Here is a 112,109-nt window from a genome sequence, read left to right as displayed (position 1 = left end):
TCATTAGTTACTCGTGGTTTTGCCCCGCTGAGGGGTGATGAGTGGGGTGGTTGTGCGGTTGGCTGGTAGGTTTGCCCCGTTGGGAGCTCTCGAATTGGTGGTGGAACCCGTGAAGGGCTGGCGCATTGTTCCAATGGGCGGGGAAACGAGGCTTTCCGATAACTGCGTGTCACATACGGCTCATATAGTTAAGGCCATGCCAACATTTTCACGCGAAGAAATCGTGCATTTGGGCGACTTGGCCCGAATCGCGCTCACCGATGAGGAAATCACCCGTCTGCAGGGCGAACTGAACGTCATCGCAGACTCCATCAACAAGGTTCAGGAAGTCGCCTCCGACGATGTTCCGCCCACCGCCAACCCGGTTCCGCTGGAAGCCTACCTGCGCCCGGACGTCGCCGAAACCCCGCTCACGCAGGAAGAGGCGCTCGCCGGTGGCCCGAAGACCGAGGCCGGCATGTTCGTGGCACCGCGAATCCTGGGAAGCGAGGAGTAATCGATGAGCAACGAAACCTCAACACTCGTCAAACTGTCCGCCACTGAGCAGGCTGCTGCCATCAAGAAGGGTGATGTCACCTCCCACGAGCTCGTCGAGGCCCATCTCAAGGTGATTGAGGCCGCCGAGCCGTCCATCAAGGCCTTCCTGAAGGTCTCCGGCGATGTGGCCCTCGAGCAGGCCGACGCCTTCGACGCCAAGTCCGCAGAAGACAAGGCCGCCCTGCCCGAGCTGGCCGGCGTGCCGATCGCCATCAAGGACATGATCGTCACCAAGGGCATCGAAACCACCGCCGCTTCCAAGATTCTCGAAGGCTGGGTGCCGCCGTACGACGCCACTGTCATCGAAAAGCTCAAGGCCGCCGGCATGCCAATTCTCGGCAAGACCAACCTTGACGAATTCGCACAGGGCTCCTCCACCGAGCACTCCGCCTACCAGACCACCCACAACCCGTGGGATACCGAGCGCGTGCCCGGCGGCTCCGGCGGTGGCTCCGCTTCCGCAGTCGCCGCATTCGAGGCCCCGCTGGCTCTCGGCACCGACACCGGTGGTTCGATTCGTCAGCCCGGCGCTCTGACCGGCACCGTGGGCGTCAAGCCCACCTACGGCGGCGTCTCCCGTTACGGCGCCATCGCCATGGCCTCCTCGCTCGACCAGATCGGCCCGGTCTCCCGCACCGTGCTCGACTCCGCCCTGCTGCAGGAGATTATCGGTGGCCACGACAAGCGTGATTCCACCTCCATTCCCGAAGGCCCGCGCCCGATGGTCGCCGCCGCCCGCGAAGGCGCCAAGCGTGACCTCAAGGGCATGAAGGTCGGCCTCATCAAGGAACTCGGTGGCGACGGCTTCCAGCCCGGCGTCGAGGCCCGCTTCAACGAGGCCGTCGACAAGCTCAAGGAAATGGGCGCCGAGGTCGTTGAGGTCTCCTGCCCGCACATCGGATACTCGCTGGGCGCCTACTACATCATCATGCCGTCCGAGGTCAGCTCCAACCTGGCCCGTTACGATGGCATGCGCTACGGTCTGCGCGTCATGCCGCCGGCCGGCGTGCCCCAGACCGCCGCCAACATGATGGCCTACACCCGTGAGGCCGGCTTCGGCGACGAGGTCAAGCGCCGCATCATCCTCGGCACCTACGCCCTGTCCGCCGGCTACTACGACGCCTGGTACGGCTCGGCCCAAAAGGTCCGCACGCTCATCATCGAGGACTTCAAGAAGGCCTTCGAACAAGTCGATGTGCTGATCTCGCCTACCAGCCCGTCCACCGCCTTCAAGTTCGGCGAGAAGATGAACGATCCGCTGGCCATGTACGTCAACGACATCGCTACGATTCCGGCCAACCTTGCCGGTATGCCCGCCATGTCCATCCCGGCCGGCCTGTCCGACGACGGCCTGCCCGTCGGCTTCCAGTTCATCGCCCCGCAGCAGCGCGACGAAGTCATGTACAAGCCGGCGGCGGCCCTGGAAGCCGCGCTGGAAGACAGCTGGAACGGCCCGATCTGGAACGACCTCAAGACCCCGTGGCTTGACGGTCTGAGCAAGTGAGCATCGGAAGGAAAGAAACAACATCATGGCTGAAAAACTGATGAAGTACGCCGATGCCACCAAGAAGTACGATGTGGTCTTCGGTCTGGAAACCCACGTGGAGCTGTCCACGAACACCAAGCTGTTCTGCCCGGCCCACATTGAATTCGGCGGCGAGCCGAACACCGAGTTGACCCCGGTGAGCCTCGGTCTGCCGGGAAGCTTGCCGGTGATTAACAAGACCGCCGTCGATTACGCCATCAAGCTGGGCCTTGCCCTGCACTGCGAAATCGCCGAGTGGAGCCAGTTCGCCCGCAAGAACTACTTCTACCCGGACATGCCGCGCGACTATCAGATCTCGCAGTACGACAAGCCCACCAACGGCAACGGCTATCTGGACGTTGAGCTGGAAGACGGCACCGTGTTCCGTGTGCCGATCGAGCGCGCCCACATCGAGGACGACGCCGGCAAGAACACCCACGTGGGTGGCGCCGACGGCCGTATCGAGGGTGCCGACCACTCGCTGGTCGACTACAACCGCGCTGGTGTGCCGCTGATCGAGATTGTGACCAAGCCGATCGAGGGTGCGGGCGACCGCGCTCCCGAAATCGCTGGTGCTTATGTTCGCGCTATCCGCGACATCGTGCGCGCGCTGAACATCTCCCACGCCCGCATGGAACAGGGCAACATGCGCGCCGACGTGAACGTTTCGCTGCGCCCGAGCGCCGATGCCCCGTACGGCATCCGTTCCGAAACCAAGAACGTGAACTCGTTCCGTGGCATCGAGAAGACCATTCAGTACGAGATTCGCCGTCAGGCCGCGCGCCTCGACGAAGGCAAGGAGATTCTGCAGGAGACCCGCCACTGGGATGAGGCTACGCAGACCACCGCTGGCGGCCGTCTGAAGTCCGATGCCGACGACTACCGTTACTTCCCGGACCCCGACCTCGTCATGCTCCACATCACCAAGGAGCACATCGAGGAGATGAAGGCCCAGATGCCGGAAATGCCGCGCGAGCGCCGCAACCGCCTCAAGTCCGAGTGGGGCCTGAGTGATCTGCAGATGCGCGACATCCTCAACGCCGACGCCCTCGACCTGATTGAGGAAACCGTCAAGGCCGGTGCCAAGGCGGCCGGTGCGCGCAAGTGGTGGCTGGGCGAGCTTTCCCGCGAAGCCAACGCCAAGGGTGTGTCCCTCGAAGAGCTGCCGATCACCCCGGCCGACGTGGCCGAAGTCGAGAAGCTCATCGCCTCCGGCAAGCTCAACGACAAGCTCGCCAAGCAGACCGTCGAAGGCGTGCTCAAGGGCGAAGGCACTCCGGATGAAGTCGTCAAGAAGCACGACTACAAGATCGTCGAAGACAACGGTGCCATCGAGACGGCCGTCGAAGCGGCGTTCGAGGCGAACCCGGACGTGGTCGAGAAGCTCAAGAGCGGCAACATGAAGCCGATGGGCGTGATCATCGGCGCCGTGATGAAGGCCACGCGTGGCCAGGCCGATGCCAAGGCCGTCACCAAGGTCGTCATGAGCAAGATCAAGGGCTGATTAGATTCACTGGCTCCCCTCTTTGAGGGGAGCCTTTATTCCTTTTGTAAGGGAACGACCCCACTCACTTCCAGCGTTCACCCAGTCAAGTAAGATATGTTCGGCACTGAATCGCGAGCCGAGACAGGGGACATACGCTAATGACTGAAACCAACGAGACGCTGAGCCTGGCTACTGACGCGCAACTTACGCGCGATCTGCCACATAGCATCGTCATTCCACCGATTACCGGTGAAATGGTGCATTTGCGCCCCGCTACCGTTGAAGACCTGCTCCGGTTGGATGAACTCGACGCTTTCTATGGCGCGTCCAAAATCACCGGTAAAGATGCGGCCACCGAACGTGCCGTCGTGCACACATGGGTTCGTCGTTCTCAGGCTTGGGAAGCCGGACAGGCTCCCGCGGAATCAGGCGTGGGCGATCCGGAATCTCGCCGCACCATCGCATGGGCCGTGCTTACCGACGCCGACCATGACGATGACGGCATGATCGATGCCGCTCCCACCGACAACGTTATCGGCATGATTTTCCTCATCGATATCGATGGCTGGTCCCGTTCCGCCCGTATCCAGATCATTCTGGGCAAGGACTACCGCGGCCGTGGCTATTCCCGCGATGCCATGCCGCGTGTGATGACCTACGGCTTTGCCCCGGAGCCGGCCGGCTTGGGCATGCACCGTATCTGGGTGAGCGTTCCGGAAACGAACACTCGCTCGATTTCCGTCTACCAGTCGCTTGGTTTCGTGCCGTCGGGCACATCGCGCGATGCCCTGTGGGATGTGGAAAACAATAAGTATCAGGATCTTATTGTTATGGATACGTTGGTGGATGAATACGATCCGATTCGCTCCCTGGATGCTTTCGGCATGCACTTGATTGAGGACAATCCCGGCGTCAAGGAAGCGCTGTCTGCGCGTGAACACTCCATGGCGATTCAGCAGCGTGTTGCCGAGCCCGGAGCAGGAGAGCAGTCCACGGCTGCCGACGAGTCCGAGACATCGTCTGAAATCGCCGAAGCACCTGCCCAACCGCAGAGCACCAGCGAGCAGGCCACCACGGGAACGCATACTCGTTCCACGGATGAAGAGAGCAATTGGCCATATGGTCAGGCCGACCGCAAATCTTCCAAGGAAGCTTGGTGGCGTACACTGGGTCGCGGACGCAAGCGAGATACGGAAGGTGAATAATCGAGCATGAGCGCCGAGGATCTGGATAATTACGAAACTGACGCCGAACTCGCGTTGTACCGGGAATACCGCGATGTCATCAAGCTGTTCACGTACGTCGTGGAGACCGAGCGCCGTTTCTATCTAGCGAACAAAGTGGATTTCAATGTTCGTTCCGCAGGCCAGGACGTCTACTTCGACGTGCAGCTGACTGATGCATGGGTATGGGATGTGTACCGTTCCAGCCGTTTCGTCAAGTCGGTGCGTATCGTGACGTTCAAGGATGTCAATGTCGAGGAAGTACAGAAAACCGACATCGACATTCCTGACGATATTCATTAAAGGTGTATCTGCCCTCGCCAAGATAACAAGAGACGGCAGCACAAAGAACTTGTTTGCATCGCCCGCGCGCATCGCGGTCTATGCAATATTCGCAAGGGAATACACAGTTTGAACGTGCGTTTCCGAGGCTTACGATAAACTATCGCTGATTTGGTTATAAGGAGATGCAAGTGAGCGAAAAGCAATCTGTGGTGATTATCGGTGGTGGTCCTGCCGGTTTGACCGCCGCATGGGAATTGATTAAGGACGGCGGCGCTGATAAATACGATGTGACTGTGCTTGAGGGAACCCGTGCATTCGGCGGTATCTCGCGTACCGTGAAGCACAACGGCAACCGCATGGATATCGGCGGTCACCGCTTCTTCTCAAAGGACGAGCGCATCATGGATTGGTGGAAGACAGTTCTGCCACTGCAGGGCGCGCCTTCCTATGATGACAAGAAGCTCGGCCGTGAGCACGATATGGAGTCGGGCGGCCCCGATCCCGAGGTGGAAGACAAGGTGATGCTAAAGCGTCACCGTGTGTCCCGTATTTTCTGGAACCGTCACTTCTTCGACTACCCGATTTCCCTGAGCCCCAACACGCTGAAGGCTATGGGCTTCAAGCTCACCATGGTGGCCGGCTTCAGCTACCTGAAATCCATGTTCCACAAGCTGCCGGAAGACAATCTGGAGAACTTCTACATCAACCGCTTTGGCCGCAAGCTGTACTCGATGTTCTTCGAGGGCTACACGGAGAAGCTGTGGGGACGTCACCCCTCCCAGATTTCCGCTGACTGGGGTGCCCAGCGCGTCAAGGGTCTGAGCATCATGGGTGTGCTCAAGAACGCCTTCCAGAAGCTACTGCCCAAGCAGCGCTCCAACGCCGAGGTCGAGACCTCGCTTATCGAGGAATTCTGGTACCCGAAGTATGGCCCCGGCCAGCTGTGGGAGACTGTGGAATCCAACTGTGAGAACGCCGGCGTCAAGGTGCTGACCGACGCCACGGTGGTCGAACTGCGTCAGAACAACGGCTCCATCTCCTCGGTGGTGTATGAGGACTCCGAAGGTAACCGCACCGAGCTTGCCGCCGATCAGTTCATCTCGTCGATGCCGGTCAAGGACTTGGTCAACGCCATCGATGCAGCCGGTTCCGATCCGGAAAGCCCCGAATCCAAGGGCGCTCCTGCCGACATGACCAAGGTGGCCAACGGCCTGCCGTACCGCGACTTCGTGACCGTGGGTCTTCTGGTCAAGCACCTGAAGCTCAAGAACACCACGAACATTCCCACCCTCGGCAACCCGCCGATTGTGCCGGACTGCTGGATTTATGTTCAGGATCCGGGCTACAAGGTCGGCCGTCTCCAGATCTTCAACAACTGGAGCCCGTACCTGGTCAAGGACGTGAACGACACCGTGTGGGTTGGTCTGGAGTACTTCTGCGAAGAGGGTGATTCCTTCTGGAACATGAGTGAGGAAGACGCCACCAAGTTCGCCATTTCCGAGCTCACCCGCATGCGCGTGATCAATGGCCCGGATGAGGTCCTCGACTCCCACCGTGAACGCGTGAAGAAGGCCTACCCTGCATACTTCGATACCTACGAGCACATGGACGAGCTCATCGAATACCTCGATGGCTTCGGCAACCTGTACTGCGTGGGGCGTAACGGTCAGCACCGTTACAACAACATGGACCACTCCATGGCCACCGCCATTGAGGCCGTCGGCAACATCAAGACCGGCAAGACGTCCAAGAAGAATGTGTGGTCGGTCAACACCGACAAGTCCTACCACGAAGAAAAGTAATCAGCGGAGCGTATGCCGCCTTTCTTCACCCTCGACGCACCTCAGTGCGCCTTCGGGGTCAGACGGCGGCCTCCGCACGCGCTGATTACTTTTCTTCCCTCGCAGATTTTGCATTCTCGGCTCCCCTCTCTGGGGGGGGGAGCCGGCTCGCGAAGCGAGATTGAGGGGAGCCAACCCCAGCAATTACATACGGCCTGCCGATACTCGGCGGGCCGTTTTGCATTGGTCGTGCTCGCGTTGTAGAGTGAACAACGTTCGCGAGAACATCAGAGACGTAGCGAACATTCATGAGCGGTACAGCCGCAGAATCACTCTTAACGCCGTAACAGGCATGGGCCTGTTCGGTATGGAAAGGGCAACCAGTGGCAAATAGCCAGAATCTTGAGGATATGAAGCTGCCTGAGCTCAAGGAGCTCGCCAAGCAAATGGGTCTGCGAGGCACGTCTACCATGCGCAAGCCCGAACTGCTCGCCACCTTGCAGGCCGCCCGCAGTGGCGGTGAGCCGCCGGCTGGCGTCACTGTGCGCACTCCCAAGGCCGACAAGGCCGTCACCAAGGCAGCCAAGGCTGAGCCGGTCGTCGAAGAGACCGTTGCTCTGGCGGAACCGCAGCTTGATCTATCCGCACTTGCCGAAGAGCCCAAGGCCGCGGAGCCCCGTCGTGTGCGCCGTAAGGCAGCCGATGAGGCCACTGAAGAACCGCGCGATGCCCGTCATCGCCGCGATGATGAACGAACCGGCCGCAAGCCGCGCAAGCAGGCCGATGAGGCCGGCGATCTGCTCGCCTCCCTCGATTTGGGCGAGACAACCGCTCCCGAGCGCCGCCGCAACCGTCGTGACGACACCGAAGCTCCGCTCATTCGCCGTGTGCATGATGAGGATCAGCCGCGTCGCCGTCGCCGTCCTGCGGACAGCAGCGACGAGACCGTGCGCGATTTGGATGACATTCTGGCCACGCTGCCCACGCAGAAGCACGACGAACCTTCTGACGATGGTGAACAGAGCGAAGACCGCGAGTTCAGCCGTCGCAGCCGTAACCGTGACCGAGATCGCGACAACCGCAATGATCGCAATGACCGCCGCAACCGCCGTATGCGTGGTCGTGACCGTGGCGAAAACGCCGGCGAGGACGATCGTCGTTTCGATGATCGCGAGAACCGCAATGACCGCCGCGAGGAGCCGCAGGAAGACCTGGTACCGGTGGCCGGTATCGTCGATGTGCTCGATTCCTATGCGTTCGTGCGTACGTCCGGCTATCTGCCTGGCCCGAACGACGTGTACGTCTCCATGGGCCAGGTCAAGAAGTATGGCCTGCGCAAGGGCGATGCCGTGCACGGTTCCATTCGAGCCCCGCGCGAGAACGATCGCCGCAACCAGCGTCAGAAGTTCGTGCCGCTGCAGTCCATTGACTCGATTAACGGCCAGAGCGTCGAGGACGCACTGAACCGTCCGCAGTTCTCCAAACTCACCCCGCTCTACCCGCAGGAGCGCCTCAAGCAGGAGACCGCGCCGAACAAGCTCACTGGCCGCATCATGGATATCGTTTCCCCGATCGGCAAGGGCCAGCGTGGTCTGATCGTCTCCCCGCCTAAGGCCGGTAAAACCATCACCCTGCAGAACATCGCCAATGCCATTGCCGCCAACAACCCCGAGGTTCACCTGATGGTGGTGCTCGTGGACGAGCGACCTGAAGAGGTCACCGATATGGAGCGCACGGTTCAGGGTGAGGTCATCTCCTCCACTTTCGATCGTCCTGCTTCCGACCACACCACCGTTGCTGAGCTGGCCATCGAGCGCGCCAAGCGTCTTGTGGAGCTCGGCCAGGATGTCGTAGTGCTGCTCGATTCCATGACCCGTCTGGCCCGTGCCTACAACATCGCGGCTCCGGCTTCCGGTCGTATCCTGTCCGGTGGTGTGGATGCCCAGGCGCTCTACCCGCCGAAGAAGTTCTTTGGTGCGGCCCGCAACATCGAAAACGGCGGCTCCCTGACCATCATCTCCTCGGCGCTGGTGGAAACCGGCTCCAAGATGGACGAGGTGATTTTCGAGGAGTTCAAGGGTACCGGCAACATGGAGCTTCGCCTCTCCCGAGAGCTGGCGGACAAGCGCTTGTTCCCGGCCATCGACATCAACGCCTCCGGCACCCGCCGCGAAGAACTCATCACCGACCCGCAGGAGCTGCCGATTATCTATCGTCTGCGCCGACTGCTGGGTGGCATGGAGCCTGAGCAGGCCTACCAGACCCTGGTGCCGCGTCTCAAGAAGACCGCCACGAACCGCGACTTCCTAGCCGCTATCGTGCAGCAGGCCAACACCGGCAACGCGGTCAACGGCAACTGATTAGGCTGCTAGAATCTGACGTAAAGGGCTGTCTCCATTAATGCGGAGACAGCCCTTTTGCATAGCGCATGCGTCATCCATCACATTGCAGCTGTAATATTGCCGCAGTGCTTCTTCGCATAACGAAGTTATATGACACGGGGAGGAACATCATGAGCTCTATCGTTCTGGGAATGGGCAACAGCGCAGTCATGTTTGGTGATCGTGATGCCAGCAATGTGCCCGATGATGATCTCATTCAGCTGGTGAATCCTGCTGCTGTTAATATCAGTGCCTTTGATTTAAGCGTACTGCGCGGCGATGGTATTTTCGAGGCCACCACCGTGTTCAAGGGCTTCCCGATTTCGTTGGAAAACCACCTGCGCCGATTGTCGGATTCCGCCCGGCTGATGGATTTGCCTACTCCCAATATTGCGGCCATTACGCGCGGTATTGAGAAGGTGATGTCTGCCTATGATGATCCTGAACCGGCACCATTACTGCGTATTATCGTTTCGCGCGGTCTCGATCAGGAAACCGGAATCGGCAAAGCTGCTGCGGCGTCTGGCAACACTGTGCCGACTATTTTCATTTGAGCCTTCTGTTGTTTTCGTGGGTTAGAGGGTGGGTGTTGGTAGGTGGGTGGGTAGGCCGCTGCATCGGAGTTTGATCATGGCGATGAGGTTGTCGACGTGTCGGAAGCCGTAGGCCATGCGGATGGTGGCCTTGATCTTGTTGTTGAACGCTTCCAGACGCGCGTTGGAGTAGCCGGGTCCGATGGTTCCGAGGATGTCGTCCCTGCGTCTGCGGATCTTCCTGCACAGTTCGACGATCTCGGGGATGCGGCTGTGGGAAGCCCGGAAGATCCATCGTTTCAATTCGGCTTCGGCTTGTCCGACGGGTTGGTGCGGGAGCGTCCTGAGAAGTTCCTTCAACTGCCATGACCGGTAGAGCTGGCCCTTGGGATCCGTGTCCCCGAGCGTCTCCAACGCTCCGGATTGCCGTTCGGTCAGGTCGCCGGGGTTCTTGGGGCACGGCGTATTTCAGGCCTTTCATCGTCTCCGTGGCTGTCTTGTCGTTGCCGCGTCTGGCTTGGTTCCACAACCGTTTCCTGACCTGGTCGAGCGTGTCGGTCATCCAGGAGACGATGTGGAACGAGTCGAGCACGCGCTCGGCGTTCGGCAGGTGCTCCTTCACGCTGGCGTCGATCCATTTGGCGCCGTCGCCGGTGGCCGCCGTGATGGAGGCGCGCTGCTCGTCGGTCAGCTGCCGGAAGAACAGGTCGAGGACCTCCTTGCCGTATCCGTCGTGCGCCCGGACGACCCGTTTGCGCTTGTGGTCGACGACCACGGTGATGTACGTGCGCCCCTTCCTGTAGCTGGTCTCGTCCACGCCTATCGCGGTGAGACCGTCGAACATGCACGGCATCGAGGATCCCAAGCGGGTGGCGACCCTGCGCGCGATGTCACCGGCGGTCCTCCACGCGATGCGTAGGAATCCGCCCACGGTCTTCCGGCTGGCGACCGCCGTCAGCCACGCGCGCTCCATCTCGAAATCCCTGGTGAACCGGCTGCCCGGCTCCGCCCACGGCACTTGGGCGACCGCCACGCCATGCTCCGCGCACGCCACGCGCGGCGCCATGGGCTCGACCCCATAGCGGCCGAAGTCCTGGTGGCGCCATCGCCGTTCGCCGCCCCCGTCGTCGTATTTGGGGCACTTGCGCCCGCAACGCGAGCAACGCAACGCGCCCTTCCTGCGCCGCACCCGGACCACCAGGACGGGAGCCGGGCGCAGCGGGGAATCGTCCACCGGCACGTCCTCGACGACCATGCCCTTGACGTTCAGCAATCGTTTGAATAAGCCCTTCAACCAAGGCGCTTTCCTCGGTTGTATTTCCTGGTCGAAAAACAAACCTACAGGAAGCGCCCCTCACACATTGGGATTCAACGGCTCACCGACGAACCACCACCCACGAAAACAACACAAGAGCCTCAAAATAAGGACAGCCGCCGGAACCGATGGCGTCAGTCAAATGTGGGGTCACCGCCCAAGCCGTCATCCACCATTATCGCCGATCAGAAACCGGCATAACCATTATCAACGTCAAATCGACACGCCGACCCAATCACATCCATTGGACCGGTGCATAATCGTGAATAGCCGAGTAACCACCGCCCCACATAAGCACCGGCCAATGGTTTTGCGGCACTGAACTCGTACGTGATATACAAGTCCACCGCCCGATCACGCTACACCCTGGAATCCTTCACGATGACACTCGCCCTGGCCCAATAAGTCCAAGGGAACATCCACCCCGAATACGTTTGCACCCATTCGATTTAGGCATCAGTGAGTATCGTTGAATCGTATGATGGATAATTCGCAGACTGTGCCGAAGTTGACGTTGCAGCGTCGCATCGAGAGCATGGATCTGGTGTTCATGGCCGCTGGACGGCAGGAGTGCAAGCCGTCGGATTCGAGCGGCCCGAGGACATGCTCCTATCACATGCTGCATTTCGTGCTCAAAGGCAAGGTGCATTTCTATCTTGGTGGGCAGCATTACATCGTCAATGCTGGGCAATGTTTCTACGTGCCCGAGGGAACCAATACGTTCTATTATTCCGATCCCACCAATCCATGCATATACGCGTGGATGAACTTCACCGGCGATGATACGGTGGAGATAGTCCGGGAATGCGGCATGTCCAATGTGTGTCCCGTGATCGCCTTGCCGGATGTGAAGCCTATCTGGGATTTCATTGGCGGACTATTGCATTGCTATAATCCGACGCCCGCCAACGATATAGCGATCCGCGGGTTCATGCATTTGATCTTTGCGACGCTGATGCGTAACCCCAACGTTTCGAGCATCGCGCAGGAAGCCAGGGATTCATCGTCCGAGAATGATTTGATCAAGCGTGCAGTCGCCTATGTGCAGGAACACGCGGACGAGACTCTGAGCGTACAGATGATCGCGGACGCATTGTGCATTAGCCGCGGGTACCTGCACCAGTTGTTTATTAAGTATCTGCATACGACTCCGCAACAGTTCGTCATCAATTCGAAGGTTCAGAAGGCGTCGGAATTGTTGATCAAAACCAGAATGCCGATCGCGCGGATCGCCGAGCTGTGCGGATATCGCAATCAGTTCTCGTTCTCAAGGGCGTTCGCGCGCGAACTGACGCTCAGCCCGAGCGAATACCGTCGGCGCTTCAGCAATCCGGACCGTCTCGTCACGGAATAACCATTCCGGCGCTGTATTGCAGTTTGTAAGATTTTGAGAATCCTTTGGATATCTTTTTGTATGTCCGAAAATGTTCGGTTCCTCAATTTGTCGGCTATATATTGCAGTTTGTTTACTAGATAGGCCTTGAGCAGCATCATCGGATGTCATCTTGCATATAATCTTAGTACGTCATTCGAGAAGTGATCAGAAGGACGTAATCAGAAGGAACGGAAGCCCGCAAATTCAAGGTTGAAATGCGGATTAATGTAAGGATTCAACATGCGCAAAACCATCGGTAAGGCAATGGCCGCAACGACATCTTTGGCATTGGCATTGTCTATGGCGGCCTGCGGGTCGTCGAGCGAGAACGCGGAGGAAGCGACAAAGGTCGGTGGCACCATCACCATCTGGACGTGGGAGCAGCCGGGCAAAGCGTTCGAAGCCGCCGCGAAGGGATTCGAGGAAGCCAATCCCGGTACGACGGTGAAGGTCGAGAACGTCGGTAACCCCGCCATCTGGGACAAGATCACCACAGGGCTCGCTGCTGGCGGCCAGGGTCTGCCCGACATCATGAACGTGGGCATCGACTACATCGGCGGCTACATGGACAAGTTCCCCGACGCGTTTGCCGACCTGTCCGATTATGGCGCGGATGACCTCAAGGACGATTTCCCGTCCGGTGTGATGAAGAGCGCCACACGTGACGGAAAGATCTACGGGCTCCCCTTCGAAGTGAACACCGGAGCGCTGGTCTACGACGTGAAGATGTTCGAAGAGGCCGGCATCACCGAGGACGACATCTCCACATGGGACGGTTTCATCGAATCCGGGAAGAAGCTCAAGGAAAAGACCGGCAACTACATGTTCGGCATCAACAAGGCATGCACCGGCAACGCGAACTGCGGCGACACTTGGCAGATTATCACTGCATTGCAGAACTCCTTCTACTTCGACACCGACGGCAACATCACCATGAACGGCGAGGCCGGCGTCAAGGCCATGGAACTGATCAAGGAGGCGAACGACGCGGGCATCATCATCGAGCTGCCCGGAACATCGGACGACTCCTCGTGGCAGGTGCAGCAAGGCAACGTCGCCACACTAGTCGACCGCTCCTACCTGCCCGGCGTGCTCAAGACCAAGTTCCCCGACGCTAAGAACCGTTGGAAGGTGACCGCTCTGCCCGCAGTCGAGGAGGGAGGCCTGCGTTCCGTGGTGCCCGGCGCGACCTACCTGTCCGTCGCCAACGCGAGCAAGAACAAGAAGACCGCCTGGGAGTTCATCAAGTACGCGCTCGGCACCACGGAAGGCCAAAAGGCCATGTATGAATCCCAGGGCCTGTTCCCCGGCTATCTTCCGTTCATCAAGGAGGATCTGAACACCCCCGACGAGTTCTTCAACAATGAGAACGTCAACGAGGTGTTCATCAAGCAGCTCGAGGACGAGACCCCCGAGCTCAACTTCACCGGAGACTACGCGAAGGCGCTGAAAGCCATGATTGATGCCCAAGTCCAGGTGCTCACCAAGGGCGCCGACCCGCAGAAGGCCTTGGACGAGGCTGCGGAACGTCTCGCCAACGAGACAGGCCGCAAGATCGCCTGACCTTATCAGAATTCGCATGGGGTCGTTGGAACCTCTCCACCCCGACGGCCCCATGTCTTTAACAATTAACGGTACTCCGACGAAGGGAAAGGAGCGACAATGGTGACGCGGGCCAACACATCATCAAGAAAACACTTCCTGACACAACGAAACGCGCCGTACATCTTCTTGCTGCCAATGGTGCTGCTATACGGCGTGTTCAAGATTTGTCCATATCTATATTCCGCCTGGCTGAGCTTCACGACCAACCAGTCCGGCAAACAATTGTTCGCTGGATTCGACAACTACACGCGCCTGTTCAAGGACCAATTGTTCTGGAAGGCGCTGGGCAACACCGCGATCATCCTGGTGATCCAGGTGCCGCTGATGCTGTTTCTGGCGATCCTATTGGCCGTCGCGTTCAACTCCGCATTCCTCAAACTGCGTTCCGTTTTCCGCATGGGTTACTTCCTGCCCATCGTCATGGGTTTGGTCGCATACGGAATCCTGTTCAAGAACATGCTCGACGCCAACAGCGGAGTGGTCAACTATCTGCTTGAGCTGATCCATTTGAAGCCCGTCCCGTGGCTCACGGATTCGACATGGGCGAAGATTTCCATCATCATGGCCATGACCTGGCATTACACTGGTCAGAACGCCATCATCTACCTGGCCCAATTGCAATCCATTCCCACTGAACTCTACGAGGCCGCATCGGTCGATGGCGCGAATGGATGGTGGAAGTTCCGCTCCGTGACCTTGCCTGGCTTGAGGCCAGCAATCCTGTTGACCACCGTGCTCAGCACCATCGGCACATTGCAATTGTTCGACGAACCCTACGTGCTCACCAACGGCGGTCCCGACAACGCGACATTGACTGTCGGCATGTACCTGTACATGCAGGGTTTCAAGTATTTCGATTTCGGATACGCGTCGGCAATCGGCTATGTGATGCTCATCATCATCGTCGGTCTGAGCGTCATCCAATTCTGGATCCAAAGGGAGAAGTGACATGGCCACGCCAAATCTCAAAGTAGACAAGTCCCAGAGGATCGATGCGAAGCGGAACGGCTGGCGCACCGTCGGACTGACCGCCATCCTCGGGATCGGACTCATCGTCTTCGTGTTCCCGTTCTACTGGCTGCTCGTGGCGAGCACCAGAAAATCCACGGACGTGTTCTCGAAGACACCCCACATGATCCCTGGCACCGAACTGTTCAACAACATCCGCAACCTGATGACCAACACCCAGTTCGGCGACGCCATCGTCAACTCGCTCATCGTGTCGGTCACCTACGTGATCGTCGGCGGCGTGATCTGTTCCCTGGCCGGGTACGCGTTCGCCCAATACCGCTTCCGCGGCCGTAACATCCTGTTCGCACTGGTCATCGGTGTCATGGCATTGCCATCGCAGGTCACGCTGGTCCCGTTGTTCAAGATGATGTTGTCGTTCGGCTGGCTGGGAACTTACCAGGCGCTGATCTTGCCCGATCTGGCGTTGCCGTTTGGGGTGTTCCTCATGAGACAGGCCATGTCCACGTTCCCCACGTCGATCGTCGAGGCTGCGCGCATCGACGGCGCTGGTGAGATGAGGATCTTCGGCACAATCGTCCTGCCGACCATGAAGCCCACGCTCGCCGCATTGGCGATCTTCATGTTCCTCGGACGTTGGAATGACTTCGTGTACCCGTTGGTGATCACCAGGACGCCGGAACAGTACACGCTTCCCGTCGCCCTTGCCACATTGCAGGGTGCGAACACCACGGATTACGGCCAGTTGCTCGCCGGCACGACGATCTCGATCCTACCGGTCCTGATCCTCTTCCTGTTCCTCCAAAAGGAATTCGTGTCTGGCATGACGGCGGGATCTGTCAAGGAGTGACATGCTCAGGTGCCAAAGAAGGCACTGGAAAGGACGGCTCATATGCTTTTGGATCATTTCAAGGACATGCTGCATGAGGGGCAAAGCCTCGGCGCGACGTGGATCATGCATTCGGACGGGCTGACCATCGAGACGACGTGTGAAGATGGTCCGGCATCGAAGGGCATCGTGTTCGATGTGACGGCGGCGAATCCGGGGGCCACTGCGACGATTGTGATCGGCAAGCCTCTCGGCTCCATCCAGAGGTTTCACATGGTCGGATCCCGTTGCCGCGAGCCGTTGCCTGCTGACTGGGCCGGCGTCACGCAGGTGTCGTTGGTCAATTCGGCCCCCATGGGATGCATGGTCGACGATGCGGACAGGAACGTGCTGTCATTCGCATATTCGTTCGCACAGGACGAGATTACGATGCGTTACGGCGTCGACGAGGAACACGTGTTGTTCGTCGTGATGCTGCAGATCCAACGTGTTCCCGGACATAGCCGACTGTTACTCATGGATGACGGACTGCCGTTGGATGAGACGATGCGGCTCTTGGTCGAATGGGTGGCCGATGGTTCCGCACCTTTACCCATGGCGGACAAGGCGCTGGAACCGGTTTTTTCCACCTGGTATGCGTACCTGCAGAACGTCGACGCCGAGACCTTGGGACGTGAGCTCGACGGCATGAGCCGACTGGGATGTGGATCCATATTCATCGACGACGGCTGGCAGCAATATGGCAGCGGGCGCGGATATTCCGGTTGCGGCGACTGGGTTCCCGATCCCGTTAAATTCCCCGACATGCGTGCCACTGTCAGGAGGTTCCAGGACGCGGGGGTCGGCGTCGTCCTATGGATCGCACCCCTGTTGCTGGGCGAGAAGGCGCACGTGTTCAAGACGTTGGAACGATACGCGCCCATCCATGACGACGGGCTGGGACGGCAATTCCACGTCCTCGACCCACGACGCAAGGCGGTCCGCGACTACATCGGCGGCGTTTGCGCTCGGATGGCCAAGGATTACGGCATCGCCGGACTGAAGATCGATTTCCTGGAACAGGCCGGGGCCTACCAAGGCCAGCCATTGGAGAATCCCGAACCCGGCGACGTCACCGATGTCGGCGAGGCGATGAGACTTATGCTCGAACGGATCAAGACCATGTTGATCGAAAACTGCGGTCAGGTCCCGGTCGTCGAATTCCGCCAACCCTATTCCAGTCCCGTCATCGCACCGTACAGCAACATAGTCAGGGCCAGCGACTGTCCCGCCGATGCCCTGACCAATCGAATCCGCACCATCGACGAACGGCTGGCCGCTGGTAACCGCGTGGTGCACGGAGATATGCTGCTGTGGGACGTGAACGCGGGAGCGGAGACGTGCGCGGCGCAGATTCTCGCATCGTTCTTCGCCGTGCCGCAGATCTCGGTCCCGCCGTCGGCCATGTCGAATGGTCAGTATGAATCCTGCCGTTTCCTACTGTCCCTATGGCGCAAACACCGAAACGTCCTGTTGAATGGCCGTCTGCAGCCAGTGTCAAGCATTCTGGGCTATCCACTCGTGCACGCGTTCGACGGCAACGGGACGCAAGTCAGCGGCGTGTACGCGCCGGACATGATCATCGACGTGGACGCGGATACGAGAACGCTGATCATCCTCAACGCATCCACGGAAAACAACGTGACCATTCGCCTGCGCGGTGACGGCGGAACGGTCAAGTTGACCGGCCACGCATACGACTGCACAGGAGCCATCACTATGCAGTTTGAAGAAGATACAGATACGTTCCGTGAAAACGGAGACGCGACGATCACGACGATTCCAGTTCCCACCTATGGCATATTGGAATTGGCGCTAGAGCGATAAAACGCGATACTTTTCTGAACCACGGTTGTTGGACTGGAGAAATTCAGATTCGATGATCGGAGGTGTGGTTCTTTCGTATGGGTGAAGATCGGAGGAGACATTACGACGACGGGTTCCGGCGCGAGGCGCTGGAACCCGTCAGGGCCGGGGCGGGCAGCAGGACGTTGGCGCGCCGGCTTGCGATGCCACGGCAGACCCCGAAACAATGGATCCTGTTGTATGGATCCAACGGCGAGGAGGCAGTCATGGGAGCCACCGGCAACAGGCGCTATGACTGGTAGACGAAGGTCGCGGCCGCGCGCGACCACGTCGAGGACGGCCTGACCGTAGCCGACGTCATGGTCAAATACGGGATTGCGAGCATCGCGCAAGGACTTGAACGGGAGTATTCTCGATATCATGAGAGAAACGAGCAGCGACTGGCAAAAGACCACCATTGATTCCGCCCAAGCGGCGGCTCACCCGGAAACCGCGCAGGCGGTGGCGCGTATCAAGGCGCTGCGGCAGACCATCGATAACATCGATTCAGCGGCCATAGCCCTGCTGGCCGAGCGTTTCAAAGCCACCTCGCAGGTGGGCGTGCTCAAAGCCAATGCCGGATTCGCCCCTGAAGACACCAAGCGTGAGGACTATCAGATCGAGCGTCTCCACCGCATCGCCATCGATGCCGGGCTCGACCCCGAAATCGCCGAAATGTACCGTGAATTCGTGGTCACCGAGGCCAAGAAGCGGCACAAGCGTATTGCCGACGCCGGGGGAGACCCGGGCGTGCTCGACGTATTCGCCTGAGCTTCTCGTAGCAATCCATTACTGGTCAGCGGCACACGAATTGCCCATGTCCTTTCAGGAGCAATGGCGACTACATTGATACGGGACTATCGATACCGATAGCCAAAACCGTATAACCATTGACCACATTGAACGGAAACGCCGCCATGAGACTTGCCGCCGCCTTGATCAGTTGCGTACTATGCGTAACCGGCACTGTTGGCGGTGCGTGGCTTTCCCGTCCGGCATCAGTCGATTATGGCTCTCTGCTTTCCAGAGCAAGCGACATCTATGCCGTCACCGATGAGAGGGGAGACGCAACCCGGCTGTATGTGGTGAACAATGCCAGCAATGCGGCAATCTCCCGCATTCCGGGCGCGGCTGCCGAATTGCCGTGGAAAGTCAACGTCACGTATTCGCTGGATGGTCCGAACGTTGAGGCCAACGAGATTTCCGGAGCGTCTGGACTTGTCGGCATATACATCGATGTCAAACCGCAGTCCAGTGCAGCCAACCATACGATTCCGGTTGTCACCTTCACCGTGCCCACTCAAGTGACTGGTGATATTTCCGCCGATAATACGGCTTCGGTAGCCACGCAGGGCTCCGATATTGTGGTAGCCGCGGCAGGGAACGTTTCTTCCGGGCTGAAATTCAGCTGCTACATGGACGCGAAGAAGTTCTCAATGGGTGCCGTGACGCTCGCCGCGCTGCCGTCTTCCGGAGAGCCGTCCGTTGGAGCCGATCCTCAGGCCGCAGGATCCGCCACTCAGTCCGAGGCCGATGCCGGCGACCAAACCGCTGCCGATACAGATGCTTCCCAGCTGATTGCCAACAGCGCTACTTTGGTTGGTTCCCTGACGGATGCGGGCTCCGGCGAGCACCAGCAGCTTATCGATCAGCTGGATGCGCTGCGCAGCAACGAACGTGCGCTCGACAAGTCCGTGGTGGCCGAGCGTAAAGTAACCCACAAGCAGGCTTTTGATGCGTATATGGCTGCATATGTTGGCGCCTATACCGATCACTTGTCTGGGTCCATTGGTGATTCCAGCCAGCTGTCCGCGCTTATGGGAACAGCCGGAGAGCTTTCCAAAAATACGCCATTAGCCCAAGCGGTGATTGATCTGGCCGATGCAGTGAACAATGTGAGCGCCGCGCACCAGCATGCGGGTGCAGTCGAAGCATTGGACGAAGTGATTCGGCGCATCCAACAGCAGGGAACCACTGGTTTGGCGGACGATTTGAACACCGAAGCCGCCGAAGAGGCCACCAGGGGATCCAAGCAGTATGCCGAGGGGCAGAGCCAATTGTCTGCTGCGATGATCCCGTATTCGATGAAATACACGGACGTATACACGGCCAATCTCAGCGCGTTGACCGGCGGTACCTCGTCTGGTGCCGGGATTCACGAGCAGCAGGCAATCGCCGAAACCAATAGCAGCGACGATTTGACTGAGGCGCAGTCCAAGGTCGATGCTGCCATGAGCACACTCGCCACGGCATCCGAGCACACCGGTAAGGCTGCGGCATTGCGTCAGATTGTGCTTCGTTTTTCAGACCAGTTCGCCAGTTCCGGCAATGTGCAGAATGCGTCGAGCGGTTCTGGCTCGGTTGATCAGGCCCATGCACTGGCCGGCTTGGCGGACGCGCAATCGCAGTCGTTCTATGGCAAGACTCGTGCCGCGGAAGCCAAGCGCAAGGCCAGTGCTGCACGCAAACAGGCCAAGGCCGCACAGCGACAGCAATCGCAGCATGCTGATGCCTCGCTGGTGGATGACACGATGTCGCTGTCTTCAGCGGACGTCATGCACTATGCCAATGGTGTCAACTCGTCAATCGGCTCTTCGCAGACCGCCGACACCTTTGCCGGAGGCAAGCTGAACTCTGCAGACGGGTCAACCGAGCAAAGCAGCGGCAAGTTCAAAAACGCCGTTTCTCAGGCCGGTGATTCCATGGATGTTGCCCCAACGCTGTTTGGCTTTGGCAGTGGCGGTACATTGCTCAAGCATGATATGAGCACACTGGTCAACGAGACTGTAGAGATAAGCGATGCTGGTGAGCTCCTGAACCAGGCGGTCGCCCAGATCAATACTTCTGCCGTGCAACAAAAAACCGCCGGAACCCGATATCTCATCGTGGTTCCGACGGTTTAATCTGGCTCAAAGAGGGGAGCCAGAGCGGCGACTTACTTCTTCGGCTTCTTGACCGGGGGTTCGCCGAGCTCGCTGGTCTCGACGGCCACTTCGGTTTCCGGTGCATCCTCGGCAGCGGATTCCGCCGTGTGCTTGGCCACCAGGTCGAACTTGCCGATTACACGGCCGGCCTGTGCGATGTCGCCCAAAGCGGCGTGAATCGCGTCCACGCCCTCGGCAGCGGCGGAGAGCGCCACAGACAGAATCGGGGTCTTCATGGAGACCTTGGCCTCGGACTTGATCTTGCGCAGCTGCTCCACAGCCTTGCCGGCCCAGGTCAGCAGCTCGGGGGAGGCACCGGTGGCGGCCTCGACGTACGGATTCACAACCGGCCAAGCGGCGCGGTGCACGGAACCGGAACCGGCGTGCATCCAGCTCCACACCTCTTCAGAGGCGTACGGCAGGTACGGAGCCAGCAGACGAGCAAAGGCATCCAAGCCCAAGCCCAGTGCGGTGCGGGCGGACTTCACGGCCTTCTCGGACGGCACGTTGCCCTGCTCGTCCGGAGTGCCATAGGCACGGTTCTTGACCAGCTCGATGTAGTCGTCGCAGAACTGCCAGAAGTAGGACTCGATGACCTCAAGCGCCTTGGAGTGCTCGTAAGCCTCCAGTGCTTCGGTGGCCTGACGTACCACCAAGGCCAGCTTGGCCATGGCGGCGCGATCCAGCGGCTCGGTCACATCGGCCGGGTTCCACGAAGCCTCAGCGGCTTCGCCCACGTGGTGGTTCTCGTCCTCGCGGCCAATCGCCAGTGCAAACTTCGTGGCGTTCAGCAGCTTGATGGCCAGTCGACGGCCGATCTTCATCTGGCCGATGTCATACGTGGCATCGAGGCCTAGGCGCGCGGCGGCAGCCCAGTAGCGCACGGCGTCCGCGCCGAACTTCTCGATCGGCTCGTTCGGCACCACGACGTTGCCCTTGGACTTCGACATCTTCTTATGGTCGGGATCCAGAATCCAGCCGGACAGCGTGGCGTGAGCCCACGGCAGGCACTTGTTTTCCAAGTGCGCGCGGTCCACGGTGCTGAACAGCCAGGTGCGGATGATGTCCTGACCCTGCGGGCGCAGATCCATCGGGAAGGTGGACTTGAACAGGGCCTGAGAAGCCTCATCCGGCTCAGCCCAGTGGGTCACGATCTGCGGGGTCACCGAAGAGGTGGCCCAGGTATCCATGATGTCCTTTTCGGCGGTGAAGCCGCCGGGCACATCACGCTGAGACTCGTCGTAGCCTTCCGGCACATCGATGGTCGGGTCGATCGGCAGACGATCCTCGCTCGGGGTGATCGGGCGATCGTAATCCGGCTCGCCGGAAGCGTTCACCGGGTACCACAGCGGGAACGGTACGCCGAAGAAGCGCTGGCGGGAAATCAGCCAGTCGCCGTTCAGACCGTGCACCCAGTTCTCGTAGCGCACGCGCATGAAGTCGGGGTGGAAGTTCAGTTCCTTGCCGCGCTCGATGAGTTCGGCGTTCAGCTTCTCGTCGGTGCCGCCGTTCTTCAGGTACCACTGGCGGGAGGTGACGATCTCGAGCGGCTTGTCGCCCTTCTCGTAGAAGTTCGTCATACGCTTGGTCGGCGTCGGCTCACCGTCCAGGTCGCCGGACTCACGCAGTTTGTCTACGATGACCTTACGGGCGGAGAACGTGGTCTTGCCAGCGGTCTCGGCAAAGACCTCACGGCCGGCCGGGTCGGTGATCCAATCCGGGGTGTCCATCACGATACGGCCGTTGCGCTGAATGATCGGGCGGGTGGGCAGCTTCAGATCGCGCCACCACTCAACGTCGGTCACATCACCGAACGTACAGCACATGGCGATGCCGGCACCCTTGTCCATTTCGGCGGCCGGGTGAGCCAGAATCGGCACCTTGACCTTGAACAGCGGGGAGTAGACTTCCTGGCCGAAGTACTGCTTGTAACGTTCGTCATTCGGGTTGGCGATCAGCGAGGTGCAAGCGGCCAGCAGCTCGGGGCGGGTGGTCTCGATGTAGATTGGGGTGCCGTCCTCAAAGCGGAAAGCCACTTTGTGGTAGAAGCCCGGGTATTCGCGGGACTCAAGCTCGGCCTGAGCCACTGCGGTCTGGAAGGTCACGTCCCACAGGCCGGGGGCATCCTGCTGGTAGGCCTCGCCGCGGGCAAGGTTGCGCAGGAAGGCCTTCTGAGCCACGCGCCGCGGGTGCTGGCCGATGGTGTGGTAGGTCTGCGACCAGTCGATGGACAGGCCCAGCTTGCGCCACAGGGCCTCGAACAGCTTCTCATCCTCGGCGGTGAGCTTCTCGCACAGTTCGATGAAGTTCTTGCGGGAAATCGGCACCTGATCCTTGGCATCGATCTTCTTGCCATCGGTGCCCTCGAACGGCGGCTTGAAGTCCGGGTCGTAGGGGAGGGACACGTCCACGCGCACGCCGTAGTAGTTCTGCACGCGGCGCTCGGTGGGCAGGCCGTTGTCGTCCCAGCCCATCGGGTAGAACACGTCATAGCCGCGCATGCGCTTGTAGCGCGCAATCACGTCGGTGTGCGTGTAGGAGAACACGTGACCCACGTGCAGCGAACCGGAAACGGTGGGCGGCGGGGTGTCGATGGAGTAGACGGCCTTACGGTCGCGGGTGTTGCGGAATTTGTAGGTGCCGTCTTCGTCCCAGACGGCGCGCCACTTGTCCTCAAGCCCGTCCACGCCGACCTTGTCGGGCAGCGGGGTGAGTTGCGCGTTGATGATGGAATTGCCTTCAGTCATAAAGCCAAAGTTTATGCATGTTGTATGACAAGGCGTTGTTGGGTTTGCTCTATCCTGCTTCGTTCGTCTGCTCCCCTCAGTCCGCGTAGGTGACTGAGGGGAGCTGTCAGGTGGGAGTGCTTACTTCACCGTGAGGTCGGCCAACGGCATGCGCTGGTCGATGAGCGCTGTCGGATATCCGGAAAGCTTGGTGGAGGCCACGGTAAAGCATTTGCGCGTGTACAGCCAGTTGCTTGCCGCATCTTCGCTGAGCTTGCGCGCATAGACCTTCATCTTCTCGGCATAGTCGGCGTCATTGGTGGCGGCACGGGCATCGGCATAGGCCTGCTGCGCCTCGGCATGGTTGTAATAGAAGATGGAATCCGGATCGGCAAACGTGCCGGCGTCATCGGTGCCATTCATGCTCATCAGGGTCAGCTCCCAAGTGCCGTCCTGAATACGCTTGGCATATTCTTCGTCAGATACGACTTCCAGATTCACCGAGGGGCGCGGCAACTGTTCAATCTGCTGCTTGATGGTTTCGGCCATCGGCTGCCACTGCGCGGTGATCACCAAATCCACCGTGGTCAGATAGGTGCCGAAATAGGAGGTCATCGTTTGCGTCTTGGACATATCGTGCGGGAACAGGCCGGTCAGATCCTCATAGCCGGGTTCCAGCGGGCTGATCGGGCCTCCCAGTGCACCGCTGGAATCCGGCTGCGAGGCGGCGATGCCGGCCGAATCGATGAGGTATCGGAATGTGGTACGCACATTCTGATCGGACATAATCGAATCGGAATTGTTGTTGAACGCCAGCAGCACCTTATCTGTGGTGGCGCCTTCGGTGACGGTCAGACCGTCCTTGCCGTTCATCTGCGATGCCACGGTGACGGTGGCGGGTGCGGCCATATCGGTAGTGCCCTTGGATACGGCATCGGCCAGCGACGTCTCATCGGAATATTGGGTGAATGTCACGGTACCGACGTGCGCCTTGGTGCCGTGGTAGCCCCCGTTGTAATCGAGCGTCAACGACTGCCCGGGCGTGAACTTGCCAACGGTGAACGGGCCGGAACCTACTGCCTGCTTGGCATAGTCGGCATCGCCCGCTTCGGAATCGTACACAATGCCCAGTCTGCCGGACAAGGCACGTAGCAACGTGGGGTTGGTCTGCGCAAGAGTGATGACCACGGTGGAGTCATTCGGATTGGTGACCGACTTCAGATCGCCCAGATCATCCACGTCGGCATATTTCTGGGTTATCGCCTGCTGCAGGGACCACACCACATCCCCGGCATCCAACGTGTGCCCATTGGAGAAGGTGAGTCCGGAGGCGATGGTCATGGTATAGGTCAGCCCGTCATCGGATGTTTTCCAATCCGTGGCCACGCCCGGCTTGAGCTGGTTGTTCTGATCGACGGTCAGCAGTGTTTCGTACACGTTGTCTAGCAGCAGACGTTCCGCCGAGGCCGATGCCGTGGCACGGATATCCAGCGATTGCGGCATATCGGTAATACCGACGGACACCTTGGTATCCGGGCCGGAATCCAGTAGACCCGGAATGGAATGACTGCGCGTGATTACCGACCAGCCAACCCACACCAGTGCGCTAAGCACTGCGGCGACTACTAGGAAGACCACCCATCTCAACCACTCGTTGCGACTCTTATGCATGCCCATCAGCCTAACGAGAGTGCGCTACCGAACGCTATTTCGCGCTGATGCCTGCGCTGGGGCAGGTGGCGGCCAGCGGGCAGTTGGCGCAGTCCGGCGTGCGGGCATGACAGGTGGATCGGCCGAACAGGATAAGCCGATGGCTGAGATCCGTCCACTCTTCAGGTGGGAAGCATGCGGTAATCTCCCGCTCGATTTTCACGGGATCCAGATGAGTGGAGCGCCAATCCGATCGCCAGCGCAGACGACCGGTGACGCGCATCACATGAGTGTCCACGGGAAAGCCGGGAATGCCGAAAGCGTTGCCCAGCACCACATTGGCGGTTTTGCGGCCAACGCCTGGCAGGCTGGTTAGCTCATCCATCGATTGTGGGACCTGGCCGTCAAAGCGTTCGTCCAATGCCGTGGCCAAGCCGATGAGATGCTGGGTTTTCGACCGGTAGAAGCCGAGCGGATGGATAATATCCTCGACCTGAGCCGGGTTGGCCTCTGCCAAATCATGAGCCGTGGGATACGTGGCGAACAGTTCGGGGGTGACCGTATTGACACGCTTGTCAGTGGTCTGGGCGCTGAGCACGGTGGCGATAAGCAGTTGAAGCGGGGAGGTGAAATGCAGGGCGCACTGCGGTTGCGGAATCATACGGCATAGGATGTCGTATTCCTTGTGCATGCGCTCTATGCGCGCGGTTTTGGTTTCTCGCATGGGAGGTGAAACCTGTGAGCCGTGTTACGCGGCGGTCTCTTCCGTATCGGCAGCGTCGTCAATGGAGGATGCCTTGGCGGCCTGTTGTGCGGCGGCATCGCCCTTGTCGTTTTCCGGCGGATCGAAGCGATATCCTACATTGCGGACTGTGCCGATGAGATGCTCGTATTCGCCGCCGAGCTTGGCGCGCAGACGACGGATGTGCACGTCAACGGTGCGGGTGCCGCCGTAATAGTCGTAGCCCCACACTTCCTGGAGCAGCTGGGCGCGGGTGAACACGCGGCCGGGGTGCTGGACCAAGTACTTGAGGAGTTCGAACTCCTTGTATGCCAGATCGATGGGGCGTCCATGCAGGGAGGCGGTATAGCCGTTGGTGTCCACGATGAGGTCGCCGGAGCGAATCTGGCCATCTTCCACCGTGGCGGTGGATTCGGCGGGAGAACCGGCTGCTGCGGCTGTGGGAGCGTTGCCGCGCTCGGAGACCAATCGCAATCGGCCCTCGACTTCAGCCGGGGAAGCGGTGGTGACCACCACATCCGCAATGCCCCACTGGGAGTTGACCACGGTGAAGCCGCCTTCAGTCAGCACCAGTACGATCGGCGTGGATAGGCCGGAAGCGTGGATGAGGCGGCACAAGGTTTTGGCGGTCGCCAGATCATCGCGTGCATCCAGAAACAGAATGGTGTTCTCCGGCATCTTCACCAAGCTGGCTGCATCCATCGGCAGTACACGGACGCGATGAGAAAGCAGGGCGAGTGATGGCAAAACGGTGGCGGGGTCGCTGGCGAAAGTCATCAACGTAAGATCCGTCACGCTAATCCCCCTTTATCCTGCAATGTGTTACGCAATTGCTTAGTGTGGCCGTACGAGTCGTCAGCGGCGTTATGCCGCTTTCGCAAAGTTTTCATTATTCTACGCGCTTGTAGTGGACACATAGGTTACAAGTTTGCGGAATATGGAACGGCGGACGTCCATCAACCGATGATACGGCCGAGCACCAGTGCGGTTGCGGTGATGGTCACGCCCATCAGCATTACCGACATCAGGCCGGTGCCGATCCACGGATAGCGGATATCCGGGTCCGGATCGGCGTCGCGCACCCACAACGTGGAGGCCACGGCCAAGGCCAGTCCCAAAACGATGAGGATGATCAGGGCAACGGTTCCCGCAACGGTGCCCTTGGCAAGCATTGCGCCCAAATCAGGCAGGAAGCACCAGCCGGCCACGGCGAGAGCCGCCACACCGGAAGTCACGGCGTGGGACAGGGCGCGGATGAGATGGTCCCGCTTCTCGCGGGCCATCTGACGTCCGAACGAGAAGACCACCAACATGACCAGCAGCAGGCCCATGGCCAACGCCCACGAATACCACGGAAGCGTCGAACCATCCGCGGCGGTCTGGTCCGGCGGCACCTTGCCGGCGGGGAACGGCACGGTGACGAACATCAGGGAGGCCGCGCCGAACAGCAAGGTGACGACGCGATCCAGCATCGTGCCGCGCAACGGCCAGAAGACAAGGAACACGACCAGCGTCAGGCAGGCGACGACCCGGGGGGCGGTGGGGTCGGCGCCGGGCAGGGTGACGGCCGCGGCCGCGATGAGCAATGCGTAGGCCGACAGCTGGACCAGCAGCATGCGCAGAACCTTGTTCTTGCATTCCTTCCAGGTGATTTCGGTCATGGTACGCCTCTCAGATAATCGAATCGCTACGTCAATCCTACGTCGGGCGTTGGAACGGTGCCGTCGAGCATTGATGGCCATCCGTGGCGACGAGATGCGTGACGGCAAGTCAGAACGCGATGACGCCCAGATGCTCCAGCAGCACTTTGACGCCGATCAGAATCAACACCACACCGCCTGCGATCTGCGCGGGTTTCTGCCAGTGAGCGCCGAAGGCGCGCCCGATGTACAGGCCCGCCGCGGAGAAGAGGCCGGTCACCACGCTGATGCAGAGGATGGCGAACGGCACGCTGGTTGCCATGAACGCCAGACTCACGCCTACGGCGAAGGCGTCGATGCTGCACGCCACGGCGAGCGGCAGCATGTGCTTCCAGTCGAATTGCGCGGTCTCCTTGGCGTTCTCCGCGTCCTCCTCGTATGCCTCATGCACCATGTTGCCGCCGATGAACGCCAGCAGACCGAAGATGATCCAATGATCGAATGCGGTTACATACGCGCTGAATGCGGAGGCCGCGTAATGCCCCAGTATGAGGAAGAGGGCCTGGGCGCCGCCGAACCAGAGCGCCGATCTGACGGCATCCCCGGGTCTTACGCGGGAGACGGTGAGCCCCTTGCCGATGGAGACGGCGAACGCATCCATGGCGACGGAGACGGAAATGAGCAGGGTCTGAACGATTATCGCAATCATGATGTGATGGAAGGTTCATCGCCCGAACTCCAGACGATGGGCCTCGACCAGCGTTCCCACACGCCGCCTACGCCTAGCTGAAAAATACACCAGCACTATATCACGCGATGCACGTCGAACCAAAAAGGCGGGAGGCCTCCGGAGAGGTCTCCCGCCGACGATTCGGAATCGAATCACTTGCCTTCGTTCGCGAGACGCTCACGCGCGGCAATGATTTCCTTTTCGGCGGCGTCAGCACCAGTCCAGTAGTCGCCCGGCAGGACTTCCTTGCCCGGCTCCAGAGCCTTGTACTGTTCGAAGAAGTGCTTGATTTCGGCCTTGTGGTACTCGTTGACGTCGTCGATGTCCTTGATGTCGTCGAAACGAACGTCGGCGGGCACGCACAGCACCTTGTCGTCGCCGCCGGCCTCGTCGACCATGTGGTACAGGCCCACGGCGCGGCACTCGACCACGCAGCCCGGGAACACGGAGTTCGGAATCATCACGAGAGCGTCCAGCGGATCGCCGTCCTCGCCCAGGGTGCCGTCGATGTAGCCGTAGTCATCCGGGTAACCCATTGCGGTGAACAGGGTACGGTCCAGGAAGACGCGACCGGTCTCGTGATCGACTTCGTACTTGTTCTTGGAGCCGCGCGGAATTTCCACAACGACGTTGAAGGTTTCTGCCATTGGTTATCTCCTTGTTTGGAAACTATTCGTTACACACACTACTACTGGGCGGGCACCCCGGCTATAGCTGTGCCCGCCTTTCGTTTCACTGCACGGACAGGATATGGGCCACGTCCGCCCATGGGGCGAGCGAGACGTAGTTGTCCCAGCCCCACTGGAATTCACGACCGGTGAGTTCGTCACGTACGTTCAGCGGACGATCGGTGGGTAAGCCCAGCTCATCAAGATCCAGATGAATCATTGCCTGATGGGCGTTGTGTCCATCAAGGTTGACCACCACGATCAGCGTGTCCGCGTGGCCGGTGCCGGTCAGCTCTGCCGGTGTATGGCGGGCGAATGCCAGCACGCCCGGATCGGAGGACTGCAGCACGGTGAGGTTATGGTAGCTGCGTGCTGCCGGGTGGGCACGGCGAATCTTGTTCAACGAGGTGAGCATCTCGGCCACGCCGAACTGCTTGGCCTTGGACCAATCGCGGACTTTGACCTCGTACTTCTCGTTGTCGATCTGCTCCTCAAAGCCGGGGCGCTGCTTGTTCTCGATAAGCTCGTAGCCGTTGTAGATGCCCCAGCTTGGGCTGCCCAAGGCTGCCAGCACCGCACGCACGCAGTGGCCGGCGATGCCGTTGTCACGCACGTATGCGGTGAGGATGTCCGGCGTAGTGGGCCAGAAGGTGTTGTGCTGGTAGTAGCCGTCATCGCCATTGGTGGTGGGCAGATACTCCTCCAGCTCTTCCTTGGTGTTGCGCCACGGGAAGTAGCAGTGGGACTGGGTGAATCCCACGTAGCTCAATGCGCGCATCATGCCCGGGCGGGTGAACGCCTCGGCCAGAAACAGGATTTCCGGGTGCTTTTTGGTCACTGCGGCAATCACGTCCTGCCAGAAACGAACCGGCTTGGTGTGGGGGTTGTCGATGCGGAAGATGGTAACGCCCGCCTCGATCCACAGGTTCATAATGCGCTCGACTTCCTTCTCAATGCCGGCCATGTCGGCGTTGAAGTCGATCGGATAAATGTCCTGATACTTCTTTGGCGGGTTCTCGGCGAAGGCGATGGTGTCGTCCGGCTTGTGCTTGAACCATGCCGGATGCGCCTTGACCCACGGGTGATCGGGGGAGCACTGCAGGGCAAAGTCAAGTGCGATTTCGAGGCCCAACTCGTGCGCGCGCTGGCACAGTGCCTTGAAATCGTCCATGGTGCCAAGCAGCGGGTCCACCGTGTCGTGACCGCCCAGTTCGGAGCCGATGCCGAACGGGGAGCCCGGATCGTCGGGGCCGGCGATCAGTGAGTTGTTGCGGCCCTTACGGTTGGTCACGCCGATGGGGAAGATCGGCGGCAGGTAGACGATGTCAAAGCCTTCGGCGGCGGCACGTTCCAGGCCGGCCATCGAAGTCTTTAACGTGCCCTGCACGATCTTGCCGGTGGCGGGATTGATGGTGGCGCCTTCGGAGCGTGGGAAGAACTGGTACCAGGCGGCGAAGCTGGACTTCGGGCGTTCTACCTTGAAGCGCTGGGGTTGGCTGGGGGAGATGCCGTCGCGCAGCGGGTGGGTGTCGTGCAGCGTGGCGATGCGCGGATTGTCTCCGGCGGCCAGGCGATCTTCGGCGCTGAGCGAAGCGTCGGCCATGGTTTCGGCGGCCTTCTCCAAAGTCTTGCGGTCTCGTGCGGTGAGATTGGCATCCGGGGTTGCTGCCCAGCGAGCCAACAGTTCAGCGCCGGAATCGAGCGCATTGTTCACGTCATCCTTAACGCGAACCTTGATGCGGGCATCATGCAGCCAGGAAATATAGGTGTCTTCCCATCCTTCGACGGTCACGGTCCATTCGCCCAGCTGACGTTTGACGGCCGCATAGCCATCCTCCCACGGCTTCAGATCGCTGTGGTCGCCGCACTTGACGGCCACCACCCAACGATCGAGACCGGGGTTCACGCATGTCATGGGGCGTCGCAGGGTTTCCTTGCCGCGCGGATTGCGCACTATGGCGGTGGCGCCTACCTTGGTGCGGCCTTCGATGAACACCTGGGCGGTCATCTCGAACGGCTCGCCGAGCTCCACGCGGGCGGGGAAGATGCCGCGTTCCTCGGCGGGGGTGATGTCCATGACGTTGATACGGCCGAACTGGCCCGGCTCGTTCACTTCGATGGTGGGAGCCGGCGCCTCGCTGGCGAGGCCCTGCAGGGCTGCCGGCGGAGTCGCTGTTGCGGTGCGGGCCCGCTTGCGCTTGGTAGTCGAGGACGAGGTCGTCTTTGACTTCGCGGTCTTGGTGGAGTCGCTGTTGCTTGTGCGCGTGGTCGCGCGATGTTGTACTGCTGCCATACTGCCCATTCTAAAGGGCTTGAGCTCGGGGACGCGCATTGTGGACACTTCTGGCGAAACGTTCTGCAAACGGCATGAAGTGGATAACTTGATAGCCCAGTTATCCACAACTCGCCGAAAAAACGCAAGCTCGAACCACATTGGCCTAAAACCATGTGCCGCACGCCGCCAACCTGCCATGCTCGTGGTCTATCCGCACGCACAAGGATGTGCGGTTCAAGCAAGAGATTGAAGAAAGGACTCGCGATGGCATTGGCATGGCGGAGAAAGGGCATGTCCATACTGGCCATGCTGACGGGATTGATATTGGCGCTGGCAATGGTGCTGGGTATGGCCGGCGAAGCCTATGCGGCGTCGCTGAGACCCTCCGAGCAGAATCTGCATATCCGGTTTACACACGGCATTTCACTGCCTTTGGGAGTAATAGGGCTGGATACCTCGAATAACCATTACTACTGCATGGAAGCAGGGCCCATCACCGACTACACGGTCGGCCCGGTGCGATTGCTGAAAGACGACCAGAATGCACGCCGCATGGCCTGGATTCTTGAGCAGTACCGAAAAGCTGGCGCGCGGGATCATGCGGCCGTGGCGGTGATTATCCAGGATCATTTCGGCATCGGCACTCAGTGGGCGCAGCAGCGGGAGAGCGTCCGGCAGCAGCACCCGGATATCATTCCGCGTGCGGAACAGATATGGCAGGAATCGGAAAACAAAGTGGCCGCGGACGTTGTTGTGGAACGCATCGATGCCGTGGCGCTGCGCAGCGGATCCGTGGCGGTGAGTGTGAAGGGATACAACGGTGAGCTTGTGGAAGGTGTTCCATTCACGGTAACGCTTGAGGGGCCGGCGCATTTTGTGAGTACCGGAAAAGCTACGTTCTCAGGTGTATCCACCGCTACCGTGCAGCACCTTGCATGGGAAGCAGATGGTCACGGCGAAGTAACGGCAAAAACCACCTACGAGTACGGGCGCTTGCGCACTATGGACGGCATTCAGCAGCTCCTGGGCCTTGATTCGTTCGTCTCGACGGGCGGTTCGGCAACGACATTCACGGTGCGCAAGGACTTTGCTCCTATGGTGAGTACCACGGTCTCGGACAAAGTGGTCGATGCCGGTTCCCCAATATTCGATGATGTGACCAGTGGCGTGGCCGACTCCAGCAGTCACTGGGTGCCAGACCTCGCCTTGCAAGCCGAAGGGTACTACTTTGATGGTCTGACTGCCGATGATTTGGGCTTGGTCATCGAACCGCGCTCGCAGGAAAGCGCCGATGGTTTTCTGGCGAGGATCAAGCAAGCCGGGTATCGTCCATCGGCATACGGCCAGACTTCGTTCACCGGTTCGGGACAAACTGTGCGCGTGCAAGCCATGACCGAGCCTGGTGGCAGTACGCCATATCTGGCAGGTGAGGCGGATCGGGCCGATGGCGGTGGAACCGGTACGGGCAGTTTCGGCACGTGGGTGTGGGTGTTCCGTCGTGCTTCGCAAAGCGATGAGGCCAAGCAGTATCTTGTTCGGGACTGGTCCAGCACGTTCCTTGAAGCTGCGGAAAGCAATGTGAATCGTCGCAAGGTCGCGGTCGAGTCAACGGTGACCGAGCATTCCGCTCATGTGGGTTCTGAATTGAGCGACACCATAACCGTGTCCGGCTTCCCGAGCGACCATGGGTCGTTCGCCGGCAATGAGGAGTATGGATTCGGCGCTGACCGCCCGCATGCCACCGTGAGTGTGTGGTGGTCCGGCGATGCGGATGATGCCGTCAATGACGAGGCATATAAACCGACTGGCGCCGAAGTGCCGGCTGAGGATGAGCATCACCGCTTGGTGGGATCTTGGGAGATTCCGGCGCGCAACGGAACGTTCAAGTTCGGTGCGGGATCGTTGGACGCGCATGGCGAGCCGGTGCACATCGTTGCCGATCAGCATGGCTGGTATGTGTTCGTCTGGGAATTTGCGGGCGATGACCGTGTGATGCCGGCAGCGAGTAGATACGACGATGCATGGGAGCGGACGCGTGTGTTTGAGCCGGGGGAGCCGGAAGAACCGGAAGAACCGGTGGAATCCGAGGAGCAGCTGCCTCATACTGGAATCAGCATGGTCATGCCAAGCGCAGTGGCGGTTGCGTTCCTTTCCGTTGGCTGTACTATGCTTGCCATAGTCAAGCGCCGCAGGCGGTGAGACGGCATAACGCAGAAGGTCGGAACCCAATAGGATTCCGACCTTCTGTACGTGGTAGCGGGGCATGGATTTGAACCATGGGCCTTTGGGCCAGCGGCTACAACGGGCCGCTCGACCTGAACTACTTCCGTGGCGACGCATCCCAGTGGCAGGCCTACGCCAACCCCGCCGGCAAGACCCAGACCACGACCCCGCCGCAGACCGAGAAGCCGCCGACCCAGACCGTCGATCTACAGGCGCTCGCGACCGCCACAATCCGTGGCGACTACGGCAACGGCCGGCAGCGACGCGACGCGCTCGGCGCGAACTACGACAAGGTCATGGCGATCGTCAACCAGCGCCTCAACAACGCCGGCACATCGCAGACGCAGCAGCAGGCCACGTCCACCGGCGTGACCAGCGTGACCATCCGCAGTGGCGACACCATGAGCGCGATCGCCACCCGCACCGGCCTGTGACCGCTGTCCAAGTGGAGCGTGCCCAGCGGCAACCTGAACGTGATCTACCCCGGTCAGGTCGTCACCTACAACGGCGGCGGCAGCACCGCCATCGCCGGCAACGCCCCGCCGTCCCGTACCGTGACCGTCTGCGCTGGCGACACCCTCAGCGGCATCGTGGCGCGCCTCGGCATCAGCTACACGCAACTCACCGGTTACCGTTCCGGTAATCCGAACGTGATCTACCCCGGCGAAGTGCTGCGCTACTAGCGCCGACTCGGAAAGCCAGCGGGAGCCCGAACCCCACCTAGGAACCTTGAACCCCAATCGGGGCACGGTTCCTAGGTTTACTAAGAGAATCGAGAATGATATGACCGACGAAAACATCGAAGCCCAGACCGGCACCATGGAAGCGAAGCCGGCCGGCATGCCCGATTGGCTGCTGCCCTACCGCGTGTACGACGTGCTCAAATGGGTCGCGCTGATCGTGCTGCCCGCCATGGCGACGCTCGTGCAGGCGCTCGGCCCCGTATGGGGATGGGCATGGGCCGACCCGGCCGCGACCACCATCAACGTCGTCGCCCTGACCATCGGCGTCGTCATCGGCGCAAGCGCCCTCAAGGCCAAGGCATCCAAGGCCGAATAACAAGAAGCCCCCGAACCAAACCGCATCACGCGGCAGGTTCGGGGGCTTTTCGTCGTATATGGGTCAGGCTATCGCGGGCTGTGCCTGATTGGCGGTCAGGTATGCGGCCAGTGCCTTGCGGATCAGAGCGCTCTTGCCGATGTGCTCTCGTTCGGCCTGTGCTCGTACCTGTGCGTCCATGTCGGGCGTGAGGTATGCCTTGTAGAGCACGTCGGCCTTCCGGCGGGGCTGGTCGGCGAGGGGGCGGCCGGCGAAGATGTCGTCGATGTCATCCATCGTGATCGCCCTTTGCGGGCGGATGGTCTCGCCGATGATGGCGGGGGTGTGCTCGGTGTATTCGTCCGAGAGCTCGTTCCAGTCTGTTTCGTTGCTCATGATGTCCTCCTTGGTGTTTTTAGTCGTCGAACTTGTAGAGCCATTCGCGGCGGCAGTCCATCGCGTGGAACACCTTGCGGGTGCGCTGGGATACCAGCAGCTCCACGGGGCGTTCTCTGAACTCGTCCGGGTATCCGAGAATCGCCATGACCCTGTCGCCGGCGTGTCTCGACTGCACCTCGAACACGGCCGCCGGATGCCGGAATATGTAGTCGATCTGTGGTTGTGTGAGCCAGTGCTTGAAGGCTGACGGTTCACATTCGATCATGCTTATTGTGGTACCATAATTTAGTACCATAATCAAGTCGGGGAAACGGAACGTCGTGATCCTTCTAGGCGGCGAGGCGCGTGGCTTCCACGGCGGCGCGCAGGCGGTCGTCGGGCATGGCGATGTACCGTTGCGTGGTCTCGACCGAGGCGTGGCCTAGGAGCTTGGAGACGAGCAGCGGGTCTCGTGTGGCGGCGTAGGTCGTGGTCGCGTACCTGTGGCGCAGGCTGTGCGCCGTCCATCCGTCGCCGAGCAGCGTCGAGAGGCGCCGGCCGATGTAGCTCGACTCGACGTGCCTGCTCCACCGGCCGGGAAAACAGTAGCCGTGGGCGGATCGGATCAACAGGGCGAGGTCGTCGCCGATCGGCACGATGCGTTGCTTGTCGCCCTTGCCGACGACCACGAGGCTCCAGCCCACGAGGTCGCGCATCACGTCGCGGCTGTGCACCTTCGCTATCTCGAGGCGCCTCAACCCGCATTCCGCGCCCAGCCGGAGCATGAGCCGTTCGCCGTCCGTGGCTTTGCGCAGCGCTGCGAGTATGACGGCGAGTTCTAGTGATTGTTGCAACACCTGGCCTACCGCAAGGAGGGTCAGGTGGCCAGGAGCCGCCGAAACGAGGACCGTGGCGGGGAACGCCGTTGGACGTTCGACGGCGTCGAATATCCGACGAGGAAGCCGGTGTGCGCGGCGAGGCGCGAGGAGGGCGTGCGTCTGCCAGACGAGGAGGGCATGAACTTCACTGTTTATGTTCAATGGTTTTAAGACCGGTTGAGCGTTTGGTTTTTAGTCCGAAAGAGCGGTAGGAATTAGTCCATTTCATCGTTGATGGAAAACAAGTGACACCGGTCTGTCGTTATCGATTAGTTTCCCGAGTTGAAAAAACAACCATTGACGGTTCTCGGGAAAGGAAAGGAATGACCATACCGGTGTCGGTTCAACAACGTATCAGGCTCCTTGACCAGCAGGGAACGCCATGGCGAGCCATCGCCCGTGATTTGAACGTGTCCAGGGACACGGTCAGGAAATACGCCTTGATGGAGGATTGCTCGCCCAAACCCAAACCATCGACCACGCGGCCGAGGAAACTCGACGGGTTCACGCCCGTGATCGACGAGTGGTTGCAAGCGGACCGGTTCATGCCCCGCAAGCAGCGCCATACCGCCAAACGCGTGTACGACAGACTCGTCACGGAGAAAGGGTTCACCGGCTCGTATTCCGCGGTGCAGCGTTACGTGAAGCAATGGCATCAAGAACATCGTCCCGCCTGTGACGGGTTCATGGAGCTGGAATGGCGGTCCGGGGTCATGCAGGTCGATTTCGGCGAGGCCGTGGTGGTGCTGGCGGGCGTGAAAACCAAGGTGCATTGCCTGGTGGCGTCGTTTCCGTATTCGAACAAGCGTTACGTGGTCGCGTTGCCTGGCGAGAACGCGCAATGCGTGTGCGAGGGATTGGTCGAGATCTTCGAGCATATCGGCCTGGTTCCGATGGTGTTGGTGATGGATAACGCCACAGGGGCCGCGCACCGGACCGCTTGGGACAAGATCACGATCGTCGGGCTCTTCCAGTTGTTCCTGGAGCATTACCGGATCGAGGCCAGGTTCTGCAATCCCAGGAGCGGTTGGGAGAAAGGCAGCGTGGAGAACGCGGTCGGGTTCCTGCGCCGCAACCTCATGGTCCCGTTGTTGAACGTCGAGTCCTATGCGCAGTTAAGCAAGCATCTGCTGTCGCGGTGTGACGAACTCGGCAACGACAAGCATTACCGGGCTGATGAAAGCGTGAACGACTTGTTCGAAGAGGACCGGGCGGGCATGCGGCCATTGCCGCGCGTGCGCTTCGACGCGGTCGATTGGCAGGAACGGCGCGCCGACAAGGAAGGTGTCATACAGGTCGGTTCGTATCGTTACCTCGCGGGCCCGGCCTGGCGTAGCTGGCCGCTATTGGTGGGATTGCGCGCGTTCGACGTGGAGATCCGTACCCGCGACGGCCGCAAGGTGGCCTCGCTGCCCAGGGCTTATGGCGAGCAGGCCGGTACGGTGCGTAGCCCGTCGTCGCTGCTGCCGGCATTGGCGCGCAAGCCACGCGCGTGGGGCGAATCACCCGTGCGCGGTGATTTTCCCGAGGGCCTGAGAACCCTGATCGACGCGCAGGACTCCGCCCGGCGCAAGGCCACGTTCCGCTTGTTGGAGCGCGTGGGTGCCGCTTGCGGTTTCGACGCGGCCTGCAAAGCCGCGGAACACATCATCGGCCAGGGCAGACCGATCGACGAGGCAGCCCTGAGCATCATGGCCAGACGGATAGCGTCCGGCGAGGCGCCGGCCGATGTTCCCGCGCCCGACCTGAGCGTGTACGACGACTTCATGAAAACAGGCGATGGCGATACGCTCAAGGAGCGGGAAGGAGGGAAGGACCGATGAGCCGGATCCAGAACCCCGCGCCGGACGCCACCCGACGCCGCGCGTCCACGAACAGGAAAATGGAAACGATCATGCGATTGGCGCGCCGACTGCCGTTGACCAGGCAAGTGCTCGCCGACCAGCTCGAAACCGCGACCCCGTCGCAAATGGAGTTCATGGACCAATGGATGAACGCGGAGATCGAGTCCAGGGAACGATCGAAACGATCCCGGCTGCTCAAGCAGGCCGGTTTCCCGGCCGTCAAGACATTGGACGGCTATGACTGGGAGAACATTCGTTTTCCGGTGGATTGGGGCAGGCGGTCGCTTGAATCATTGGAGTTCGCGAGCCGTCCGGAGGATGTGGTCATGTTCGGACCTCCCGGCACGGGCAAAACCCATCTGGCGATGGCGTTGGGAAGGAAGGCCTGCCTGGAAGGCATGACGGTACGGTTCTTCACCGCCGCTGGCCTGGTCATGCGCTTGTTGCACGCCAGCACGGAAGGCAAACTCGACAGGGAAATCGCGTCCATCGGCAAGGCCCGCCTGTTGATCATCGACGAGTTGGGCTACGTGCCGATCGACGAGGAAGGCAGCCGGTTGTTGTTCCAGGTCATCACCAACGCGTACGAGATGCAATCCATCGTTTACACCACGAACATCGAGTTCAGCGGATGGGGACGCGTGTTCGGGGATCCGAACATGGCCGCGGCGATCATCGACCGGACCGTGCATCACGGCAGGATGCTCAGGTTCGAGGGCGAGTCCTATCGCAGGACTCATGCTCTTATGCAATGAAACAATAAAACACGAGCAATGACAGGCCAGTTCCGAACTGGACTAAAACCTACCGCTTTTTCGGAAGGAAAACTCACGCCACACTGGCCTATAACAACTTGACAAAACACACTTCACCCAGGCCGCCCATGCGGTCGGGGTCTCCAAGCGCGCCGGCAAGGTATGGCGCAACGGGCGCACCCGCGCCACCGGGGGGGACGAAAGGGCAAGCATGGACTGGTGTCGTTCCGCCATGGCAGACCCAAACGGATCCACGCGCGCCACCTCAATCAGGAGGAGCGCATCCCGGTGTATTTCGTCAAATTGAGGTGGACGTGTTCGGCGCTTAATCTGAACGCCGTCGGCTTTCAAGTTGAACACCGTCGGCGGTTGGTTCCTTGTTTTGTTGTTTGTTTGGTTTATTTCATGAGGGAGTGTTTGTTCCGATGGGATTCGCCGTGGAAGCGGAGGATCCTGCCGTGGTGGACGATGCGGTCGATGACCGCGGCGGCCATGTCCCCGTCTCCGGACACGTCGCCCCATCTGCCGGACTCGAGGTTCGAGGCGGAGGTGACGCTGCGTGTCTCGTAGCTGTCCGCGCCGGCCTGGAACAGGAGCCTGGCCCCGTCGATGTCGATGGGCAGGTGGCCGGGCTCGTCGATGATGACCGGCCCGGCCCTGCCTATCGACTTGAGCTCGGCGTCCGATCTGTTGTCGTCCTTGGCCTTCCTCAAGCGCATGACCAGGCTGGAGGCGGCGAGGAACCTCACGGGTATCATGCGTTGGCATGCGAGCATGCCGATCGCGATGGCCAGGTGGGTCTTGCCGTAGCCGACGTCGCCGTAGAGCACGAGGTCCTCGGCCCGGTCGACGAATTCCAGGCTTTCCGGCTGTTCGCGGCCCCGGTCGGCGGGGAACGAGGCCATGCTCCGGTCGTAGCCGTCCAGGGTCTTGCTCCGGGGGAAGCCGGCCTGTTTGGGCAGCCGCCGCCGTTTGGATTCGGCCCGGCTCGCGTTCTCGGCCGCCAGCAGGTTGGCGAGGAAGCCGAGCCGGCCGGGCGTGGCGTCCTCCAGGGCCTTCCCGGGCACGCTGTGTGTCAACGGCAGGTTGCGGGCGAGGCCCATGACCTGTTCCGGCGTGGCCTTGTCAGGAACGCGGCCGCCGCGCTGCCGCGGTTTTTGCCGGCTCATTCGGCCTCCTTCATGTATTTGTCGTAACGCTTCAGATCCTGCCCGCCTTCGGTTCCCGCACCCTCGAGGATGCGTTTGGCGCATGTGCCGATCGCCGCGCGGTCGACGGTCCGTCCCGCGTTGGTGACGGTTTCCACCGCTTTGGCCGTGGCGGCGAGCCCGCAGTCGGCGGCAACGGCTCGGATGTCGTCGAGCGGATCGGAGCGCGTGCGTGCGTCCATGCGGTCGGGCAGGGCTCGCACGGTTTCGGGGAAATCGTTCCTGATCGGGTTTTCGCCGAATGGCCCCAGATCCTCTCCGGCGTGGTGATCGTTTCGCCGTCGGGGCCCCGCGGTTCGATCTCGAAGACGCGCGCCCCGGCCTGCAGGCGCATGGAACGCCATTTCGGTCCGGCCGGATACCGGTTCGCGTCGATCGTGGCGGCGCCGGTCTTGTCGGTTTTCACGCTCCTCCAGTCGCACGGGTCGAACCGCACGCCGGGCAATGGAAGCATGTGGTCCTTCTCCGCCTCGAACAGTTCGATCACCGGAACATCATGCCGGCAGTGGTCCGATCCGGCGACGCGTTCGCACGCGTCGAGCCACACGCGCGTCAGCGTTTGGAAGCTCCCGGCCGACGGCATCGGCACCATCAGGTTGCGCCCCGCGAAGCCGACGGCGTTCTCCACGCTGCCCTTCTCATGGCCGGAACACGGGTCGCGGAACCGGGGCCCGAACCCGTGATGCGCGCAGAACAGGGAGAACAAGCGGGTCCGGGCGGCCGTGCCCTCCGGCCTGCGATGGCCCACGCCGGTGGCGTTGTCGAACACCACCACCCTGGGCGCCATGCCCATGCGCTCGAAGATCCACAGCAGACCCTGGCACACGCACTCCGAGGTCTCGCCGGGAAGGGCGACCACCCGGCGCATGTTCGAATACGGGAACGACGCCACCAGGAAACGCGCCACGCGTTCGACTCCGGCGATCACGGCCCCGGCCTGGCCGAAATCGACCTGCATGCTTCCCGGCGTCCACTCCAACTCGGCGAAGCCGTCCGACTCCATGCGATGCTCCCGCCTCCAGCGCCTGACCCAGCGCTGCACCGACGAATACGAGCCCGTGAACCCGCACTCCGCCACGAGCCGCTCGTACACGCGCGTCGCGGTGTGGCGCTGCTTGACGGGCATGCGCAGATCCGCGGCCGGCCACCCGTCCACGACGGCCGAATACCCCGCGTCGACCAGCGACCTGCCCGCATGCCCCGAGCCAAGGGGCTTGGGAGAGTAATCCCCGTGGTCGGCGTACCTGGCCACGGTCGTGCGCGATACGCCGAGTTTCCGCGATATCCCCCTGTGGCTCAGGCCCTGGCGGTCGAGCTGCCTGATACGCCGTCGGACACACACCGGTGCCGTCATTTCCTTTCCTCCCGGGAACCACCAGTTTGGTTGACAGGCACTCGGGAATCCACCAAGGAACCGGACGATGCCGGTGTTCCCATTCCACCGGCGCCATCACCGCCGACACCGTCCAAATTGAACGCTCAGGGTGTTCAGGAACAAGTGCCGACAGTGAACACCTTTATTCGATCACACACAGCACGCCGGGGACGGACTCAAGCAGGAGCCGAAACGCGCCGTGAGGCAGGGGCGAACCGCCCGCAGGCCCCAAGGCGGCCAAGGCCGCAAACCTCGTTTCCGCGAACCCATGGTCATGATCTCGGAGCGACCCCCCGGAGATCGAGGGCCGGGCGGTCCCGGGCCGCCGGGAGGGCGATCTCATCACCGGCGGCCGCGACAAAAGCGCGATCGGCACGCTCGTCGAGCGCGCCACCAGGTTCACGATCCTGCCGCACCTGCCCGACGGGCGCGACGCCGGACACGTCCAGCGGGCCATCATCGACAAAATGGCCCCGCCGCCCAAACTCCTGCGCGATTCGCTGACCTGGGACCAGGGAGCGGAACCCGCCCCGCACAAACGGATCGACGCCTCGCCGGACATGGCCGTCTACTTCTGCGACCCGCACTCCCCGTGGCAGCGCGGCACCAACGAGAACACCAACGGGCTCCTGCGCCAGCACTTCCCCAAAGGCACCGGCCCATCCGTCTACCCGGAGGACCACCTCGACGCGGTCGCCGAGGAACTCAACGACCGGCCACGCAAAACCCCCGGCTCCATGAAACCAAGCGAGAAGATCATCGAACTGCCCGACGCCGCGTGACAACCTCAACAACCGACAACGCGGCCATGGAAGACCGCTCAAACCTCAGGCGTTGCAACCACCACTAAAATCCACCCCTCGACCATTACACGGTCCGTGTCGACAACAGTACGGCGAGCATAACGTTCCGCACCACGGATGACGAACTGCGATGGTTCGCAGGCGAACTCGAGGATTTGATCGACTAGCTCGAGATTGGCTCATCGGTGTATGTGGGGTTATTCCGAAATGAGATTGTTACGGCGGGAATCACTTCATTACGAATAACCCTCTTTTTTCGCATGCGTGTACGGATTATCGAACGTTATCGGAGAAGAGAAAACGGTTGCTTGAGCCTAATTCGAGGCTCAAGATGGCTCGCTTGAGGGTGACATGCCATTTGACATACTTACTTACAAGTAAGTAACATTATGCGTACTGGATATCGAGTCCAAAAGAGGATTCGAATTGCAGTGGTAACAAAGATGTTGTGTATTGCATTCCTTTAAGGAGAGTGAACGAGCATGGGCGCTGCAGAAAAAAGCAGGAGAATCTCCACCCGGAGGGGAAGGGCACGATCCGAAGGCAATGTCCACCGCGTCAGATCATGGTTCGTCCAGTTCGGGAGACAATGGCAGCTGCAGGCCATGATCTTGCCTGGCATCATCTTCATGATCGTCTTCAACTTCATCCCCATCTACGGTTTGGTCCTGGCATTCAAGCAATACACGGTGGTGGACACCATCGAGGACGCGCCTTGGGTCGGCTGGCAGAATTTCGAAACTATCCTGAAGGACCAGTATTTCTGGCAATCCGTGGTCAACACCCTGGGCATCAGCTTCATCAAACTGACGCTGGGATTCCTCCTGCCCATCGTGTTGGCGGTCATGATCTACGAAATCCCATGGACACCATTCAAGAAGATAGTACAGACGCTGACCTATCTCCCTCATTTTTTTTCATGGATCATCCTCGGAGGCATGCTGATCAACTGGCTGTCAACCAACGGCCTTCTTAATGAAATCCTTCAATTCCTAGGTTTCAACGCAGACTCGAACTATCTGCTCGACGCCGACAAATACTGGTGGATCGCTTCCCTTTCGGACGTGTGGAAGGAAGCCGGATGGGGAACGATCCTGTATCTGGCGACCATGGCGGGAATCGACAACGCGTTGTACGAGGCCGCGGAGATCGACGGAGCATCCAAGATCCAACGCATATGGAACATCACCATCCCGGGCATCCGCCAGATCATCATCCTGAACCTCATCCTGACGGTGTCGGGACTACTGGGATCCAACCTGGACCAGACGCTCGTCCTGATGAATTCACAGAACCAGCCCAAGGCTGAGGTCATCAACTCCTACGTCTACCGGGTGGGCCTGTCCGAAGGAGACTTCTCCTATGCGACGGCCGTGGGCCTCGGCGTCTCGATCGTGTCCACGATCCTGCTGGTAGCCGTCAACCTGGTGACGAAGAAAATCAACGACAATCAGTCCGTGCTCTGAGAGAGGAAGACGACATGAATGCAAAGACCGTGAAAGGCCTTCCCGAAGGGAAACCTAGTTTCGTTGCCCGATCCCAGCGCGTGAGGCATAATTCGATCTTCTTCGACGTAGCGAACGCCGCCCTGCTGCTGTTGTTCACCATTATCATCGTGGTTCCGGTGTGGAACATCGTCATCTCGTCGTTCGCCACTTCGGAATCCCTGTCAGAAAACGACTTCATCTTCTGGCCGAAAGCGTTGTCCCTCGACAACTACGCGGCAGTGTTCTCCGACGATGGATTGTGGCAGTCGCTGTTCATCTCCGTCTCCAGAACCGCGGTGGGCGTGATCGCGCACACGATGTTCTGCGCCGTGTTCGCCTATCCGTTGAGCAAGGCATATCTGAAGGGAAGGTCAGTGTACTCCGCGATGGGCATCATCACGATGTTCTTCTCCGGCGGTATGATCCCGACCTATCTGCTCATCAAGTCGTTGGGCCTTCTGGACTCCTTCTGGGTCTATATCATCCCCGGACTGTTCAGCTACTACGACGTGATCATCCTGATGAACTTCTTCCGACAGGTGCCGAATTCGTTGATCGACTCCGCAAGGATCGATGGAGCGGGGGAGCTGCGGGTCTTCTCCTCGATCATCCTCCCGCTCTCCAAGCCGGCGTTGGCGACCATCGCTCTCTTCCACGGAGTTGCCCAATGGAACGACTTCATGACCACCAAGCTGTACATCAACAACGAGGCGTTGTATCCGCTGCAGATGAGGCTCTATGAGATCATCGTCCGTTCGCAGGCCTCGGCGCAAATGGGCACCGTGGGATCGCTGATGGTCGACACCACGACAAGAGGAATGCGTCTGGCGACGATCATCATCACCATCGCGCCGATCCTCATACTCTACCCGTTCGTCCAAAGGTACTTCGTCAGCGGCACGATGCTTGGCGCGGTGAAAGGATGAGACGGCCGATGGAGACCCTGATCCGCGCGAGCCCACGGCAATTCTCGCCCAAAGAAGACAGAAAAAGAAATGAAATGAAAGGAATGGAACAATGAAGTACAAAGGAGTCTTCACTAAAATGGTCGCGGTGGCTGGAGCGGCCTCCATGCTGGTGTTGGCCGGATGCGGCGGCAGTTCGTCGGCCAAGACGGACGACGCTACGGCGAACTTGCCAGATCCCAGTTACGAAGTGTCCGCGGACACTCCGGCATGGAAGCTGGACAAGACTAATGACACCAAGCTCACCTGGTACGTCAACGCCGATTGGTGGAACAAATCCTGGGGCGAGGATCTCGTGACCAAGCAGATCAAGGAAGACCTGAACCTCGACGTCGAGTTCATCACAGGTGATAACACCAAGCTCAACACATTCTTCGCCAGCGGCGACATGCCGGACCTCATCACGATCTTCGACTCCAGCTCCCAGGTGGCGCAGACGGCCAACAAATGGGCTTTGCCACTGCAGGACCTCGCCAAGAAGTACGATCCGTACTTCACCAAGGTGGCTCAGAAGCAGACGTTGGACTGGTACAAGCTCAAGGACGGCAAGACCTACGGCTACCCCTCGTACTCGAACACGTCCCAGGACTATGAGGACGGAACCATTCCTCCCACGGACGCGTTCATCATCCGCAAGGACGTGCTGGACGCGATCGGAGATGTCGACTTCAAGACCCCGGAGGGATTCGTCAGCGCGATGAAGACCATCAAGGAGAAGTTCCCCGATCTCGTCCCGTTCGGCTTCAACTCGTTCGACGCATCCAACAGCTCCCTCGACGCCACATTGCAGAACATGCTCGGCGTTCCGATCATCAAAGACGGCAAGTTCTACGAGAGGAACCTAGACGAGGACTACGTGACCTGGCTCAAGGCGTTGAGGCAGGTACACCAGGATGGAAACATCTCCGACGACAGCTTCGCCGACGACGAGGAAACGCTCAAGGAAAAGGTGAGCTCGGGCAAGTACGCCACCATGCTGCTCCAGGCGTTCCACCAGAAAGGCACCGAACTTCAAACCTGGATGTCCTCGAACCCCGGCAAGGAATACGTCGCCGTCGACGCCATGGAGTCCGCGGAGGGCAACGAGCCGACCCTGTCCCAGGCCGGACTGAGCGGGTGGACCATCACCTACATCTCCAAGAAGACCAAGAACCCGGCGAAGGCCATGCAGCTGTACACGTATCTGCTCGACGACCCCGGCCAGTACCTGGTGAACTTCGGCATCGAGGGAAAGACCTACACCAAGAACTCCGACGGCACCGTCTCATGGACGGACGAGGCCAACGAAGTGCGCGCCAACGAACCGGAGAAGTTCCAGAAGGAATGGCGAATCGGCGAGTTCGTCCTGTTCAGCCACGACCGGTACAAGGCCCTGAACAAGGATTCATACGTCCAAGCGATCCGTCAGATGCAGGACTGGGGACGAGACTACCTCAAGCCCCAGTTCGAGATCGAGAACATCAGCCCCGACGCGAACACTCCTCAGTCTCGGTCCCTGTCCGCGATCAACACGAACTGGTCGACGACCCTGGTGTCGATGATCCGCGCCGAATCCGAAAAGAAATTCGACGAACTGCTGACCACGTACGAGAAGTTCGAGAAGGACAACGGCATCGACCAGATCAACAAGATCCGCGACGAGAAGATCGCCGCGAACATGAAGAGACTGGGCGAGTGAGCCCATCCCCCCATGGGGGTGAACGGTTCCGGGCGATTGCCCGTTGTTCACCCCCATGGGGGACCATCCAGACATAAGCACGGCCATGACGTCAACGTCGACGAACGGTTGATTGAAGAAGGAGGAAACCCATGGGAGCGAAGATCTTCCGCACCATTTCCCAAAGGCATCTCATGGAACCCATCGAACAAGCCTCGCACGAGGGGACGTTCGACGTGGAGATCATGATGAAACCCGGGGAAACGATGCAGCGCGTCGTCGGCTTCGGCGCGTCCCTCACGGACTCCTCCGCGTATCTGCTCAACGAGACGCTGGACGATGAGAGCAGAAAACAAGCCATGACGGACCTCTTCGACCCGGACCAGGGCATCGGCCTGTCGATGCTCCGCAATCCGATGGGCGCAAGCGATTACGCCAGGGATGTCTACAGCTACGACGACATGCCGGATGGGAAACGGGACGACTCGATGGAGCATTTCTCCATCGCGCGAGACGAACGCAACGTGATACCCCTGATCCACGAGGCCAAGCGGCTGAACCCCGACCTGAAGGTCGTGATGAGCCCATGGAGCGCCCCCGCATGGATGAAGACCAACGGAAGCATGAAGGCGGGAAGCCTCAGGGAAGACTGCCGGGAAACCTACGCCAGGTATTTCGTCCAGTGCTTGCGCGCCTACAGGTCCCACGGCATCGAAGTACATGCCGTCACGCCCCAGAACGAGCCCCTGTACGAGCCCACCCATTACCCCAGCATGGCGATGAGCGCACAGGAGGAGACCGTCTTCGTCAGGGACCATCTCAGGACGGCCATGCGCGAAGCGGGATTCAAGACGCTGATACTCGGATACGACCACAATTGGGACAGATGCGACTATCCGCTGGCGTTGCTTGACGGCGCGGCCGAATCGTTCGATGGAATCGCATGGCATTGGTACGCGGGCGACCCCCAATCGCAGAGCGTCGTGTCCGAACGCCACCCCGGGAAACTCTCCTATGTGACCGAAGCGTCGGGCGGAGAATGGATCCCCGGGTTCGAACCGGCGTTTAGCCACCTGGTTGGCATGATCATCCAGGCACTGAACCATGGGGCGAATGCGTTCGTCCTATGGAACATCGCTTTGGACGAGCATCGCGGACCGACGGTGCCTGGATTCGGGGAATCCACATGCGGGGGGCTGCTGCGCGTCGACTCCGAACGTCGCAAGGCGAGCAAGGAGATCGACTACTACGGGCTGGCGCATTTCAGCCGTCACATTCGTCCGGGGGCCCATGTCGTCCCCACCATCGCAACGGGAAACACGGACGGCGCGCGATGCGTGGCGGCGCTCAACGAAGATGGAAGCCGCGCCATGGTTCTTCTGAACGATGGGGAATCTCCGATAACCGTCAGGGCGGGGTGGGAGGATAACGCGGCCAACGTTACGCTGACGCCTAAAGCCGTCGCTACGATCGTATGGAGGTGAGGCAAATGATCAAGCAGATATTCTCCACGGACGGCAAACTATACGCATTGCTGAGCACCATGGTGCAGATTCTAGAACTCAACGTCCTCATGGTGCTGTTCAGCCTGCCTCTCGTCACCATAGGCGCCAGCATCTCGGCGGCCTACTCGGTGTGCCGCAGGATGAGACGGGAGGGGGACGTCGCCGTATGGAGGGAATTCGTCCGTGAATTCAGAAGAGGATTCGCAAAACCGACCGGATTATGGGCGATGCTTCTGACGGCGGGCATCGACATGGTGCTGGGATTCCAGGAATTGCAGAACCTCACCAACTCGTTCACGCCCCTCATGCTGCTGATCCTGGCGGCGTACGGCGTCATCCTCATGGCCGCGACGTACATGTTCATGCTTCCCGCCTACTTCACGATGAGCGTGGGCGAGATTATTCGAGGATCGTTCTCGCTGGCCTTGCAGCACCTCCTGCCGTCCATGGCGTGCGTGGTCGTGACCATCGTCCTCATGGGAGGCCTGCCGGTCTTCGCGCCGCGCCTGCTGCTGGTGTGGCTATTGTTCGCCCCGGCATCATGCGTCTGGATCAACGTGCTGATACTGGAGCCGATCCTGCTCGAACACGTGGCGCAGTCCAGGCCGGCGGCGAGCCATGGGACAACGCCTCGAACCGAACCCACAAGAATGAAAGCCGACATCGAATCATGAACAACGAGAAGAAAACCACGCCACGGCACCGACCCGAGACCGAGGAGCGACGCCAAAGCATCATCGAGGCCGCCGCCGACGTGTTCGGCAGCAAAGGCACGGCGAACGGAACGCTGCAGGAAGTGGCCGACAGGGTAGGAATGACCAGGGCCGGGGTCCTGCATTACTTCGGATCAAAACGAGGACTGCTGGAAGCGGTGCTCAGGAACCGGGACTCCAGCGAAGTCGCCGAATTCGACCAGGGGCATCTGCCCAGGGGGGCGCAGGCGTTCCGCCACTTGGTGGAGACCGCAGAGTTGAACGCGAGCCGTCCCAACGTGGTGCGAACCTTCGTCACCCTGTCGGCCGAATCAGTGACGGAGAACAACCCGGGAAACACATACTTCCACGAACGGTACGACGGACTACGCAACGAACTCAAAGAGCGAATGCAGGACATGGCCGACGAAATGGGACGGGACCTCGACGAGGAAAAGGCCGAAGCGGCCTGCGCGTCCATCATCGCGGTCATGGACGGCCTGCAATTGCAATGGCTCATTGATAAAGACCACATCGACATGCCCAGCACCGTGGACTTCGCGATAAAAGCGCTGATCGCGGTGGTGTTCGATCACAGGCAAACCGAAATAGGCCACGAGCCGCAAAAAGACGAAAGGAACGAACAAGTATGAGCGAGAACATCAGCGGCCAGAAGCTCCCCTACCGCAACCCGGATCTGCCGGTTGAAGAACGCATCGACGACCTGCTCTCCCGCATGACCCTGGAAGAAAAGGTCGGGCAGATGATGCAGCTCGACGCACGCTCCGGCGACTTGGACGACTTGATTGTGAACAGGCACGTCGGCTCGATCCTGCACACTAGTCCGGACGACCTGCCTCGAGCGGCCGAGACCGTCAACACGAAGACACGTCTCGGCATTCCCCTGATCATCGGCGACGACTGCATCCACGGATACTCCTTCTGGCCCGGAGCGACGATCTTCCCCGAACAATTGGGCATGGCGGCAAGCTGGGATCCGGACAAGATTGAATCGATGGGCCGGGCAACTGCCGAAGAGGTCTCTGCCACGGGTGTGCATTGGACCTTCTCCCCGGTGCTGTGCATCGCCCGCGATACCCGCTGGGGACGCGTGGGGGAGACCTTCGGCGAAGATCCGACGCTGATCGGCGAACTCTCCAGCGCCATCGTCAAAGGCTACCAAGGCGGAGCCAACGCCACGGAACCATTGGGCCGAGACGCTATCCTTGCCTGCGCCAAACACTTCGCAGGCTATTCCGAAACTCAGGGCGGCCGCGACGCATCCGAGGCTGACCTCAGCCATCGCAAGCTTGAGTCATGGTTCCTTCCACCCTTCGAACGCGTAGCCAAAGAAGGCTGCGGCACATTCATGCTCGGATACGAATCCATTGACGGCGTCCCGGTCACCTTCAACCAGTGGCTCCTGAAAGAAAAGCTACGTGGCTCCTGGAACTACCAGGGCACACTCATCACCGACTGGGACAACGTGGGCCGCTCCGTCTGGGAACAGCACGTCAAGCCAGACTATACGCATGCGGCGGCGGACGCCGTCAAGTCAGGCAATGACCTGATCATGACCACGCCACAGTTCTACGAAGGCGCGATCGAGGCCGTGGACACAGGCCTGCTCGACGAATCACTGATCGATGCCGCAGTGTCACGCATCCTGGCGTTGAAGTTCCGTCTGGGACTCTTCGAAGACCCGCGTCTACCGGATCCCGAACGCATCAAGGTCATCATGGGTTCGGCGGAACATCGACAGGCGAACCTCGAGCTAACCCGAGAATCCGTGGTCCTGCTGCGCAACGACGGCTCACTGCCCCTGAACATCGAAAACAACAGCTCCGCTGCCAACACAATCAAACACATCGCCGTCATCGGACCGCTGGCCGACGACGCGCAAACCCAACTCGGCGACTGGGCCGGCAACTCCGGACAAGTCAACTGGATGCCCGACGGCCATCCACGCGAAGCGATCACCACCGTACTCGACGGCATCAAAGCCATCGCAAAAAAGACCGGCATCGAAGTCGCCTACATGCGCGGCGCGAACATCGTGAACCTCGTGCCCGACCCCGAGGGCGAACTCTATCCCGACGGACAACCCCGACCCAAGGTAGCCGTCCCCGCACCCGTCGACCAGACAATGATCGACGAAGCCGTAGCCAAAGCCCGCCAATCCGACGCAATCGTGACCGTCGTCGGCGACGTAGTGCAACTGATCGGCGAAGGATGCTCCACCGCCACACTCGAACTACTCGGCGGACAAAACGCACTACTCGATGCGCTCACCGATGTGTCGAGGGAAACCGGGAAGCCATTGGTCTTGGTGTTGGTCAGCTCCAAGCCGCAGGTGCTTCCACCGTCGGTGGTTGGTCCCGTCCCTGTCGTCGCCAATCTGCGTCCCGATGGCACGCCTATCCACTGCCGTGAGAGCGAGGGCGGGGCAAGCGCCCTGCTGTGGGCTCCTTCACCGGGCATGGAGGGCGGTCGCGCCATAGCCGAGATCATTTTCGGTCTGACGGATCCATCCGGGCGTCTGCCGATCACTTTCCCGCGCCATGCGGGTCAGCTGCCGGTCTATTACAACCAGATCAGAGGCCAGCATGGCGACCGGTACGCCGATCTGACGCAGGATCCGGCGTTCGCGTTCGGCGAGGGACTCGGATACACCACGTTCGAGTACGATGATCCGACGATTAGCAATGTCCCGCCTTCCGGCGTCTTCACCGCAGCCGACACCATACATGCCGAAGTCACCGTGACCAACACCGGGAAGCGTTACGGCGTCGAGGTCGTGCAGGCATATGTCGGGGACCTCGTGACATCCACCAGCTGGGCCGATCGGGAACTCAAGGCGTTTCGACGCGTCGAACTGCAGCCGGGCGAAAGCAGGATCGTCTCCTTCGACATTCCCGTCGCAGACTGCACCATCGTCGATCCGGACGCCAACCGCATCGTCGAACCCGGCGAATTCGAACTGCTCATCGGCCACTCCAGCCGACGAGAGGACTTGAAACGCGCCATCTTCGCCGTAGCCTGAAGCACATCGGAAAACGGCGCGCCCCAGACAGTTGGGCGCAGCCCGTTAAAAGGGGCTGCGCCGAACATGACGAAAAATAAAGAACAACACCATCCGAAAGGGAGCATCATAATGGGGACGACAGGACACAGCGACGTGCCAAGGCCCGAACATCCCGAACCGCAGTGGCAAAGAGACAATTGGCGCTGTCTCAACGGCACATGGGACTTTCAACTCGATCTCAACTGCAGCGGACAGGACAGGGGATGGTACAGGAAGCATGACTTCGACCAGAGCATAGTCGTGCCTTTTTGTCCGGAAAGCAAACTGTCGGGTATCGAATACAAGGACTTCATTCACTGCTGTTGGTACAGGCGATCAATCGAACTCAGCGAAAAAGAGCTCACCGGTATAGTCAGACTTCACTTCGGCGCCGTTGATTATGAAACGACCGTCTACCTGAACGGGGAACGACTTGGAGTGCATCGCGGAGGATACTCCCCATTCAGTTTCGACATCCAGAGAATAGCGCACGTGGGTGTGAACGAATTGGTCGTATGCGTGAAGGACGAACTGCGATCTGGACGACAGCCAAGGGGCAAGCAATCCGAACGCTACGACTCATACGGCTGCTGCTACACCCGCACTACAGGCATATGGCAGACCGTATGGCTGGAATTCATGCCGCAGACCCACGTCGTTTCGGCCCGCTTTCATCCGAATCTATCGCGAGACAGTGTCGGCATCGACCTGACGGTCGATGGCCGAACCCGGCAAAGATCACAGCTGGCGAACATAACCATCAGCTTCGAAGGGAACCAGGTGGGCTCTGCGTCCATCGCCATGGGCAGTGACAGATGCTCCCTGGAGGTGCCACTTGAGAAAACTGTCCCATGGGCCGTCGGACAAGGCAACCTATACGATGTGCGAATCAGCTACGGCGAAGACGTCGTCTGCAGTTACTTCGGCATGCGATCCGTGGACATCGAGGGCAACCGAGTGCTCATCAACGGCGAACCCGTATTCCAACGCCTCGTCCTGGACCAGGGCTACTACCCGGAAGGCATCTATACGGCCAAGGACCTGGAAGAACTGTCCCGCGACATCGACCTGTCGATGGCGGCGGGATTCAACGGTGCGAGGCTCCACCAAAAGGCGTTCGAACCAAGGTTCCTGTACGAATGCGACCGCAAAGGATACATCGTATGGGGGGAAATGGCCAACTGGGGTCTCGACATCACCACGGCATCAGGATTGACCGCCTTCCTTCCCGAATGGCTGGAACTCCTGGAAAGGGACATCAATCATCCATCGATCGTCGGCTGGTGCCCGTTCAACGAGACCTGGGACGTCGACGGAACGAAACAAGACGATGATGTGCTCCAGCAGACATATGCGGTCACCAAAGCCATCGACCCATCGCGTCCGTGCATCGACACCAGCGGTATGTTCCACACCGTCACCGACATCTACGACGTGCATGATTACGAGCAGGATCCCGTACGCTTCGCAGGCAACTACGCCGGACTGGATCCCTCGGACGGCTCGGGCTACGTTGACCCATTCCCCGAACGCCAGCGTTACCAAGGATGCAAACCCTTCTTCGTCAGCGAATACGGTGGCATCAAGATAGCAAGCCGTGCACGCGTGGACGGAGGAGAGTCGTGGGGGTACGGGGAGGCCGCTGCGGGCGAGTCGGAGTTCATGGAACGCTACCACGGTCTAACGAAGGCTCTGTTGGACAATCCGGCCATTTTCGGCTTCTGCTACACGCAGCTATATGACGTCGAGCAGGAATGCAACGGACTATACACACACGACAGAAAGCCCAAGGTCGACATCGCAGCGGTGCGTGACATCAACATGGAACGAGCCGCAATCGAAAAGAGTTGAACCTGACGTCCAGGTGCGTCTTCAGGCATGTGCTGATTCCGAAGTTGGCTGTTCCTCGCCGGTGAGGAACAGCTAACCCATTGCATTGGCGAATTCCATCGCGCTTTGCTCGTCGAGGAATGCCTCTGCGATTTCGGCGGGACGGTTTTTCTTGCTGTTCGGGTAGTCGCGTTTCGCGATGTGCGATGGTTTGGTTTCGAAGCTCATGGCGTTTCCTTAACTCCTTGTTGCTTCAAATCCCATTGTCGTGGGCGAGGCGTGCGCGAATCGACGCATTCGCGGATATCGCCGTTCCGCTCATAACGCATGGTTTTCGTCCGAGTTGTCGTTTCGATTACACGACCTGCGTTCGCGTCGCGACAAAGAGGCGGGAGACCCGGGTTTGCCCTGAACCGCCCGCCAGTCACCTTATTTATGTAGGTCAATCTTGCTGTTTGTGCATCTTCGCCGAGGCGAGCACGCAGCCTGCGCCGGCGATCGTCATGATCGCTGCGAGGGTGAGCGCCGTCGCATCACCGGTTCCGGTTTGGGCGAGTTTGTCACCACTTGCGGCGTTCGCATTAGTGTTGCTGTTGTTGGTGTTGCTGTTGGTCTGATCCAAGACGCCGTCGTTGCCGTCGGACGGAGTGTCCGTATCCTCGTCGCCGGTGGCGGCGTCGTTGAATTCGGCGAGATCCTTGTCGGCCTGCTCCTTATCCGACTGAGCCTGCTTGACGGCCGTCTCTGCGTCCGCCAGAGTCTTGTCAGCCTTGTCCTTCGCAGCCTGAGCGTCCTCGAGGGCCTTCTTCGCGTCGTCAAGCTTCTTCTGAGCGTCGGCTATCGCCTTGTCGGAATCCTTGTACGCGTCAACCTTCAGCTGAATGGCGTCGACGTTCTTCTGAGCTTCATCGACCGTGGCCTTGGCCTTGTCGTACACCGTCTGAGCATCTTTGACGGCTTGTTCGATCGACGGGTCTACGGCGCCGTTCATGGCCGAGTCGACAAGCTTCTTGTACTCGTCGACGGTGACGGCCGTGTCGGTGTCGGTGCCGAAGTTCTGGCTGGACCACACCCATACTTGCCGCTCGTGTTGTAACCGACGCCGATGGTCGTGGCTTCGGGATTGATGATGTTCAGGTAGTGGCCGACCGTCTTGTACGCGGCCTCACCTTTCTGCATCAGCTCGTAGCCGGACAGGTCCTTGTATTCTGGATGCTCCTGATGAGCTTCTCATAGGTGACCTTTTCGGCGTCGTACCAGCGGGACACCGGATCGGGGCCGCCTGCGATGTTCTAGCCAACACTAACGCCCTCATTGAAGTTGTGTTCCATCGTGTTGGTCGAAGCCATATAGTTGGCCTCTGTGCTTGCGGCCGCGGTTTGAACGAAGCTGACCTTGAATTCCGGCAGGCCGGCGGACACGCGACGCTTGTTGGTTTCGCGGTTGACCTCCTCCCCGGTCTGGAGGCCGGGGATTCCCTGTCTTCGACCGTTCTTTTACTTGCCCTGCCTTGATGGAGGCTGTCGGGTTTTCAATCGGTTCACGTTTGGGGGATCGTGCGCTGCGCCCACCGTAAGAGGGCGGATTCCGTCTTATTTGCATCCCTGTCCCAATCCCTGGGGTTGGGCTGGCGTGCTTTTTGGTGACCGTGGCGGTCGGCCCGACCGGCCCACGATTGAGTTATAAGGTTTGTTTGCGCCGTTTGGGTGGCGCTTGGAATCATTATCGCATGTTCTCGCAGTCCGTATGGGGTTGCGCGTGGGAAATCCCGTACGCCATTTGGAGGATGTTCCACGCGGCGTTCGCATCCCTGTCGTGCTTGACGTGGCAGTCGGGGCATTCCCATTCGCGCACGTGCAACGGTTTGCGGCCGGTGCGGACGCCGCACGCGTGGCAGATCTGGCTGGAGGGTTCATTCCATGCGATTCGCACGGCCTGACGGTTCATGCGAGCTGCGTACGCTTCGATCAGGCTTACGAGGGTTCCCCAGCCGGTGTCGAGCACGCTCTTGCCCAGCCGCGTCTTCGCCAGTCGTGCGGGGTATAGGGTCTCGAGCGCGATGTGACGGTTTTCAGCGACGATCTTCAGCGCGAGCTTGTGCAGGCAGTCGCGGCGGATGTTCTTGATGATGGCATGTTCCTTGGCGACGCGTTTGCGTTGTTCCTCGTACCGGTTGCTGCCCTTCGACAGTCGGCTGAGCTTGCGTTGCAATACGGCGAGGCGTTCCGCATGCTCGTACAGGACGTGCGGATTGGGGATATTTCCATGTGCGTCGCGCCGCCCTTGTCCTGGCTGGCTATCGCCGCCAGAGATATGAGCCCGAGGTCGATGCCACACCACTCATGGATGGGTTCCGGCCATGAGTCAGGCTCGTTCCTCATCACGTTGAACGACACCATGTATTCGCCCGACCGCTCCAACGAAATGGTCAGACCGGAAGGTCCGGACGGCAGGTCACGGCTCCAACGGAAACGCAGCTCTCCCGTGACTCCGGGCAACCGCAGGTACCCGTAGCGTCCGTCAGGCTCGTGCCGGATACGCCAATGCGCGCTACGGGTGAATTCCGCAGTCTGACGTTTGCCGCGCTTCTTGAACCGGGGCTCTTCGACGTAAGGACCCTCCCAGTCCGGCGCCATCGATTTGAAATGCATGTCCCACGCGCACCCCAGATGCCTGAGCGTCTGCTGCGTGGGAACGCAGGACACGTCGTTCAACCACATGTAGGATCCATCGCGTTTCATCTGCGTCAGATGCTTCGACAACTGCCCGTACCCTTGCAACCCCAAACCGGCTCGACGTTCCGAATACTGCCACGCCAGGCTCACGTTCCACGTCACGCGCACGCAACCGAACAACCGCGCCAACTCGTTGCGCTGCAAACCCCCCCCGGATACAAACGGTACCGGTATCCGACCTTCACCGCACCCATAGGCACTCCTTTCCAACCGGGTAATACTTCCCGCTGGAAACGAACCTGCGAACACAACAACCCGCAAAAACAAACCGACCGGCCAACGTGTCGCCGATCCCTCCCCCGGTCGGGACTGTCTCTCGAAGTGTGTAACTGGCCTTAACTGGCCGGTCGTGTGGCCGGTCGGAAAGGCTGGTGGACGATGTCTGCTGGGACAATGGGAAACATGACACCGACGAAGAAGCCGGACGCGGAAAAACGCAGCGCCGAGCGGGAGGCAGCGCTCACATTCGTGCGCATGGCCAAGGAAGAAGGACTGGACCTGACAGGGCCCGACGGACTGCTCAAACAGTTCACCAAAAGCGTGCTGGAGACGGCCCTGGACGAGGAGATGACCGAGCACCTGGGATGCGCCAAGCACAAGAAATCCAAGGACGGCAGGGCCGCGAACACGCGCAACGGCACCACCGCCAAGACCGTGGTCACCGATTCGGTCGGTCCGGTCAGGATCGAGGTGCCGCGAGACCGCGATGGCTCGTTCGAGCCGGTCGTCGTCAGGAAACGGCAGCGGCGGCTGCCCGGGGTGGACGAGGTGGTGCTGTCCCTGTATGCCAGGGGCCTGACCACCGGCGAGATCAGCGCCCCCTTCCAGGAGATCTACGGGGCGGACGTGTCCAGGGAGACCGTCAGTCGCATCACCGAGCGGGTCGTGGCCGAGAAGGACGAATGGTGCTCGCGTCCCCTGGATCGTGTGTACGCGGCCGTGTTCATCGACGCGACCGTCGTCAAGGTGCGCACGGGCAGGTCGCCAGCCGCGCGTTCTACGTGGCCGTTGGCGTGGATCTGGAGGGCGACCGCGACGTGCTGGGCCTCTGGGCGTCGCCCGCCGCGGAGGGCGCGCGCTATTGGCCGTCGGTGCTCACCGAGCTGAAGAACCGGGGCGTGGACGATGTGTTCTTCCTGATCTGCGACGGGCTCAAAGGCCTGCCCGACGCGGTGGGCGCGGCATGGCCTCTGGCCATCGTGCGGACCTGCGTGGCGCATCTGCTGCGCAACACGTTCCGCTACGCGTCGAAGAAGGACTGGGACGCCATCAAACGCGATGTCAAACCCATCTACACCGCGGCGGCGGCCCGCGACGCGATGCCGGACAAGTGGGAGGCGAGATATCCCGCGATCCGCAGGCTGTGGATGGACGCGTGGGAACGGTTCATACCGTTCCTGGACTATGACGTGGAGATCCGGCGCGTGATCCGCACGACCAACGCCATCGAATCGCTCAACGCGAGATTCAAGCGCTCCATCCGCGCCCGCGGCCACTTCCCCGACGAGCAGGCCGCGCTCAAGTGCATGTACCTGACCGTCCGCTCGCTGGACCCCACCGGCAAGGGACAGATACGATGGAGCGCGCGCGGGAAGCCCGCGCTCAACGCCTTCGCCATCACCTTCGCCGACCGCTGGCCAAGCGAGGGAACACAACAATGAAAACGCCAGTTACACACTTAACGAGACAGGCCCGTCATGACGGCATCGGCGCTCGCCGCCTGTACTTCGTATCCGCCTACGACGTTGATTGAGGCGGATGCGGATTCGTGGGAGTACATCGAGGTGACCGGTAGCGGTGGACAGCGTGTGCCGTGCGTGCATTTCAGGGTCTCGGTGGGTGATGGAACGCAGACCTATACGCAGTGCGATTGGGATGGCGTGCAGACCGGGGAAGGAGCGGCGGAATGATGGATGATGTGACGCTCAGGGCGCATGCTGCGGCGTGCGAGGCCTACGCGCTGCCGGAACCATTGTCGGACGACCCGAACCGTGTCGAACAGGTGTACGTGCAGCGCGAGGCCTACGAGGCCGGCTACCTCAAGGCCCTCGACGGCATGGAGCGCATCGAGGACGCCGGCGGGTGGATGCGTGGCGTCTGGGAGCGGTCGCTCGAGCACTACGGCGTTCGCGACCGGATGATCGTGTGCATGGAGGAGTGTTCGGAGCTTATCCACGCGGTCAGCAAGCTCCTGCGGGGCAGGGACGTGCGCGAGAATCTGGTCGAGGAGATGGCCGACGTGACGATCTGCTTCAACCTGCTCGCGATCATCCATGACGTCAATCCGGAACAGCTCGACAAGGTCATCAGGGCCAAGACCATCCGCGAGGCCCGGCAGCGAGCGGCGGGCACTTCGACTACGCGCAATACAGCACGCGGGAGGCGTTCGAAGGCCGGTTTTGCGACGCCGAGATCAACGACCTGTTTTATGACCTGTTCTGCGCTCCCTTGTGGGGCAGTCGTACCGGCGGATTGGCCGAAGCGCTCGACCTGTGGCAGGCCGGAGACATCGGCGAGGACGCCTACCGGGAGGGAATCATGAAGTTCAAACGCAAATGGTTCGAGCAGTCCCGCCTGAAACGCCTCAAGGGCTACGTGGACCAACGCTGCGAAGAACTGCACGACCAGCTCATAACCGAACTCAACCTCGAACAGGAGGACGAAATATGAAACTCGAGGACTTCATGCACGCCAGCTGAGAAGCCATAACCGCGCTCGCCGACACCGAATTGACCCTCAACGACAGCCCCGCCGACGCGTTCGCCATCGGCTACGAAAAAGCCCGAACCAAACGGCTCGAGATCACCGACGAGATGGTGGACGCGGCCCGCAAGGCAACCGCTCCAAATCGAATCCTTCACCGCCACCGCCATCGCCGACATCCCCGACACCGATATGGACACCATCAGGCTCCTGATGAAGGTATGGCGCGAGAAATACCCCGGCAACCTCCTGCGCTCCCTCTACTACAACGCCCACGAGAACCTGCAAGACTTCGGCATCGGCATCCCCCAGAAAGTCAAGAGCGAAGCCAAGGCCTGCGTCGGCTGGCCGCGCAAGGCCGTGCGCTCGCTGTCGGACTTCACCGACTTCGACGGATGGGAATACCAAGGCTCCGACGACAACGGCATCGACGATCTCACCGAGGAAAGCGGCCTGCGTCTCGCAATCCAACCGTCGGTCATCTCCTGCTACACGCACTCATGCAGCTTCCTCACCGTGGTTGACGACGACGGAATCGCAGTCGTGCCCCGCTCTGCCGACTGGTCGGCCGCGTTGTGGGACGGCACACGCAACAGGCTCAAGTCGGTGCTCACCATCAAGGAAGCCGACTCGAACGGCTACATCACAGCGTTCGACGTGTTCCTGCCCGGCCGTACATGGCAGATCAAACGCGACGCATTCGCCTCGGCATGGCAGGTATCAGGACTGCACGAGACTCCACAATGGAACGGGCCATGCGCGGTGCCGTTCATCCATGACCAGCAGCTATCGAGACCGTTCGGATGCAGCCGCATCAGCCGCCCAGTCATGGCCCTCACCGACATGGCATTCCGCAGCATGGTGCGCATGGAAACGACCGCAGAATTCTATGCCGCACCCAAGCTCTGGTTCCTCGGAGCCGACAGAAGCGCCTTCAGCGCCGATACTTGGAGCTCACTCATCAGCGCCATCAACGGACTGGGCCGCGACGTCAAGGGCGACCTGCCCCAAGTCGTGCAAGTCCAGCAGGCCAGCATGCAGCCCCACAGCGACATGCTCAAAACCATCGCCATGCTGTGTGCGAGCGAAATGAGCGTACCGGTCGACGAAATGGGCATCACCCTCGACAACCCCTCAAGCGCCGAAGCCATGGCCGCCGCCGAACGCAAGCTCACCCGCATCGCCGACCGTCAAAACAAAGCCTTCGGCATGCAACTCAAACGACTCATGCAGATGGCCATATGCCTGCGCGACAACATCAACAGCGGCCAGCTTCCCGACCAACTCAAGCGCATCACGCCATGGTTCGCACCAACCCGCGAAATCACCGACGCAGCCCGAGCAGACACCTACGCCAAAATCGCAGGCGTCAACCCCTCATACGCCACCAGCAGCGTCGCCTACCGCCGACTCGGACTCACGGCCGACGAAATCAACATCCTCAAAGCCGAACAATCCGTAGACGACCTGCGCGCACGACTGCTCGGAGCAACGACACAGGAGGCAACCAATGGCCGGCAGAGCACCCAGCAAACGCAGCAGCCTCCCACTGAGCAACCTCAGTGACAGCCAACGCCAAGCATTCGAAACCCACCTCAACACCCTGTACGACGACTACCTCGAAGAAATCGCCAACCTCATCATCGAAGCGAAAACCATGGTCGCCAACGCCACCTACGACGAAGGCGACCCACTCGAAAACGCACAGGCCCAACTCGCCCAATACGCACGCCAAGCCAACCTCATCGCACAGGACTACTACCGCAACGTCAGATCAGCATGGGCGCTCGCCGCACACGTGGAACTACCCGACTTCCAACCGGCGCAGGTCACCTCCGACCGCGCCGCATGGCAGGTGTTCGGCGGCTTCAACGACACCGACTTCGCAGGCCTCAAATTCACCGACGTCATCAACGGGCGCGCCAAATCAGGCGTGACCATGCAAGACCTGTGGGCCAAGAAAACCGCAGGCTACGACGACGCACAATGGGAACAGCTCGCCAAGGACATCATCAACTCCACCACCCGGCTCACCCAACAGTTCACCGCCGAAAAAGACCCCAGCGAACCACGATACGCACGAGTCCCGCAAGGCCCAACCTGCGCATTCTGCATCATGCTCGCATCCAGAGGCTACGTCTACTGGAGCGACGAATCGGCCGGCAAATTCAACGGCTACCACCGCGACGACAACTGCCAGATCGTCAGCTCATGGGGCAAAACCAAAATCAACGGCTACGACCCCGACGCCATGAAAGCACGCTACAAGGCATGCCGCGCAAGCGTTGAACGACTCCTGACGAAAACCCGATACGAACAATACCGGGCGTTCGCCGAGGAGAACGGCGACGACGTCTACAGGTTCGACGAATGGGTCACGCGCCAAGTGCTGGCCGAGATGCGCTGGCGCGACCCGCAATGGCTTTACGACGGCACCGAACCTCCGATCAGCTTCCCAAGCGAGGCCATGCGCACAGAAACCGAGCGCGAACGTCCGCAGGAGATTCGCACCGCCGAACGTCTGCGGAAACATGGCGTCGTTCCCGCGTTCCAGATCGACCATCGCGAGATTCGAGACCCGGACACCGGGCGACTGAACCTCATCGGGCTGTCCGATCTGTCCGGAGGCATCGAACTCAAGACGCCTCAATCGGCCGACAAATTCCGCACCATCGACAGCTACTTGGGCAGCGCTTCCAAAAAACCGGACTGCCGACGGCTCATCATCGACAATTCCGAAAACGGCAACATGAGCGATGCGCAGCTTGTCGAACACATCTTGAAGAGCCACAGATTCAAGGACGGAACCGTCTACATCCTCACCAAGGAATCCCAATTGCAAAGAATCAGATGAGCGCCGCTGAAACCACCAAAAAGGGCGGTAACAAGGGCGCTCATTAATCCCATCCTATCACGAACACGGTGGAGTGGCCCAGCGGCGACGGCAGGGGCCTGTAAAGCTCCGACATTGACACAACGCGGGTTCGAGTCCCGCCTCCACCACTCTTAAGCCCCAGCAAATGGGGCTTTTTAATGCCCGAAAAGGGCGGAAAGGAAGGCCCGCCATGGCCGACAACGAAAACAGCGAGCAGCAGGCGAATCAGGAAGGCGAAAAGCCCGAGGAGAACACCGCCGAGTACTGGAAGGCGAAATACGAGGACATGCGCGGACACATGCGCGACTGGCAATCCAAGGCCGAGTCGAACAAGTCCGTCGCCACGGAATACGCACAGTACAAGGAAGCCACGCAGGCCGAGATAGACAAGGCCAACAAGCGCGCCGAAAAGGCCGAGGCCAAACTAGCCGACTACGAGGCCGACCAGCAGAAGGCCGGATGGCGCTCGGCCGCAGCGGAAAAGTACGGCGTACCCGCCGAACTGCTCCATGGCGACACCGAGGAAACCATCAACGCCTCGGCCGAAGCGCTCAAGGCATGGGGCGACACCCTCAAGCCGAAGAGCTACGCGCCGCACATCACCGACCCGGCCGGCCATCCAGAAGACCCCAAGCCCAGCGAAAACGCCGAACTTCTCAAACAACTATTCAACAACCAGTAAGGAGCCACCATGGCACTGCAAACCACCAACGTCACGCTGCCCACCAGCGTCGCACTCGCCATCGTCGAGAAGGCCAAGGACACCAGCACCATCGCCGCACTGTTCCCGGCCGACACCATCAACGGATTCCTTGACGACAAATACAACGTGTTCACCGGAGCCGCCGAAGCCGATGTGGTGGCCGAAGGCGCGAAGAAATCCGGCTACGAGCAGACCGTCACCCACGTCGAAGGCAAGCGCTTCACCGTGCAGGTCACCATCCGCGTGTCCAAGCAGCTCCAGTGGGCCGATGAAGCCGACCAGCTCAAGATTCTCGACGCGATTCAGGCCGATCAGGCCAACGCCATCGGCCGCGCCCTCGACATCGTCGTCTACCACGCCCTCAACCCCAAGACCGGCACCGCACTCGACGGCTACACCGCCCTTGACACGACAGCCGCGCAGGTCACCGCCGGCAAGGACGAGATCGCCAACATCGACGCATTGGCCGCCGCCGTGCAGGACTGGGACATCAACGGCATCGCCCTGTCCCGCACATGGGCCGCCAAACTGCGCACCCTGCGCACCAGCACCACCGGAAGCCGCCTCTACCCGGAAATCCCCTTGAGCCTGCAGGCCGGCAGCCTCGACGGCATCCCGGCTGTGGTGTCCAACACCGTCAAGGGCACCAAGACCAAGGCCGTCGCTCCCGAGGTCATGGCTTTCCTCGGCGACTTCTCCACCATCAAGTGGCGTCTGGCCTGCCCGATCACCGCCGAGGTCATCCCTTACGGCGACCCGGACAACACCGGCGTCGATTTGGCCGGCAGCAACCAGATCGCCTACCGCACCGAGGCCGTTTTCAGCTACGCGGTGCTCAACCCGAAGGCCATCGCGGTACTCAAGGCCGCCGCGTCCACCGGAAGGTGAGGTGATTTGACATGGCAATCGCACCAACCCGCATCCTGAAGGTGGTCGACGCCGATGAGGCAGTCACCCCGACCCCAGTGGAACCTGTGCGCCTCGTCAACAAGGACGGCAGCACATTCGGCGGCGGCAGCGTAAGCGCCGCGAGCAACGCGCCCCCCGCGGACGGTGACGGTGCGCTCCGGTGACACATTGTCGTCCATCGCCGCGCGGCTTGGCATCCAGTGGACACAGCTCCACGGATACCGTTCCGGCAACCCCAACTTCATCTACCCCGGCGAGGTGCTTACCTACTGAAAGGAAAGATCATGGACGAAACCACCAATCATCCGTACTGGCTGCCCGACAAGGTCTACGACGTGCTCAAATGGCTGGCGTTGCTGGCCATCCCGGCGCTGGCCGTGTTCGTGCATACGGTAGGCCCCGTGTGGGGTATGCCGTATGTCGACGAGATCGTGACCACGCTCAACGCGGCCGCCGCGCTCGTCGGCGTGCTGATTGGCGCGAGCGAACTCAAAGCCCGCTCGGTCACGGTCGACTAACGTAAAACCGAGCCGACTAATGTGAAAAGCCCCGCTCTCACGGAATCTTCCATGGGAGTGGGGCTTTTTCGTCGTTCTGGGATTGACTAGGCATTGGCCAATGCGCTGACCCTTTGCGGTGTGATGCCGATGATGTCGGCCACGTCACGCACGGTCATGCCTTGTCCGCGCAGCAGTCCGACGGCGTTTGCGGTGAGTTCGGATGCCTTGGCGCGTGCTTCGGTCGCCTCGCGGCGGGCCGTGAGCAGTTCGTCGATCATGCGTTCGTCCTGCTTGGACAGCTTCGGATCCACGGTGACTGTTCCGACCTGCCGGCCGAGCATTCCGGCGGCATCTCGCACCATGACCTCGACTTGGTCGAGGCGTCGCGCCTGTGTGAACAGGCCGGGGATCTCGGGCACTTCCACGGCCCACCAGTTGCCGGAGCGCTCCGCGATTGCTGTGACGTTCATTGGTTCGCTCATTTCAGGTTCCTTTCGAAGTAGCGGATGATGCCCTTGGCGGTGAGCTCGTTGACCTCGCTGTGGCGGGGCACTGTGGTCTCGATGCCTTGGATGCTGACCTTGCTGTGGTTGCCGCCCTCGGTCCAGATGGCGGTCGTTCCGTGTTCCTTGGCCAGCTTGTTGAGCTTCCGTTCGAGTTCCTTGCGCTTCATAACTATAGTCTACCTTTATTTACTAAACAAGTCAAGTGAGGTTTACAAAACTATGGTGTTGGGTCATGCGATGAGTGTGGCCGATACGGCGTCCCTCAGACGTGCGCACGGCATGGCGACGTAGCGTTGCGTGGTCTCCACCGAGGCGTGGCCCAGCAGTCGGCTCACGGGCAGCAGGCCGTGCGTCGCCTCCCATGTGCGGGTGGCGTACCGGTGTCGCAGCGAGTGTGCGGACCATCCATCGAGCAGACGTGATAGGTGTTTGCCGACATAGCTCGCTTCGACATGGGATCCCCACCGTCCTGGGAAGATGTAGCCGGGGCCGTGAGCGCGAATCTCTCCTGCGAGGTCGTCGCTGATTGGCACCATGCGCTGTACGTCGCCTTTGCCGATCACCATGAGGCTCCAGCCCATGAGGTCTCTGACGAGGTCGGCGTCGGATATTTTGGCTATCTCGAAGCGCCTGAGGCCGGCCTCGGCTCCGAGTCTGAGCATGAGCCGTTCCCGGTCGGTGGCCTTTGAGAGGGCTTTGAGGATGACTATGTCCGGGCATGGCCTTGGGTGGGGGTGTGGGCGCCGTATGCTCGGTAGCGCACGGCTGGGGTCGGTGTCGATGTGTCCGGTCTGGAACATCCAGCCGAAGAATCCGGCGCATGCGTTTCGCGCGCCTTTGCGTGTCTCCGGCTTCCATTCGCGGCCGGCGAAGTAGGCGACTAGGTCACTGGCCTCCACGTCGAGTGGGCTACCGCCGAGCGCTTGGCTGATGGCTGTGAGCTGGCATCGTCTCGTGTTGATCGTGCTGGCGGCGTATGCGCCGGCCTTGAGGGAATCAAGCCATTGTGCGATGTAGTCGCGCCATCCCGGCGCTGGATATTGTTTAGTAGGCATGGCAACCGCCTTACCTTGGTTATCTGACGCGCGACCTTGCGCGTCCGTAAGTGATAAAACAAACGGTCGCCAACCTTCAAGATTGGCGACCGAATACTCCACACTGGTAGCGGGGCATGGATTTGAACCGTGGACCTCTGGGTATCCCAGAGGTCCACGGTTCAAATCCATGCCCCGGCTTATTCTAAGTTTAGCGGCGTGACACATGATGTGTCATGACGAAAAAATGGGTAGCGCCCCCGTTATGGCGTGAGGAATTGACCGGATGGCTCGCGGCACTGAAGGCCGGTGGCCGCAGCGAGCAAACACTATTGACCAGACGGCGAAAAATGACATACACGGCCGTATGTCTTGGCGTTTCGCCGTATGAGGTCACCTGCGAGATGATGACACAGTGGTTCGCCTCGCAATCCTGGAAACCGGAAACGCGCAAAGCGTACCGCAACACGGTGTCGAGCTTCTTCGCATGGATGCGGCAGACCGGCCGACGCAATGATGACCCAAGCATGGAACTGCCTAAAATCAAACGTCCTAGACCTCATCCGCGCCCGTGCCCGGACAAGGTGATATTGGCCGCGTTGGGGCGTGCCAGCGAGTCCGAGAGAATCATGCTGCGGCTCGGTGCCGAGTGCGGTTTAAGGCGTGGCGAGATAGGCCGGGTGTCCAGTGGCGACGTGGTTGACGATCTCGTTGGCCGGTCGCTGGTAATCAACGGCAAGGGCGACAAACAGCGCATAGTGCCGTTGCCGGATGATTTGGCCGACCTGATAAGCGCGTGCGATGGGTACGTGTTCCCCGGCCGGTTCGGCGGGCACGTCGAGGAAAGCTACATAGGCGACAGACTGTCGAGCCTGCTCGGTGACGGATGGACCGCGCACAGCCTGCGCCACCGGTATGCTACCGCCACGTGGCAAGCCACGCACGACCTGCTGCTGGTGTCCAAGCTGCTCGGTCACGCGAGCGTGGAAACGACACAGGTGTACGTGGCAATGCCAGACGAACGGCTGCGCGCGGGCATGGCCGCCGTGCTGCTCTCAGCCTGACAGTTGCGCCCATGTGACGGTCTTCAACACCGCGAGAATCAACGCGCGGAGCTTGGTGTCATCGGGCGTGCTGCCTTTCAGATTGCCGATGCGGTCGTAGGCCATTAGTCGACTCTCCACACGTACACATCGAACGTGGTTTTGTCCACGTACATCGCGCCGGCCACGCCGCTGCCGGTGGGAGCACCCTGGGTGAACACGATGCCCGGACCCGCCGGACCCGCCGGACCCGCCGGACCTGCGGGGCCTTGCGCGCCGGTTTCGCCCCTGGCTCCGGCGGGGCCTTGCGCGCCGGTTTCGACCTTCGGCCCCTGCGGTCCCTCGGGTCCGCGAGGGCCCTGTGGTCCCTGTTCGCCGCGAAGACTGCCGATTTTTCCGAATGTCATGGTTAGTTCCTTTCTTGGTTGTTGGTGTAGAGGTCCATGGTGTCCAAGTCGAGGTAGATGTCACCCGGCTTGCCGTCGATGGTCGGGGAGCCGTGCCCGGTGAGGAACCGGGGCATGCTGTCGATCATGGTTTTGATGTCGCCGGTGACGGCCTGCCATGCGGCGAGGTTGCGTCCCGGTTTGAACGTGCGCGGGTCCACGTCCGTAAGTTCCGCGTATTCCAGCGTGCCGGCCGTGTCGGGCACGGTGAACCAACGAATAGACCCGTAGGGCACTTGCTCGTCGGTTTTCCAACACCATTCGGGACCGGTGGGCTGGATGTCCACGGTGGCTTCGCCTTCTTCGTCCAGCACCACGGTGAACGTGTCGGGCAACACCACACTTGCGTCGTCGGTATGACGGGCGGATGGTTGGAACACGACCATGCCGACGCCGGCACGGGTGCCGCCGTTGGTCGGGGCGCGCAATCGTATGTGCACCATCGTCATGATTGGGCTACTTTCCGGCCATGCGCAGCGGATTGTATGCCACGCCGAAACCACCAGCGATAAGACCGCCCACGGTGGTGATGTAATCACCCACGGTCGGGTCACCGAACTGGGTGAAACCGAAACCGACCGCTACGGCGATGAGACCGGCCACATACGCGATGGTGCGCACGGTGTTGTTGAACACGGGCGTGTAGCCCTTCTCCGCGTCCATGCTGCCGGTGGCCTTGTGGTCGGCCACGCCCGGCGTGTTCAATGGGTCGCTCATTTGCCCGTCCCCTTGTCCTTGGTGGTGATCTGGATGTCGAGCGTGGACAACTTGCTTTCCACGGCCTTGCGCACGGTGTCGGCGATGGTGTTCGGGTCCGCGCCGATGCTCTTGGCCATGGCCTCCAATGCGGCCGTCTGAGCCTTCTCGTACGCGGTCGTCTTGGCCTGCACGAGTTGGCTGATCTGATCGGCGCGCGCCGCCCACGGGGCTTTCTTGCTGCTGCGAATCTCTTTCACGCCGGCGTTCTTCAACACCACGACCTGGTCCGGGTGTGATAGGCCGACGCGGCCGGTTTCGGGGCTCCAGTAGTAGCCCACGCCGCTATCGTCGTCCCAGATAACCAGTGCTGTGCTCATTTCTGTTTCTCCTTGACTAGATGGATTGGTTAACAATTGATTGGCGCGGTCGATGACCCGTTGGACGGGCAGACCGTTCGGTGCGCGGTCGGGGCATCCGTAATGGTCCGTGCCGGGTATCTCGCGGTGCAGCCACACGTTGCCGTTCAACCCGTCGTGCCAGAGCTTGCCGAGCCCGTAACGGCGGCTAATGTCCGCGCACAACTGTGCGGACGCTTCCACGCATGCGTCGGTCATGGGCACGCCTTGCATGCCGCCTTCATGCTCGATGCTGATGGTGCTGTTGTTGCTCGAAAAATTCGCGTCGGAATATGAGCCGTTGGCTTCGCTCACGTACTGGTGAATCTCACCCGTGCCGCCGATGCCGTAATGGGCCGAAGCCTGCGAACTCGGCCGCTGGAAAACGGCGTCTGTGCCGGCGAGACGGCCGACCATGATGTGCAGGGTGATGTGAGTCACCCGATGCCCGTTGCGCCCGTTGTAATGGTTCGGGCTGGGCACTTGTTTGATGTTCAATGCCATTGTTGTGTCCTTTTAGTTGTCGTGTTTGAACAAGCCTTCGGGCGGGTTCGGCGGGGGTGGTGGCGCGCCCCTGTATATGTGGTCGATGAGCGCGCGGTTATGCTCCCACAACAGATTCATGTCGGCCATGGTGTCCTTGAGTTCTGTTTGCGCTTCGTGGAGCATGTCGGCGCTGTTTTCCTCATGCGTGGCTTTGTTGTTGAGCCACGCCACAACGGCCTGCACGGCAGCGCCGAACGCGACGCCGCACGCGCCGGCTATCGCGGTGATGAAATCCACCATGTTTCCTTTCAAATGAGACGGGATCACAGGGTTATGAGTTCGGCGTGGCCGACGCAAGCACCGATCAAAACGGTGTGGCCACCGTCGATTGGGTCCGACACTCCACGCCTCCTCAGGCAATGCTGGTGATGCTGGCGAGAACGTCGTCCGATGATCTCAACCGATTCCTGAGCCCAATGGTGTACGAGCTGACCAATAATGGCGCTCAAGTCAGGTTCCGCAGGAACGATAGCAACGCCTGGGCCGGCAATCAGCCGACGAAGTTCTACTGGCTCGCCCTCTGGAAGTAGGTCACCAGATGGCTAGGTAAGAGAACGTGAGCGGCCAGGACTCGGCCCAGTTGTGCGTGTCCAGACGCCAGAAACGCACTTGGAACTCGGTGGCGGTGATATCCCACACTATCGGGTTGAAGATTCTGGCTCTGTCGTCGCCGTCTTGGTTATTTCTGACGCGGGTTACGAGCACGGCCTTGGGTTTGGTCTTGTGCTTGGCGAACCTGACCGAGGCAGCACCCAACTGTGTTGTCTGGAGGGTGACGGTGCCGGACTCGTAACCCTGTGTTATCGCGGCGATCTGCGATTGCAATGAGTCGATTTGCGTGTTCTGCGCGTATTTCACCCATGCCGAACCGTTCCAACAGTAAGGCCCGTTGTTATTGCCGTCTGAGGTCACGTAGCCGGTTTGGCCGGTGGCGCCTCTCATCGTGGCGAGCGTGGCGAGCGTGGCCGCTATGGCGGGTTTCACGCCCTCGATGGTCGAACGCTGGTCCACCAGTTTCAACGCGGCTTCCGTGGTTTCCGCCGCCTGCCGGAAACCAGCGGCCGCGTTCGATACTAGGTCGCTGCCTTCTATGTAGCTGATGCCGTAGGTGGGTGTGGTTTTCATTCTTGGTTTCCTTCCCAGTTCGGCCGGTCGATGCCGGTCGTGCTTGTCGGTTTGTCGAAAACTGTGAATCCTGTCAATTCCGCGAACGTGAACACGCATTGCGCGAAGGTGGCCGGCCAGTCCGTGAAGTCCTGCCAGCGCATGCCGGTGTTCGCTGTGGAGTCGAGCGGGTACATGGTCGCTTCATGGGTCATGCCATGCTTGTGGGTGAACGTGATACGCCCGCCGATGGTCGTGAACGCGCCGGAGAACGCCGGTCGCCCGTCCATGCCGGTCAACGTGCTCAAACGTATGCCGGTGATAAGCACGGGGCCGGAGGGTTCGGGACGGAACAGGTGCGGGAACGACACCGGATCTAGGTTCGTTCCAATGAACTTAATGGACTCGTTGCGCAGCCGGGTGTCGTGCGTGATGATCCACGAGGCCGCCGCCTGCCGTTGCGCGTCGGACGGGGCGAACGTGCCGCCCGTGTGCAAACCACCGGAGTCGTCGCCGGCCACGGCGTCCGAATCGGCCGTGACGCTTTTCTGCGTGTCCGTGAGCCGTGTGGGCAGACGGCTCAAATCCGTGTAGACGGTTTCCATGTCGTCGTATTCCACCACGCCGTCGTTGTTCTTCGCGCGTTTGGTTTTGGCCACGGCTTGCGTGACCGGCTCCATGATGGACAGTTCCAAATCGCCGGCCACGAGATTCGCTGGCAACGTGTCACGGTGTTGGCCGTCCACGAGCACGTACGGCATGCCATCCACGCCCACATGCACCTGCACCGATCCGGCCAACGACAGCGGGCGGAGGGTGATGGTTTCACCCTGGTAATGCTCGTACCATGCGGGCGCGGGCATGACGTGCGCGTACATGCGCGACAACAAGTCAAATTGCGAAGGGTAATCGTCGGTCTTGTACGTGGCGACTGCCGGGGGCAATTGCAACGATTGGGGTTCGGCTATGGGAGCGCCCGCCTGTTGGGCGCGCTTGTTGAGTTCCGCCAACCGCGCGGCCGGGGTGCCGACCCAATGGCGTCCCGCGTGCTTCGCCTCACCGCTGGTGGGGCCTTGTGATTGCAGGCGTTTCCACATGACCATCAGGCTTGTGGCGGTCAAATGGATGCGCCACCTGTTGCCCAAGTCGGTGACGGTGCCGCCATGGCCTATCGTGCCGATGAACAGGGTGGGCACGTTCTCGCCCGGAGCTTCTGGAGCCGTGGGCACGTATTGCTGGTGCAGTTGGGCGATGGTGCCGCGTATCCGCTCCCATGCGCCCATGCTGTCGGGCAGCATGTCCCACGTGGGTTCCGCGCTGAGTTGCACCAGCACGCGCGAGCCCGACAATGTGACGGCCTTGCCGGCCAAGTCGCCAGCCCGGTCGATCAGGTCGAACGTGAGCACCGCCGGATCGGGTTGGCTCACGGGTTCGTCGGCTCCCCACGAAATCGTGAAATCATCCAACGCGGCGATGTCCTGCCGATGGTCGTTGACCGGCTTCCACCCGTCGCCGGTGTCCAAGTACATGAATGGTTGTTGTGCCATCAGCGTCGCACCCCCTCGTAATCGGCTAGGAGTTTGCGGATGGCCTTGGCGGTGCCGTCCGGGTCCACCACGGTGCCGTCGATGTGCACCTCGTACTTGTTGACCACTGTCGTGCCCGCCAAGCCCGCCCGTGTTCCGTTGAGCATGGCGGACATGCTCGTGGACGCGAGTCTGGTGTTGGCGGATGCGATGGCTGTTCTCACCTTGCCTTGGAAGCCCGTTTCAAGTCCCTGGGCGAATCCCGCCATGATGGCTTTGCCGTGCGGGATCAGCAGGCGACGGTCGTAGCTGATCGGCCCCTTGTGCGAGGTGATCCAGTCGGCTATGCCTCCCACGAAACCGGTCACGCCGTCCCATGCGCTTTTCAATCCCCGGAGGAAACCGTCGATGATGCTTTTGCCGGCGTTCACGAGCAGGCCGCCCACGTTGCCCAATGCGGAGAGGATACGGCCTGGGATGCTGGAGAAGAAGCCGACCACGCCGTTCCATGCGTTCTGCGCGCCTTGTGCCGCGTTCTGGAAGAACGCGCCGATTCTGCCGGGCAACGATTGGAAGAAACCGATTATGTTGTTCACGCAATTGCCCATGAACGCGGTGAACTGGCTCCAGATGTTGCGCCCCGTTTCGGTTTGGGTGAAGAACCACGCCAGCGCGGCCACCAATGCGCCTATGGCGGTGACCACGATCATGATTGGGTTCGCGTTCATGGCGACGTTCAACGCCCATTGCGCCACTTCGGCGGCGGTCGCGGCGATGCTGAAGCCCTGCAACGCGGCCACCACGGCGCTGATGGCGCTGGCCACCTTGAACGCGGCGAGTCCGCCGCCGATGGCCACCAGCGCGCCCGCGATGGGTTCGGCGTTCGCGCTGACCCAATCACCGAACTGGGTGAGCTTGTCGGCCACCGCCTGGATGATACCGGCAGCGCCGTTGAACGCGTCGCCCAACTGCGTGCCGATGCTTCCCGCGTCGGACAAGCCTTCTGATAAGCCTTGCAGTCCGGGCGCTATCGTGGTGGCGATGTCGGAGAACGCCTGGCCCATCGAGCCGAGCGCGCCGCCCACGGCCTTCACGGTGTCCGTGAGGGATTGGAACGCGCCGGTCTTGCTTATGGAGTCGGTGAACTGCTTCAATCCTCCGGTGGCTTTCGCGGCGAAGTCGCTCACGCTGTCGGCGGCTTCGGTGAGCGCTCCGGTCACCGTGGGTTTGAACAGGTTGAACGCGTCTGTGAGTCCGCCTGTTATGGCGGCTTCCAGATTGCCCAACGCGCCTTCCATGGTCTTCGTGCTCGATGCGGCTTCCTTGGCGACGTCGCTCATGCCCAAGTCCATGATGGCCTTGTTGAACTCGTCGGCGGTGATTTCGCCCTTGGCCATGGCGTCGCGGAAATTGCCAGTGTACGCGCCGTTCTTGAGCATGGCTTCCTGGAGTTTGCCCGAAGCGCCGGGGATGGCGTCGGCCAACTGGTTCCAGTTCTCGGTCGTGAGCTTGCCCGCGCCAGCCGTCTGGGTGAGCATCATCGCCACGCTTTTGAACGTGTCGGCGTTGCCGCCCGCCACGGCGTTCAGGTTGCCCGCCGCCTCGGTCAAACCGGTGTAGTCGCTGATGCCGTTCGCGGCCAACTGGGCGGTGGTGTTCTGTATCGTTGAGAGGTCGTACACGGTGTGGTCGGCGTAGTCGCGCGCCGCCTGTGACGCCTTCTCCACGTTCGACGTGTCGATGCCCGCGAAGTTCATGGTCTGCACGAACTTGTCGGTGCTGTCGCTCATGTCGATGACAGCGCCGCCGAAGTCCTTGAGCTTGTCCCACAACGCGGTCACGCCCTTCAACGCGGCACCGCCCATGAAGCTGCCGAACGCCGCCGCCTTGCTGGTGGCCTTCTGGAACGCCTTCACCGCGTCGTCGCTGTTGCCGGTGATGCGCACAGACATGATCGCGCTATGCGCCATCGGTTTCCTCCATTCGTTCGGCTTCGTCCTGCAATATCTCCACCGCCGTCGCCCAATCCAATTCGCTTGCATTCTCCCGCCACTCCCACGGGGTGCCGCCGAAATAGCGGGACAGCAGGCAAGAGAGACGGCCTAGCGAGTCGTCAGGCCACGCGGTCAGAGAGTAGGGTTTGCTGGTTCCTGGTCTTTCTGTTCGAGCGCGATGTCTTCCACGGTGTCCATCCACTCGTCAAATCCGAGCGTGGTGTGACCGGCGTTGCGCATGGCGATGAACGCGAGATAGTAGGACTGGCGGATTCGGCTGGCGTCGCCCGCCGCCCACTTGTTGATCTGGGCGTGTTCCTCGGCCTGGCACAGGGCGCGCGGCGTGAGTCGCGTTTCCTCGGTGCGGCCGTCCGCGTAGGTGACTTTCACGATCTGCATGATCTAGTCTCCCTTTACTTCGTTGAGTGTCTTATCGATGAATTGCCTGTAGACGCGCTGCCACGCGCCTTCCGTCGAGGCCACGCCGTTGTTGACGAACAGGCGCGGCTTGATGCGCCGGGCTGGCCACCCGTAGTTGATGACGCCCGCATAGGGCACGCTTTTGCTTCCCGCGCGGATGACACCGGCCTTCTGTGTCGCCCCGACACGGATTGATGAAGCCAACCTGCCGTTCTTGCCGCGCGGCGCGAGATTGCGCACCGCTGGCAATGCGATGTTCGCGGCCTGCCGGTTGACTTCCTTGAGTTCCTTCATGTCCGCGCCCGCCTTGCGCATGGTGGACACGAACCGTTTTTGGCCTACCACGTAGGCGGCTGTCGCGGCCATGCTAGTTTCCTTCTTGCGCGTTGATGGTTCCGCTGTAGGCCGCGTGGCTGAGGTTGGTGACGGGGAAACTGAAATCGTTGGTGTTCTTGCTTTTCACGTCGCCACCGATGCTCACGGCGCTCACATTCACGTTGCCCGTCCACTTGATCTTGCCCTTGTTGTTCGGCACCCACTCGAACGGCATCTGCTCGCCAGCGTGGTCGAAGCACCACGCGCTGAGGTTGTCGGCGTCGAAGTCGTCCACGATGGTGCCTTCGAGCGTCCAATCGGTGCTTGTATTGGTGTCCTGAGAGCCGTCGAGGAAATTGATAGGGTCGTCGGTGTTGTTCGACGCCGCCAATTGCACCTTGGTGACCTGCGCGCTGAAGTCGCGCCCCTTACCCGTGTCGGTGATGGTGAGCTTGCCCGGTCCCAATGTTCTGATTGCCGCCATGATTGTGTCCTTTCGATTACATGGGGTTGAGTGTGATTTCGTATGCGGCGAGCGTTCCCGCGCCCGCGAGGTCGAAGCCGACTGGAGTGGCCGTGGCCATGTTCACGTCCGCCTGGTGCATGATGTCCATGGCTTCTAGGATCAGGTCGTAGCCGCGCGTGTTCGTGTTCGCCGTTCCCGCCACCGCGAGAATCTTGAACGTCACGTTTGGTTCCAGTTCCCAGCCGTCCCAAGCGATGTCCGGCGGCATGATGACCAAGCTGACCTTGCCCGGCGATGGTTTGACCAGTGACTGGTCTGTGGTGACTTGGAGGATCAGGCCGTGCCCGGCTTCGGTGATGCGTTCCGTGAGCTGTTCGGTGAGTTCGTCCACTCGGCTCATGCGATGCCCAATCCTGCGGGCAAGCCCGCCGCCCTGAGCTTCGGCCAAGCGGTGCGCAACGGGTCGGTGGGGATTCTGAACGGTTCCACGCCGTCCGTGATTCCCACGATGCCGTTTCTCGCGTCCTTGGCCTGCCACAAGTCCAAAGCCACCGACAGCGTGCAGTCGTCCACCACGTCCTTCGGGATGCCGTAGCCATCCACGTGCGGGGAGAGGTAGGCGCGTGCCGCGCGGAGCCTCGCGGCCAAGGCCGGACGGTCGTCGGTGTCGAGCGTTCCGGCCTGCCTTGCGAGTTCATTCAGAAGTGGGTCGTCCGCCATCAGGCCGCCGGTTTCTCGGCCACGTTCAGCAGGGTGCGCACCGCCGCCGCGTCACGCGCCTTGAGAATGTTCTTGCCGATGTCGGTCGCGCCGCCGAGCGTGTCAACGGTGGTGGCCTCCGGTGCCGTCGTGCCGCCGATGGCTGCGCGGAGTTCATTGATCGCGGCGATGATGGTCGGCTCGAACGCGGGGCCATACTTGTCTTTGGGGATATTGGGTAGTTTGGTCTTCCATTCCATGGTCGGGTTCCTTTCTGTCAGGCGTTGGCGAACTTGATGGGCAGGATGCCTTCGGGCAAGGTCACGCCGAACGCGGCGTAGCCGTACACGCTGAAGTCTTTGGTGAGGTTGAGTACGTTGTCGTCCTGGAGCTGGAAGGGGCTGTTGCCGTTCTCCCACACGGTCACGGCTCCCTTGTCGAGGAACGCGGCGGTTCCTGCGGCCGCGCCGGGCATGAGCACCACTGGCACGCGAAGCAGTGAACCGGTGATGTCGGTCGTGTCGATGCTGCCGAGCCGGTCGATGCCGCCGCCGCTGATGTCCATGAAACGGTCGCCGTCGTCGCTCAGGTGGGCGATGGCCTTGAACACGTCGCCGGAAACGCCGAGATAGTCCAATGATGTGTTGCGGTCTTCAACCTCAAGGCGCGCGTCGATGATGATGTCGAGCCAGTCGTTCGGGGTCATCGCCGTCAATGCCTTGCCCGCGTCGATTTTGTCCGAGGCGGACACGTCACCGATGGCACCGTAGAGGGCGATGCGGGTGGCGGCTTCGGTGTTGCGCGCGTACGCCTTGACCAACGCCTCAAGGGTTTTGTCCAAGTAGGGCACGCTGGCGCGTTCGATGGCCTGGCGGCTCAGGGACGTGTAGCCGCCGTAGGTTTCGATGGTCGCGGTTCGTGCCCCGATCTTGATCTCGCCATAGGGGAGGTAGTCGCCTTCCTTGGCCTGCTTGTCTACGGTGGTGGTGTCCTCGGTGACGATGGGGTAGCTCAGCGTCTCGCCTTCGGGCGGCAGCGCGGCGTGTGACACGAGGTTGGTGATGCGGCGGCGCTGTTCGAGGATGCGAAGCGTGTTGCTGATCCATACCGGCTGCGGGTCGCTGTTGGCGAGCACGCCGCCCGTGTAGTCGCGCTTGCTGATCTGCTCGTAGTCGTTGCGCGCCTGTTCGTCGCCCTTGGCGAGCTGCTTGAGCAGATGCCCGTAGCTGCGGTAGGATGCGGCGGGATTCGAGCTGCCATGGTTGTTCATGGTGGCTAGGCTCGCCTGGATGCTGCGCAGCACGTCGGCCTGTTCGGCCTGTTCCGCGCGCACCTTTTCGATGGTTTCGTTTTCCATGTGGTTCCTTTCCTGGCTGTTCTCGGTATTGAGGTTGCGGTGGTTCTCCACCTTGGCGTTCTGGTATGCGGGCCAGCTCACCAAACTCACTTCCAGGAGGCGCACGCGGCGGCGGTGGGTCACGTTGTTTTCGTCGCGTTCGTCCTCCAACGGGATGAATCCGACGCTGAGCGAGTCCAACGCGCCTTCGTCCATCAATGCCACCGCGTCGCGCCCAAGCTGGGTGTCAGCGATTCGTGCGGTGATGTGAAGCCCGTCGTCGCGGTTCTCTGCCGAAGTGATCGCGCCGATCAGTTCGGCGTGCTGGTAGCAGAGCTTGGCCGTGTCGGCGTTCTCGAAAACGGTGTCACGGTCGAACGTTTCCGCCCCGTCCCACGGGTCGTTGTAGATGTCACCGAACGGGACGGCCACGCCCTCGATGCTGCGCCCGTCACCATCTGATGCTTTGCGGAGTTTCAGGCCGCGGTAGGCGATTTCCTTGCGTTCGTTCATTCGGTTTCCTCCAAGTCGTTCGATGGTTGCGGGGTTGGTGCGGCGGGTAGTGGTGGCCTGCCTTCCATGGCGCGCGCCTCATCTACGGTGAGCACGTTGCACGCTATGAGAATCTGGTAGGTTTCGGCCTTGGTCTTCGTGTCGCTTCGGCGCATGCTGTCCCAGTCGAGTTCCACGCTGGTGCCGCGCGGCAGCACCTCACCCAACGCGAGTTCGATGGGCTGCGCGTAGGCTTCAAGAGTGAAGTCCGCGAACTGTATCCATTCCTGTTCGATATTGCTGTAGGTGAGGTTCGAGCCTTCCACCGTCGCGAGCATGAGCGAAGCGGGGATGCCCAACAGGCGGGCTATCTGCGTGGTGTCGAACTGCTGCGTCTCCAGAAACTGCATGTCCTTGGGACTCAGCGCCAGCTGGGTGTATTTCAGGTCGCCGGTGAGCACCTTCACGTCATCGACGTTGCGCTTGAAACTTTCCTTGACCTTCTCGGCCACTTCGTCGTTCAACGGCTTCGCGGTGCTGATGATGCCCGTGGGATGCGTGCCCTCGGAAAAATACCTTGATTTGTAATCGCGCGCGTCGATGGCTCCCTCGATCTCCTCGCGCGCCGCCTCGATGGGCCCCATGCCGCGCAACCGTCCCGGCACCTTCAAGAATCTGAGATGAATGATGTCGTTTGACGTGTATTCGCGCCCCATGTACCAATAGCGCTTGTCGGGGTTGGCGATGTCGCCGCGAGCGTCGGAAACGCTCACCAACGCTGGCGGCAGATTCCGCAAGCCGATGGTTGAGCCGTCCACGCCCTTCAACCTCAGCCAGAACGCGTTGCCGTTCAACGCCAAGCCCATGACGGTTTCGCTGATGAAGTCCGCCCGCCACGTGTCGGGGTCCGGGCGTTCCACGATCCGCGCGGGTTCCACGGCCATGCCATGCCGCAACTGGCGCACGGGCAAGCCGCTGACTGCGGTCTGCAATATCTGCACGCCTCGGAACACGACCGACATGTTCAACGGGTCACGCCCGGCCGGACGGCGGAACGGCGCGGTCGCCACGCTTGACACGCGATTGGCGGAACGCTTCACCGCGCCCCACATGTTCGCCATCCTCTCTCGTATGCTCATGCCGGACATGATGCGCGGCATGGCAGCGCCACGCCAAAAAATACCGGCCATAAGCGGCCATATCGGCCATAAGCGGACACGTCGGCCACGTTTTAGTACACTCCGGGCGGTGTGTCGTCGGGCATGTGCGTCAATCCCCACAGGGCGAGCGTTGCGGCCTCGATGGTCGGCGCGTTCACGCCCTCAGCCCTGTTCCACAGCCAAGCGTCACCACTCATGCGCTTACCGGCCAAACCCGCCTCACGATCCATGTCCGAATCGGGCGCGTGATTCACCGCGTGCTGATCCAACGCGCTCATGAACGCCTGCGGCGCGGTCACCGCGTCAGCCGCCCTCATATCCACAAGCTCGTAACGGGCTATGCCCCATTCATCCAAGCTCAAACGCAGCCGGTCGGCCAACGCCGCGGATGGCCCCCGCATGTCGATGCAGATGGGCGCGTGGTAGCGTTCCTGCAATTCCCTCAATCGTTCCGGCGCGCTGCCGGTTCCCGGCAACACGTCCACGACCTGCAACAGGGGCACGGCCTCGGTTTCGATGCATGCGACTATCGCGGTGCCGATGCCTCCCATGGCCACGGCCACGCCGAAACACACGCGCCCGGTGGCCTCAGCCGGATCTATAGCGTTGGCGCTGGTGGACTGCCACAGTTGCGGGTCTATCGCACGGTCGATGATTCCCGAATCCCGCAAGTTGCCGAAGGCACGCGCCCAACCCGCCGCGTCCTGGCTGAACTGACGGCGGAAATCGGCCAACTGGTCGTAGTCGAACAAATGCCCGGCACCGGGATGATGCGCCCAAATGTTGTCCAAGTCTTCGGGATCACTGCCGAACGGTATACCGAAATCGAAGAAGCAGGTTCGTCCCATGGGTTCGCCCGCGTCCATCATCGCCCGCAACTCGTCAAGCTTCGGATTGAAAAACGTGGATTCCGCCGTGCCCTCGGTCGAACAGAACGTGAGCCGTGGCCGTACGCCGGTAAGCTTCAAACGCGTGGTGGTCGTGGGAAGGAAACCGTCCAGGATCGCCTTGGCCTTGTCGGCTGGCAGCGCCCAGCATTCATCCAACGTCAGCGAATCACCCTGGAAGCCGTGGCCACCACTGTCGGTCGTGCCGCCCGGCTGTATCGTGCTGCCGTTCTTCAACGTGAGGCACATGCTGCCGTTGCTCATGCGCTTGGAAGCGGCCAACGGAGCCAGCGGAGACTTGTCGAAACCGGTGATGTACTCGCGGAACTGCTGGGATGCGTCCTTGCCGGTCTGCGCCAGATACCACGCACGACGGTTCGGCCCCCACAACGCGTTGCGGGTTTCGGTCGCCCGCTCGCGCGTGGTTTTCCCGGCCTGCCGTTGTACGGTGAGCACCAAAGTGTCGTAATAGTAGGTGCCGGTGTCGGGGTCTATCTCACCGAACACGTCGGAAACCATGCGCTGCCATGGCAAGAACGGGGTACCCAACGCTTCGGCTATGCGGGCTTCCTTGCCGCCATCGGTCGGACGCGCAAGGTTGCGCGGGGTCGCGTAGCGTGGTTTGAGGCTGGGGGTGGGTTTGACGCTCATTTCGCCATCGCCGCCATGAGTTCCTCCAGCCTGTCGTCAGTCTGGGAAGGTGTGGACGGGTAGATGGTTTCGAGCTGTTGGATGTAGCCGAGCAGGGAGGTCATGTTGCGGCTTATCTCGCGGCCACGGTTGTTCTGCGCGTCGATGTTGCGCGCGATGCTCAGCATGCTCGAATACAGGAAATCGGCCATGGCGTTGTCCGCCTTGCCTTCCCTGAACCTGTTGATGAACTTCTCGGTCGCTTTTTCCTGCGGCCCCTTGACGATTCCGGCGTCCTCCATGCCGTCGAGTCCATGGAACTCACCCATGTTGTTGCCTCCAAACCAAAATTGTTGTAGATTCCCTAATTGGCTAACGAATCAGTCCGAAATCGTGGGTTCCGTCCCTGTTTTCGGGCTTTTTTATTTGGTTTGTGGGGATAAGAAAATGGTGGGCGCGGGGTATCGGTGGTGCATTGCGGCTTAAAAAACGGGCGGCTACCAGCGAGGCCGCGCCCGAACCGGCGGCGAAGAGGCCACGACTGGCGTGGTTGGTTCGCCATCGCGTAGGCCAAGGCTCGCAAGCCTCGCGCGCCTCGCCTTCTGCCTTGAGTCTATGCCTGCCTGGGTGATGCCGCTCCTGTACCACTGGCGCATGCTGGCCAGCTCACGCCGTCCGGCCTTCAGTTCCTCCAGCCGCTCCACCACCACGGGCTTGCCCGGATCACACACGTGTATGTCGTAGTCCAACGCCAGCCATTCGTCCAATAGGCGCGGGCTTCGCTGTGTGCCGGGCATGACCTTGACCAGCCACAGGCTCACGGGTTTGGCCAGCGTGACCGCGTTGCGATAGGCTCCCTGCCATGCCCCGGCCACGAGGTCACGTACCGCGTCGGGCACGGGCGTATCGTCCGGCATGCCCGGCATGAGCGCGTCCGCCAACCGGTCGTAATCCACGATGATGTCGCCCGGCTGCATGTGCTCCAACACCCACGTGGTCTTGCCCGCGCATGGCGGACCGATGACCGCGTGGATCACGCTAGGCCAACCGGATAGTATGCGTTCACGACGCAAGCCGTTGCAATGCCTGCACGCACGCCGCAGATTCTTGACGATAGTGGGACCGCCGAACACGTGGGGCACGATATGGTCGGACGTGTCGCCCACCTTCGTGCATCCCGGCATGTCCAGCCAACAGTCGTTGCCGTACCGTGCCACCACTTCCGCGCTTATCGCGGGCGGCACCCTCAAACGATGGTCAACGCGCGGCATGATCCGCCCTGAACCTTTCCAAGCCTCCCAGCGGATACCTGCACGTGCGGTCTGAATACCGAACATACGCGGGACCGATGTTGCGGCTTCGCCACCTGCGCATCGTGCGGGTGCTCACTCCCAAGTATTCCGCCGCCTGAGCCGTGGTCAGATACTTGCCCGCCATCAACGAGTCCACGCCTTCAACGACTGGATCAGGTCGGCGCGGTCGAACACCTGACGGCCACCCACACGCTTCGGCTTCGACACGATGCCCTCGCTCACCAACTGCTGCATGGCATGGTCGCCGTCCGGGTCGGTGTCACGGCTGATGCAATCCAAGTGGAGAATCCTGATGGCGATGGAACGATCCACGGTATCCGCTCCGGTGGTGTCGTACTCAAGCTTGGGTAGATTCCATTTCACCGCCTTCTTCATGTCCTTCGCCCTGATGGCCTTGCTGGTCACATGCTCTCGACGGTACTTCTTCTTCACCTTTCTGCGCTTCTGCTCGCTGGTAGGAATGTAATCAACCGCATAGCCCATGATGTTGCCCCCAATCTCGTTTGTGGATAAGTCTCTGAATGAATCGTTTGTAGATTTCGGATGGTGGAAGGTTAGAGCGGGGAACCCTAAGCGGAAAAACAAGAATCCGAAGATTCCTGAATTTCCGAAGGGTTCCCACATGCAAAGCATTTCGGCATGGAGCCAAGGCCGTCGCATATGGTCAGCGGCACAATGCCGCGACGAAGGTCTGAACGCGCAACACTGGCCTTGGCCAGCCGATGGTGCCGCTTTCGTCCCTGGGAACACGCCACGCGCTCATAGCTAGACCCGCACGCCTCCCCGCTAGGGACGCTTCAACCACCACGCCACACGTGGTGTGTTTGTAACGCGCTGGGCAAGGCGCGGCCGGGTGCTTCATCCCGCCTCGCACGCAACCGACGGTCGGCGTGGTCAAAGGCATATTCGGTTATCGACGGCGCAAGCCGTCACAGATCGCCGCCGCGTCTTCGCCGCACCGCATCGTCACGAGCCAACGAATCAGTCACGCACGAGCGCAACTGCTCCAACTGCGGGCGGGTCAGCACCACCGCCGCGCGAACATCACCGGAGTCGAACGACACACAGAAGATACCCGGATAGGCCTCGTAATTATCCACGCAGACCCTAGTAGCCGTACCCATACCGACTCCTCTCGTCATCGTCGTCCCACAGCCACCGCCAGAACGCGCACAAACCAACCGCCAGCAACACCACCGGCAACACAGCCAGAACGCACAGGCCACGCAGCACGGTCCTACAGATGGCGCGCATGCTTCGCCTCGATCACGCACAGTGCGTACAAAGCGATGTCGGCGGCAACCAGCCACCACAGGCCGGTCAACGCCGACAACAGGCCTATGGCCACGGCGGCGATCTTGCAGCCTCCTATAATCGCCAAACGCTTCATCCCACTACCTCGCCTTCGTCGGTTATCGCCATTTGCACTTCGTCGGGTATGGACTTGATGCAGCACACCAGCCCATAGCCGTCATATTCCGGTATCTTGCCGGTGGTCAGCACTATTGCGGGTTGGTCTTCATCGTCGGTGAAGCACCTCACGGTGCCGCACGTCCACTTGACGCCGCCCTTCTGGGTCACCAGCCGCAACACCACCAGATCACCCGGCGCAACCGTGTCTGGTTCCGTGGTGATTTCGAAACGAACGCCCATATCACTTCCTCCGATCTGCCATCGACGGCGGCACACCCATTGCCTCGCGGGCCAAGTCCTCCGCATAACCCGCCACCGACAACGCTTCGTCGGCCTTCCACTTGGCGTCGCCGGCGAGAGATTCAGCGTGCAAAGCGACGCCCAGCGCCACAATTGAAACAATCAAAGAAACAAACCCAAGCAACATCACGCCACCTCCAACGGCACGGATAGATTGATGGACATGAACGAAATTCTTGAATGGCTGTCCGCAGATTGGTGGAATGGCCTCGGAGTGATCCTGGCAATCGTCGGCGTTCCTAGCCTGTTCGCCGGCATTCGGTATGTCGTGCGTAAAGTCCGCCACACAGACGACGAAGAGACCAAACCGATATCCAACGAGCAGATAGACGCCATGTTCCCCACAACAACGTCGGCGACTCTCAAGCCTCCCATGCCGCCAAAATTCAGAATTGATATCAACGAAAGCGGGGCGAGTTTCGTCCTTACCAACATCGGAGGCCCTGCGCGTAACATCTCCGTGTTCGCCGAAGCGGTCGAAGGAACCTACACGAACACATGGAACAACCATCTTGGAAGAACCGACAGCAAACCATGGGCGCTGTCCGACATTCATTTCTTCAACATTGAACTGCCGAAACTGCGCGAGGAGCGACAGCAAGGCGGCACCACATTCTTTGACGGACACGTGGAGGACGGGGACGGCAAAGCCCATTACCCCATCAAATTCACCATCGTCTGGGACGGATGCCCTGAACCCGTGGAGATCATTAAAACCATCAACTAACATCCGGGGCCTCCGTAATCCGGCCCGACAGCGCTTCGCCAAGCTCGTCGCGCAACGCTCCGGCCTCGGAACGATCCAGAGGAACAACGAGGTTCCCCACAGAACCGGCACGAGAGAACTCGACGAAGAACACATCAGGGCAATGCGCCAGACGGCTCACATGCACCGACACACGTTCCACGCCAGCCATCACGCGACCTCCAGCGGTTCGCGGCCCAACAGCACGTCGGTAGACACACCGAAGTAGTCCGCAATGCGAGACACGTCACGGAGCGTGAAGTTCGCTCGGCCATGCAACTTCGCATTGAGCAACTGGAAGGATATGCCTATCGAATCGGCCAAGGCTCTCTGTGTCACATGATGTGTCTTCATCATCTCCCTAAGCCTTTCGCTTATATCGCATGACGATTGGAGTAAAACCATACGATAGTCATATCGTATAAATCGTTGCGATGTCAATTCGACACGCATAAATTAGTAAAACCACGTTGTATTATTGAAGTATGACAGCAGTAATGAGCCAACCGGTATCGGCGGCAAAAGCACAAGATATTGTTGCTATGAACGTTAACCTGATGATCAATGCGCGGCACTTGCAGAAGAAAGACCTAGCAAAGGCTCTGGGCATTGCTCCGCAGACCATTTCCAAGAAGCTGCGCAGCGAGATAACTTGGACGATCAACGAAACCCAGGCCGCGGCCGACTTCCTGCATACGGATGTCGCTACTTTGCTGAATCCGAATTTGACCACGTCGGAGCTTTTTGGGATAAACAAAACCGCCGCCCCGGATGATTCCGAGAACGGCGGTCAATTGGTAGCGGGGCATGGATTTGAACCATGGACCTCTGGGTTATGAGCCCAGCGAGCTACCGAGCTGCTCCACCCCGCGTCGGCTTGTCTTTTAGACAGCTCTATCTACAATAGGGGCAAATTTCAGGAAGTCAACTCGGCGTGTTGTGCTGAATCATGGCTGTGAGCACGTTCTCCTCCAGCCGACCGGCACCGACGGTCCGCTCGGGTGCCGGCAAGAAAAACGGTGATAGCGCGCTATAAATGGCCGTTATAGGAATGCCGGGGAGCGATATCCAAGAAATTGACATAATAGAGGGCATGCCTATCAAGATCCCCAGTGGCCTTCCGGCCAGAGACATTCTCGACTCGGAGCGCATCTTTGCGCTCGAGAAGCCCGAGGCGGAGCGTCAGCGCGTCCGCCCGCTCAGACTGGTGATTCTGAACCTCATGCCCAAGAAGATCGAAACCGAGACGCAATTGCTGCGTCTGATCTCCAAATCGCCGTTGCAGGTCGAGATCGACTTCATGAAGACCTCCACGCATGAGGCCACGCATGTCTCCGCCGACCATCTGGTCAAGTTCTACGAGAATCTCGACGCCTTCCGCGACAACTACTACGACGGCTTCGTGGTGACCGGTGCTCCCGTGGAGCATATGCCATTCGAGGACGTGGACTATTGGGACGAGTTCAAGACGATTCTTGACTGGGCGTCCACGCACGTGTTCTCCACCATGTATCTGTGCTGGGGTGCCATGGGCGCGCTGTACGAGCGTTACGGCATCCATAAGGTGGATTACGCCGAAAAGATCTTCGGCGTATTCCCCCAGTATTTGCAGGATGAGTACTGCTTCCTGACCAACGGTTTTGACGAAATTGCACTGCAGCCGCACTCGCGTCTGGCCGGCGTGAATGAGGATGAGGTGCGTGCCAACCGCAATCTGCAGATTCTGACATGGGGTCCGCAGTCGGGGCCAGGGCTCATCGCCACGCGCGACTTCTCCGAGGTGTTTGCGCTCGGCCACTGGGAATACGGCAAATACACGCTTGCCGAAGAATATGAGCGCGATATGGCCAAGGGGCTGACCAATGTGCCGTTCCCGCAGAACTATTTCCCGCATGATGATCCGAAACTGGAGCCGCTGTTCGCCTGGCGGGCACATGCGAACCTGCTGTGGCGCAACTGGTTGAACTGGGTGTACCAGACCACGCCGTATGACCTGACCGAGGTTCCGGGGCTGCGTGCCGAAAAGAAGCTCGGCACCGATCGCTCGATTCGCCATGAGCCCGGCGGTCCGCGCGAGGATGATTTCAAGCCGTTCCTCAACGACGGCTACGGCGTTATTGAGGGCTGATCGTTCGCACAGTGGACTGTAATTTGTTCACGATACGGACGATTGAATGAACATAATCCTACACATCGGCGAGATGCGACTAATAGCAAACAACACTCGCGAAGTGCCGGGAAAAGCCTTACGGCAGTAGGGATGAGAAAAGACGCGCCGAGGTGGGCTTGACTTTGTCTAGACACAGGCAAATAATCACTCTTCAGTCATTCGGAGTCGAATGCCCAGCGCTGACTCCGTGTCCACGCTCGGCAGACTCCGCATCGAGACGACGAAAGTAACGAGTCCGTCACATTCGCCCGCCCGGTGGGTTTAAACTGACACCTGACATTGAAGAAGCAGGAGGCGTGAATATGGTCGGTTCGTTCGGCGCAGGATTGCTGTTGGCGAACGAGGGCGCTCATCTGCCCTCAGTCAACGACTTCCTACCCCCGGAGATCCTGTTCCAGGGCACTCCGTTTGCCATCAACCGTATTATCCTGATCCGCATCGTGGCCACCGTCGTACTGTTGGTGGTGCTCGGTATTACCGCCAAGCATGCCAAGCTCATCCCCGGCCGTTGGCAGGGTGTGGTCGAGTACGGTCTTGACTTCGTGCGTGACAAGGTCGTTTATGACGTGATGGGTGAGGCTCGTGGCAAGCGCTACGTGCCGATGATTACCACCATCTTCTTCACGATCTTTGTCTTCAATCTGTGCGGCGTCATCCCTGGTATGAACATGGCTGCCACCGCCACGGTGGTCATGCCGTTGGTGTTCGCTCTGTGGACCCTGATTCAGTACTGGGTCACCGCAGCCCGCTCGCAGGGTCTCGGTCACTATCTGCGCCACGAGCTGTTCACGCCTGGTGTGCCGTGGCCGGTCTATTTCCTGCTGGCCCCGATCAACCTGCTTGAGTTGTTGATCATTCGCCCGGCTTCCCTGACTATCCGTCTGTTCGCCAACATGGTGTCTGGCCACCTTATGGTCGCCACTTGCTTGGCCTTCGCGCAGTACTGGATGGTTGACGCGGCCAACAAGCTGCAGGGCATCCCGGTGGGTGCGCTGTGGTTCGCCGGTGGCTTCGCCATGACATGCTTCGAGGCGTTCGTCGCCTTCCTGCAAGCCTATGTCTTCGCGATTCTTTCCACCGTGTACATCAACCTGAGCTTCCCGGAGGAGTGAGGCGCTGTCTCGACTTCGGAACCCGGTCTCGCCTAATATGGCGGGATCGAAAATCAAAAATTTATAACGTCGCCAAGTACGTTAGAAAGGAAACACAATGGATATCATCACCCTCGCAGAGGTCGCCGGCAACCTGTCCGTCATCGGTTACGGTATCGGTACTCTTGGCCCTGGCATCGGTCTGGGCATCCTCTTCGGCAAGGCCATGGAATCCACCGCTCGTCAGCCTGAGATGTCCGGCAAGATTCAGACCATCATGTTCATCGGCCTGGCTCTGGTCGAGGTGCTGGCACTGATCGGCTTCGTCGCTGCCCTGATCATCTGATCACCGCTGATCAACAGACGAAAACCGATTATGTCCATCACTGAAAGGAGGGCTTGATGGCACAAGCAGCAAGCGGGATTGACCTGTTCATTCCCGAGGTCTATGACATCGTATGGTCGCTGATCATCCTCGTCATCGTCGCTGTGTTCTTCTACAAGTTCTTCATGCCGAAGTTCAATGCGATCTTCGACGAGCGCGCCGCCAAGATTGAAGGCAACATCGCCAAGGCGGAGCAGGCTAAGAAGGATGCGGACGAAGCCAAGGCCAAGTATGAGGCCCAGCTGAGCACCGCCCGTGTGGACGCCGCCAAGATTCGCGACGACGCCCGTGCCGAGGCGTCCCACATCATCTCCGACGCCCGTTCTCGTGCCGAGTCCGATGCGGCTCAAATCACCGCTTCCGCGCAGCGCTCGATCGAATCCCAGCAGCAGCAGGCCATCGTCTCGCTCAAGGGCGAGGTCGGTGCTCTTGCCACCGCGCTTGCCGGCAAGATCCTAGGTGCCAAGCTGGAAGACAACGACGTGCAGTCCTCGATGATCGATTCGATGATCGACGATTTGGACGCCAAGAAGTGACTGTGACCATTCGTAACCAGAAAGGGAGGTGACCATGCGAGGAGAGGCATCTCGTATTGCAGACCGCGAGTCGCGTGATTCGCTGGCCCCGAAACTGCGCGACACCCATGAGGACGCGTGGCGGATCGGCAACGAACTGTTCACGATTACCAGCGCGCTGGACAACAACATTCAGCTGGAGCGTGCACTGACCGACCCATCCCGCCCGACTGCCGATAAGGTGGCCGTGTTCAAGGAGATGGTCGGCGATCAGGTGCACCCGATGACCACAGAGATCATGACTGATCTGGTCTCCCGCCGTTGGAGCCGTGCCAGGGATATCGCCAATGCAGTAGAGGACTTCGGTGTGGACGCCATGATGTACTACGCCGACGCCACTGACTCCACGTTGCACGTATCCATCGAGCTGTCCCGACTGCATTCCTCTTTGCTGAATTTGCCGGTTGTGCGCTCGAAGCTTTACGACGACCAAGCCCCCAGCGAGGTTCGTGTCAAGCTGTTCCGTGAGCTGTTCGGAGATAAGAATCTGAACAAGGTCACGATGAGGCTTGCCGAGCACGCCACCTGCAACCTGCGTCGCCGCCGCTATCTGGAAACCATCCAGTGGCTGATCAAAAAGTTCTCCCGCCATATGGGCCAGTCGATGATCACCGTGACCACCGCAGCCCCGCTGAAGGAAGAGCAGATCAAGCGACTGATCGATGTCTACTCCGCCAAGGTGGGACGTCAGGTGCACATCAACTCGGTGGTCGATCCGACCGTACTGGGCGGCATGCGCATTCAGGTGGGCGACGAAGTCACGGACAACACCGTGGTCGCACAGCTGCAGAACCTGCACCGCAGGGTACAGACGGAAGCAAGCCCGGTCTGAGAGCCGAGCCCATCCGCCCAACACAAGCAAAAGACTTGACTGAACAATAACCAATAGAAGGAGTGATCATGGCAGAACTGACCATCGATCCCGCCTCGATTCGCAAGGCCCTCGACGACTTCGTTGCGTCGTACAAGCCGAGCGACACCCCCACCCAGGAAGTGGGCTATGTCGCCACGGCCGGTGATGGCATTGCGCACGTGACGGGATTGCCTGGTTGCATGGCCAATGAGCTGCTGACGTTCGAAGACGGCACGCTCGGCCTGGCGTTCAACCTTGACGCCCGTGAGATCGGCGTGGTTATCCTCGGCGATTTCGCTGGAATCGAGGAAGGCCAGGAAGTGCGCCGTACCGGCGAAGTGCTCTCCGTGCCTGTCGGCGACGGCTACCTCGGTCGCGTCGTGGATCCGCTGGGCAACCCGATTGATGGCCTGGGCGAGATCCAGGGTATCGAAGGCCGCCGTATCCTCGAGGCGCAGGCACCCGACGTGATGCACCGCCACCCGGTCGACGAGCCGCTGTCCACTGGTCTGAAGGCCATCGATGCAATGACCCCAGTCGGTCGCGGCCAGCGCCAGCTCATCATCGGAGACCGCCAGACCGGTAAGACCGCCATCGCGATCGATACCATCATCAACCAGAAGGCCAACTGGGAATCCGGCGACCCGAAGAAGCAGGTCCGCTGCATCTACGTGGCCATCGGCCAGAAGGGCTCCACCATCGCCTCGGTGAAGCAGAGCCTGGAAGACGCCGGCGCCATGGAGTACACCACCATCGTGGCCTCCCCGGCAGCTGATTCCGCTGGCTTCAAGTACATTGCCCCGTACACCGGCTCGGCCATCGGCCAGCACTGGATGTACAACGGCAAGCACGTGCTCATCGTCTTCGACGATCTGTCCAAGCAGGCAGAGGCCTATCGTTCGATTTCCCTGCTGCTGCGTCGTCCGCCGGGGCGTGAGGCCTACCCGGGCGATGTGTTCTACCTGCACTCTCGTCTGCTCGAACGTTGCGCCAAGGTCTCCGATGACCTGGGCGGCGGTTCGATGACGGGTCTGCCGATCGTCGAGACCAAGGCGAACGATGTGTCCGCCTACATCCCGACCAACGTGATCTCCATTACCGATGGCCAGATCTTCCTGCAGTCCGATCTGTTCAACGCCAACCAGCGCCCCGCCGTGGACGTCGGTATCTCGGTCTCTCGAGTCGGTGGCGCCGCACAGACCAAGGCTCTGAAGAAGGTCTCCGGTACCTTGAAGATCTCCTTGGCGCAGTACCGCTCGCTGGAATCCTTCGCCATGTTCGCCTCCGATCTGGATGCGGCATCCAAGGCCCAGCTGACCCGTGGTGCCCACTTGACCGAGCTGTTGAAGCAGCCGCAGTTCCACCCGTATTCCATGGAGCAGGAAGTCGTGTCTGTGTGGACCGGCACCCACGGCAAGCTCGATGACCTCGAGCTGTCCGACGTGCTTCCGTTCGAGCAGGGACTGCTGGACTACATCGACCACAACACCGACATCCTGAAGACCATCCGCGAGACCGAGGACTTCACCGCCGATACCGAGGCTGCCCTCGATAAGGCCGTGGACGAATTCCGTTCGACCTTCGTTTCCTCCAACGGCAAGCCGCTGGTCGAGAAGAAGCCGGACGTTGCCAAGGCAGCGCCGGTCGATCAGGAAAAGATCGTGGCGGGAGAGAAGTAAGCCATGGGCTCGCAACTCGCATTGAAATCACGCATCCACTCCACTGAGTCGTTGGCCAAGATCTTCAACGCTCAGGAGATGATCGCGTCTTCGCATATCGCCAAGGCCCGTGATGTGGCCCTGAACGCGAAGCCGTACACTGATGCGATTTTCGATGCCGTGCAAGCGTTGGTGGCACACACCCATATCACGCATCCGATCGCAGTGAAGGACGAGAACAACCCTCGCGTGGCTGTTCTCGCCCTCACCTCGGATCGTGGCATGGCCGGCCCGTACACCTCTTCGATTATCCGTGAAACGGAATCGCTGCTCGCCCGCCTTGATGCGGCCGGCAAGCAGCCGGAGCTGTTCGTGTACGGACGTCGCGGTTCGACGTACTACAAGTACCGCAACCGTGACATCGCGGCCACATGGGAAGGCGACACCGACCAGCCCGGCGTGGAAATTGCTGAAACCATCTCCAGCACGTTGATGGATGCCTACATGAAGCCGGCGGAGCAGGGTGGAGTTTCCGAACTCTACATCGTCTACACCGAGTTCATCAACATGGTGGTGCAGAAGGTGCGCGTGCTGCGCATGCTGCCCGTCGAGATCGTGGAGAACGAGGCCAAGGTCCCCGCTCCTGATGAAGAGGCTCCGGCTGTGGCGGACGTGGCTCCGCTGTACACCTTCGAGCCGAGCATCGAGGAAGTGTTGGATGCCATTCTGCCGAAGTACATCCAGTCCCGTATCCACGAATGCCTGCTGACAGCTGCCGCATCGGAGACCGCAAGCAGGCAGAACGCCATGCACACGGCTACCGACAACGCTCATAACCTGATCGATGACCTTACCCGCAAGCTCAACGCCTCGCGTCAGGCCTCGATCACCCAGGAACTTACCGAAATCATCGGCAGCGCCGACGCGCTGAACAAAGAGGAAGAGTAGGAACGCATATGGCTGACAACCAGACCACAGCGGCCGAGCCTACCGACGGTCGCGTCACCCGCGTCCAGGGCTCGGTTATCGACGTTGAATTCCCGGTGGGTCATCTGCCCGACATCTACAACGCCCTGAAAGTAAAGATCGTCAACACCGGCGCCAAGGAAGAGGGCGAGGCAAAGGTCACTGAAATCACCCTTGAGGTCGAACAGCACCTCGGTGATTCCACGGTTCGTTGCGTCGCCCTGAAGCCTACCGACGGCCTGGTCCGTGGCACTTTGGTCTCCGACACCGGAGCCCCGATTTCCGTGCCGGTCGGCGATGTGACCAAGGGCCACGTCTTCGACGTGTCCGGCAACATCCTCAACAAGAAGCCGGATGAGACCATCACCGTCACCGAGCGTTGGCCTATCCACCGCAACCCGCCGGCCTTCGATCAGCTGGAGTCCAAGACCCAGATGTTCGAGACGGGCATCAAGGTCATTGACCTGCTGACCCCGTACGTGCAGGGTGGCAAGATCGGTCTGTTCGGTGGTGCAGGTGTGGGCAAGACCGTGCTGATTCAGGAAATGATTCAGCGCGTGGCCCAGAACCACGGCGGTGTGTCCGTGTTCGCCGGCGTTGGTGAGCGTACCCGTGAGGGTAACGATCTGATCGGCGAGATGGGCGAGGCCGGCGTGCTCGAGAAGACCGCACTGGTCTTCGGCCAGATGGATGAGCAGCCGGGTACCCGTCTGCGCGTGCCGCTGACCGCACTGACCATGGCTGAGTACTTCCGTGACGTGCAGAACCAGGACGTGCTGCTGTTCATCGACAACATCTTCCGTTTCACCCAGGCTGGTTCTGAGGTGTCCACCCTGTTGGGTCGTATGCCTTCCGCCGTGGGATACCAGCCGAACCTGGCCGATGAGATGGGCTCCCTGCAGGAGCGCATCACCTCGACCCGTGGCCACTCGATCACCTCGCTGCAAGCCATCTACGTGCCTGCCGATGATTACACTGACCCGGCTCCGGCCACGACCTTCGCCCACTTGGATGCAACCACCGAGCTTTCTCGTGACATTGCCTCCAAGGGTATCTACCCGGCAGTGGACCCGCTGAGCTCCACCTCGCGAATCCTTGATCCGCGTTACGTGGGCCAGGCTCACTACGAGTGCGCCAACCGCGTCAAGGCGATCCTGCAGCGTAACAAGGAGCTGCAGGACATCATCGCCCTGATCGGTATCGACGAGCTCGGCGAAGAGGACAAGACCACCGTGAACCGTGCTCGTAAGATCGAGCAGTTCCTCGGCCAGAACTTCTACGTGGCTGAGAAGTTCACCGGTCGTCCCGGCTCCTACGTGCCGGCCGACGAGACCATCGAAGCCTTCACCCGCATTTGCGACGGCGTGTACGACGACGTTCCGGAGCAGGCATTCTCCGGCATCGGTGGCATCGACGACCTCGAAGAGAAGTGGCACAACATGCAGAAGGAACTGGGTGCGTGATGGCCGCGGAAAAAACCACGATGAAGGTCAACATCGTCGCTGCCGACCACCCCGTGTGGCATGGCGACGCGGCGAGCGTGACCATTCCCGCCTCCGAAGGCGGCATGGGCATCCTGCCCGACCATGAGCCTGTGCTCACGGTGATCAAGCAGGGTACGCTCACCGTGGTTGAGCCCGATGGCGATCGCCACATGTTCGAGGTGACCGACGGATTCATCTCCTTCGACTCGAACAAACTCACTGTGGCGGTCGAGCGCGGCCACGACGTCCAGTACTCCGGCATTGCTGAGTGACATTCACTTCGCTGTGACCCTGTAAAGGGGCTCTCTGGTTTCCAGAGAGTCCCTTTTGCTATGTGTTGCGCTACAGTGGTGGCCTATGCGAATTATTGTTGCCGACTGTTCTGCGGAGTACTCCGGCCGTCTGAATGCCTCGTTGCCGCTGGCCAAGCGCGTGCTGCTGATTAAGGCCGATTCCAGTCTGTTGATTTTTTCTGAGCTGGGCTCCTATAAGCCGCTCAACTGGATGACCGCACCCTGCACGCTGAAGGACATTACGCCCGATGGTGCTGATGATGATGTGGATACGCCGGTGCCGGAAAAAGTGCTGCGTGTGAGCGCCGATAAGGGTTCGGACATTCTGGAAGTGACGTTGCAGCACATCTATTCCGATGAGACGTATGACTTGGGCGAAGATCCTGGCCTCATCAAGGACGGTGTGGAAGACCATTTGCAGCGATACTTGGCCGAGCAGATCGAACGTATCGGCAAGGGCGCTAAGTTGGTACGCCGTGAATATCCGACAGCCATCGGTCCAGTGGACATCATGGCCATCAACGCCGAGGGCGAGCATGTGGCTGTGGAAATCAAGCGTCACGGCGGCATCGACGGCGTCGAACAGTTGACCCGCTATTGCGAGCTGCTGAATCGCGACCCGCTATTGGCCCCGGTGCATGGCATCTTCGCTGCACAGACTATTACGCCGCAGGCCCAGGTGTTGGCCAAGGACCGCGGCTTCACCTGCCTCATCCTCGACTACGACGATATGAAGGGCACCGAGGACGATAGCCTCAGGCTGTTCTGAATGCAAAGTTGCCCCCGCTGGCGGGGCTGTCGCCGTGAGTCGACTGGGGATGGTCCCCAACGTAAACCACCCCCAGTCAGCTTTTGCTGACAGCCCCCGCCAGCGGAGGCAACGCTATTTGCTGAGTGTTTAATACGCGGCGAGAATATCCACTACGAATACCAGGGTGGAGTTCGCGGGGATCGAGCCTTGCTTCTTGTTGCCGTAAGCCTGATCCGGCGGAACCACCAGCAGCACCTGGGAGCCGACGGTCTGACCAATCAGACCCTTCTGCCAGCCTTCGATCACACCGTGCTGGCCGCCGGAATACATGTCAGCCTCAAGTGTGGTGTTCTTATCCCAAGAGGAGTCGAACTGGGTGCCATCGGTCAGCCAACCGGTGTACTTGACCACCACAGTGTTTTTGTCGGTCACTTCCTTGCCGGTGCCCTTGACCAGTGTCTGCGAAACCAACGAATCGACCGCACCTTGACCGTTCATGTCGATCGACGGCTTGCCGTTCTTGGCACGCGTCACCTTCGGCAGATTGGACGGCACGTCCTTGACCTCTTCGCCGGTGGCCTTCTTCAGATCCTTGGACTTGGAAACGAACGTCATCGCCAGAATGTAGGAGTAGCCGGAAGAATCCTCGGCGTTCACACCGAAACCGATAGTGGTGTTGAGCTTGGCGCCCTTGATCTGGTCGTAATAGGTCGAAGACAGGGTGGAGGAATCGACCAGGAGCGAGCAATCCGGCGTATTTTTGGTCCACGTATCCATCAGCTCGGTGCCGTCCTTGACATTCAGGGCGATACCCTGGGCGCAGACGCGGTCACCTTCTTCGATTGTGTCGCCGTCACCCTTCTGCAGCACCACGTAGGAGCCGTCGGACACGGTCATCGGGGCTTTGAAGGAGATGGTCGGCTTCTCGCCCAGCTTGCCCTTGGCGGTTACGCCGGCAATCTGATTCGCCGTCTTGGAAGAGGACGACTTCGAGGAGTCGCTCTTGGAATCGGACGAGTTCGAGCAGCCGGCCAGCGAGATGCACATGATCAGCGAGCAGGCAACGGCTATGGTTTTGGTCAGGGTAGACAAAGTACGCATGGCACACCACACTACCGGTAAACCCTGATTTTCAGCCTTTCTAGGTAATAGACAGGTGAAGATTGTAGAATAGTACCGTTATGAGTGTTGAAGAACAAGCAATGGGCCCAGATCAGGAGGCCACGGAGTCTGACGTAGTCAGTGACGTGACCGACTCGACAGATGTCATCAATGCCAATGACGTTGCCGATGCCGCCGATGGTACTGATACTGAGAGTGCCGAAGGTGTCGATGCTGAGAGCACCGAGAGTGCGGAAGACGCCGAGACGCAAAAGTCCGAGCGCCCGACTCGTCATGCCATGATCATGCGCGGCGTGGTAACGCCTATTTTCGGTTTGCTAGCTGTGGCGGCGATTGTGCTCGGAGTGCTGAACGCCACGATATGGAAGCCTTCCAGCGAGATCACCGCATCTGCCAACGTGACCGGTTCTCGCTATGTGGTTACCGATCCCGGCGTGCTCACCTTGTTGGATAAGAACACGACGATGACCGTGAAGTCCTCCTCGTCCAAGGATGAGACATGCGTAGCCTTGGCCTCCACCAAGGATGCAGCCGGTTGGGTAGCAAGCGAGAAGTCCTATCAGCGCATCAGCGGTTTGACTTCTTGGACCGAGCTCGGCGTTCAGAAGGGTGAGCCCACCAAGAACCAATCGGGCTCGTCGGATGACGCCAACGAGGTGGCATTCAAAGACTCCGATATGTGGACTTCCGTGAAGTGCGGCAATGGTTCGGTGATCTTTGATAGCAAAGATCCCGCCGCTTCGACCGTGGCCATCATGGATCTCGGCTCACATAAGGCGTCCGCCACTATCAGCATGCACTGGGTGCGCTCTGAAGTTCCCGATTTCGCCATGCCGTTCTACCTGTCCGGCGGTCTGCTGGCGGTAATCGCGGTGTTGTGTGCGTCCGTGTTCGCCATGCCTCCGCATAAGCGCCGTAAGCGCATTGTGGAGGGCAAGGCCACTGCGTCAACGGGGCCGTCGTTCGCGGAACAGGTTGAACAGGGAATTATTGGCAACGGCTCGATTCCGGCTGAAGTGCCGCCGACCGGCCGTAAGCGTCGCCGCCATGCCGCACACCGTCGCGGTTCCAAGAAGACCGTGCCCGCCGAGTCGGCCGAATCTCCCACGATTATCGATCCCGCGTCCCGCAATTTGGTCGCCGATCAGCAGTCCGGCGAAGCGGGGGAGACCGAGACGATGCCGGATACCGAGTCGACATCAGTGATTTCTCCTGATGAGTTGCAGGCATACTTCTCCCGTTTGGCTCAGGAAGTCAATGACAGTGAAGCCTCGGATAGTGCTGCGGCCGATGATGTGGACAACCAGGAGGAGAACTGATGAGCATGCGTTGGAACAAACTGTGCGTCGCCGCCCTCTCCGTTGCCGCGCTGATTATGCCGTTGGCCGCTTGCGAAGGTCAGCTGCCCACCCCGGCCGCTGACTCATCCACCAAGGCTCAGCCGGATTTGACTGAGGCGCAGGAGAAGAAGATTCGTGCCAAGATTTTGGAAACGATCGATCAGGCCGACGCGGCTCGATCCGCGGACGGCTATAAGGCCGTGATGGGCGGGCCTCAACTGGAGATTCGCACCAGCCAGGCCACCATTGCCCAGAAAAGCGGCTCGATGTCCAAGTATGCGACCATTCCTAAGGACATCGCCCAGGTGGTGATTCCCACGGATGACGGCTGGCCGCGCTCGGTATTCACCATCACCACCACTACCGAAGACCAGCAGTCCAAGCGTTTATTGGTGCTGAATCAGGAATCAGCCCGTCAGAATTACAAGCTGATGGCCATGGCACGTCTGTTTGAGGGAGCGCAGCTGCCGAAGTTCGAGGTGCCGACCATCGGTTCGAGAATGGGCACCGATAAGGATGAGAATCTGGTGGACACGCCTGCCGATGCGTTGACCCAGTATGCCGATGTGCTGCAGAACGGTGCGAATAGCAAGTTCGCCTCGCAATTCGCGGATGACCAGCTGCGCCAGAAGATTGCCGAACTGACCAACACCGTGCAGGAAGGCATCGCCCGCAACAACGGTACGCAGGAGCAGACCTTCACTGCCGCGCCCGACCAGATGTGGGTGATGCGCACGGCTGATGGTGGCGATTTGGTCGTGGGTCGTGTCGATTCCGTATGGACACGTCAGGCCGGTGACGGGCGCGAATCCCAGCCCGCCTCCGATGATGAGAAGATTCTGTTCAACAGCGATAAATACACCAGCACCATGAAGGTTACGTACGTGAACGTGGTGGCGTTGTACATTCCTTTGGCCAACTCCGGTCAGCAGATCACCGCCGTGGGAGCCGACCGCACCCCGGTCAAGGTCGAGGCGCTGTAAGTTTCCCACCACGTAGTAATTTCCCCACCGCGATGTCAGACGAATTTTGCCTTTCGTGGAATAACGCCGTTTTGGGTAACCACGTGGTGGACGATTCACTACGTGGTGGGAATTTCACCGCGTAGTGGAAGAATGGCTACGCGGTGGGAATCGGCACTACAATCGATTCCAGCATTGTTTGATTGTCGGGCGTGCGAATCGTGCGCGTACATGTGGAGGCATATATGGCTGATCAGCAGCAGTTCAATCCAGGAGTATCGTTGGCGGGTGCTGTCGATTTGGAAGCGCTGAAGCATCAGGTCAAGGCTGAGCCAGGACAGGCTGGCGGCGCACCGGCAGCTGGTGGATATGTGATCGACACCACCGAGAACACCTTCCAGGCGATGGTGCAGACCTCCGCCACGTTCCCGATTCTGCTGTTGCTGTGGGTGCCCACTGACGACCGTCTTTTCTCGATGGCTCGCGCGCTGGGCGATGCGGTAAATGGTCTCAATGGCCAGATTCAGCTCTCCCGCATTGACATCGCGACTAATCCTTCGATCGCACAGGCACTGCAAGTGCAAGGTGCGCCGGCATTGTTCGCGCTGATTTCCGGTCGCCCGATGCCGTTGTTGCAGGGCCTGCCTGGTGATGATGAGCTGAAGCAGCTTACCGATGAGGTGATTCCCAAGATTATTCAGGCCGCGGCCCAGTCCGGCGTGACCGGCACTGCGCCGTATTCCGGCGATCCTGATTCCGATGCTGCCGCGAGTACCGGTGCGACTGGTGCTGATACGGAGCAGGTGCCTCCCGAGCACGCTGAGGCTCATCGCTTGGCCGAGGAAGGCGACTACGCCGGTGCCGCCGCTGAATATGCACGTGTTATGGAATCCGATCCGTCTGATGCGCTGGCCGCCCGCGAACATGCCAAGGCGCTTTTGCTGGCCCGTTCCGGTTCCGCGGATGTGCGCGAGGTGCGTGCCGCCGCAGCCGCTGCGCCCGACGATGTGGAAGCGCAACTGGCCGTGGCTGATATCGATATGATTGGCGGCCAGATTCAGGATGCTTTTGACCGTCTGCTTGACTTCTTGGCCGCAGGCCATAAGGGCGATCTCGAGGCGGTGCGTCAGCGCCTGCTCGAGTACTTCACCATCCCCGAACCGACCGACCCGCGCCTAGCTCGTGCCCGTCGCCGTCTCGCAACCCTGATGTACTGATTTTCCTTGGCTTCCCTCGAGTGAGGCCGAGCCGTGAAGCAAACAGCCCGGTGGGCTGTTTGTAGGCGAGGGCGAGACGATAGCCGAGCCAGAAAGCTGCGGGGCAAAGCCCGTCCTTAATTGCGGCTGAGCTGGCTGTTACGCCATCCGGTTTTTCCCGAAGTGCTGCTGGAATCGCGGCCCGTCCAAGGCCAGCTCCTCTTCAAAGTCGTCGGCCCATGTGCTGAACGGCTTGGCAGCCAGTCCGTCATTGTTGAATCGCGCCTGATCGGTGATTTCGGTAACGCAGAACTTCGGAATCGTCAGATTGGTTACTGGTCCCGATCGTTCGGCCTCGGCCACGATAAGAGGCGCATTGAGCCCGCCAAACACATCCACACTCCAGCCGTCCTCCGCAATCCATACGGAATAGCGGTTCTTGATAACCACTTCGCCGCCGCGCTTGATGAGTTCCGCGGCAATGCGGGCGTCAATCTCACGCTCCACTTCATATCGGGTGCCGCCCACGGACGGTCCCTTAACGGTAACGAAGGCCTCCGAGAACTGCTCGCGGTGCTCATCCAGCACGGCAATCGGGTCGATGTCAGGGGTCATATTGACGCTCACCTTGTGTGAGACCAACCTGACGCGCAGCGCATAGTTGTCGGCATGCACGTAGTAGCTCTGGATGATGAGGGCCGGGATGTCGCCGTCGTTGTATTCGTCTGGCAGCTCGCGGCAGAAGAAGCGGCGTTCGTATTCGAAGTCATCTGTAGGTTCCGACATAACCCCATTGTAGAGCCGTTTACGGCGTTTCCCTAGGTTTTGCCGGTGATTGGCCTCACAATATGGTCATGATGCCGGCTGGGCTGCGCTGATGATAGTGGCTTGGGCGCGGGTGATGGTTGGTGTACAGTAAAGAAGTTGCTCGGGTTTGTAGCTCAGTGGATAGAGCGTCTGTCTCCGGAACAGAAGGTCGTGGGTTCGATCCCCATCAAGCCCACCGGTGGGGCTTTCGGCATATGTCGAAAGCCCTTTTTTCATGCTCGCTCAGGGTTCCCTGAGTTTTCCCTGAGGGCATCCATGAATACCCCATGGAATGCTGTTGTGCTGGGTTTTAAGAGCGCATAATGAAGTGGATTGAGGTCATGGAACTCACCCCATGAGGAGGTGTGCGATGATCCGGAACGGGTCGCAGCGGCATTGGTCGGTTCACTTGCTCGCTATGGTACTGGCGCTGTCTCTGGTGACGGGATTCGCGGTTACGGCGGGCCTGCGTGTGCGCCGCAAGGAACAGCCGTTCTGGCATATGTGGTGAAGCATCCCGGAAGCGCTCTGCTGCATATCGCCCGGGCGGTGAGGCGGAATATGGCCGCATGGCGGGCAGTGGCATCCGTAAGCGTGCCTGCGCTCGGTAAACTGCTACGTAATCGGGTTCGCTAATCCAACAAGAGGAGCACATAATGAGCGAGAAGATGGAAGCCGTAGCTACTTCGGAGGCCCCGGCCGCGCTGGGCGCGTACAGCCAGGCGGTGAAGGCCAATGGTTTCGTGTTCGTGTCCGGTCAGCTGGGTATTGATCCGACCACCGGTGAGCTGGCAGGGGATACCGCGGGCGAGCAGGCCGCGCAGGCGTTGAAGAACATCAAGCATATTCTCGACACCGCCGGTACTGGCATTGAGCATGTGTGCCGTGCCACCATTTACCTGAAGAACGTTGAGGACTTCAAGGAAGTGGACGCTCGCTACGCCGAGGTGTTCATCGGTTCCGTGAAGCCCGCACGTGTGGCCTTTGGCAACAACATGATTCCCAAGGGTGCACTGGTGGAGATCGACGCCATCGCCGTGGAGTGACGTATTTGCCCCCGCTGGCGGGGGCTGCCCGGCAATAGTCGGACGGAGGGGGTGGTTTTGGCCGTGAGCTGAGACCACCCCCAGTCAGATGTGCTGACGGCATCCACCAGCGGGGCTGGTAATGCATGGTTTGGGCGTCGGTTCGTGCCACAATAGTGACCATGGCATCCAAAGGAAAACCGTCGCCGCGTTCGGCTGTGAGCCCGCTGAGCAACGAACAGGTCAAGCGTCTGGCAGGCAGCCATACACTCGTGGACCCCACCAATTACTATCCGACTGGTCCGCGTACGCCGAACCAGCCGGAGATCAACGCCCAGAACCCCAAGGCCACCAAGCGACTGCTGGCCGGTGTTTCCGTGGTATTCCGCGCTAGTTGCAAGACCAAGGCATGGGGTCTTGACCATGTACCGGAAACCGGCCCGTTCATTACCGCGGCCAGCCACATCACCATGTTCGATGTGTTCGTGCCGATGATGAGCCTGTTCCACATGGGCCGTCGCCCGCGTTACATGGCCAAGGCCGAGATGGCCAAGTGGCCGCTGATCGGCAAATGGTTCCAATTGGTCGGCATGCAGCCGGTGCAGCGTCGCTCCGGCAAGGCCAAGCAGATCGAGGAGACCTCAATCGATATTCTTACTTCCGGCCGCCCCCTCACCGTTTGGCCGGAAGGCACGGTGACCCGCGATCCGAAGAAATGGGTGATGAGCATCAAGGAGGGTGTAGGATACATTGCGCTTGAAGCCTCCCGCAGACTTGGCCATCAAGTGCCGCTCTACCCTGCAGTGACGTGGGGCGCGGCTTCCATCAACCACTGGTGGCCGTGGCCTCGCAAGAATGTGGTGATGTGCTACGACGAGGCGCTCGATTATTCCGATCTGCTTGTTGACATGGATTCCTGGGGCGATGAACCGCCCGCCGAGGCCGTGGACGAATTGATGTGGCGCGTATTCAAGCGCATGAACACGGTGTTGGAGGAGATTCGCGGCGAGCGATTCCCGGCAGAAGGCTATTGGGATTACCGTTCCATGAGCCGTAAGCCGTGGCCCGAGGCTGGTGGCCAGTTCCCGGCGGTGGAGTAGCATAACGCACAGTTGCGCGCAGCGAAAATAGGAATTTGATATGGGTAGGAAAATAACGGTTCTCGGTGCAGGAGTATGGACGGAGCCGTAAAGGCGACAGCCCGGTGGGCTGTCGGTAGGCGACGCCGAACGACGATAGCCGTGAGGTAGAAAAACAGCACTCCATGCGACAAGCGAAGGTAGGAATTTGATATGGGTAGGAAAATAACGGTTCTCGGTGCAGGGGCATGGGGTACTGCTTTCGGCCAGGTGCTGGCGGATGCCGGCAATGACGTGACCATGTGGGCCCGTGAACCGGAAATCGTCGAGGATATCCGGGACAATCGGCGCAATGGTGTTCGCCTGCCGTCTGTCAAGAAGCTGCCGGATGCCATCACCGCCACTGGCAATCGCGCCGAAGCCGTCAAGGATGCCGATATTGTGGTCGTGGCCATCGCCGCCCAGTTCGCCCGTGTGGCACTCGTTGAGTTCAGGGGATTGATTCCCGAGCATGCCATCGTGGTCAGCCTGATGAAGGGCATCGAGCGTAACACCAACAAGCGCATGGATGAAGTGGTTCGTGAGACCCTTGATTTGCCGGCTGACCGCTTTGCCGCCATCTCCGGCCCGAACCTGTCCAAGGAAATCGCCGATCGTCATCCCGCAGCCACCGTGGTGGCCTGCGAGAACATCGACAACGCCACCATCGTGGCCGAGGCCTGCACCACCAAATACTTCAAGGCGTTCGTGACCACTGATGTCATTGGTCTGGAAATGTGCGGCAGCCTGAAGAACGTGACCGCGCTCGCCGTGGGTATGGCTCGTGGTGCCGGTTACGGTGAGAACACCGCCGCCATGATCGAGACCCGCGGACTTGCCGAGCTCACTGCTCTGGGTGCTGCGGCAGGCGCCGATCCCAAGACCTTCTTTGGGCTGGCGGGTGTGGGCGATCTCATCGCCACCTGTGGCTCGCCGCTTTCCCGCAACTACACGTTTGGCTCCAACCTCGGCAAGGGGCTGAGCGTGGAAGAAGCCACTAAGGTCAGCAATGGCGTGGCGGAGGGTGTGCCTACCACGGATGCGGTGGTGGCTTTGGGCAATCAGCTTGACGTGCCCACTCCGTTGGCCTATCAGATGAGCCGTGTGCTCAATGAGGGCATTTCCTGTGCGGAAATGCTTGCCGGGCTTTTCGGGCGTGAAATCACTGTCGAGTAGACTCATAGCAGATTAAAAGTTTCGTTCAGCAGTCAAAGGATGGTTATGGCCAAGAAACGTATTGTGGTGCTCTATGGTGGGCGTGCGGATGAACATTCGATTTCCTGCATCTCCACGGCCGGCGTGCTGGCGGCTATGGATACCGAACGTTTCGAGCCGATTCCGGTGGGCATCACCAAGGACGGCAAGTGGATTATCGACGGTGAGGATCCGCGCGGCTGGAATCTGGACGGCGACGAGCTGCCGACCGTGAAGATCACGCCGAAATCCCGTCCGGTGATTCTCGACCCCTCGCGAGGCAAGGACGGTTTCTTTGCCGGTGAGCCGGATCATCTCCGCAATGCCGACTCCGGTTTTGGCACCAGCTTTGTGAGCTTGTCCGATCCTGAGATACATCACGTGCTGACCTCGCTGGGGCATGTCGATGCGGTGCTGCCTGTGCTGCATGGCCCTTACGGCGAGGACGGCACGGTGCAGGGTCTTCTCGAGATGATGGGTGTGCCGTATGTGGGCTGTGGCGTGTTCGCCTCTGCCGCCTGCATGGATAAGCACTACACCAAAGTGGTGCTCAACGCTGCCGGTATTCCGACGGCTCCCGGCATTATGGTGGATGCGCGCGAGTTCACTGCAGCCGATGTGGTCGCCCAGATCGAGGCAGCCGGATTGGCTTATCCGCTGTTCGTCAAGCCTTCCCGTGCTGGATCCAGCTTTGGCGTCACCAAGGTGGATAAAGCCGAGGATCTGGAAACCCAGCAGGACCGTGTGGCCGCTGCCATCGCCACGGCCGGTGAGCATGACTGGAAGGTGCTCATCGAGCAGGGCATCGACGGCCGCGAGATCGAATGCGCCGTGCTGTGCCCGAAGGCGGGCGATGAGCCCGAGGCCAGCTGGCCCGGCGAAATCGTGCTTGACCACCAGAATGACGACCAGTTCTATGATTTCGATTCCAAGTACATGGATGCTTCCGCCAGCCATGTGGAAGTGCCGGCCAACCTGCCCGTCAGCGTGCTTGAGGATGTACGCGACGTGGCTCGCCGTGCGTTCAAGGCCGTAGATGGAGCGGGTCTGAGCCGCGTGGATACCTTCGTGACTCCGGACGGCACCGTGATGGTCAACGAGATCAACACCATGCCTGGCTTCACGCCGATTTCCATGTATCCCAAGGCGTGGGACGCCACGGGTGTGGGATACACCGAACTCATCACCCGTCTGATCGAAGGCGTGTTGAAGTAATCTCGCAACAGCGACTGCGTGGCTTCCCTCCTTGGGAAGCCATTTTTTTTTTTGACGTATGGCCGTCGAGCGTCAACAGTTCATGCAGAGTTTTCCTGAGTTCAGCCAACGTATGGCAAATGGCGAATGCAATTCACTTTCACGCCAGTGTCCGGACAGATTGGACGCATAGTTTCTTTTCTTGGGATTACGGGCTGCGCGCATGCCGCGCAACGAGCCCGGTTCCCCAGACCGTTTCCGTCTGGATGATGTTGAGAAAAGGAACATTATGAACAACCTGAGTAAGATCGCGGCCGGCTCCCTTGCCGCCGTGCTTGCATTCTCCATGGCCGCCTGCGGCTCCAGCAGCGCCTCCTCCGATGGCGCCGGCGAAAGCGCCGGCAAGGCCGTCACCGTGAACGGGAAGTCCGCCAAGGCCACTTCCCTCGCCGACTTCGGTACTATGGAAGACCTCGAAAAGGCCGCCAAGGAAGAGGGTGCGCTGAACGTCATCGCGCTGCCGCACGACTGGTCCAACTACGGCGAGGTCATCGAGGGCTTCAAGAAGAAGTACCCGGAGATCAAGGTCACCGAGCTCAACCCGAACGCTTCCTCCAAGGAAGAGCTTGACGCCGCCAAGACCAACAAGGGCACCGACGCCGCCCCCGACGTGTTCGATGTCGGCCAGGCCATCGCCGCCACTTCCACCGATAGCTTCGCTCCGTACAAGGTGCAGGCCTGGGACAAGATTCCGGACACCGCCAAGGATGCCGACGGCGCCTACTACGCCGACTACACCGGCATCATGTCCGTGGGCTGGAATGCCGATAAGTACGGTGAGATCAACTCTCTGGACGATTTGCTCGATTCCAAGTTCGCCGGCACGGTGTCCTTGAACGGCAAACCCGCCGAAGCCGGTGCCGCCTTCAACGGCTACCTGATGGTCAACCAGCTCGCAGGCGGCGACATCAATAACCTGCAGCCTGGTCTTGACTTCTTCAAGAAGCTGCAGGAAGCCGGCAACCTGACCACCGTGGACGTGACCAACGGCACCATCGACTCCGGCCAGACCGGTGTGGTGTTCGACTGGACCTACAATCAGGCTTCCTACAAGAAGGAGCTCAAGGATAAGGGCGTGAACTGGAAGTACAAGACCTTCCCGAAGGCCCAGGTCGTGAGCTACTACAACCAGGCCATCAACAAGGACGCGCCGCACCCGGCCGCCGCCCGCCTGTGGGAGGAGTACCTGTACACCGCCGATGCCCAGAACCTGTGGTTCAAAGGCGGCGCCAACCCGGTGCTGCTCGACTCCATGAAGGAAGACGGCACCGTTGATCAGGACACCCTGAAGGACGCCATCACTATCGAAGGCGACCCGGTCTCCTACACCAACGATGACTCCACCCGCATCACCGAGTGGCTCCAGAACAACTGGGACAAGACGATCGGCAACTGAGGTTACCTCGCATGACTGCCGCAATCGCACAGAACGGACCTGCTGCCGCCAAGGCCGCGGGTCCGTCCGCTACTCCCTCCGCCGCCTCGTCCGTGCTGGCGAAGCATCGTCAGGAGCTGGGCACGCTTGCCTCCACGCTCCCGTTCTTTGCCTACACCGCCTGCTTCCTGCTGGCTCCCACCGTGATTGTGGTGGTGGGTGCTTTCCAGGATCGCAGCGGCGGTTTCACGCTCTCGAATTTCAATAAGATGTTCGAAGCCAACACCGTCGCCGCATTCGGCACCTCGATTCTGGTGTCCGTGGCATCTTCCGTGATTGGTGCGGTGGTGGGTGCGCTCGCCTCCTACGCGCTGGTCATCGGCGCCAAACCGAACGGTCTGCTGCGTCGCATGATCTCCGCCATCTCCTCGGTGCTCGCCCAGTTCGGCGGTGTGATGCTTGCGTTCGCGTTCATCGCCACCATCGGCATTAACGGCATCGGCACCATGCTCATCAAGACTCTGACCGGCTACACGGTGAACCCGAACTGGCTGAGCTCGCTGCCCGGTCTGATCACCATCTACTGCTACTTCCAGATTCCGCTGATGATTATCATCTTCCTGCCCGCAGTCGATTCGATTCGCCCGCAATGGCGTGAGGCCTGCGAATCATTGGGCGGCAATACGTTCCAGTACTGGACGCGTGTGGCCTGTCCGATTCTGGCTCCCCGCTTCATCTCCGCGTTCCTGCTGCTGTTCGCCTCCGCGTTCTCCGCATACGCCACTGCCGCAGCCCTGTTCTCGCAGCGTTCGATTCTGGTGCCGCTGATGATTCAGGGTGCCATGCGCAATGAGATGGATCCTAACCAGCAGGGCTTTGCCCAAGTGCTGGCATTCGCAATGATCATCGTCGTGGCCATCGTCATGCTGCTGAGCCACGCTGTGGAAAAGAGGGCCGGACGTTGGCAGTGAATGCAGAAGATACCCGCGCGTTCGATACTGACGGCATCGCCGGTGCCGTCGTCGCGTCCACCGTAACGTTCCCCAAGCCCCCGCAGCTGCGCGCCGCACGCCGAGCCAAGCAAAGCGTCATCAAATTCGTGATTTTGTTCGTCACGCTGGCGTTCCTGTTCGTGCCGTTGCTGGCCATGCTCATCTTCACCCTGCGTCATCCGCTCTCCGGCCGCTGGTCGGCGGCTCCCTGGATTGCGATCTTCACCGGCAACGGCGAATCGTTGGGTGCCGACCTGACAGTACTGTGGCAGGGCGTTGGCACTTCGCTGGCGCTGAGCGCGGTCACTGTGGTGATCATGCTGTTGCTGCTGGTGCCCACCATGGTTATCGTGCACATTCGCTCCAAAGCCTTGGAACGCGCAATCGAATGGGTGGCCACCTTGCCGCTGACCATCCCGGCCATCGTACTGGTCGTCGGCCTTGGCCCGATCTACCGCTGGCTGTCTGCCGACGTGCTGAGCACCAACCCGATCTGGCTGTGCTTCGCCTACGTGATCCTCGTCATGCCGTTCGCGTTCCGCGCCATCGCCGTGGGGCTCAACTCCATCGATGTCAAGACCCTGGTCGAGGCCTCCCGTTCGCTCGGCGCCTCCTGGCCCAAGGTGTTCTTCAAGGTGATCATCCCGAACCTGTGGCAGTCGATTCTGTCGGCATCCTTCATCTCCATCGCCGTGGTGCTGGGCGAATACACCGTCGCCTCGCTGCTCGGCCGCATGAACCTGCAGGTCGCGCTCTACCAGCTCGGCCAGTCCAATTCACAAATCTCCACCGCCATGTCGCTGCTGGCTCTGCTCTTCGGCGTGGTGCTGCTCGTTGCGCTCGACTTGATTTCTGATGCGATGCGCAAGTCCAAAGAAGGTAAATGATTATGTCTTTCCGTTCGATGTTTGGCCATGAGGCTTCGCATGAGGCCGTTGCCGATGTGGCTCCGACTGTCGGCACCGGCTCCGATGTGCAGCCCGTCGCCCCCGCGACTTCCGCGCAGACTGCCGCCGAGGATGCGTTCAAGAACGATCCCACCGCTACCCTCGAGGGCGTGTGCGGCAAGGACGTGACCAAGGCCGCCAAGGCTCTGCTCAAGGACACCGTCAAGCGCGGCGGTGGCTCCATTCAGATGCAGAACGTCATCAAGATCTACCCCGGCTCTACTGTGCATGCGCTTGACGATTTCAATCTGGACATCAAGCCCGGCGAAATGGTCGTGCTGCTCGGCGGCTCAGGCTGCGGCAAGTCCACCGCGCTGCGCTCGCTTGCCGGCCTCGAGGATATTCAGGGCGGCCGCATCATGGTCGGCGGCCAGGATGTCACCGGCGTGCCGGTCAACAAGCGAGAGATGGCCATGGTGTTCCAGGCTTACTCCCTCTTCCCTCACATGACCGCTCTCGAAAACGTGGAATTCGGTCTTGAAGTGCGTGGCATGGGCAAGGCCGAGCGTCGCAAGATTGCCATGGAGCAGCTTGAGCTCGTGGGGCTTGCCGATCAGGCCAAAAAGTACACACAGCAGATGTCCGGCGGCCAGCAGCAGCGTGTGGCCTTGGCTCGTGCATTGGCAGTCAAGCCGCGCGTGCTGCTGCTCGACGAGCCACTTTCCGCCCTCGACGCCAAGGTTCGTGTGCAGCTGCGTGATCAGATTCGCCGCATTCAGCTCAACACCGGCACCACCACCGTGTTCGTGACCCACGATCAGGAGGAAGCGTTGGCCGTGGCCGATCGTATCGGCGTGATGAACAAGGGCAAGATCGAGCAGATCGCCGCTCCGCAGGACCTGTATCAGCGCCCTGCCACTGAGTATGTGGCCACGTTCATTGGTTTGACTAACCGCCTGCCCGGAGCGTCCAATGGCGACGAGGCCGTGGTCTTCGGCCAGCGTGTGCCGCTGCTCGAAGGGTCGGCCAAGGGTGATTCCGTGGCCGTGCTGGTGCGCCCGGAGAATCTGACTCTGACCGCGGCCGCACAGCATGACTCCCACGTGGGTGAGCGTGCGCGCGTTGAGGTCATCCACTTCCTCGGCTCCTTGGTGCGTGTGGATACGGTGATCACCTCCGGCGAATACCAGCGCTGGAACAAGGGCGAGCAGCTCAAGGTCACGGTGCAGTTGCCGGCCAGCGAGTTGCCGGCTGGGCTCGCCGTCGGCGATGAGGTAGTCGTGGCTCCTCGCGCGGTCGCAGCGCTCGCTTGCTGAGCCTCGATGGGGGAATCAGCCGGCAGCGTATGATAACGAAAATTCACTGTCGGCCGTAGCTGCCGATGTGTGATGGTGTGGGACAACATAAAATAATCGCTGTTTTTTGCATGTTGTCCCACTGAATTTGGGACAACATGCCTGTCAAACGTTATACATGTGTGTTGTCCCATTGTGCTTCTTAGAAAATCGTTGCAATGACGCCATTCCACCGCCGCGGCCACATGGTGCGGTTTGAGGAGCGTGGGACGATACGCAAAAACAGCCTATTTTTGCATGTTGTCCCACGCGAAATGGCTATTGCCGCACAATTCCCGACTGGTATGCCTCTCGGTTTTAGCGCGGTTTTGAACATACTGCCGTATTCTTGAAGCGTGTGCATAGGCGGTCCTCGGACCGGTAATAAAGGGGAATCCATGAGCGAACCGCAGACGCCGCAAACCGAGCAGGGAACTCAAACAACGTTGCCGCAGCAGTCGGGTAACTGGTGGTTTGTGGCATATCGACGCTTTTCGATAGTGGGCGTGGCGCTCGCGATTATGGTGGCGTTTTGGATTGGGCTCAACATGCTGGCCACCGGTGCATTACATCAGTTTGCCGGTAACGATGTGCCTACGTGGGCGGTGTTGCTGGCCTCCTCGGGCCCGCTGTATCTGGTGGCCATGCCGCTCAGCATGCTGGTGTTCACGCGCGTGCCCGCCATCAGCACCCGCCAATTTGCCATGAAGCCGGGCGAATTCATCCCGCTTTTCATCATATGCATTCCTGTGATGTACCTCGGCAATATCATCGGCATGGTGCTGTCTGCCGACATCACCGATGGTCAGGCCACGAATCGTATCAATGATCTGGTGCTCGGCGGCAATGAGTGGGTGAATGCATTGTTTGTGGGACTGCTGGCGCCGATTTGCGAGGAATGGTTTTTCCGCAAGCAGATCATCTCCCGTCTGCGCAGGTACGGGGAAAAGACGGCTATCGTGTTCTCCGCACTGGCATTCGCGCTGTTCCACATGAATCTGTTCCAGTTCTTCTATGCCTTCGGTCTAGGCCTGATTTTCGGCTATGTGTACACGCGCACCTCTCGCCTGCGTTACTCGGTGCTGATGCACATGCTGATCAACCTCAATGGCTCCGTGCTGGCGCCGCTGATGCTCAAGCAGATTGATCCCAGAATCTTCAGCGGCACCATCAGTGAAGCCGAAATCATGAGCATGGTGCAAGGCGGCAGCGGTATGCGCGGATTGAGCATCATGATGCTGTACGGCATGGTGATGCTGGGTCTCCTGATTGCCGGTATCGTGCTGCTGATCGTCAAGCGCAGGAACTGGGAATTCTATCTGGCTCCCGAAGAGTTGCCTACCGGTTTGAAAGTGCGCACGACCTACGGCAATCCAGGTGTGGTCATCTATATACTGCTGACCGTTGGCCTGACTATCTGGATGCTATTGGCGTAAGCATTTTTTGGCGCCCCTCTTTGAGGGGAGCTGCCAGCAAAGCCGACTGAGGGGAGTCTCCGCGGTATCACGGTACTCCCCTCAGTCTCACTTCGTCTGGCAGCTCCCCTCAGAGAGGGAAGCCAAGATGGTTAGATGTTGTCTGCTGAGCCGCCGTCTTCGACAAGATAATCGGCTCCGGCGATGGCGCGCGCGGCGGCATCCGTCACAGTGGACAGCAGCACGCCTTCGCGTGCGAATACCAGTACTTGGCCGGTCATGCCATAAGGCGAGAAGCCGGTGAATTTGACCAGAGGCGGCTGCCCTTCCAAAGACACATTGGCGGTCGCCTTGGTCACACGGTCGAGGATATCCTGACTGACAGCGGCCGGATCGCTGGACGCTTTGGCGGTGAATTCCAGCGTCGACATGCCCTCACTCACCGGCGTCAACTTGGTCAGCGCTGCGGTATTCAGCACCGAGTTGGGAATGATCATCAAATCACCGTTGCGGGTGCGCACCGCGGTCTGCCGCCAGGTGATGTCATGCACAGTGCCGGTGACGCCTTGAACGGTCACCAAATCTCCGGGCTGGATCACGTGTCCTAGCATCAATCCGAATCCGCCGATGATGTTGGCAACGGTATCTTTCAGACCCAGTGAAATCGCCACGCCTCCAACGCCGAGGGCGGTGATCAGTGTGGTGGGATTAATGCCGAATACTGGTTGCAGCACCATTGCCGCGCCGGTGACCCAAATCGTTACACGCGCGAGGTTCACGAAAATCGAGGCACTGGGAATCTGCGAATTATCCAATACCTTGCGCAGAACGCGACTGACAAGCCGGTCGGTCACCAGCACGAGGACCAATACAATGGCCAACCACGTGAGTTTGCCGACGTTCGCTTGGAACCAGCGATCGATATTTCCTGCATATTCATCCATATGCCTTACTGTATCGGCCATCTCTGAAGAAGTTGTGAGAGACTCCTCAGCAGAGGAAGTATATACGGATTGCCTCCCTCTGACGAGGAATGTGGCTGCCGGAGGCGGTCGGAGGGGGAGACCAGTGCGGAAGATCAGTTATGCTGCCAGCAGCGTCACGCCGGTCATGGTCCAATTCCTCTATTCCTGATGCTCGCGGCAGGTTTGCCCGAGGCCGCGTGCCAGGCGAATCGGGTCGAGAATCTCATCCAGCTGTTCGGCGGGCAAGTCGGTGCGCTCGCCGGCCACTTCGCGCACGGTGCGGCCGGTATGCACGGCTTCGGCGGCGATGTCGGCTGCATGCTCATAGCCAATATAGTGATTGAGCGCGGCGGAAATCGACGGCGAGGACTGAGCGTAGGCGCGCCCGTTATCTGCGTTGATTTCAATGCCTTCCACGCAGTTGACGCGGAACGTCGTCATCGCGTTGGTCAGCAGCGCCATGCCGGTGAGCAGCTCATGCACCATCACCGGGTCAAAGGCATTGAGCTGCAGCTGACCTTCGGCCACGGCCCAGTTCACGGTCACGTCCATGCCGAAAATCATGAAACAGCATTGGTTGACGCATTCGGGAATAACCGGGTTCACCTTGGCTGGCATAATCGAGGACCCTGCCTGGCGTGCCGGCACATTGAGATCGTTGAACCCGCAGCGAGGGCCGGAGTTCAGCAGTCGCAGATCATCGGCGGCCTTCTTCAGATGCACGGCGAGGTTCTTTACGGCTGCGGATGTAGACACATACGCGCCCATATCGGTCATGGCAGCCACCGGATCAGGGGCGGCGGTAACCGGCAGACCCGTGATTTGCGCCAGATGCTTGGTGGCGGACTGGCGGAAGCGCAAATCGGCGCAAATACCGGTGCCGATAGCGGTGGCGCCGAGGTTGAGCTGGGCCAACAATGGCACTACGCGGTCGAACGCGGCCAAATCGGACTTCAGCAGTGTGGCGAATGCGTGGAATTCCTGGCCGTAGGTCATTGGCACGGCGTCTTGTAGCTGGGTGCGACCGATTGTCACATCATTGATGTGCTTGTCGGCCAAATCATGGAAGGCCTTGGCGAGTTTCTTGGTGGACTCGGCAAGCGGTCCCAGCGCGTCAATCAGTGCGAGCTTGCAGGCGGCCGGATAGGTGTCGTTGGTGGATTGCGATTCGTTGACATCGTCGTTCGGGTGAATGTATGAGTAGTCGCCACGCTGATGGCCGGCGATTTCTAGCGCGCGGTTGGCGATTACCTCGTTCATGTTCATGTTCGACGAAGTACCGGCGCCGCCCTGCATAACATCGACCGGGAACTGATCGGCCAGCTTGCCGGCCTCGATTTCCAGGCAGGCAGCACGGATGGCCTCGGCCTTGGAAACGTCGATGAGTCCCAGTTCCTCGTTGGCGATGGCGCAAGCGCGCTTGACTGTGGCGTAGGCGCGAACCAGCTCCGGATGCTGGCTGTCGGTGATGCCGGAGACCGGGAAGTTGCTGATGGCGCGCTGGGTGTGAATGCCCCAGTAGGCGTTTGCCGGCACTTCCATCTTGCCGATGCAGTCGTGTTCCAAACGGGTGTTGTTCGAAGTTTCGCTCATGTTTTCTATCTTCCTGTGCGTGAGGTGGAAACGCCAGCATTGTGCGGCGATTGCGCCTTGTGAGAAACCTCACGCGGGTTTATGCAAAGAGCCACGCCTGTTGCGGCGGAGCTCTTCGTTGGAGGATTGGATTAGGGTGTGTTTACACTAGTTGGGTTTTGGCTGTGTTTTTTCAGGTAGACGGCGATGAGGATGAGCTGGAGGTTGGCGAGGAAGGTCTCGTCGAGCCTGTCGTGGCGGGTGGAGGCCTTGCGGTGGTGCTTCATGCGGTTGAAGACGCGTTCGACCATGTTCCGCCCTCCCCGGGAGGCGCCGACGGACCGGGAGCCCTCTTTTTCGGCGCCCCGGCCGCGTGCCGGTGGACCTGTGGAATCTGCTGCGGCATGGCTTCGTGCCTTCGTTTCCAGTCGCGATTTGTTTTGTTTGGCGACAGAAAATCGTACACGGACACGGGCCATGCCCCTATCTCAAGCCCAGACCAAAGTACGCATAATTTCGGGCGTTGGGGGCTGCGGACATTTTCTTGGAGATGGTCACGCAGCCATTCCCTGGCTTTGACGGTATTGTACAGGACTCATCCAACCAAGCGACCGTTTGATGCGCTCGTGGTTGTACCAGCGGATGT

The 112,109-nt window shown here is 60.2% G+C and carries 115 protein-coding genes, 3 tRNA genes and 8 pseudogenes; 70 read left to right on the top strand and 56 right to left on the bottom strand.

From position 1 onward, the window contains the following. Positions 1-196 precede the first annotated feature (196 nt). The 8 genes from gatC (at position 197) to NBH12_RS01970 (ending at position 9,772) form a co-directional block, all read left to right on the top strand. Complete coding sequence (gene gatC, locus NBH12_RS02005; protein WP_011068473.1) at positions 197-496, top strand: Asp-tRNA(Asn)/Glu-tRNA(Gln) amidotransferase subunit GatC; 300 nt, start codon at positions 197-199, stop codon at positions 494-496. A 3-nt stretch (positions 497-499) separates the two neighbouring features. After that, entirely contained in the window at positions 500-2,041 is a 1,542-nt protein-coding gene (gatA, locus tag NBH12_RS02000) for an Asp-tRNA(Asn)/Glu-tRNA(Gln) amidotransferase subunit GatA (protein ID WP_250819115.1), read from the top strand. A gap of 25 nt (positions 2,042-2,066) precedes the next feature. Then, complete coding sequence (gene gatB, locus NBH12_RS01995) at positions 2,067-3,566, top strand: Asp-tRNA(Asn)/Glu-tRNA(Gln) amidotransferase subunit GatB (RefSeq protein WP_003828148.1); 1,500 nt, start codon at positions 2,067-2,069, stop codon at positions 3,564-3,566. Positions 3,567-3,706: 140 nt separating this feature from the next. Further along, on the top strand, positions 3,707-4,753 hold the full coding sequence (locus NBH12_RS01990; RefSeq protein WP_003828149.1) for a GNAT family N-acetyltransferase: 1,047 nt from the start codon (positions 3,707-3,709) through the stop codon (positions 4,751-4,753). Positions 4,754-4,759: 6 nt separating this feature from the next. Further along, positions 4,760-5,074 (top strand): DUF2469 domain-containing protein, encoded by a 315-nt coding sequence (locus NBH12_RS01985; protein WP_003828150.1) that lies wholly within the window; start codon positions 4,760-4,762, stop codon positions 5,072-5,074. Positions 5,075-5,244: 170 nt separating this feature from the next. After that, positions 5,245-6,858, top strand: coding sequence for an NAD(P)/FAD-dependent oxidoreductase (locus NBH12_RS01980; RefSeq protein WP_014483403.1), 1,614 nt, complete (start codon positions 5,245-5,247; stop codon positions 6,856-6,858). A gap of 362 nt (positions 6,859-7,220) precedes the next feature. Beyond that, on the top strand, positions 7,221-9,197 hold the full coding sequence (gene rho / locus NBH12_RS01975) for a transcription termination factor Rho (protein ID WP_014483404.1): 1,977 nt from the start codon (positions 7,221-7,223) through the stop codon (positions 9,195-9,197). A gap of 152 nt (positions 9,198-9,349) precedes the next feature. After that, entirely contained in the window at positions 9,350-9,772 is a 423-nt protein-coding gene (locus NBH12_RS01970) for an aminotransferase class IV (RefSeq protein WP_014483405.1), read from the top strand. Here the strand turns inward: NBH12_RS01970 and NBH12_RS11095 are convergent. After that, positions 9,765-11,045 (bottom strand): transposase, encoded by a 1,281-nt coding sequence (locus NBH12_RS11095; RefSeq protein ID WP_423191318.1) that lies wholly within the window; start codon positions 11,043-11,045, stop codon positions 9,765-9,767. The genes NBH12_RS01970 and NBH12_RS11095 overlap by 8 nt on opposite strands. 556 nt (positions 11,046-11,601) lie before the next feature. Between NBH12_RS11095 and NBH12_RS01955 the strand changes: the two genes are divergently transcribed. From NBH12_RS01955 to NBH12_RS01920, 7 genes are all read left to right on the top strand, one after another. Then, on the top strand, positions 11,602-12,420 hold the full coding sequence (locus NBH12_RS01955; RefSeq protein WP_223261651.1) for an AraC family transcriptional regulator: 819 nt from the start codon (positions 11,602-11,604) through the stop codon (positions 12,418-12,420). 261 nt (positions 12,421-12,681) lie between these two features. Beyond that, the gene (locus NBH12_RS01950; protein WP_003828159.1) at positions 12,682-14,004 is read left to right on the top strand and encodes an ABC transporter substrate-binding protein; all 1,323 of its coding nucleotides are present in this window, start codon (positions 12,682-12,684) and stop codon (positions 14,002-14,004) included. A 99-nt stretch (positions 14,005-14,103) separates the two neighbouring features. Continuing rightward, positions 14,104-14,994, top strand: a complete 891-nt coding sequence (locus NBH12_RS01945; RefSeq protein WP_014483406.1) for a carbohydrate ABC transporter permease — start codon at positions 14,104-14,106, stop codon at positions 14,992-14,994. Position 14,995: 1 nt separating this feature from the next. Continuing rightward, the gene (locus NBH12_RS01940; RefSeq protein ID WP_003828161.1) at positions 14,996-15,865 is read left to right on the top strand and encodes a carbohydrate ABC transporter permease; all 870 of its coding nucleotides are present in this window, start codon (positions 14,996-14,998) and stop codon (positions 15,863-15,865) included. A 42-nt stretch (positions 15,866-15,907) separates the two neighbouring features. Further along, the gene (locus tag NBH12_RS01935; RefSeq protein ID WP_003828162.1) at positions 15,908-17,710 is read left to right on the top strand and encodes a glycoside hydrolase family 36 protein; all 1,803 of its coding nucleotides are present in this window, start codon (positions 15,908-15,910) and stop codon (positions 17,708-17,710) included. Between the two features lie 399 nt (positions 17,711-18,109). Beyond that, the gene (locus NBH12_RS01925; RefSeq protein ID WP_014483408.1) at positions 18,110-18,499 is read left to right on the top strand and encodes a chorismate mutase; all 390 of its coding nucleotides are present in this window, start codon (positions 18,110-18,112) and stop codon (positions 18,497-18,499) included. Positions 18,500-18,645: 146 nt separating this feature from the next. Further along, entirely contained in the window at positions 18,646-20,631 is a 1,986-nt protein-coding gene (locus NBH12_RS01920; protein ID WP_250819144.1) for a hypothetical protein, read from the top strand. Positions 20,632-20,663: 32 nt separating this feature from the next. Here the strand turns inward: NBH12_RS01920 and valS are convergent, their stop codons facing one another. The 8 genes from valS to NBH12_RS01880 all read right to left on the bottom strand — a co-directional run bounded on the left by valS (position 20,664) and on the right by NBH12_RS01880 (position 31,101). Then, positions 20,664-23,399, bottom strand: a complete 2,736-nt coding sequence (gene valS / locus NBH12_RS01915) for a valine--tRNA ligase (protein WP_016462146.1) — start codon at positions 23,397-23,399, stop codon at positions 20,664-20,666. 120 nt (positions 23,400-23,519) lie between these two features. Next, on the bottom strand, positions 23,520-25,049 hold the full coding sequence (locus tag NBH12_RS01910) for an ABC transporter substrate-binding protein (protein ID WP_016462147.1): 1,530 nt from the start codon (positions 25,047-25,049) through the stop codon (positions 23,520-23,522). Between the two features lie 34 nt (positions 25,050-25,083). After that, on the bottom strand, positions 25,084-25,752 hold the full coding sequence (nth, locus tag NBH12_RS01905) for an endonuclease III (RefSeq protein WP_003828168.1): 669 nt from the start codon (positions 25,750-25,752) through the stop codon (positions 25,084-25,086). A 24-nt stretch (positions 25,753-25,776) separates the two neighbouring features. After that, on the bottom strand, positions 25,777-26,547 hold the full coding sequence (locus NBH12_RS01900) for a winged helix-turn-helix transcriptional regulator (RefSeq protein ID WP_003828169.1): 771 nt from the start codon (positions 26,545-26,547) through the stop codon (positions 25,777-25,779). Between the two features lie 179 nt (positions 26,548-26,726). Then, complete coding sequence (locus NBH12_RS01895) at positions 26,727-27,431, bottom strand: hypothetical protein (protein WP_003831410.1); 705 nt, start codon at positions 27,429-27,431, stop codon at positions 26,727-26,729. A 109-nt stretch (positions 27,432-27,540) separates the two neighbouring features. Next, positions 27,541-28,119: a manganese efflux pump MntP gene (locus NBH12_RS01890; RefSeq protein WP_003828171.1), complete on the bottom strand. Its 579-nt coding sequence runs from the start codon at positions 28,117-28,119 to the stop codon at positions 27,541-27,543. 173 nt (positions 28,120-28,292) lie between these two features. Next, positions 28,293-28,787 (bottom strand): inorganic diphosphatase, encoded by a 495-nt coding sequence (locus NBH12_RS01885; protein WP_003828172.1) that lies wholly within the window; start codon positions 28,785-28,787, stop codon positions 28,293-28,295. Positions 28,788-28,872: 85 nt separating this feature from the next. Continuing rightward, on the bottom strand, positions 28,873-31,101 hold the full coding sequence (locus NBH12_RS01880; RefSeq protein WP_250819114.1) for an alpha-1,4-glucan--maltose-1-phosphate maltosyltransferase: 2,229 nt from the start codon (positions 31,099-31,101) through the stop codon (positions 28,873-28,875). Positions 31,102-31,347: 246 nt separating this feature from the next. Here NBH12_RS01880 and NBH12_RS01875 point away from each other — a divergent pair, with 246 nt between their 5' ends. The 3 genes and pseudogenes from NBH12_RS01875 to NBH12_RS01860 all read left to right on the top strand — a co-directional run bounded on the left by NBH12_RS01875 (position 31,348) and on the right by NBH12_RS01860 (position 34,365). Beyond that, on the top strand, positions 31,348-33,282 hold the full coding sequence (locus NBH12_RS01875) for a hypothetical protein (RefSeq protein WP_016462149.1): 1,935 nt from the start codon (positions 31,348-31,350) through the stop codon (positions 33,280-33,282). Positions 33,283-33,368: 86 nt separating this feature from the next. Beyond that, a pseudogene (locus NBH12_RS11090) lies at positions 33,369-33,989 on the top strand (LysM peptidoglycan-binding domain-containing protein); the annotation flags it as partial. 100 nt (positions 33,990-34,089) lie between these two features. Continuing rightward, positions 34,090-34,365 carry a phage holin gene (locus tag NBH12_RS01860; RefSeq protein WP_041473378.1) on the top strand — a complete coding sequence of 92 codons (276 nt, stop codon included), beginning with the start codon at positions 34,090-34,092 and terminating at the stop codon, positions 34,363-34,365. 63 nt (positions 34,366-34,428) lie between these two features. Here the strand turns inward: NBH12_RS01860 and NBH12_RS01855 are convergent, their stop codons facing one another. The 3 genes and pseudogenes from NBH12_RS01855 to NBH12_RS01845 form a co-directional block, all read right to left on the bottom strand. Then, a complete protein-coding gene (locus NBH12_RS01855) occupies positions 34,429-34,740 on the bottom strand; it encodes a ribbon-helix-helix protein, CopG family (RefSeq protein ID WP_041473379.1) in 312 nt (103 codons plus the stop codon). 19 nt (positions 34,741-34,759) lie between these two features. After that, a complete protein-coding gene (locus NBH12_RS01850) occupies positions 34,760-35,008 on the bottom strand; it encodes a hypothetical protein (protein WP_041473380.1) in 249 nt (82 codons plus the stop codon). Positions 35,009-35,072: 64 nt separating this feature from the next. Next, positions 35,073-35,552, bottom strand: a pseudogene (locus NBH12_RS01845) (tyrosine-type recombinase/integrase); the annotation flags it as partial. Positions 35,553-35,603: 51 nt separating this feature from the next. Here NBH12_RS01845 and NBH12_RS01840 point away from each other — a divergent pair. The 4 genes and pseudogenes from NBH12_RS01840 to NBH12_RS01825 form a co-directional block, all read left to right on the top strand. Then, a pseudogene (locus NBH12_RS01840) lies at positions 35,604-35,750 on the top strand (IS30 family transposase); the annotation flags it as partial. 173 nt (positions 35,751-35,923) lie between these two features. Then, positions 35,924-37,423: an IS21 family transposase gene (istA, locus tag NBH12_RS01835; protein WP_250819113.1), complete on the top strand. Its 1,500-nt coding sequence runs from the start codon at positions 35,924-35,926 to the stop codon at positions 37,421-37,423. Beyond that, on the top strand, positions 37,420-38,199 hold the full coding sequence (istB, locus tag NBH12_RS01830; RefSeq protein ID WP_015439062.1) for an IS21-like element helper ATPase IstB: 780 nt from the start codon (positions 37,420-37,422) through the stop codon (positions 38,197-38,199). The genes istA (NBH12_RS01835) and istB overlap by 4 nt, the downstream gene beginning before the upstream one ends. 109 nt (positions 38,200-38,308) lie before the next feature. Next, positions 38,309-38,490, top strand: a pseudogene (locus NBH12_RS01825) (IS30 family transposase); the annotation flags it as partial. A 107-nt stretch (positions 38,491-38,597) separates the two neighbouring features. Here the strand turns inward: NBH12_RS01825 and NBH12_RS01820 are convergent. Continuing rightward, the gene (locus NBH12_RS01820) at positions 38,598-39,368 is read right to left on the bottom strand and encodes an ATP-binding protein (RefSeq protein WP_250819112.1); all 771 of its coding nucleotides are present in this window, start codon (positions 39,366-39,368) and stop codon (positions 38,598-38,600) included. Next, a pseudogene (istA, locus tag NBH12_RS01815) lies at positions 39,365-40,761 on the bottom strand (IS21 family transposase). The gene NBH12_RS01820 and the pseudogene istA (NBH12_RS01815) overlap by 4 nt, the downstream one beginning before the upstream one ends. 196 nt (positions 40,762-40,957) lie before the next feature. Between istA (NBH12_RS01815) and NBH12_RS01810 the strand changes: the two are divergent. The 9 genes and pseudogenes from NBH12_RS01810 to NBH12_RS01770 all read left to right on the top strand — a co-directional run. Next, a pseudogene (locus NBH12_RS01810) lies at positions 40,958-41,564 on the top strand (IS30 family transposase); the annotation flags it as partial. A gap of 503 nt (positions 41,565-42,067) precedes the next feature. Continuing rightward, a complete protein-coding gene (locus NBH12_RS01805; protein ID WP_015438362.1) occupies positions 42,068-43,051 on the top strand; it encodes an ABC transporter permease in 984 nt (327 codons plus the stop codon). A gap of 14 nt (positions 43,052-43,065) precedes the next feature. After that, positions 43,066-43,998, top strand: a complete 933-nt coding sequence (locus NBH12_RS01800) for a carbohydrate ABC transporter permease (RefSeq protein WP_015438363.1) — start codon at positions 43,066-43,068, stop codon at positions 43,996-43,998. 91 nt (positions 43,999-44,089) lie between these two features. Next, the gene (locus NBH12_RS01795) at positions 44,090-45,715 is read left to right on the top strand and encodes a type 2 periplasmic-binding domain-containing protein (protein ID WP_250819111.1); all 1,626 of its coding nucleotides are present in this window, start codon (positions 44,090-44,092) and stop codon (positions 45,713-45,715) included. A 131-nt stretch (positions 45,716-45,846) separates the two neighbouring features. Next, positions 45,847-47,178: a glycoside hydrolase family 30 protein gene (locus tag NBH12_RS01790; protein WP_015438365.1), complete on the top strand. Its 1,332-nt coding sequence runs from the start codon at positions 45,847-45,849 to the stop codon at positions 47,176-47,178. A gap of 5 nt (positions 47,179-47,183) precedes the next feature. Next, positions 47,184-47,873: a DUF624 domain-containing protein gene (locus tag NBH12_RS01785; RefSeq protein ID WP_250819110.1), complete on the top strand. Its 690-nt coding sequence runs from the start codon at positions 47,184-47,186 to the stop codon at positions 47,871-47,873. Next, positions 47,870-48,544: a TetR/AcrR family transcriptional regulator gene (locus NBH12_RS01780; RefSeq protein ID WP_015438367.1), complete on the top strand. Its 675-nt coding sequence runs from the start codon at positions 47,870-47,872 to the stop codon at positions 48,542-48,544. Before NBH12_RS01785 ends, NBH12_RS01780 begins: the two co-directional genes overlap by 4 nt. Next, positions 48,541-50,934 (top strand): glycoside hydrolase family 3 N-terminal domain-containing protein, encoded by a 2,394-nt coding sequence (locus tag NBH12_RS01775; protein WP_250819109.1) that lies wholly within the window; start codon positions 48,541-48,543, stop codon positions 50,932-50,934. The genes NBH12_RS01780 and NBH12_RS01775 overlap by 4 nt, the downstream gene beginning before the upstream one ends. Before the next feature lie 66 nt (positions 50,935-51,000). Continuing rightward, the gene (locus NBH12_RS01770) at positions 51,001-52,806 is read left to right on the top strand and encodes a glycoside hydrolase family 2 protein (RefSeq protein ID WP_350448110.1); all 1,806 of its coding nucleotides are present in this window, start codon (positions 51,001-51,003) and stop codon (positions 52,804-52,806) included. Positions 52,807-52,878: 72 nt separating this feature from the next. On the opposite strand, the gene NBH12_RS10815 is transcribed toward NBH12_RS01770, so the two are convergent. The 4 genes from NBH12_RS10815 to NBH12_RS01760 form a co-directional block, all read right to left on the bottom strand. Next, complete coding sequence (locus tag NBH12_RS10815) at positions 52,879-53,013, bottom strand: hypothetical protein (protein WP_258927200.1); 135 nt, start codon at positions 53,011-53,013, stop codon at positions 52,879-52,881. A gap of 214 nt (positions 53,014-53,227) precedes the next feature. Beyond that, positions 53,228-53,857: a hypothetical protein gene (locus NBH12_RS01765; protein ID WP_134859338.1), complete on the bottom strand. Its 630-nt coding sequence runs from the start codon at positions 53,855-53,857 to the stop codon at positions 53,228-53,230. 220 nt (positions 53,858-54,077) lie between these two features. Next, positions 54,078-54,260 (bottom strand): CAP domain-containing protein, encoded by a 183-nt coding sequence (locus tag NBH12_RS11085; RefSeq protein WP_502801744.1) that lies wholly within the window; start codon positions 54,258-54,260, stop codon positions 54,078-54,080. 247 nt (positions 54,261-54,507) lie between these two features. After that, positions 54,508-55,125: an RNA-guided endonuclease TnpB family protein gene (locus tag NBH12_RS01760; RefSeq protein WP_106630235.1), complete on the bottom strand. Its 618-nt coding sequence runs from the start codon at positions 55,123-55,125 to the stop codon at positions 54,508-54,510. A 797-nt stretch (positions 55,126-55,922) separates the two neighbouring features. Here NBH12_RS01760 and NBH12_RS01755 point away from each other — a divergent pair. The 11 genes and pseudogenes from NBH12_RS01755 to NBH12_RS01705 all read left to right on the top strand — a co-directional run bounded on the left by NBH12_RS01755 (position 55,923) and on the right by NBH12_RS01705 (position 63,228). Continuing rightward, a pseudogene (locus NBH12_RS01755) lies at positions 55,923-57,181 on the top strand (IS256 family transposase). A gap of 36 nt (positions 57,182-57,217) precedes the next feature. Then, the gene (locus NBH12_RS01750; RefSeq protein ID WP_041473384.1) at positions 57,218-57,430 is read left to right on the top strand and encodes a hypothetical protein; all 213 of its coding nucleotides are present in this window, start codon (positions 57,218-57,220) and stop codon (positions 57,428-57,430) included. Then, the gene (locus tag NBH12_RS01745; protein ID WP_106630238.1) at positions 57,427-58,062 is read left to right on the top strand and encodes a nucleoside triphosphate pyrophosphohydrolase family protein; all 636 of its coding nucleotides are present in this window, start codon (positions 57,427-57,429) and stop codon (positions 58,060-58,062) included. Before NBH12_RS01750 ends, NBH12_RS01745 begins: the two co-directional genes overlap by 4 nt. Beyond that, positions 58,059-58,190, top strand: coding sequence for a hypothetical protein (locus NBH12_RS10810; protein ID WP_258538332.1), 132 nt, complete (start codon positions 58,059-58,061; stop codon positions 58,188-58,190). The genes NBH12_RS01745 and NBH12_RS10810 overlap by 4 nt, the downstream gene beginning before the upstream one ends. A 225-nt stretch (positions 58,191-58,415) precedes the next feature. Then, complete coding sequence (locus NBH12_RS01740; RefSeq protein WP_134859339.1) at positions 58,416-59,789, top strand: phage portal protein; 1,374 nt, start codon at positions 58,416-58,418, stop codon at positions 59,787-59,789. After that, a complete protein-coding gene (locus NBH12_RS01735; protein ID WP_015438372.1) occupies positions 59,734-61,077 on the top strand; it encodes a VG15 protein in 1,344 nt (447 codons plus the stop codon). The genes NBH12_RS01740 and NBH12_RS01735 overlap by 56 nt, the downstream gene beginning before the upstream one ends. A gap of 67 nt (positions 61,078-61,144) precedes the next feature. Continuing rightward, positions 61,145-61,226: transfer RNA gene (locus NBH12_RS01730), tRNA-Tyr, on the top strand. 62 nt (positions 61,227-61,288) lie between these two features. Next, the gene (locus tag NBH12_RS01725; RefSeq protein ID WP_015438373.1) at positions 61,289-61,780 is read left to right on the top strand and encodes a hypothetical protein; all 492 of its coding nucleotides are present in this window, start codon (positions 61,289-61,291) and stop codon (positions 61,778-61,780) included. Positions 61,781-61,789: 9 nt separating this feature from the next. Further along, positions 61,790-62,689, top strand: coding sequence for a phage major capsid family protein (locus NBH12_RS01720; protein ID WP_015438374.1), 900 nt, complete (start codon positions 61,790-61,792; stop codon positions 62,687-62,689). 119 nt (positions 62,690-62,808) lie between these two features. Beyond that, positions 62,809-62,983 (top strand): annotated as a pseudogene (locus NBH12_RS11080) (LysM peptidoglycan-binding domain-containing protein); the annotation flags it as partial. 11 nt (positions 62,984-62,994) lie between these two features. After that, positions 62,995-63,228, top strand: a complete 234-nt coding sequence (locus tag NBH12_RS01705) for a phage holin (protein WP_015438375.1) — start codon at positions 62,995-62,997, stop codon at positions 63,226-63,228. 86 nt (positions 63,229-63,314) lie between these two features. Here NBH12_RS01705 and NBH12_RS01700 read toward each other — a convergent pair whose 3' ends face one another. From NBH12_RS01700 to NBH12_RS01690, 3 genes are all read right to left on the bottom strand, one after another. Further along, on the bottom strand, positions 63,315-63,692 hold the full coding sequence (locus NBH12_RS01700) for a Phage transcriptional regulator (protein ID WP_015438376.1): 378 nt from the start codon (positions 63,690-63,692) through the stop codon (positions 63,315-63,317). After that, positions 63,689-63,883, bottom strand: a complete 195-nt coding sequence (locus NBH12_RS01695) for a hypothetical protein (protein ID WP_015438377.1) — start codon at positions 63,881-63,883, stop codon at positions 63,689-63,691. The genes NBH12_RS01700 and NBH12_RS01695 overlap by 4 nt, the downstream gene beginning before the upstream one ends. Before the next feature lie 63 nt (positions 63,884-63,946). After that, complete coding sequence (locus tag NBH12_RS01690; RefSeq protein WP_015438378.1) at positions 63,947-64,771, bottom strand: tyrosine-type recombinase/integrase; 825 nt, start codon at positions 64,769-64,771, stop codon at positions 63,947-63,949. 215 nt (positions 64,772-64,986) lie between these two features. Here NBH12_RS01690 and NBH12_RS01685 point away from each other — a divergent pair, with 215 nt between their 5' ends. Then, entirely contained in the window at positions 64,987-65,814 is an 828-nt protein-coding gene (locus NBH12_RS01685; RefSeq protein WP_250819107.1) for a tyrosine-type recombinase/integrase, read from the top strand. Positions 65,815-65,918: 104 nt separating this feature from the next. Here the strand turns inward: NBH12_RS01685 and NBH12_RS10805 are convergent, their stop codons facing one another. From NBH12_RS10805 to NBH12_RS01660, 5 genes are read right to left on the bottom strand one after another with little or no spacing between them, the layout of a single operon-like run. Next, positions 65,919-66,200 (bottom strand): hypothetical protein, encoded by a 282-nt coding sequence (locus tag NBH12_RS10805; RefSeq protein WP_284703232.1) that lies wholly within the window; start codon positions 66,198-66,200, stop codon positions 65,919-65,921. A 2-nt stretch (positions 66,201-66,202) separates the two neighbouring features. Then, positions 66,203-66,688 (bottom strand): hypothetical protein, encoded by a 486-nt coding sequence (locus tag NBH12_RS01675; RefSeq protein ID WP_065456710.1) that lies wholly within the window; start codon positions 66,686-66,688, stop codon positions 66,203-66,205. A 7-nt stretch (positions 66,689-66,695) separates the two neighbouring features. Then, the gene (locus tag NBH12_RS01670; RefSeq protein WP_100991723.1) at positions 66,696-66,956 is read right to left on the bottom strand and encodes a hypothetical protein; all 261 of its coding nucleotides are present in this window, start codon (positions 66,954-66,956) and stop codon (positions 66,696-66,698) included. Continuing rightward, positions 66,953-67,837 (bottom strand): N-acetylmuramoyl-L-alanine amidase, encoded by an 885-nt coding sequence (locus NBH12_RS01665; protein WP_250819106.1) that lies wholly within the window; start codon positions 67,835-67,837, stop codon positions 66,953-66,955. Before NBH12_RS01665 ends, NBH12_RS01670 begins: the two co-directional genes overlap by 4 nt. Positions 67,838-67,849: 12 nt before the next feature. After that, positions 67,850-68,119: a hypothetical protein gene (locus NBH12_RS01660; RefSeq protein ID WP_019727759.1), complete on the bottom strand. Its 270-nt coding sequence runs from the start codon at positions 68,117-68,119 to the stop codon at positions 67,850-67,852. A 44-nt stretch (positions 68,120-68,163) separates the two neighbouring features. Between NBH12_RS01660 and NBH12_RS01655 the strand changes: the two genes are divergently transcribed. Beyond that, on the top strand, positions 68,164-68,409 hold the full coding sequence (locus NBH12_RS01655; RefSeq protein WP_250819105.1) for a hypothetical protein: 246 nt from the start codon (positions 68,164-68,166) through the stop codon (positions 68,407-68,409). A gap of 1 nt (position 68,410) precedes the next feature. Here NBH12_RS01655 and NBH12_RS01650 read toward each other — a convergent pair whose 3' ends face one another. The 21 genes from NBH12_RS01650 to NBH12_RS01555 all read right to left on the bottom strand — a co-directional run bounded on the left by NBH12_RS01650 (position 68,411) and on the right by NBH12_RS01555 (position 82,064). Further along, a complete protein-coding gene (locus tag NBH12_RS01650; RefSeq protein WP_250819104.1) occupies positions 68,411-69,004 on the bottom strand; it encodes a hypothetical protein in 594 nt (197 codons plus the stop codon). Continuing rightward, complete coding sequence (locus tag NBH12_RS01645) at positions 69,001-70,530, bottom strand: DUF3568 domain-containing protein (RefSeq protein ID WP_250819103.1); 1,530 nt, start codon at positions 70,528-70,530, stop codon at positions 69,001-69,003. Before NBH12_RS01645 ends, NBH12_RS01650 begins: the two co-directional genes overlap by 4 nt. After that, positions 70,530-72,479, bottom strand: a complete 1,950-nt coding sequence (locus NBH12_RS01640) for a tape measure protein (protein WP_250819102.1) — start codon at positions 72,477-72,479, stop codon at positions 70,530-70,532. The genes NBH12_RS01645 and NBH12_RS01640 overlap by 1 nt, the downstream gene beginning before the upstream one ends. 156 nt (positions 72,480-72,635) lie before the next feature. Continuing rightward, positions 72,636-72,902 carry a hypothetical protein gene (locus tag NBH12_RS01635; RefSeq protein ID WP_065456703.1) on the bottom strand — a complete coding sequence of 89 codons (267 nt, stop codon included), beginning with the start codon at positions 72,900-72,902 and terminating at the stop codon, positions 72,636-72,638. 3 nt (positions 72,903-72,905) lie between these two features. Then, positions 72,906-73,289 (bottom strand): HK97 gp10 family phage protein, encoded by a 384-nt coding sequence (locus NBH12_RS01630; protein ID WP_250819101.1) that lies wholly within the window; start codon positions 73,287-73,289, stop codon positions 72,906-72,908. Between the two features lies 1 nt (position 73,290). Next, positions 73,291-73,722 carry a hypothetical protein gene (locus NBH12_RS01625; protein ID WP_250819100.1) on the bottom strand — a complete coding sequence of 144 codons (432 nt, stop codon included), beginning with the start codon at positions 73,720-73,722 and terminating at the stop codon, positions 73,291-73,293. A gap of 16 nt (positions 73,723-73,738) precedes the next feature. Continuing rightward, a complete protein-coding gene (locus NBH12_RS01620) occupies positions 73,739-74,104 on the bottom strand; it encodes a hypothetical protein (protein WP_118376278.1) in 366 nt (121 codons plus the stop codon). After that, positions 74,101-74,424, bottom strand: a complete 324-nt coding sequence (locus NBH12_RS01615; RefSeq protein WP_019727768.1) for a hypothetical protein — start codon at positions 74,422-74,424, stop codon at positions 74,101-74,103. Before NBH12_RS01615 ends, NBH12_RS01620 begins: the two co-directional genes overlap by 4 nt. Beyond that, on the bottom strand, positions 74,424-74,663 hold the full coding sequence (locus tag NBH12_RS01610) for a hypothetical protein (protein WP_250819099.1): 240 nt from the start codon (positions 74,661-74,663) through the stop codon (positions 74,424-74,426). Before NBH12_RS01610 ends, NBH12_RS01615 begins: the two co-directional genes overlap by 1 nt. A gap of 17 nt (positions 74,664-74,680) precedes the next feature. Then, complete coding sequence (locus tag NBH12_RS01605) at positions 74,681-76,252, bottom strand: HK97 family phage prohead protease (protein ID WP_250819098.1); 1,572 nt, start codon at positions 76,250-76,252, stop codon at positions 74,681-74,683. Beyond that, a complete protein-coding gene (locus tag NBH12_RS01600; RefSeq protein WP_250819097.1) occupies positions 76,249-77,421 on the bottom strand; it encodes a phage portal protein in 1,173 nt (390 codons plus the stop codon). The genes NBH12_RS01605 and NBH12_RS01600 overlap by 4 nt, the downstream gene beginning before the upstream one ends. Before the next feature lie 41 nt (positions 77,422-77,462). Beyond that, entirely contained in the window at positions 77,463-78,929 is a 1,467-nt protein-coding gene (locus NBH12_RS01595; RefSeq protein ID WP_250819096.1) for a hypothetical protein, read from the bottom strand. Continuing rightward, the gene (locus NBH12_RS01590) at positions 78,926-79,237 is read right to left on the bottom strand and encodes a hypothetical protein (RefSeq protein WP_100991693.1); all 312 of its coding nucleotides are present in this window, start codon (positions 79,235-79,237) and stop codon (positions 78,926-78,928) included. The genes NBH12_RS01595 and NBH12_RS01590 overlap by 4 nt, the downstream gene beginning before the upstream one ends. A gap of 168 nt (positions 79,238-79,405) precedes the next feature. Further along, positions 79,406-80,179, bottom strand: coding sequence for an HNH endonuclease (locus NBH12_RS01585; RefSeq protein WP_118376274.1), 774 nt, complete (start codon positions 80,177-80,179; stop codon positions 79,406-79,408). Then, positions 80,166-80,345: a helix-turn-helix transcriptional regulator gene (locus NBH12_RS10895; RefSeq protein WP_025332033.1), complete on the bottom strand. Its 180-nt coding sequence runs from the start codon at positions 80,343-80,345 to the stop codon at positions 80,166-80,168. Before NBH12_RS10895 ends, NBH12_RS01585 begins: the two co-directional genes overlap by 14 nt. After that, complete coding sequence (locus NBH12_RS01580) at positions 80,345-80,704, bottom strand: hypothetical protein (RefSeq protein ID WP_021649490.1); 360 nt, start codon at positions 80,702-80,704, stop codon at positions 80,345-80,347. Before NBH12_RS01580 ends, NBH12_RS10895 begins: the two co-directional genes overlap by 1 nt. A gap of 446 nt (positions 80,705-81,150) precedes the next feature. Then, positions 81,151-81,345, bottom strand: coding sequence for a hypothetical protein (locus tag NBH12_RS01575; protein ID WP_171842918.1), 195 nt, complete (start codon positions 81,343-81,345; stop codon positions 81,151-81,153). Next, on the bottom strand, positions 81,329-81,475 hold the full coding sequence (locus NBH12_RS01570) for a hypothetical protein (protein WP_250819095.1): 147 nt from the start codon (positions 81,473-81,475) through the stop codon (positions 81,329-81,331). Before NBH12_RS01570 ends, NBH12_RS01575 begins: the two co-directional genes overlap by 17 nt. After that, positions 81,459-81,611, bottom strand: a complete 153-nt coding sequence (locus tag NBH12_RS01565; protein ID WP_250819094.1) for a hypothetical protein — start codon at positions 81,609-81,611, stop codon at positions 81,459-81,461. Before NBH12_RS01565 ends, NBH12_RS01570 begins: the two co-directional genes overlap by 17 nt. Beyond that, positions 81,608-81,874 (bottom strand): hypothetical protein, encoded by a 267-nt coding sequence (locus tag NBH12_RS01560; protein WP_193020174.1) that lies wholly within the window; start codon positions 81,872-81,874, stop codon positions 81,608-81,610. The genes NBH12_RS01565 and NBH12_RS01560 overlap by 4 nt, the downstream gene beginning before the upstream one ends. Before the next feature lies 1 nt (position 81,875). After that, positions 81,876-82,064 (bottom strand): hypothetical protein, encoded by a 189-nt coding sequence (locus NBH12_RS01555; RefSeq protein ID WP_250819093.1) that lies wholly within the window; start codon positions 82,062-82,064, stop codon positions 81,876-81,878. Positions 82,065-82,097: 33 nt separating this feature from the next. On the opposite strand from NBH12_RS01555, the gene NBH12_RS01550 reads away from it, so the two are divergent. Beyond that, entirely contained in the window at positions 82,098-82,661 is a 564-nt protein-coding gene (locus tag NBH12_RS01550; protein WP_250819092.1) for a hypothetical protein, read from the top strand. Here NBH12_RS01550 and NBH12_RS01545 read toward each other — a convergent pair. Beyond that, a complete protein-coding gene (locus NBH12_RS01545) occupies positions 82,654-82,851 on the bottom strand; it encodes a hypothetical protein (RefSeq protein ID WP_065456696.1) in 198 nt (65 codons plus the stop codon). The two genes, NBH12_RS01550 and NBH12_RS01545, sit on opposite strands and share 8 nt — an antisense overlap. Further along, positions 82,851-83,084 carry a helix-turn-helix domain-containing protein gene (locus NBH12_RS01540; protein WP_081292700.1) on the bottom strand — a complete coding sequence of 78 codons (234 nt, stop codon included), beginning with the start codon at positions 83,082-83,084 and terminating at the stop codon, positions 82,851-82,853. Before NBH12_RS01540 ends, NBH12_RS01545 begins: the two co-directional genes overlap by 1 nt. Before the next feature lie 80 nt (positions 83,085-83,164). Between NBH12_RS01540 and NBH12_RS10890 the strand changes: the two genes are divergently transcribed. Continuing rightward, positions 83,165-83,518 (top strand): helix-turn-helix domain-containing protein, encoded by a 354-nt coding sequence (locus NBH12_RS10890; RefSeq protein ID WP_350448144.1) that lies wholly within the window; start codon positions 83,165-83,167, stop codon positions 83,516-83,518. Here NBH12_RS10890 and NBH12_RS01535 read toward each other — a convergent pair. Then, a tRNA-Met gene (locus tag NBH12_RS01535) sits at positions 83,475-83,551 on the bottom strand. The genes NBH12_RS10890 and NBH12_RS01535 overlap by 44 nt on opposite strands. A 221-nt stretch (positions 83,552-83,772) precedes the next feature. Here NBH12_RS01535 and NBH12_RS01530 point away from each other — a divergent pair. The 10 genes from NBH12_RS01530 (at position 83,773) to nucS (ending at position 92,923) form a co-directional block, all read left to right on the top strand. Beyond that, positions 83,773-84,807 carry a homoserine O-succinyltransferase gene (locus tag NBH12_RS01530; RefSeq protein WP_014483418.1) on the top strand — a complete coding sequence of 345 codons (1,035 nt, stop codon included), beginning with the start codon at positions 83,773-83,775 and terminating at the stop codon, positions 84,805-84,807. A 344-nt stretch (positions 84,808-85,151) separates the two neighbouring features. Continuing rightward, positions 85,152-85,961 (top strand): F0F1 ATP synthase subunit A, encoded by an 810-nt coding sequence (gene atpB, locus NBH12_RS01525; protein WP_003828177.1) that lies wholly within the window; start codon positions 85,152-85,154, stop codon positions 85,959-85,961. Positions 85,962-86,058: 97 nt separating this feature from the next. Then, on the top strand, positions 86,059-86,286 hold the full coding sequence (gene atpE / locus NBH12_RS01520; RefSeq protein ID WP_003831420.1) for an ATP synthase F0 subunit C: 228 nt from the start codon (positions 86,059-86,061) through the stop codon (positions 86,284-86,286). 56 nt (positions 86,287-86,342) lie between these two features. Further along, positions 86,343-86,861 (top strand): F0F1 ATP synthase subunit B, encoded by a 519-nt coding sequence (locus NBH12_RS01515; protein WP_015438379.1) that lies wholly within the window; start codon positions 86,343-86,345, stop codon positions 86,859-86,861. 34 nt (positions 86,862-86,895) lie between these two features. Further along, positions 86,896-87,732 (top strand): F0F1 ATP synthase subunit delta, encoded by an 837-nt coding sequence (locus NBH12_RS01510; protein ID WP_025300999.1) that lies wholly within the window; start codon positions 86,896-86,898, stop codon positions 87,730-87,732. Between the two features lie 68 nt (positions 87,733-87,800). Further along, positions 87,801-89,432 carry a F0F1 ATP synthase subunit alpha gene (atpA, locus tag NBH12_RS01505; protein WP_003828181.1) on the top strand — a complete coding sequence of 544 codons (1,632 nt, stop codon included), beginning with the start codon at positions 87,801-87,803 and terminating at the stop codon, positions 89,430-89,432. 3 nt (positions 89,433-89,435) lie between these two features. After that, complete coding sequence (locus NBH12_RS01500; protein ID WP_003828182.1) at positions 89,436-90,359, top strand: F0F1 ATP synthase subunit gamma; 924 nt, start codon at positions 89,436-89,438, stop codon at positions 90,357-90,359. Positions 90,360-90,367: 8 nt separating this feature from the next. Next, entirely contained in the window at positions 90,368-91,840 is a 1,473-nt protein-coding gene (gene atpD, locus NBH12_RS01495; protein ID WP_003828183.1) for a F0F1 ATP synthase subunit beta, read from the top strand. After that, complete coding sequence (locus tag NBH12_RS01490; RefSeq protein WP_003828184.1) at positions 91,840-92,133, top strand: F0F1 ATP synthase subunit epsilon; 294 nt, start codon at positions 91,840-91,842, stop codon at positions 92,131-92,133. Before atpD ends, NBH12_RS01490 begins: the two co-directional genes overlap by 1 nt. A gap of 85 nt (positions 92,134-92,218) precedes the next feature. Then, the gene (nucS, locus tag NBH12_RS01485; RefSeq protein ID WP_003828185.1) at positions 92,219-92,923 is read left to right on the top strand and encodes an endonuclease NucS; all 705 of its coding nucleotides are present in this window, start codon (positions 92,219-92,221) and stop codon (positions 92,921-92,923) included. A 129-nt stretch (positions 92,924-93,052) separates the two neighbouring features. Here nucS and NBH12_RS01480 read toward each other — a convergent pair whose 3' ends face one another. Next, positions 93,053-94,006: an FKBP-type peptidyl-prolyl cis-trans isomerase gene (locus tag NBH12_RS01480; RefSeq protein ID WP_003828186.1), complete on the bottom strand. Its 954-nt coding sequence runs from the start codon at positions 94,004-94,006 to the stop codon at positions 93,053-93,055. A 101-nt stretch (positions 94,007-94,107) separates the two neighbouring features. On the opposite strand from NBH12_RS01480, the gene NBH12_RS01475 reads away from it, so the two are divergent. The 3 genes from NBH12_RS01475 (at position 94,108) to NBH12_RS01465 (ending at position 97,546) form a co-directional block, all read left to right on the top strand. Beyond that, on the top strand, positions 94,108-95,346 hold the full coding sequence (locus NBH12_RS01475; RefSeq protein ID WP_250819143.1) for a hypothetical protein: 1,239 nt from the start codon (positions 94,108-94,110) through the stop codon (positions 95,344-95,346). Then, on the top strand, positions 95,346-96,350 hold the full coding sequence (locus NBH12_RS01470; protein WP_065464218.1) for a DUF8094 domain-containing protein: 1,005 nt from the start codon (positions 95,346-95,348) through the stop codon (positions 96,348-96,350). Before NBH12_RS01475 ends, NBH12_RS01470 begins: the two co-directional genes overlap by 1 nt. Before the next feature lie 224 nt (positions 96,351-96,574). Next, a complete protein-coding gene (locus tag NBH12_RS01465; protein WP_052828921.1) occupies positions 96,575-97,546 on the top strand; it encodes a tetratricopeptide repeat protein in 972 nt (323 codons plus the stop codon). Between the two features lie 138 nt (positions 97,547-97,684). Here the strand turns inward: NBH12_RS01465 and NBH12_RS01460 are convergent, their stop codons facing one another. Next, positions 97,685-98,311, bottom strand: coding sequence for a CYTH domain-containing protein (locus NBH12_RS01460; RefSeq protein WP_250819090.1), 627 nt, complete (start codon positions 98,309-98,311; stop codon positions 97,685-97,687). Positions 98,312-98,455: 144 nt separating this feature from the next. On the opposite strand from NBH12_RS01460, the gene NBH12_RS01455 reads away from it, so the two are divergent. The 11 genes from NBH12_RS01455 to NBH12_RS01405 all read left to right on the top strand — a co-directional run bounded on the left by NBH12_RS01455 (position 98,456) and on the right by NBH12_RS01405 (position 108,947). Continuing rightward, positions 98,456-98,528: transfer RNA gene (locus NBH12_RS01455), tRNA-Arg, on the top strand. 174 nt (positions 98,529-98,702) lie between these two features. Beyond that, the gene (locus NBH12_RS01450) at positions 98,703-98,843 is read left to right on the top strand and encodes a hypothetical protein (protein WP_171842530.1); all 141 of its coding nucleotides are present in this window, start codon (positions 98,703-98,705) and stop codon (positions 98,841-98,843) included. A gap of 145 nt (positions 98,844-98,988) precedes the next feature. Then, positions 98,989-99,378 (top strand): Rid family detoxifying hydrolase, encoded by a 390-nt coding sequence (locus NBH12_RS01445; protein ID WP_003828192.1) that lies wholly within the window; start codon positions 98,989-98,991, stop codon positions 99,376-99,378. Between the two features lie 161 nt (positions 99,379-99,539). Continuing rightward, positions 99,540-100,457 (top strand): lysophospholipid acyltransferase family protein, encoded by a 918-nt coding sequence (locus tag NBH12_RS01440; protein ID WP_025221138.1) that lies wholly within the window; start codon positions 99,540-99,542, stop codon positions 100,455-100,457. Between the two features lie 192 nt (positions 100,458-100,649). Continuing rightward, the gene (locus NBH12_RS01435; protein ID WP_016462200.1) at positions 100,650-101,651 is read left to right on the top strand and encodes an NAD(P)H-dependent glycerol-3-phosphate dehydrogenase; all 1,002 of its coding nucleotides are present in this window, start codon (positions 100,650-100,652) and stop codon (positions 101,649-101,651) included. A 45-nt stretch (positions 101,652-101,696) separates the two neighbouring features. Then, positions 101,697-102,884 (top strand): D-alanine--D-alanine ligase family protein, encoded by a 1,188-nt coding sequence (locus NBH12_RS01430; RefSeq protein ID WP_016462201.1) that lies wholly within the window; start codon positions 101,697-101,699, stop codon positions 102,882-102,884. A 268-nt stretch (positions 102,885-103,152) separates the two neighbouring features. Next, positions 103,153-104,319, top strand: coding sequence for an ABC transporter substrate-binding protein (locus tag NBH12_RS01425; RefSeq protein WP_025262736.1), 1,167 nt, complete (start codon positions 103,153-103,155; stop codon positions 104,317-104,319). Between the two features lie 11 nt (positions 104,320-104,330). Further along, a complete protein-coding gene (locus tag NBH12_RS01420; protein WP_003828197.1) occupies positions 104,331-105,269 on the top strand; it encodes an ABC transporter permease in 939 nt (312 codons plus the stop codon). Positions 105,270-105,304: 35 nt separating this feature from the next. Continuing rightward, positions 105,305-106,177 carry an ABC transporter permease gene (locus NBH12_RS01415; protein ID WP_044051860.1) on the top strand — a complete coding sequence of 291 codons (873 nt, stop codon included), beginning with the start codon at positions 105,305-105,307 and terminating at the stop codon, positions 106,175-106,177. Beyond that, a complete protein-coding gene (locus tag NBH12_RS01410; RefSeq protein WP_250819089.1) occupies positions 106,174-107,493 on the top strand; it encodes an ABC transporter ATP-binding protein in 1,320 nt (439 codons plus the stop codon). The genes NBH12_RS01415 and NBH12_RS01410 overlap by 4 nt, the downstream gene beginning before the upstream one ends. Before the next feature lie 416 nt (positions 107,494-107,909). Further along, positions 107,910-108,947, top strand: a complete 1,038-nt coding sequence (locus tag NBH12_RS01405; protein WP_250819088.1) for a CPBP family intramembrane glutamic endopeptidase — start codon at positions 107,910-107,912, stop codon at positions 108,945-108,947. A gap of 131 nt (positions 108,948-109,078) precedes the next feature. On the opposite strand, the gene NBH12_RS01400 is transcribed toward NBH12_RS01405, so the two are convergent. The 4 genes from NBH12_RS01400 to NBH12_RS01385 form a co-directional block, all read right to left on the bottom strand. Further along, positions 109,079-109,870: a mechanosensitive ion channel family protein gene (locus NBH12_RS01400; protein WP_016462205.1), complete on the bottom strand. Its 792-nt coding sequence runs from the start codon at positions 109,868-109,870 to the stop codon at positions 109,079-109,081. 180 nt (positions 109,871-110,050) lie between these two features. After that, positions 110,051-111,484, bottom strand: coding sequence for an aspartate ammonia-lyase (locus tag NBH12_RS01395; protein ID WP_015438395.1), 1,434 nt, complete (start codon positions 111,482-111,484; stop codon positions 110,051-110,053). 131 nt (positions 111,485-111,615) lie between these two features. After that, complete coding sequence (locus tag NBH12_RS01390) at positions 111,616-111,774, bottom strand: transposase (RefSeq protein WP_052790720.1); 159 nt, start codon at positions 111,772-111,774, stop codon at positions 111,616-111,618. A gap of 243 nt (positions 111,775-112,017) precedes the next feature. Continuing rightward, positions 112,018-112,107: an IS3 family transposase gene (locus tag NBH12_RS01385; protein ID WP_502801743.1), complete on the bottom strand. Its 90-nt coding sequence runs from the start codon at positions 112,105-112,107 to the stop codon at positions 112,018-112,020. Positions 112,108-112,109 lie beyond the last annotated feature (2 nt).

The sequence above is a fragment of the Bifidobacterium sp. M3-N-101 genome, assembly GCF_023656805.1.
Lineage (GTDB): Bacteria > Actinomycetota > Actinomycetes > Actinomycetales > Bifidobacteriaceae > Bifidobacterium > Bifidobacterium breve.
Note: the sequence above shows the minus strand (reverse complement) of the source record. Positions and strands in the feature narration are given on the sequence as shown.

Coding starts and splice junctions, on each gene's coding strand:
- gatC (WP_011068473.1), top strand. CDS start 197: ATGCCAACATTTTCACGCGAAGAAATCGTGCATTTGGGCGACTTGGCC.
- gatA (WP_250819115.1), top strand. CDS start 500: ATGAGCAACGAAACCTCAACACTCGTCAAACTGTCCGCCACTGAGCAG.
- gatB (WP_003828148.1), top strand. CDS start 2,067: ATGGCTGAAAAACTGATGAAGTACGCCGATGCCACCAAGAAGTACGAT.
- NBH12_RS01990 (WP_003828149.1), top strand. CDS start 3,707: ATGACTGAAACCAACGAGACGCTGAGCCTGGCTACTGACGCGCAACTT.
- NBH12_RS01985 (WP_003828150.1), top strand. CDS start 4,760: ATGAGCGCCGAGGATCTGGATAATTACGAAACTGACGCCGAACTCGCG.
- NBH12_RS01970 (WP_014483405.1), top strand. CDS start 9,350: ATGAGCTCTATCGTTCTGGGAATGGGCAACAGCGCAGTCATGTTTGGT.
- NBH12_RS01955 (WP_223261651.1), top strand. CDS start 11,602: ATGGATCTGGTGTTCATGGCCGCTGGACGGCAGGAGTGCAAGCCGTCG.
- NBH12_RS01950 (WP_003828159.1), top strand. CDS start 12,682: ATGCGCAAAACCATCGGTAAGGCAATGGCCGCAACGACATCTTTGGCA.
- NBH12_RS01945 (WP_014483406.1), top strand. CDS start 14,104: ATGGTGACGCGGGCCAACACATCATCAAGAAAACACTTCCTGACACAA.
- NBH12_RS01940 (WP_003828161.1), top strand. CDS start 14,996: ATGGCCACGCCAAATCTCAAAGTAGACAAGTCCCAGAGGATCGATGCG.
- NBH12_RS01935 (WP_003828162.1), top strand. CDS start 15,908: ATGCTTTTGGATCATTTCAAGGACATGCTGCATGAGGGGCAAAGCCTC.
- NBH12_RS01925 (WP_014483408.1), top strand. CDS start 18,110: ATGAGAGAAACGAGCAGCGACTGGCAAAAGACCACCATTGATTCCGCC.
- NBH12_RS01920 (WP_250819144.1), top strand. CDS start 18,646: ATGAGACTTGCCGCCGCCTTGATCAGTTGCGTACTATGCGTAACCGGC.
- valS (WP_016462146.1), bottom strand. CDS start 23,399: ATGACTGAAGGCAATTCCATCATCAACGCGCAACTCACCCCGCTGCCC.
- NBH12_RS01910 (WP_016462147.1), bottom strand. CDS start 25,049: ATGCATAAGAGTCGCAACGAGTGGTTGAGATGGGTGGTCTTCCTAGTA.
- nth (WP_003828168.1), bottom strand. CDS start 25,752: ATGCGAGAAACCAAAACCGCGCGCATAGAGCGCATGCACAAGGAATAC.
- NBH12_RS01900 (WP_003828169.1), bottom strand. CDS start 26,547: ATGACTTTCGCCAGCGACCCCGCCACCGTTTTGCCATCACTCGCCCTG.
- NBH12_RS01895 (WP_003831410.1), bottom strand. CDS start 27,431: ATGACCGAAATCACCTGGAAGGAATGCAAGAACAAGGTTCTGCGCATG.
- NBH12_RS01890 (WP_003828171.1), bottom strand. CDS start 28,119: ATGATTGCGATAATCGTTCAGACCCTGCTCATTTCCGTCTCCGTCGCC.
- NBH12_RS01885 (WP_003828172.1), bottom strand. CDS start 28,787: ATGGCAGAAACCTTCAACGTCGTTGTGGAAATTCCGCGCGGCTCCAAG.
- NBH12_RS01880 (WP_250819114.1), bottom strand. CDS start 31,101: ATGGCAGCAGTACAACATCGCGCGACCACGCGCACAAGCAACAGCGAC.
- NBH12_RS01875 (WP_016462149.1), top strand. CDS start 31,348: ATGGCATTGGCATGGCGGAGAAAGGGCATGTCCATACTGGCCATGCTG.
- NBH12_RS01860 (WP_041473378.1), top strand. CDS start 34,090: ATGACCGACGAAAACATCGAAGCCCAGACCGGCACCATGGAAGCGAAG.
- NBH12_RS01855 (WP_041473379.1), bottom strand. CDS start 34,740: ATGAGCAACGAAACAGACTGGAACGAGCTCTCGGACGAATACACCGAG.
- NBH12_RS01850 (WP_041473380.1), bottom strand. CDS start 35,008: ATGATCGAATGTGAACCGTCAGCCTTCAAGCACTGGCTCACACAACCA.
- istA (WP_250819113.1), top strand. CDS start 35,924: ATGACCATACCGGTGTCGGTTCAACAACGTATCAGGCTCCTTGACCAG.
- istB (WP_015439062.1), top strand. CDS start 37,420: ATGAGCCGGATCCAGAACCCCGCGCCGGACGCCACCCGACGCCGCGCG.
- NBH12_RS01820 (WP_250819112.1), bottom strand. CDS start 39,368: ATGAGCCGGCAAAAACCGCGGCAGCGCGGCGGCCGCGTTCCTGACAAG.
- NBH12_RS01805 (WP_015438362.1), top strand. CDS start 42,068: ATGGGCGCTGCAGAAAAAAGCAGGAGAATCTCCACCCGGAGGGGAAGG.
- NBH12_RS01800 (WP_015438363.1), top strand. CDS start 43,066: ATGAATGCAAAGACCGTGAAAGGCCTTCCCGAAGGGAAACCTAGTTTC.
- NBH12_RS01795 (WP_250819111.1), top strand. CDS start 44,090: ATGAAGTACAAAGGAGTCTTCACTAAAATGGTCGCGGTGGCTGGAGCG.
- NBH12_RS01790 (WP_015438365.1), top strand. CDS start 45,847: ATGGGAGCGAAGATCTTCCGCACCATTTCCCAAAGGCATCTCATGGAA.
- NBH12_RS01785 (WP_250819110.1), top strand. CDS start 47,184: ATGATCAAGCAGATATTCTCCACGGACGGCAAACTATACGCATTGCTG.
- NBH12_RS01780 (WP_015438367.1), top strand. CDS start 47,870: ATGAACAACGAGAAGAAAACCACGCCACGGCACCGACCCGAGACCGAG.
- NBH12_RS01775 (WP_250819109.1), top strand. CDS start 48,541: ATGAGCGAGAACATCAGCGGCCAGAAGCTCCCCTACCGCAACCCGGAT.
- NBH12_RS01770 (WP_350448110.1), top strand. CDS start 51,001: ATGACGAAAAATAAAGAACAACACCATCCGAAAGGGAGCATCATAATG.
- NBH12_RS10815 (WP_258927200.1), bottom strand. CDS start 53,013: ATGAGCTTCGAAACCAAACCATCGCACATCGCGAAACGCGACTACCCG.
- NBH12_RS01750 (WP_041473384.1), top strand. CDS start 57,218: ATGACGGCATCGGCGCTCGCCGCCTGTACTTCGTATCCGCCTACGACG.
- NBH12_RS01745 (WP_106630238.1), top strand. CDS start 57,427: ATGATGGATGATGTGACGCTCAGGGCGCATGCTGCGGCGTGCGAGGCC.
- NBH12_RS10810 (WP_258538332.1), top strand. CDS start 58,059: ATGAAGTTCAAACGCAAATGGTTCGAGCAGTCCCGCCTGAAACGCCTC.
- NBH12_RS01740 (WP_134859339.1), top strand. CDS start 58,416: ATGGACACCATCAGGCTCCTGATGAAGGTATGGCGCGAGAAATACCCC.
- NBH12_RS01735 (WP_015438372.1), top strand. CDS start 59,734: ATGGCCGGCAGAGCACCCAGCAAACGCAGCAGCCTCCCACTGAGCAAC.
- NBH12_RS01725 (WP_015438373.1), top strand. CDS start 61,289: ATGGCCGACAACGAAAACAGCGAGCAGCAGGCGAATCAGGAAGGCGAA.
- NBH12_RS01720 (WP_015438374.1), top strand. CDS start 61,790: ATGGCACTGCAAACCACCAACGTCACGCTGCCCACCAGCGTCGCACTC.
- NBH12_RS01705 (WP_015438375.1), top strand. CDS start 62,995: ATGGACGAAACCACCAATCATCCGTACTGGCTGCCCGACAAGGTCTAC.
- NBH12_RS01700 (WP_015438376.1), bottom strand. CDS start 63,692: ATGAGCGAACCAATGAACGTCACAGCAATCGCGGAGCGCTCCGGCAAC.
- NBH12_RS01695 (WP_015438377.1), bottom strand. CDS start 63,883: ATGAAGCGCAAGGAACTCGAACGGAAGCTCAACAAGCTGGCCAAGGAA.
- NBH12_RS01690 (WP_015438378.1), bottom strand. CDS start 64,771: ATGCCTACTAAACAATATCCAGCGCCGGGATGGCGCGACTACATCGCA.
- NBH12_RS01685 (WP_250819107.1), top strand. CDS start 64,987: ATGACGAAAAAATGGGTAGCGCCCCCGTTATGGCGTGAGGAATTGACC.
- NBH12_RS10805 (WP_284703232.1), bottom strand. CDS start 66,200: ATGACATTCGGAAAAATCGGCAGTCTTCGCGGCGAACAGGGACCACAG.
- NBH12_RS01675 (WP_065456710.1), bottom strand. CDS start 66,688: ATGACGATGGTGCACATACGATTGCGCGCCCCGACCAACGGCGGCACC.
- NBH12_RS01670 (WP_100991723.1), bottom strand. CDS start 66,956: ATGAGCGACCCATTGAACACGCCGGGCGTGGCCGACCACAAGGCCACC.
- NBH12_RS01665 (WP_250819106.1), bottom strand. CDS start 67,837: ATGGCATTGAACATCAAACAAGTGCCCAGCCCGAACCATTACAACGGG.
- NBH12_RS01660 (WP_019727759.1), bottom strand. CDS start 68,119: ATGGTGGATTTCATCACCGCGATAGCCGGCGCGTGCGGCGTCGCGTTC.
- NBH12_RS01650 (WP_250819104.1), bottom strand. CDS start 69,004: ATGAAAACCACACCCACCTACGGCATCAGCTACATAGAAGGCAGCGAC.
- NBH12_RS01645 (WP_250819103.1), bottom strand. CDS start 70,530: ATGGCACAACAACCATTCATGTACTTGGACACCGGCGACGGGTGGAAG.
- NBH12_RS01640 (WP_250819102.1), bottom strand. CDS start 72,479: ATGGCGCATAGCGCGATCATGTCTGTGCGCATCACCGGCAACAGCGAC.
- NBH12_RS01635 (WP_065456703.1), bottom strand. CDS start 72,902: ATGCAGATCGTGAAAGTCACCTACGCGGACGGCCGCACCGAGGAAACG.
- NBH12_RS01630 (WP_250819101.1), bottom strand. CDS start 73,289: ATGGCCGCGACAGCCGCCTACGTGGTAGGCCAAAAACGGTTCGTGTCC.
- NBH12_RS01625 (WP_250819100.1), bottom strand. CDS start 73,722: ATGGCGGCAATCAGAACATTGGGACCGGGCAAGCTCACCATCACCGAC.
- NBH12_RS01620 (WP_118376278.1), bottom strand. CDS start 74,104: ATGAGCCGAGTGGACGAACTCACCGAACAGCTCACGGAACGCATCACC.
- NBH12_RS01615 (WP_019727768.1), bottom strand. CDS start 74,424: ATGGCGGACGACCCACTTCTGAATGAACTCGCAAGGCAGGCCGGAACG.
- NBH12_RS01610 (WP_250819099.1), bottom strand. CDS start 74,663: ATGGAATGGAAGACCAAACTACCCAATATCCCCAAAGACAAGTATGGC.
- NBH12_RS01605 (WP_250819098.1), bottom strand. CDS start 76,252: ATGAACGAACGCAAGGAAATCGCCTACCGCGGCCTGAAACTCCGCAAA.
- NBH12_RS01600 (WP_250819097.1), bottom strand. CDS start 77,421: ATGGCCGGTATTTTTTGGCGTGGCGCTGCCATGCCGCGCATCATGTCC.
- NBH12_RS01595 (WP_250819096.1), bottom strand. CDS start 78,929: ATGAGCGTCAAACCCACCCCCAGCCTCAAACCACGCTACGCGACCCCG.
- NBH12_RS01590 (WP_100991693.1), bottom strand. CDS start 79,237: ATGGGTGAGTTCCATGGACTCGACGGCATGGAGGACGCCGGAATCGTC.
- NBH12_RS01585 (WP_118376274.1), bottom strand. CDS start 80,179: ATGCCGCGCGTTGACCATCGTTTGAGGGTGCCGCCCGCGATAAGCGCG.
- NBH12_RS10895 (WP_025332033.1), bottom strand. CDS start 80,345: ATGGCGGGCAAGTATCTGACCACGGCTCAGGCGGCGGAATACTTGGGA.
- NBH12_RS01580 (WP_021649490.1), bottom strand. CDS start 80,704: ATGGGCTATGCGGTTGATTACATTCCTACCAGCGAGCAGAAGCGCAGA.
- NBH12_RS01575 (WP_171842918.1), bottom strand. CDS start 81,345: ATGGGTACGGCTACTAGGGTCTGCGTGGATAATTACGAGGCCTATCCG.
- NBH12_RS01570 (WP_250819095.1), bottom strand. CDS start 81,475: ATGCGCGCCATCTGTAGGACCGTGCTGCGTGGCCTGTGCGTTCTGGCT.
- NBH12_RS01565 (WP_250819094.1), bottom strand. CDS start 81,611: ATGAAGCGTTTGGCGATTATAGGAGGCTGCAAGATCGCCGCCGTGGCC.
- NBH12_RS01560 (WP_193020174.1), bottom strand. CDS start 81,874: ATGGGCGTTCGTTTCGAAATCACCACGGAACCAGACACGGTTGCGCCG.
- NBH12_RS01550 (WP_250819092.1), top strand. CDS start 82,098: ATGAACGAAATTCTTGAATGGCTGTCCGCAGATTGGTGGAATGGCCTC.
- NBH12_RS01545 (WP_065456696.1), bottom strand. CDS start 82,851: ATGGCTGGCGTGGAACGTGTGTCGGTGCATGTGAGCCGTCTGGCGCAT.
- NBH12_RS01540 (WP_081292700.1), bottom strand. CDS start 83,084: ATGGTTTTACTCCAATCGTCATGCGATATAAGCGAAAGGCTTAGGGAG.
- NBH12_RS10890 (WP_350448144.1), top strand. CDS start 83,165: ATGACAGCAGTAATGAGCCAACCGGTATCGGCGGCAAAAGCACAAGAT.
- NBH12_RS01530 (WP_014483418.1), top strand. CDS start 83,773: ATGCCTATCAAGATCCCCAGTGGCCTTCCGGCCAGAGACATTCTCGAC.
- atpB (WP_003828177.1), top strand. CDS start 85,152: ATGGTCGGTTCGTTCGGCGCAGGATTGCTGTTGGCGAACGAGGGCGCT.
- atpE (WP_003831420.1), top strand. CDS start 86,059: ATGGATATCATCACCCTCGCAGAGGTCGCCGGCAACCTGTCCGTCATC.
- NBH12_RS01515 (WP_015438379.1), top strand. CDS start 86,343: ATGGCACAAGCAGCAAGCGGGATTGACCTGTTCATTCCCGAGGTCTAT.
- NBH12_RS01510 (WP_025300999.1), top strand. CDS start 86,896: ATGCGAGGAGAGGCATCTCGTATTGCAGACCGCGAGTCGCGTGATTCG.
- atpA (WP_003828181.1), top strand. CDS start 87,801: ATGGCAGAACTGACCATCGATCCCGCCTCGATTCGCAAGGCCCTCGAC.
- NBH12_RS01500 (WP_003828182.1), top strand. CDS start 89,436: ATGGGCTCGCAACTCGCATTGAAATCACGCATCCACTCCACTGAGTCG.
- atpD (WP_003828183.1), top strand. CDS start 90,368: ATGGCTGACAACCAGACCACAGCGGCCGAGCCTACCGACGGTCGCGTC.
- NBH12_RS01490 (WP_003828184.1), top strand. CDS start 91,840: ATGGCCGCGGAAAAAACCACGATGAAGGTCAACATCGTCGCTGCCGAC.
- nucS (WP_003828185.1), top strand. CDS start 92,219: ATGCGAATTATTGTTGCCGACTGTTCTGCGGAGTACTCCGGCCGTCTG.
- NBH12_RS01480 (WP_003828186.1), bottom strand. CDS start 94,006: ATGCGTACTTTGTCTACCCTGACCAAAACCATAGCCGTTGCCTGCTCG.
- NBH12_RS01475 (WP_250819143.1), top strand. CDS start 94,108: ATGGGCCCAGATCAGGAGGCCACGGAGTCTGACGTAGTCAGTGACGTG.
- NBH12_RS01470 (WP_065464218.1), top strand. CDS start 95,346: ATGAGCATGCGTTGGAACAAACTGTGCGTCGCCGCCCTCTCCGTTGCC.
- NBH12_RS01465 (WP_052828921.1), top strand. CDS start 96,575: ATGGCTGATCAGCAGCAGTTCAATCCAGGAGTATCGTTGGCGGGTGCT.
- NBH12_RS01460 (WP_250819090.1), bottom strand. CDS start 98,311: ATGTCGGAACCTACAGATGACTTCGAATACGAACGCCGCTTCTTCTGC.
- NBH12_RS01450 (WP_171842530.1), top strand. CDS start 98,703: ATGATCCGGAACGGGTCGCAGCGGCATTGGTCGGTTCACTTGCTCGCT.
- NBH12_RS01445 (WP_003828192.1), top strand. CDS start 98,989: ATGAGCGAGAAGATGGAAGCCGTAGCTACTTCGGAGGCCCCGGCCGCG.
- NBH12_RS01440 (WP_025221138.1), top strand. CDS start 99,540: ATGGCATCCAAAGGAAAACCGTCGCCGCGTTCGGCTGTGAGCCCGCTG.
- NBH12_RS01435 (WP_016462200.1), top strand. CDS start 100,650: ATGGGTAGGAAAATAACGGTTCTCGGTGCAGGGGCATGGGGTACTGCT.
- NBH12_RS01430 (WP_016462201.1), top strand. CDS start 101,697: ATGGCCAAGAAACGTATTGTGGTGCTCTATGGTGGGCGTGCGGATGAA.
- NBH12_RS01425 (WP_025262736.1), top strand. CDS start 103,153: ATGAACAACCTGAGTAAGATCGCGGCCGGCTCCCTTGCCGCCGTGCTT.
- NBH12_RS01420 (WP_003828197.1), top strand. CDS start 104,331: ATGACTGCCGCAATCGCACAGAACGGACCTGCTGCCGCCAAGGCCGCG.
- NBH12_RS01410 (WP_250819089.1), top strand. CDS start 106,174: ATGATTATGTCTTTCCGTTCGATGTTTGGCCATGAGGCTTCGCATGAG.
- NBH12_RS01405 (WP_250819088.1), top strand. CDS start 107,910: ATGAGCGAACCGCAGACGCCGCAAACCGAGCAGGGAACTCAAACAACG.
- NBH12_RS01400 (WP_016462205.1), bottom strand. CDS start 109,870: ATGGATGAATATGCAGGAAATATCGATCGCTGGTTCCAAGCGAACGTC.
- NBH12_RS01395 (WP_015438395.1), bottom strand. CDS start 111,484: ATGAGCGAAACTTCGAACAACACCCGTTTGGAACACGACTGCATCGGC.
- NBH12_RS01390 (WP_052790720.1), bottom strand. CDS start 111,774: ATGGTCGAACGCGTCTTCAACCGCATGAAGCACCACCGCAAGGCCTCC.